This is a genomic window from Helicobacter sp. MIT 05-5293 (assembly GCF_000765665.2).
In the GTDB taxonomy this organism is placed as follows: Bacteria; Campylobacterota; Campylobacteria; order Campylobacterales; family Helicobacteraceae; genus Helicobacter_C.
The window spans coordinates 1-113,347 of record NZ_JROZ02000005.1; the positions used below are offsets into that span (position 1 = coordinate 1).

The 113,347-nt window shown below is 37.8% G+C and carries 104 protein-coding genes and 2 pseudogenes; 38 read left to right on the forward strand and 68 right to left on the reverse strand.

Annotated features, from left to right (window positions below):
- Positions 1-1,933 (forward strand): TonB-dependent receptor (locus LS68_RS08615; RefSeq protein WP_138091418.1); only part of this gene is annotated, 1,933 nt, incomplete at its 5' end.
- Between the two features lie 66 nt (positions 1,934-1,999).
- On the opposite strand, the gene LS68_RS08620 is transcribed toward LS68_RS08615, so the two are convergent.
- The 6 genes from LS68_RS08620 to LS68_RS08645 all read right to left on the reverse strand — a co-directional run bounded on the left by LS68_RS08620 (position 2,000) and on the right by LS68_RS08645 (position 8,735).
- A complete protein-coding gene (locus tag LS68_RS08620; protein ID WP_241993728.1) occupies positions 2,000-3,310 on the reverse strand; it encodes a pitrilysin family protein in 1,311 nt (436 codons plus the stop codon).
- Between the two features lie 23 nt (positions 3,311-3,333).
- Complete coding sequence (locus LS68_RS08625; protein WP_034373501.1) at positions 3,334-4,401, reverse strand: dehypoxanthine futalosine cyclase; 1,068 nt, start codon at positions 4,399-4,401, stop codon at positions 3,334-3,336.
- A 43-nt stretch (positions 4,402-4,444) separates the two neighbouring features.
- The gene (gene bamA / locus LS68_RS08630) at positions 4,445-6,688 is read right to left on the reverse strand and encodes an outer membrane protein assembly factor BamA (RefSeq protein ID WP_034373496.1); all 2,244 of its coding nucleotides are present in this window, start codon (positions 6,686-6,688) and stop codon (positions 4,445-4,447) included.
- Between the two features lie 66 nt (positions 6,689-6,754).
- Entirely contained in the window at positions 6,755-7,588 is an 834-nt protein-coding gene (locus tag LS68_RS08635) for a prephenate dehydrogenase (RefSeq protein WP_034373492.1), read from the reverse strand.
- A 40-nt stretch (positions 7,589-7,628) separates the two neighbouring features.
- Positions 7,629-8,309 carry a 16S rRNA (uracil(1498)-N(3))-methyltransferase gene (locus LS68_RS08640; protein ID WP_034373489.1) on the reverse strand — a complete coding sequence of 227 codons (681 nt, stop codon included), beginning with the start codon at positions 8,307-8,309 and terminating at the stop codon, positions 7,629-7,631.
- Positions 8,310-8,735: a hypothetical protein gene (locus tag LS68_RS08645; protein ID WP_034373485.1), complete on the reverse strand. Its 426-nt coding sequence runs from the start codon at positions 8,733-8,735 to the stop codon at positions 8,310-8,312.
- 144 nt (positions 8,736-8,879) lie between these two features.
- Here LS68_RS08645 and hemH point away from each other — a divergent pair, with 144 nt between their 5' ends.
- From hemH to LS68_RS09955, 5 genes are read left to right on the forward strand one after another with little or no spacing between them, the layout of a single operon-like run.
- Entirely contained in the window at positions 8,880-9,839 is a 960-nt protein-coding gene (gene hemH / locus LS68_RS08650) for a ferrochelatase (RefSeq protein ID WP_277872325.1), read from the forward strand.
- Positions 9,840-10,442 (forward strand): thioredoxin family protein, encoded by a 603-nt coding sequence (locus tag LS68_RS08655; protein ID WP_034373478.1) that lies wholly within the window; start codon positions 9,840-9,842, stop codon positions 10,440-10,442.
- Positions 10,443-10,452: 10 nt separating this feature from the next.
- Positions 10,453-13,266, forward strand: coding sequence for a cytochrome c biogenesis protein CcsA (gene ccsA / locus LS68_RS08660; RefSeq protein WP_034373474.1), 2,814 nt, complete (start codon positions 10,453-10,455; stop codon positions 13,264-13,266).
- A 27-nt stretch (positions 13,267-13,293) separates the two neighbouring features.
- A complete protein-coding gene (locus LS68_RS08665; protein ID WP_034373471.1) occupies positions 13,294-15,339 on the forward strand; it encodes a hypothetical protein in 2,046 nt (681 codons plus the stop codon).
- A complete protein-coding gene (locus LS68_RS09955) occupies positions 15,302-15,433 on the forward strand; it encodes a hypothetical protein (protein WP_277872323.1) in 132 nt (43 codons plus the stop codon). The genes LS68_RS08665 and LS68_RS09955 overlap by 38 nt, the downstream gene beginning before the upstream one ends.
- Here the strand turns inward: LS68_RS09955 and LS68_RS08670 are convergent.
- The 3 genes from LS68_RS08670 to LS68_RS08680 are packed head-to-tail and all read right to left on the reverse strand — an operon-like array spanning position 15,428 to position 17,680.
- On the reverse strand, positions 15,428-15,889 hold the full coding sequence (locus tag LS68_RS08670; protein WP_034373468.1) for a peroxiredoxin: 462 nt from the start codon (positions 15,887-15,889) through the stop codon (positions 15,428-15,430). The genes LS68_RS09955 and LS68_RS08670 overlap by 6 nt on opposite strands.
- Positions 15,890-16,810, reverse strand: coding sequence for a tetraacyldisaccharide 4'-kinase (locus tag LS68_RS08675; protein ID WP_034373465.1), 921 nt, complete (start codon positions 16,808-16,810; stop codon positions 15,890-15,892). It abuts the gene before it with no gap.
- A 15-nt stretch (positions 16,811-16,825) separates the two neighbouring features.
- Positions 16,826-17,680: an NAD+ synthase gene (locus tag LS68_RS08680; protein WP_034373462.1), complete on the reverse strand. Its 855-nt coding sequence runs from the start codon at positions 17,678-17,680 to the stop codon at positions 16,826-16,828.
- Positions 17,681-17,873: 193 nt separating this feature from the next.
- Between LS68_RS08680 and LS68_RS08685 the strand changes: the two genes are divergently transcribed.
- The 9 genes from LS68_RS08685 to LS68_RS08725 all read left to right on the forward strand — a co-directional run bounded on the left by LS68_RS08685 (position 17,874) and on the right by LS68_RS08725 (position 24,947).
- Positions 17,874-18,380: a Rieske 2Fe-2S domain-containing protein gene (locus LS68_RS08685; protein ID WP_034373459.1), complete on the forward strand. Its 507-nt coding sequence runs from the start codon at positions 17,874-17,876 to the stop codon at positions 18,378-18,380.
- A 9-nt stretch (positions 18,381-18,389) separates the two neighbouring features.
- Complete coding sequence (locus tag LS68_RS08690) at positions 18,390-19,616, forward strand: cytochrome bc complex cytochrome b subunit (protein WP_034373456.1); 1,227 nt, start codon at positions 18,390-18,392, stop codon at positions 19,614-19,616.
- 14 nt (positions 19,617-19,630) lie between these two features.
- Entirely contained in the window at positions 19,631-20,737 is a 1,107-nt protein-coding gene (locus tag LS68_RS08695) for a c-type cytochrome (RefSeq protein ID WP_034373453.1), read from the forward strand.
- 92 nt (positions 20,738-20,829) lie between these two features.
- Positions 20,830-21,891: a YedE family putative selenium transporter gene (yedE, locus tag LS68_RS08700; RefSeq protein ID WP_034373451.1), complete on the forward strand. Its 1,062-nt coding sequence runs from the start codon at positions 20,830-20,832 to the stop codon at positions 21,889-21,891.
- 1 nt (position 21,892) lies between these two features.
- Positions 21,893-22,105, forward strand: coding sequence for a sulfurtransferase TusA family protein (locus LS68_RS08705; RefSeq protein ID WP_034373448.1), 213 nt, complete (start codon positions 21,893-21,895; stop codon positions 22,103-22,105).
- 180 nt (positions 22,106-22,285) lie between these two features.
- The gene (locus LS68_RS08710) at positions 22,286-23,455 is read left to right on the forward strand and encodes an aminotransferase class V-fold PLP-dependent enzyme (protein ID WP_034373445.1); all 1,170 of its coding nucleotides are present in this window, start codon (positions 22,286-22,288) and stop codon (positions 23,453-23,455) included.
- Positions 23,448-23,672, forward strand: a complete 225-nt coding sequence (locus tag LS68_RS08715; RefSeq protein WP_034373442.1) for a DUF3343 domain-containing protein — start codon at positions 23,448-23,450, stop codon at positions 23,670-23,672. Before LS68_RS08710 ends, LS68_RS08715 begins: the two co-directional genes overlap by 8 nt.
- A gap of 41 nt (positions 23,673-23,713) precedes the next feature.
- Complete coding sequence (locus tag LS68_RS08720) at positions 23,714-24,223, forward strand: hypothetical protein (RefSeq protein WP_138091420.1); 510 nt, start codon at positions 23,714-23,716, stop codon at positions 24,221-24,223.
- A gap of 157 nt (positions 24,224-24,380) precedes the next feature.
- Positions 24,381-24,947, forward strand: a complete 567-nt coding sequence (locus LS68_RS08725; RefSeq protein WP_138091422.1) for a DUF2972 domain-containing protein — start codon at positions 24,381-24,383, stop codon at positions 24,945-24,947.
- An 82-nt stretch (positions 24,948-25,029) separates the two neighbouring features.
- On the opposite strand, the gene LS68_RS08730 is transcribed toward LS68_RS08725, so the two are convergent.
- On the reverse strand, positions 25,030-25,581 hold the full coding sequence (locus tag LS68_RS08730; RefSeq protein ID WP_034373206.1) for a YceI family protein: 552 nt from the start codon (positions 25,579-25,581) through the stop codon (positions 25,030-25,032).
- Between the two features lie 176 nt (positions 25,582-25,757).
- Here LS68_RS08730 and LS68_RS08735 point away from each other — a divergent pair, with 176 nt between their 5' ends.
- Both LS68_RS08735 and LS68_RS08740 read left to right on the forward strand, forming a co-directional pair.
- On the forward strand, positions 25,758-26,408 hold the full coding sequence (locus tag LS68_RS08735) for an ATP-binding cassette domain-containing protein (protein WP_034373209.1): 651 nt from the start codon (positions 25,758-25,760) through the stop codon (positions 26,406-26,408).
- A 76-nt stretch (positions 26,409-26,484) separates the two neighbouring features.
- Entirely contained in the window at positions 26,485-27,057 is a 573-nt protein-coding gene (locus LS68_RS08740) for a DedA family protein (RefSeq protein ID WP_034373212.1), read from the forward strand.
- A 44-nt stretch (positions 27,058-27,101) separates the two neighbouring features.
- Here LS68_RS08740 and infB read toward each other — a convergent pair whose 3' ends face one another.
- The 7 genes from infB to LS68_RS08775 are packed head-to-tail and all read right to left on the reverse strand — an operon-like array spanning position 27,102 to position 34,308.
- On the reverse strand, positions 27,102-29,723 hold the full coding sequence (gene infB / locus LS68_RS08745; protein WP_034373214.1) for a translation initiation factor IF-2: 2,622 nt from the start codon (positions 29,721-29,723) through the stop codon (positions 27,102-27,104).
- Positions 29,711-29,962: a DUF448 domain-containing protein gene (locus LS68_RS08750; protein WP_081950970.1), complete on the reverse strand. Its 252-nt coding sequence runs from the start codon at positions 29,960-29,962 to the stop codon at positions 29,711-29,713. Before LS68_RS08750 ends, infB begins: the two co-directional genes overlap by 13 nt.
- 19 nt (positions 29,963-29,981) lie before the next feature.
- Positions 29,982-30,866, reverse strand: a complete 885-nt coding sequence (thrB, locus tag LS68_RS08755; protein ID WP_034373217.1) for a homoserine kinase — start codon at positions 30,864-30,866, stop codon at positions 29,982-29,984.
- Positions 30,867-30,907: 41 nt separating this feature from the next.
- The gene (locus LS68_RS08760) at positions 30,908-31,414 is read right to left on the reverse strand and encodes a hypothetical protein (RefSeq protein ID WP_034373221.1); all 507 of its coding nucleotides are present in this window, start codon (positions 31,412-31,414) and stop codon (positions 30,908-30,910) included.
- Between the two features lie 3 nt (positions 31,415-31,417).
- Positions 31,418-32,320, reverse strand: coding sequence for a UDP-3-O-acyl-N-acetylglucosamine deacetylase (gene lpxC, locus LS68_RS08765; protein WP_034373224.1), 903 nt, complete (start codon positions 32,318-32,320; stop codon positions 31,418-31,420).
- Positions 32,317-32,913 (reverse strand): septum site-determining protein MinC, encoded by a 597-nt coding sequence (locus LS68_RS08770; protein WP_034373226.1) that lies wholly within the window; start codon positions 32,911-32,913, stop codon positions 32,317-32,319. Before LS68_RS08770 ends, lpxC begins: the two co-directional genes overlap by 4 nt.
- Positions 32,914-32,934: 21 nt before the next feature.
- The gene (locus LS68_RS08775) at positions 32,935-34,308 is read right to left on the reverse strand and encodes a M23 family metallopeptidase (protein WP_241993729.1); all 1,374 of its coding nucleotides are present in this window, start codon (positions 34,306-34,308) and stop codon (positions 32,935-32,937) included.
- 335 nt (positions 34,309-34,643) lie between these two features.
- Here LS68_RS08775 and LS68_RS08780 point away from each other — a divergent pair, with 335 nt between their 5' ends.
- Positions 34,644-35,366 carry an ankyrin repeat domain-containing protein gene (locus tag LS68_RS08780; protein WP_052100500.1) on the forward strand — a complete coding sequence of 241 codons (723 nt, stop codon included), beginning with the start codon at positions 34,644-34,646 and terminating at the stop codon, positions 35,364-35,366.
- 88 nt (positions 35,367-35,454) lie between these two features.
- Here LS68_RS08780 and LS68_RS08785 read toward each other — a convergent pair whose 3' ends face one another.
- The 7 genes from LS68_RS08785 to glyS form a co-directional block, all read right to left on the reverse strand.
- On the reverse strand, positions 35,455-36,684 hold the full coding sequence (locus tag LS68_RS08785; RefSeq protein ID WP_034373232.1) for a malic enzyme-like NAD(P)-binding protein: 1,230 nt from the start codon (positions 36,682-36,684) through the stop codon (positions 35,455-35,457).
- Positions 36,685-36,745: 61 nt separating this feature from the next.
- Positions 36,746-37,456 (reverse strand): di-trans,poly-cis-decaprenylcistransferase, encoded by a 711-nt coding sequence (locus LS68_RS08790; RefSeq protein WP_034373235.1) that lies wholly within the window; start codon positions 37,454-37,456, stop codon positions 36,746-36,748.
- A complete protein-coding gene (locus tag LS68_RS08795; protein WP_034373237.1) occupies positions 37,456-37,923 on the reverse strand; it encodes an acyltransferase in 468 nt (155 codons plus the stop codon). Before LS68_RS08795 ends, LS68_RS08790 begins: the two co-directional genes overlap by 1 nt.
- A gap of 11 nt (positions 37,924-37,934) precedes the next feature.
- On the reverse strand, positions 37,935-39,626 hold the full coding sequence (locus tag LS68_RS08800) for an N-6 DNA methylase (RefSeq protein WP_034373276.1): 1,692 nt from the start codon (positions 39,624-39,626) through the stop codon (positions 37,935-37,937).
- Positions 39,627-39,745: 119 nt separating this feature from the next.
- Positions 39,746-40,579: a flagellar hook-basal body protein gene (locus LS68_RS08805; RefSeq protein WP_034373240.1), complete on the reverse strand. Its 834-nt coding sequence runs from the start codon at positions 40,577-40,579 to the stop codon at positions 39,746-39,748.
- A gap of 60 nt (positions 40,580-40,639) precedes the next feature.
- Positions 40,640-41,749, reverse strand: coding sequence for an ABC transporter permease (locus LS68_RS08810; protein ID WP_241993730.1), 1,110 nt, complete (start codon positions 41,747-41,749; stop codon positions 40,640-40,642).
- On the reverse strand, positions 41,746-43,809 hold the full coding sequence (gene glyS / locus LS68_RS08815) for a glycine--tRNA ligase subunit beta (protein ID WP_034373243.1): 2,064 nt from the start codon (positions 43,807-43,809) through the stop codon (positions 41,746-41,748). Before glyS ends, LS68_RS08810 begins: the two co-directional genes overlap by 4 nt.
- Before the next feature lie 84 nt (positions 43,810-43,893).
- Here glyS and LS68_RS08820 point away from each other — a divergent pair, with 84 nt between their 5' ends.
- A complete protein-coding gene (locus LS68_RS08820; protein WP_034373247.1) occupies positions 43,894-44,598 on the forward strand; it encodes a hypothetical protein in 705 nt (234 codons plus the stop codon).
- 100 nt (positions 44,599-44,698) lie between these two features.
- Here LS68_RS08820 and tsf read toward each other — a convergent pair whose 3' ends face one another.
- From tsf to LS68_RS08870, 11 genes and pseudogenes are all read right to left on the reverse strand, one after another.
- Positions 44,699-45,766: a translation elongation factor Ts gene (tsf, locus tag LS68_RS08825; RefSeq protein ID WP_034373250.1), complete on the reverse strand. Its 1,068-nt coding sequence runs from the start codon at positions 45,764-45,766 to the stop codon at positions 44,699-44,701.
- Positions 45,767-46,561, reverse strand: a complete 795-nt coding sequence (rpsB, locus tag LS68_RS08830) for a 30S ribosomal protein S2 (protein WP_138091424.1) — start codon at positions 46,559-46,561, stop codon at positions 45,767-45,769.
- Positions 46,562-46,739: 178 nt separating this feature from the next.
- Positions 46,740-47,417 (reverse strand): annotated as a pseudogene (locus LS68_RS08835) (DNA adenine methylase); the annotation flags it as partial.
- A 146-nt stretch (positions 47,418-47,563) separates the two neighbouring features.
- Positions 47,564-47,698: pseudogene (locus LS68_RS09970) on the reverse strand (DNA adenine methylase); the annotation flags it as partial.
- A gap of 1 nt (position 47,699) precedes the next feature.
- Positions 47,700-48,377, reverse strand: a complete 678-nt coding sequence (locus tag LS68_RS08840) for an HNH endonuclease signature motif containing protein (RefSeq protein WP_052100502.1) — start codon at positions 48,375-48,377, stop codon at positions 47,700-47,702.
- Between the two features lie 33 nt (positions 48,378-48,410).
- Positions 48,411-49,016, reverse strand: a complete 606-nt coding sequence (locus LS68_RS08845; protein WP_138091426.1) for a DNA methyltransferase — start codon at positions 49,014-49,016, stop codon at positions 48,411-48,413.
- A gap of 14 nt (positions 49,017-49,030) precedes the next feature.
- Positions 49,031-50,344, reverse strand: a complete 1,314-nt coding sequence (locus LS68_RS08850; protein ID WP_034373256.1) for an RNA polymerase factor sigma-54 — start codon at positions 50,342-50,344, stop codon at positions 49,031-49,033.
- Positions 50,341-51,063 (reverse strand): LPS export ABC transporter ATP-binding protein, encoded by a 723-nt coding sequence (gene lptB, locus LS68_RS08855; RefSeq protein WP_034373259.1) that lies wholly within the window; start codon positions 51,061-51,063, stop codon positions 50,341-50,343. The genes LS68_RS08850 and lptB overlap by 4 nt, the downstream gene beginning before the upstream one ends.
- A gap of 2 nt (positions 51,064-51,065) precedes the next feature.
- The gene (gene tsaE / locus LS68_RS08860) at positions 51,066-51,494 is read right to left on the reverse strand and encodes a tRNA (adenosine(37)-N6)-threonylcarbamoyltransferase complex ATPase subunit type 1 TsaE (RefSeq protein WP_034373262.1); all 429 of its coding nucleotides are present in this window, start codon (positions 51,492-51,494) and stop codon (positions 51,066-51,068) included.
- Positions 51,481-53,220: a DNA polymerase III subunit gamma/tau gene (locus LS68_RS08865; protein ID WP_081950973.1), complete on the reverse strand. Its 1,740-nt coding sequence runs from the start codon at positions 53,218-53,220 to the stop codon at positions 51,481-51,483. Before LS68_RS08865 ends, tsaE begins: the two co-directional genes overlap by 14 nt.
- Positions 53,221-53,321: 101 nt before the next feature.
- Positions 53,322-53,966 carry a trimeric intracellular cation channel family protein gene (locus tag LS68_RS08870; protein ID WP_241993735.1) on the reverse strand — a complete coding sequence of 215 codons (645 nt, stop codon included), beginning with the start codon at positions 53,964-53,966 and terminating at the stop codon, positions 53,322-53,324.
- Positions 53,967-54,109: 143 nt separating this feature from the next.
- On the opposite strand from LS68_RS08870, the gene flgG reads away from it, so the two are divergent.
- A complete protein-coding gene (flgG, locus tag LS68_RS08875) occupies positions 54,110-54,898 on the forward strand; it encodes a flagellar basal-body rod protein FlgG (protein ID WP_034373268.1) in 789 nt (262 codons plus the stop codon).
- 143 nt (positions 54,899-55,041) lie between these two features.
- On the opposite strand, the gene LS68_RS08880 is transcribed toward flgG, so the two are convergent.
- The 8 genes from LS68_RS08880 to LS68_RS08910 are packed head-to-tail and all read right to left on the reverse strand — an operon-like array spanning position 55,042 to position 62,418.
- Positions 55,042-56,007, reverse strand: a complete 966-nt coding sequence (locus LS68_RS08880; RefSeq protein ID WP_347232429.1) for an ATPase, T2SS/T4P/T4SS family — start codon at positions 56,005-56,007, stop codon at positions 55,042-55,044.
- A 30-nt stretch (positions 56,008-56,037) separates the two neighbouring features.
- Entirely contained in the window at positions 56,038-57,531 is a 1,494-nt protein-coding gene (locus LS68_RS08885) for a DNA type IV secretion system protein ComB10 (RefSeq protein WP_138091428.1), read from the reverse strand.
- Positions 57,528-58,574, reverse strand: coding sequence for a TrbG/VirB9 family P-type conjugative transfer protein (locus LS68_RS08890; RefSeq protein WP_034374319.1), 1,047 nt, complete (start codon positions 58,572-58,574; stop codon positions 57,528-57,530). Before LS68_RS08890 ends, LS68_RS08885 begins: the two co-directional genes overlap by 4 nt.
- Positions 58,571-59,269: a VirB8/TrbF family protein gene (locus LS68_RS08895; protein WP_138091430.1), complete on the reverse strand. Its 699-nt coding sequence runs from the start codon at positions 59,267-59,269 to the stop codon at positions 58,571-58,573. Before LS68_RS08895 ends, LS68_RS08890 begins: the two co-directional genes overlap by 4 nt.
- 4 nt (positions 59,270-59,273) lie before the next feature.
- Positions 59,274-59,405 (reverse strand): lipoprotein, encoded by a 132-nt coding sequence (locus tag LS68_RS09610; RefSeq protein ID WP_158621836.1) that lies wholly within the window; start codon positions 59,403-59,405, stop codon positions 59,274-59,276.
- A complete protein-coding gene (locus LS68_RS08900) occupies positions 59,405-61,843 on the reverse strand; it encodes a hypothetical protein (protein ID WP_052100536.1) in 2,439 nt (812 codons plus the stop codon). The genes LS68_RS09610 and LS68_RS08900 overlap by 1 nt, the downstream gene beginning before the upstream one ends.
- A 9-nt stretch (positions 61,844-61,852) precedes the next feature.
- Entirely contained in the window at positions 61,853-62,116 is a 264-nt protein-coding gene (locus tag LS68_RS08905) for a hypothetical protein (protein ID WP_034373938.1), read from the reverse strand.
- Positions 62,113-62,418, reverse strand: coding sequence for a hypothetical protein (locus LS68_RS08910; RefSeq protein ID WP_034373940.1), 306 nt, complete (start codon positions 62,416-62,418; stop codon positions 62,113-62,115). Before LS68_RS08910 ends, LS68_RS08905 begins: the two co-directional genes overlap by 4 nt.
- Positions 62,419-62,826: 408 nt before the next feature.
- Between LS68_RS08910 and LS68_RS08915 the strand changes: the two genes are divergently transcribed.
- The 3 genes from LS68_RS08915 to LS68_RS08925 all read left to right on the forward strand — a co-directional run bounded on the left by LS68_RS08915 (position 62,827) and on the right by LS68_RS08925 (position 65,558).
- Positions 62,827-63,399: a hypothetical protein gene (locus tag LS68_RS08915; protein WP_034373943.1), complete on the forward strand. Its 573-nt coding sequence runs from the start codon at positions 62,827-62,829 to the stop codon at positions 63,397-63,399.
- A 94-nt stretch (positions 63,400-63,493) separates the two neighbouring features.
- Entirely contained in the window at positions 63,494-64,462 is a 969-nt protein-coding gene (locus LS68_RS08920) for a hypothetical protein (protein WP_034373946.1), read from the forward strand.
- A 10-nt stretch (positions 64,463-64,472) separates the two neighbouring features.
- Complete coding sequence (locus LS68_RS08925) at positions 64,473-65,558, forward strand: type IV secretion system protein (protein ID WP_081950987.1); 1,086 nt, start codon at positions 64,473-64,475, stop codon at positions 65,556-65,558.
- A gap of 68 nt (positions 65,559-65,626) precedes the next feature.
- Here the strand turns inward: LS68_RS08925 and LS68_RS08930 are convergent, their stop codons facing one another.
- The 15 genes from LS68_RS08930 to LS68_RS09000 form a co-directional block, all read right to left on the reverse strand.
- Complete coding sequence (locus LS68_RS08930) at positions 65,627-66,433, reverse strand: replication initiation protein (RefSeq protein WP_138091432.1); 807 nt, start codon at positions 66,431-66,433, stop codon at positions 65,627-65,629.
- 10 nt (positions 66,434-66,443) lie between these two features.
- Complete coding sequence (locus tag LS68_RS08935) at positions 66,444-67,667, reverse strand: GDSL-type esterase/lipase family protein (RefSeq protein WP_034373977.1); 1,224 nt, start codon at positions 67,665-67,667, stop codon at positions 66,444-66,446.
- Between the two features lie 3 nt (positions 67,668-67,670).
- On the reverse strand, positions 67,671-69,041 hold the full coding sequence (locus LS68_RS08940; protein ID WP_241993731.1) for a DUF459 domain-containing protein: 1,371 nt from the start codon (positions 69,039-69,041) through the stop codon (positions 67,671-67,673).
- On the reverse strand, positions 69,028-70,440 hold the full coding sequence (locus tag LS68_RS08945; RefSeq protein ID WP_034373983.1) for an MBOAT family O-acyltransferase: 1,413 nt from the start codon (positions 70,438-70,440) through the stop codon (positions 69,028-69,030). The genes LS68_RS08940 and LS68_RS08945 overlap by 14 nt, the downstream gene beginning before the upstream one ends.
- A 326-nt stretch (positions 70,441-70,766) precedes the next feature.
- Positions 70,767-70,970: a hypothetical protein gene (locus tag LS68_RS08950; RefSeq protein WP_034373986.1), complete on the reverse strand. Its 204-nt coding sequence runs from the start codon at positions 70,968-70,970 to the stop codon at positions 70,767-70,769.
- A 188-nt stretch (positions 70,971-71,158) separates the two neighbouring features.
- Complete coding sequence (locus tag LS68_RS08955) at positions 71,159-72,652, reverse strand: pentapeptide repeat-containing protein (protein ID WP_052100525.1); 1,494 nt, start codon at positions 72,650-72,652, stop codon at positions 71,159-71,161.
- Positions 72,633-73,268, reverse strand: a complete 636-nt coding sequence (locus LS68_RS08960; RefSeq protein ID WP_034373824.1) for a hypothetical protein — start codon at positions 73,266-73,268, stop codon at positions 72,633-72,635. The genes LS68_RS08955 and LS68_RS08960 overlap by 20 nt, the downstream gene beginning before the upstream one ends.
- Positions 73,269-73,306: 38 nt before the next feature.
- Positions 73,307-74,686 (reverse strand): biosynthetic peptidoglycan transglycosylase, encoded by a 1,380-nt coding sequence (locus LS68_RS08965; protein WP_241993732.1) that lies wholly within the window; start codon positions 74,684-74,686, stop codon positions 73,307-73,309.
- 128 nt (positions 74,687-74,814) lie between these two features.
- The gene (locus tag LS68_RS08970; protein ID WP_034373821.1) at positions 74,815-75,108 is read right to left on the reverse strand and encodes a hypothetical protein; all 294 of its coding nucleotides are present in this window, start codon (positions 75,106-75,108) and stop codon (positions 74,815-74,817) included.
- A 104-nt stretch (positions 75,109-75,212) separates the two neighbouring features.
- Positions 75,213-76,265: an Eco57I restriction-modification methylase domain-containing protein gene (locus tag LS68_RS08975; protein ID WP_138091434.1), complete on the reverse strand. Its 1,053-nt coding sequence runs from the start codon at positions 76,263-76,265 to the stop codon at positions 75,213-75,215.
- A complete protein-coding gene (locus LS68_RS08980; protein WP_138091436.1) occupies positions 76,211-78,682 on the reverse strand; it encodes a hypothetical protein in 2,472 nt (823 codons plus the stop codon). Before LS68_RS08980 ends, LS68_RS08975 begins: the two co-directional genes overlap by 55 nt.
- Entirely contained in the window at positions 78,679-80,382 is a 1,704-nt protein-coding gene (locus tag LS68_RS08985; RefSeq protein WP_138091438.1) for a TaqI-like C-terminal specificity domain-containing protein, read from the reverse strand. Before LS68_RS08985 ends, LS68_RS08980 begins: the two co-directional genes overlap by 4 nt.
- Positions 80,379-82,535 carry a helicase-related protein gene (locus LS68_RS08990; protein ID WP_081950989.1) on the reverse strand — a complete coding sequence of 719 codons (2,157 nt, stop codon included), beginning with the start codon at positions 82,533-82,535 and terminating at the stop codon, positions 80,379-80,381. Before LS68_RS08990 ends, LS68_RS08985 begins: the two co-directional genes overlap by 4 nt.
- Positions 82,536-82,592: 57 nt before the next feature.
- The gene (locus tag LS68_RS08995; protein ID WP_138091440.1) at positions 82,593-83,573 is read right to left on the reverse strand and encodes a restriction endonuclease PLD domain-containing protein; all 981 of its coding nucleotides are present in this window, start codon (positions 83,571-83,573) and stop codon (positions 82,593-82,595) included.
- A gap of 103 nt (positions 83,574-83,676) precedes the next feature.
- On the reverse strand, positions 83,677-84,639 hold the full coding sequence (locus LS68_RS09000; protein WP_081950992.1) for a hypothetical protein: 963 nt from the start codon (positions 84,637-84,639) through the stop codon (positions 83,677-83,679).
- A 158-nt stretch (positions 84,640-84,797) separates the two neighbouring features.
- Here LS68_RS09000 and lpxD point away from each other — a divergent pair, with 158 nt between their 5' ends.
- From lpxD to LS68_RS09015, 3 genes are all read left to right on the forward strand, one after another.
- A complete protein-coding gene (gene lpxD / locus LS68_RS09005; RefSeq protein ID WP_034374201.1) occupies positions 84,798-85,775 on the forward strand; it encodes a UDP-3-O-(3-hydroxymyristoyl)glucosamine N-acyltransferase in 978 nt (325 codons plus the stop codon).
- 106 nt (positions 85,776-85,881) lie between these two features.
- Positions 85,882-88,212: a dynamin family protein gene (locus LS68_RS09010; protein ID WP_138091444.1), complete on the forward strand. Its 2,331-nt coding sequence runs from the start codon at positions 85,882-85,884 to the stop codon at positions 88,210-88,212.
- Between the two features lie 26 nt (positions 88,213-88,238).
- Complete coding sequence (locus LS68_RS09015) at positions 88,239-90,146, forward strand: dynamin family protein (protein WP_138091446.1); 1,908 nt, start codon at positions 88,239-88,241, stop codon at positions 90,144-90,146.
- Here the strand turns inward: LS68_RS09015 and LS68_RS09020 are convergent.
- Both LS68_RS09020 and dnaA read right to left on the reverse strand, forming a co-directional pair.
- Positions 90,097-91,332 carry an MFS transporter gene (locus LS68_RS09020; RefSeq protein WP_081950977.1) on the reverse strand — a complete coding sequence of 412 codons (1,236 nt, stop codon included), beginning with the start codon at positions 91,330-91,332 and terminating at the stop codon, positions 90,097-90,099. The two genes, LS68_RS09015 and LS68_RS09020, sit on opposite strands and share 50 nt — an antisense overlap.
- Positions 91,333-91,446: 114 nt before the next feature.
- Positions 91,447-92,769 carry a chromosomal replication initiator protein DnaA gene (gene dnaA, locus LS68_RS09025; RefSeq protein WP_138091448.1) on the reverse strand — a complete coding sequence of 441 codons (1,323 nt, stop codon included), beginning with the start codon at positions 92,767-92,769 and terminating at the stop codon, positions 91,447-91,449.
- Between the two features lie 150 nt (positions 92,770-92,919).
- Here dnaA and ruvC point away from each other — a divergent pair, with 150 nt between their 5' ends.
- The 7 genes from ruvC to LS68_RS09060 are packed head-to-tail and all read left to right on the forward strand — an operon-like array spanning position 92,920 to position 100,096.
- On the forward strand, positions 92,920-93,411 hold the full coding sequence (gene ruvC, locus LS68_RS09030; RefSeq protein WP_034373377.1) for a crossover junction endodeoxyribonuclease RuvC: 492 nt from the start codon (positions 92,920-92,922) through the stop codon (positions 93,409-93,411).
- A 16-nt stretch (positions 93,412-93,427) separates the two neighbouring features.
- On the forward strand, positions 93,428-94,726 hold the full coding sequence (locus tag LS68_RS09035) for a hypothetical protein (protein ID WP_034373379.1): 1,299 nt from the start codon (positions 93,428-93,430) through the stop codon (positions 94,724-94,726).
- Complete coding sequence (locus LS68_RS09040) at positions 94,716-95,327, forward strand: hypothetical protein (RefSeq protein WP_034373382.1); 612 nt, start codon at positions 94,716-94,718, stop codon at positions 95,325-95,327. The genes LS68_RS09035 and LS68_RS09040 overlap by 11 nt, the downstream gene beginning before the upstream one ends.
- A complete protein-coding gene (locus tag LS68_RS09045) occupies positions 95,324-95,683 on the forward strand; it encodes a hypothetical protein (protein WP_034373385.1) in 360 nt (119 codons plus the stop codon). The genes LS68_RS09040 and LS68_RS09045 overlap by 4 nt, the downstream gene beginning before the upstream one ends.
- Positions 95,680-97,320 carry a pilus (MSHA type) biogenesis protein MshL gene (gene mshL / locus LS68_RS09050; RefSeq protein ID WP_138091450.1) on the forward strand — a complete coding sequence of 547 codons (1,641 nt, stop codon included), beginning with the start codon at positions 95,680-95,682 and terminating at the stop codon, positions 97,318-97,320. Before LS68_RS09045 ends, mshL begins: the two co-directional genes overlap by 4 nt.
- Positions 97,317-98,861, forward strand: a complete 1,545-nt coding sequence (locus tag LS68_RS09055; RefSeq protein ID WP_034373388.1) for a GspE/PulE family protein — start codon at positions 97,317-97,319, stop codon at positions 98,859-98,861. Before mshL ends, LS68_RS09055 begins: the two co-directional genes overlap by 4 nt.
- On the forward strand, positions 98,858-100,096 hold the full coding sequence (locus tag LS68_RS09060) for a type II secretion system F family protein (RefSeq protein WP_241993733.1): 1,239 nt from the start codon (positions 98,858-98,860) through the stop codon (positions 100,094-100,096). The genes LS68_RS09055 and LS68_RS09060 overlap by 4 nt, the downstream gene beginning before the upstream one ends.
- A 7-nt stretch (positions 100,097-100,103) precedes the next feature.
- On the opposite strand, the gene LS68_RS09065 is transcribed toward LS68_RS09060, so the two are convergent.
- Complete coding sequence (locus tag LS68_RS09065) at positions 100,104-101,195, reverse strand: DUF354 domain-containing protein (RefSeq protein WP_034373394.1); 1,092 nt, start codon at positions 101,193-101,195, stop codon at positions 100,104-100,106.
- Positions 101,196-101,287: 92 nt separating this feature from the next.
- Between LS68_RS09065 and thyX the strand changes: the two genes are divergently transcribed.
- Positions 101,288-101,932 carry an FAD-dependent thymidylate synthase gene (thyX, locus tag LS68_RS09070; protein WP_034373429.1) on the forward strand — a complete coding sequence of 215 codons (645 nt, stop codon included), beginning with the start codon at positions 101,288-101,290 and terminating at the stop codon, positions 101,930-101,932.
- On the opposite strand, the gene LS68_RS09075 is transcribed toward thyX, so the two are convergent.
- Genes LS68_RS09075 through LS68_RS09090 form a run of 4 tightly spaced genes read right to left on the reverse strand, consistent with a single transcriptional unit; the run spans position 101,921 to position 105,192 of the window.
- A complete protein-coding gene (locus LS68_RS09075; protein ID WP_034373397.1) occupies positions 101,921-102,526 on the reverse strand; it encodes an ABC-type transport auxiliary lipoprotein family protein in 606 nt (201 codons plus the stop codon). The genes thyX and LS68_RS09075 overlap by 12 nt on opposite strands.
- Before the next feature lie 21 nt (positions 102,527-102,547).
- Entirely contained in the window at positions 102,548-103,300 is a 753-nt protein-coding gene (locus tag LS68_RS09080) for an MlaD family protein (RefSeq protein ID WP_034373400.1), read from the reverse strand.
- Between the two features lie 9 nt (positions 103,301-103,309).
- Complete coding sequence (locus LS68_RS09085; RefSeq protein ID WP_034373403.1) at positions 103,310-104,086, reverse strand: ATP-binding cassette domain-containing protein; 777 nt, start codon at positions 104,084-104,086, stop codon at positions 103,310-103,312.
- On the reverse strand, positions 104,083-105,192 hold the full coding sequence (locus LS68_RS09090; protein WP_034373406.1) for an ABC transporter permease: 1,110 nt from the start codon (positions 105,190-105,192) through the stop codon (positions 104,083-104,085). Before LS68_RS09090 ends, LS68_RS09085 begins: the two co-directional genes overlap by 4 nt.
- A gap of 275 nt (positions 105,193-105,467) precedes the next feature.
- Between LS68_RS09090 and dnaN the strand changes: the two genes are divergently transcribed.
- Positions 105,468-106,532 carry a DNA polymerase III subunit beta gene (gene dnaN, locus LS68_RS09095; protein ID WP_034373409.1) on the forward strand — a complete coding sequence of 355 codons (1,065 nt, stop codon included), beginning with the start codon at positions 105,468-105,470 and terminating at the stop codon, positions 106,530-106,532.
- Between the two features lie 22 nt (positions 106,533-106,554).
- Positions 106,555-108,873 (forward strand): DNA topoisomerase (ATP-hydrolyzing) subunit B, encoded by a 2,319-nt coding sequence (gyrB, locus tag LS68_RS09100; RefSeq protein WP_138091452.1) that lies wholly within the window; start codon positions 106,555-106,557, stop codon positions 108,871-108,873.
- A gap of 29 nt (positions 108,874-108,902) precedes the next feature.
- On the opposite strand, the gene LS68_RS09105 is transcribed toward gyrB, so the two are convergent.
- On the reverse strand, positions 108,903-109,112 hold the full coding sequence (locus LS68_RS09105) for a hypothetical protein (protein ID WP_034373414.1): 210 nt from the start codon (positions 109,110-109,112) through the stop codon (positions 108,903-108,905).
- Between the two features lie 79 nt (positions 109,113-109,191).
- Between LS68_RS09105 and LS68_RS09110 the strand changes: the two genes are divergently transcribed.
- A complete protein-coding gene (locus LS68_RS09110) occupies positions 109,192-110,166 on the forward strand; it encodes a transaldolase (protein ID WP_034373417.1) in 975 nt (324 codons plus the stop codon).
- A gap of 3 nt (positions 110,167-110,169) precedes the next feature.
- Here the strand turns inward: LS68_RS09110 and LS68_RS09115 are convergent, their stop codons facing one another.
- Positions 110,170-110,904: a protein disulfide-isomerase gene (locus tag LS68_RS09115; RefSeq protein WP_034373420.1), complete on the reverse strand. Its 735-nt coding sequence runs from the start codon at positions 110,902-110,904 to the stop codon at positions 110,170-110,172.
- A 122-nt stretch (positions 110,905-111,026) separates the two neighbouring features.
- Here LS68_RS09115 and folK point away from each other — a divergent pair, with 122 nt between their 5' ends.
- Positions 111,027-111,503, forward strand: a complete 477-nt coding sequence (gene folK, locus LS68_RS09120) for a 2-amino-4-hydroxy-6-hydroxymethyldihydropteridine diphosphokinase (protein WP_034373432.1) — start codon at positions 111,027-111,029, stop codon at positions 111,501-111,503.
- Here folK and LS68_RS09125 read toward each other — a convergent pair.
- A partial coding sequence (locus LS68_RS09125) for a TonB-dependent receptor (RefSeq protein ID WP_138091454.1) occupies positions 111,487-113,347 on the reverse strand: 1,861 nt, incomplete at its 5' end. The two genes, folK and LS68_RS09125, sit on opposite strands and share 17 nt — an antisense overlap.

The following is a 113,347-nucleotide window of genomic DNA, read 5'->3' on the forward strand; positions in this document are numbered from 1 at the left end:
AGAATCCTCCAAAACCGGTGGTAATACGATCTCTATGAGAGGTTTAGGCTCTGCCTATACACTGATACTTATCGATGGCAAGCGGCAAAATGTCGCTCAAGGCTTTGACGCCAATGGTTTTAATGGTGTCCATTCTTCCTTTATGCCACCACCTGAAATGATTGAACGCATCGAAGTGATTCGTGGTCCTGCTTCTGTGATTTATGGCTCTGATGCGATGGGAGGGGTGATTAATATTATCACGAAAAAACACTCTAATAGAACAACTGCAGGTGTGCAACTTGAGACAGACTTATCCCAACACCCCAATACCTTTGGGAATCAATACGGGGCAAATGCTTACCTCACAACACCTTTGATTGAAAATGTGCTATCCCTTAATCTCCGCGGAGGTTATAAATATGGCGATCAAAATGCTTTTTACAAACCCGGCTTTGGTCCCGATAGCCCTACATATTGCAATGCTAAAAGTTGCTCTACCACCAATCCCTATCTTGGCTGGAGTGCCACAGGCTACACAAACTGGAATGCTGGAGGGCGGTTAAACTGGACACTTAACGAACACAATGACTTTTATATCGATACTGAACTCTTTTTCACGCGTCAAGGGACATTAAATACCTCATCTGATGGCTACACCGCTGTGAGAGAATTTTATAAGATTAATAGTGTCCTTAATCACGATGCAAACTATCACTGGGGGAAGCTCAATACCTATGCACAATACACCGAAACAATGATGTTTCCACATTTTGATAGTAGTCGATTGACAAGTGGTTGGGCTGGATTACAGCCGGGGTCATCACGAGGTGATGGTGTAAGATGGGACACTGGGACATACAATCGTGATGCAGTTTTTCAATCCACCTACAATAATGACTTTGACTTTGGCAAAGCGGGAGCATTGATCTTTAATGGTGGGTTGTATTATATGTATGAAAATCTCCAAACCACTTCTTCTAATAAGCATATGAATCAAGTCGCTATCTTTGCCGAGGGGGAATACCTTATCAATCGCTATGTGAGTGCGACACTAGGATTACGATACAATTATTCTGATATTTTTAACGCAATCCCTAATCCGCGATTCTATGTGAATTATAATCCTACCGATTGGCTGACTTTTAAAGCCGGTATAGCTACGGGGGTAAAAGTGCCACAGCTTAGCTATTTGTATGATGGTTACACTGTAAATTCCTCTACTAATGTTTATGTCTATGGAAATAAAGACTTAAAACCCGAGCAAAGCGTGAGCTATGAACTAAGTGCGATTTTAGACACTACACCTGCATTCATTATCCTCACAGGATTCTATACAGATTTTAATAACAAAATCTCAAGCGTAAGTGCACAAAATGATGAGACCGTCAATGGCATACAATGCACAAGTGGGGCAGGGTGCACCTTCTATCGTAATCTCGATAGTGCAATGGTTACAGGAGCAGAGGCGAGCCTCCAAACAAAACCATTCTATGGACTTACCCTTGATGCAAGCTATGGATTCACTTATAGCAAGACTTTAAAGGTATCTAATGCAAACCAACAATACCTAGTCGGCGAACCGGTTAATAATATCCCTAAGCATAAATTCACGATTAAGCCCAGCTACACATATAAGAATTTCAATGCTTACTTGCGCTGGACGGGGAATCTCCAAACGCCTACTTCTGCAGTCGCAGCTAGCTCTTTGGCAACAAGCGCAAGAGGACTAGTCGGGAAATACTATCGAAACTATCAGTTAGTAGATCTTGCTGCGACTTATAAGTTTAATAAAAACTACGCTTTAACTTTTGCAATCAATAATCTCTTTGATGTGAAGTTTTATGATGACTTGATTTCATATAATAGTGGCAGAGGCACAAGCTATATGAATCCCTACCAACGAATCCTCCCTGCTCGAAACTATTGGATTAGCTTTAAGGCGGATTGGTAAAATCTCCAAAGCCTTATGGCTTTTGGAGAACACCCATATTTTCGCATTTTCTCCGTTTTTTAAGATTTATTTTTTCTCATTTGGCCGTGCATCGACTATACTAAAACTCATCTGCAAAATCTCTTGATGCGATGTGATATAGGCATTAAGCGTCTGCAAATCAAGGGCTTTGATTGATTCTAACTCGCGTTTGTTGTAATCCAAAGGCAACCCACGAAAATAATACGAAAACTTCGCCCCTAGTCGTTGAGAAAGTGTCTCCTCACGCAATGGCTCACTGCCGAGCAAAAATGCTTTTGCGCTATCAAGCTCTTCTTGTGTCGCGCCATTTTTGACAAAGTCTGCTACGACTTCTTTAACGACTTTAATCGCTTCATCTTTATTCTCAAGCTGTGTTTGCAAATGTCCGCTTGTGTAATCCACCACACCCCCGACATTTACACGCATAGAAGCTGAATAAGCCAAGCCTTTTTTGACACGCACTTCTTCCATCATTCTTGAGCCAAAGCCAGAAGAGCCTAAAATAAAGCTCATCACCTTTGCGATATAGTTTTGCGACTGATCTGCGACATCAAAAGGTGAGCCAAAATACACAAAAGCTTGTTGTGTCGGTTTTGTAATCGTGATAGAATCCGCCTTATCGTGCGCCTTAAAAGAAAGTCGCGCTTTGGATTCACCCTTTGGCAAATGTGCTAAAGCCTTTTGTATTTGTTGCTTGAAAGCTTCTTCTTGCATATCGCCACCTGCGACAATGATAAGCCGACTAAGCACAAGATTGCGGTTCAAGTAATGCTCCACTTCTTTAAGACTAATCGCATTGATGCTTTCTTTATCACCTATCAATGGCTCTTGTATCGGTGTGTTTTTAAACAGAATCCGATTGAGATTCTCTTGTGCGACACTATCAAAATCATCTTGTTTGCGTGCGATTTTACTTTGTGTGCGGGTTTTGATTTTTTGCAAAGTATGGGGGGTGAGATTAGGATCGCTCAAAAGCTCCTTGAGTGATGCAAAAGCCATATCTTGATATTCGCTCAAGAATGAAAGGTTAAGGCTCAAAGTCTGTAATCCCGCACCTGCAGACAGACCAATCGCTTTAGATTCTAACTTTTGGGCAAATCCAACATTGCCGAGCGTTTTTGTGCCTTCATTAAGCATCTTTGCACTTAAAACGCCTAACCCTCTTTTTTCACCATCAGCCGCCCCGCCGACAAAAACGATTTGCACTTCACCCACAGGCAGAATCTTGCTGTGCTCAAAGATCAAAGGCACATCTACACCATTGATATTCACAGAACTTAACTTTGCTTCTTGTGCATTCATACAGCCTCCTATCCATAATAAACTTATCCCGATGAAAGTTAAAAATCGTTTCATACTAGAATCTCCTTGTTTAAATCTTAGAATCTCTCCAAAATTTCATAAGCGGTATTGCGTTTAGCGGGATATTCTTGCACATCTTTAATCAATTCAATCATTTCTTCTTGATTCATTGAGTTACACACGCCCGCCGATGAGACGACATTTTCTTCCATCATTGTAGAACCCAAATCATTTGCCCCAAAAAGTAAGGCAAGTTGTCCAATATATGAACCTTGCGTAACCCAAGAGCTTTGAATATTTCTAAAATTATCCAAATAAATCCGACTGCACGCTAAAAGCCTCAAATACCGATTCGATGAAGCCTTGTGAATATGGGGCATTTCTTTTTGCAGAGGTGTATTATCCGGCTGAAAACTCCACAAAATAAAAGCACGAAAACCTTGATACTCATCTTGAAGTTGGCGCAAACAATCCCAATGCGCCACAATATCTTCATCATTTTCGACACTGCCAAACATCATTGTTGCGGTGCTTTTCATACCGATTTTATGCGCTTCACGATGCACTTCTAGCCATTCTCGTGTGTCAAGTTTTTTAGGAGCAATCACATCACGCACACGATCACTTAGAATCTCCGCGCCCGCGCCCGGAATAGAAGAAAGACCTGCTTTTTGAAGACGTTTTAAAACTTCAGGGATAGAAATGTGTGATACTTTTGCGATATAATTAACCTCAATCGCTGAAAAACCATGTATAGTGATCATTGGGTATTTTTTTGCGATATGTGAGACAAGCTCTTCATACCATTCGATTTTGAGTTTTGGGTGCACGCCCCCTTGAAAGAGAATCTGCGTCCCACCGATACTCAAAAGCTCTTCGATTTTGGCATCAATTTCATCAAAGCTCAAGATATACACACCATCTTGATCGATTTTGCGCTTAAACGCACAAAATTTACAATCCACCCAGCAGATATTAGTATAATTAATATTTCTATCCACGACAAAAGTCGTAATTTTATCTGCGTGGAGCTTTGCTTTAACTGCATTTGCCATAACGCCTAATTCTCTTAAACTCGCATTTTTCATCAAATCGAGAATCTCATCATTACTCACACGCTTTGCAAGATCAATCTTTGCACTCACTTTTTTACTCCTTAAAATAACAATGTTAAAATCTAGAATCTTCTTAGAATCTCGTCCCCATTGTAAATTCAAATCGTGAAGTCCGATCGTTGGGTTGGGGATTGATAGGTTGAGGGAAAACAAGCACAATAGGACCCATTGGGCTTACCCACTCGATAGCTACACCCCACGAAGAACGCGTAACATCAGTGAGCCTTGCTTCACCAATCATACCATAATCAAAGAAGAAAGCCACGCGCATTTGAGCCTTTTCCAAAAGCCCATAGCTTAACTCAAACGAATGCGTCATCATATAATTCCCCCCGATACGAATCTGCCCGGTTTCATCTCTAGGTGTCAAAGAGCTGACTTGATAACCTCTTACGCTTGAAATCCCCCCCATATAAAACTTACTTGTGATAGGCACATAACCTTCATCGATAATCGCTCCTGCTTGTGCCTTGTAACGCGCAATCAAGTCAATGCTCAAAAGACTTTTAAGATGATAATATAATGCCGCCTTGCCATAGATTTTTGTAAATTTTTCATCGCCACCAAGCCCTGCTTGTTCGATATATGCGGAGACAATCGCGCCATTTTTAGGGAAATAATAGTCATCGGTATTGTCAAAATACAGACTCGGGCTAATGGAGCTTTTCAAAGGTCTGTCAATCGTAAAATACTTTTTGTAAAGGCTTTCAAGACTAGCATTATAATAATCCAAAATACCTGTGGTTGAAAGCGTATAACCTAAAGATGCACGCAAAGTGTTGGTAAGCAATCGTCCGCCTGTGATTGAAAAACCTGTCGTTTGTTCGCGATAATCCCAATTCCAATACAATGAGTGATACCCGCTAAATGACATGCTGTATTTGCTATCAAGCACGCGAGGATTGCTCAATGTGAGATTCACAAGCTGCCTTCGATAACTCCAATCCGCATAGATTTGCGCACTTTGCCCTGTGCCGAAGAGATTCCTTTCTCTGATAGAGGCATTCACCATAAGCTTATCATAGCTCCCATAGCCTAGCCCAACCATAAATTCCCCTGTGCGTGCTTCTTCCACGCTCACAAGCAAATCAAGAGAATCTTCACTCACACGCCTTTCTTCAATCTTGACTTTATCAAAATATCCCAACCGCCTTAGCGCATTTTCAGATTCTGCAAGAGAAGAAAGCTTATAGGTATCACCGGGTGCTAATAGCAACTCACGCCGAATGATTCTATCAGCTGTGCGCGCATTGCCTGATATGAGGACATCATTAATCTTGACTTTTTGTCCTACTTGTATCAGATAAATCACTTTCACGGTAGAATCTTCAGCATTCTTATCAAGATCCGGATTCACACGCACAAAGGCATAACCCAAATCCGCAATCTTTTGTCGGATAATCTCTACATCAGCTCGCACTTCCTCGATATTGAAATAAACTCCCTCTTTGACTTTTAAGGCTTTACGCAACGCCTCTTCTTCAATCACAGGGACATGCAGCACAATTTGTATGCTTGACACTTTATAACGCTCACCCTCTGTAATCTTGTAATACAGATTCGCTGTGTAGTCATTAAGATTCGCATCAAGGAATGCTTGAGAAACACTTGCATCAAGAAAACCTTTGCGCATATAGGCATCTTGAATCCGCATACCATCAAATTCTAACTCTGCTAATTTGAGCTTACCATCATTGCGTCCCCACATCCAGCCCATAAATTGTTTTGCGCGGTTGGCACTAAGCTCTTCTAAATCTTTGACTTTAAGCTTCTCACGCCCATCATATTGGGCTTTTTTAATCACAATGTTTTCACCTTGATTGACATTAAGAGTGATTGCGTAGGCATTATCCCCGACTTCTGCAATATCAGATTCTACCACCGTCCCATAATAACCTTGATATTCTAAAATTGTCTTGATGATAACTTTAGCCCGATCAAGCTTGACTTCATCGTAACTATCGCCCTTTTTAATGCCAATTTGCGAATAAAGCGTTTCTTTTTCTTGCTCACTTCCATAGCCTTTAATTTCAACACTTGCAATCAAAGGCTTTTGCTTGAAATAAAAAACCAAGACACCATCGCTAAAATCAACATAAATATCTTCAAAATATCCTTGCGCATAAAAAGCTCTAACCGCCTTGTCGATTTTTTCAATATCAAATTCATCGCCTACCTTGATACGAGCAATCTCATCGGCTAAAACATTAGAAATAGAGGAGCTGCCTTGATATTTAATGTCGCGGATTTCTTGTGCTTCACCCACACTCCACACTCCAAGTAACAGCAACAATACAAACAAATAGATTTGTTTCATTAAAATTCACCCTCTCAAGAATAAATCGTGATTATATTAGAAATTACTTAATAACCTATCTCATAATTATAAAAATTTTTGCAAAGTATTTGCTTGCGCCATAAATGCCTCTAAACCTTCCCAATCTTCTCCCTCAATAAATTCCTTTGCTTCGGTGAGTTTATCTTGAAAATACGCGATTGAATGGAGCACATTTTCTTTGTTTTGCTTGAAAATGTCTTTCCACATCGCCGGTGAGCTTTTGGAAAGTCGGCTCATTGATCGGAATCCACCTCCTACCAAAGCCAAAATCGTTTGAGGATCTTCTTGCGCAAGCACAGCATTTGCAAGAGCATAGCTGATAATATGTGGCATATGAGAAATAAGGGCAATATGTTTATCGTGCGAAATACTATCCATTTTGACGATCTTCATACCAATAGCGATAAAAAGATCTTTAGCGAGTTCAGCTTGATATGCCCCACTTTGTTCTAAATCTGTCAAAATCACGATACTATCATGATAAAGCGTATCAAACGCTGCCTTAGGTCCAAAAAACTCCGTCCCACACATCGGGTGTGCGCCCACAAACAAAGAGCGCAAAGCAGGGGAGATAGAATGATTGATTTGAGATTTTGTCCCGCCAAGATCAATAATCGTTGTGTTTGGATTCACACATTCTGCGTCAATCTCTGATAGAATCTTGACGATTCCATCAACAGGCACAGCTAAAAAAATCACATCGCATTTGAAAATCTCTTGCAAGCTTACGCATTCATCAACAAGTCCCAAAGAAAGAGCTTGTTGCAAATGAATCGGATTAATATCATAGCCCAAGATTCGCTCAAATCGTTGTGTCTTTTTGAGTGCCAAGCCCATTGAGCCTCCCATCAAGCCCAATCCTACAATTCCCACTTTCATCATACAATCCTTTACTTGATAATTTAAAATTCTTAAAACCTTATGTGTTCCTAAGCCTTGCTAAAGCAGCAATCAATACACTCGCACTTTCGCTGCGTAAGATCAACTGATCATTAGAGGTGATAACTTTTGAGAATCTAGCCCGTTCCTGCGCACTAAATCCTCCTTCTGCACCAATCATCACACGCAAATATGGCAAAGTCGTAAAATCTACTTCCTTAATGTCATTTCCTCCAAAATCAAAAGCATAAAAATCCTGATAAATCTCGCAAACTTGCGCAAAATCTTTCAGCATTTCTATCTTCATCAAATGGCTTCGTCCGCATTGTTGGCAAGAATTAATCAGAATCTTGTGCATACGCTCCAAAGAAAGCTTAAATTGACGCTGGGAATAATCAGCATAGAAAAAACTGATTTGGGACACACCCAACTCATTGAGCATAGGGAGTGTTTTTTCAATCACTTTTGGCTCAATAATTGCCCACAATAAATGCACACCACCCTTGTAAGTCGGCGATTCTCTTTGTCCTTGTTTAAGCAAAATCGCTTTTTTGGGCTGAATCTCTGCAATACAATAAGTATAAAGATTCTCATCTCTCAAATGTCGCAAAGCAAGATTTTCACCTTGTTTTGCTCGTCTGACTTTGATAAGATAAGAAAAGGCTTCTCCATCAAGCGTGATTGATTCTTCGCCTGCACAAGAGTGATACAAAAACTGCATTTACACAATCGCAAAAAGCAAGATAAAAAAGAATAAATCAATGCTGTATAATATCCGACAGAATCTCACATATCCGAGCATCGCCTCTCTGTTCGTGCGTCTAGCGACTTTGAGAATCTTGAAGCGAAATATCTCTCCGATAAACACAAACACACAAAAAGTCATCATTGCAATAACGCTAAGCTTTAAACCAATATTACCAAAAATCCAGATATTAATGCCACTTAAAATACTTACAGACAACAAAAAGAAAATGATGGGTGTAACAAACCACATCTTTTTCACCATTCCCGCAAGATTCTCTGCGGACAAAAATACAATCAAAAGATTAGCCACAAAAGGCAAAGCAAAAAAAGCAGTAAAAATTTTGTGATAAGAAAGCAAACTGATGTAAGTATCTTGTAAAACAAGGGTTTCAAATTCCATATATACTCCTAATTGAATGAAAATTTAACTATGATTATTTAATATAAAGCAATCCTTAATCTTGATTAACTTTAGTAGTTTATTATCACTAAAAATTTTAAACTCTGCTATTAAAAAGGATTCTCTATCAAATCACAGGCTGTTATTTTACTCAATATGGGAGGTCCGGGGAGTATTTTCGAAATCGAATCTTTCCTCAAAAGGATATTTAATGACCCTTTAATCTTAAATATCAAGAGTGAGTTTGGACGCAAAATGCTTGCAAATTTCATCACTCATCAACGACTAGATGAAGTGAAAAAAAATTACCAACTCATCGGAGGCAAATCACCTATTATTGAACACACGCTCAAAATCACCCAACGCCTTAATGAAATTGATTCTGAACGCTTTTATACTTATGCGATGCGCTACACTGCACCCTTTGCCTATGATGTTTTAGATGACATCAAAAAACAAGGTTTTGAATCTGTGATTCTTTTTAGTATGTATCCGCAATTTTGCCACAGCACGATTTATTCTTCAATCGTTGATGCAAAAAATGCACTAAAGTCGCTTGATTTTCACCCACAGCTTCGTATTGTCAGTGATTACGCTACTCACCCTGCATACATTCAATGTGCGGTGCAAAAAATCAAAGAATCTTTAGGCAACGACAACCCTCAAGATTTCTCACTTCTTCTCTCCGCGCACAGCCTCCCTTTGTCGCGTATCAAACAAGGTGATCCTTATCAAAACGAATGCGAAGCAAACCTCAAAGCAATCCAAGAATCTCTCGAACAAGAAAATATCCATTTTAAAAAGATTCTCCTTGCCTATCAATCCAAAGTCGGTATGATGAAATGGCTAGGACCAAGCACACAAGAAACCTTAAACAAATACAAAAAACACAAATTGATTCTGTATCCACTTTCTTTCACGGTGGATAATTCAGAGACAATTTATGAGCTTTGTATCCAATATGCTAATTTAGCGCGTGAGCTTGGTGTCCCTGAATATCGTGTGTGCAAATGTTTTAATGATGATGAAATGTTTATCCAAGCAATTTTGCGCATCATTAGCGAACATATACAAGATTCTCATTCCCACAAAAGCGAGGTTTAAATGAAAAAAAAAATATTTTCTAGCGTATTGTTTGTAAGTTTGCTACTTTGTATCAATGGTTGTGATAATGAAGAAGTAAAAGTCTCAAGCGGCACAAACCTCACACAGGAGCATATTCAACAAGCCGAGAATCTCGACAAAAAAAGCTATCAAGGCTTAGAAGATGTCTTTTTGGATACTAAGACCATTACAGCCAATGATCGCATTCCTTTGCTGATTTTTGGCAAAAATAACTGCACTTATTGTGAAAAACTAAAAACCGACATCAAAGAAGATTCTCAACTTAAGAATCTTTTGCAACAATATTTTGCACCTTATTATATCAATGTCAGTTACAGCAAAATACACCACTTAGAATTTGACAAGCCTTCTTCCCTTTCTACATCTGATTTAATGGACACTTATGTTACCTCTCCTTTGCGTCCTACGCCCACATTGGTTTTCTTAAACGACAAAGGAACAACCACTTATGAACTACCCGGATATTTGCCACCCAAAGAAATGCGCAAAGTTTTAGAATATATGCGAGAGAGACAATGGCAAAATAAATCAAATGCGACAATTGCTTCAGAAATCGATACATTGCTTCGTTCATCACATTAAGGAGTGCCAAATGGTAAGGGTTTTGCAAACTTTATTTTGTTCGATGAAAGTCGTAATTGTCTTGATTGCAATCTATGCTATTGCTTGTGCAATTGCGACCTTTATCGAGAATGACTATGGCACAATTGCAGCAAGAGCATGGGTGTATGGGGCATTTTGGTTTGAATTGCTTCACCTTTGGCTTTTGCTTTCTTTGATAGGCTGTTTTCTCACCTCTAAGGCATGGCAGCGCAAAAAATATGCCTCACTTTTGCTCCATGCGTCATTTATCGTGATTATCATTGGTGCAGGGATCACACGACACTATGGTTTTGAGGGAAAAATGAGTTTGCGTGAGGGTGAGCAATCTCACTTTATCACAAGTCTTGATCAATATATTTTTATCCAAGCCCTTGATTCTAGCAAACAAATCCAAGATGTTAAAATTCTCACGCAAATCAATGACAAATTTAATCGTCATCTTGATGAAAAAATCCTCTTTTTTGACAAGCCTTTGATTCTCAAAACCGGCGAAGTAAGCTTTGATTCTCAACAAATGGCTTACAAACTGCAAGCTTCTATTGATTTTATGGGACAAAAAGAAGATTTTGAACTGATCGGGGGCGATAACGAAACCCCAACTAAAGAAAGCGTGCGAAAAATCATCATTGGTGATTATATGTTTTTTATTGCGTGGGGTGCGGATAAAATCATCTTGCCTTTTGAAATCAAACTTCAAGATTTTCAGCTTGAACGTTATGCAGGTTCGCATTCGCCCTCTTCTTACGCTTCACTTGTTGAAGTGATTGACCCACCAAAAGAAACCTTTTCGTTTCTTATTTTTATGAATAATGTCCTAGATTATGGTGGTTATCGATTCTTCCAATCCTCCTATCACCCTGACGAGCAAGGCAGCATACTTTCAGTCAATAGAGACCCGGGGAAAATACCTACTTATATCGGCTATACGATGCTGATATTAGGTGTATTATGGCTTTTATTTGACAAAAACGGACGCTTTATGACATTAGGCAGATTCGTAAAAAATCAATCTTTTCTTTGCCTTGCTTTTGTATCTCTCCTTTCTTTCAATACACCTTATCTCCACGCTCAAAATACGCAAGAGCTGTCTCAAGACAACACGGCTGAAACACAGAATCTCCTCTCCAATCCGCCCTTAAAAGATATTCCTGACTTGATCACTTCACTCAAAAATACAAAAGAAGTCGCTAAAGAGTTTGATCAGATTCTCGTGCAAGACTTTGGCGGTCGTATCAAGCCCATGCACACATTAACAAATGAATTTATCCACAAAATCACTAAAAAGAATACATTTAAAGGGTTTAATCCGACACAAACATTCTTAGGTATGATTTTTTATCCTCAAGAATGGCAACAAATCCAGATGATTGCGACACAAACGCCACGACTTCGAGAGATTCTCGGTGTTGATCCTGACCAAAAATACATCGCATATATTGATGTCTTTACCAAAGACGGACAATACATTCTTAAAAACTATGTCGAAGAAGCCAATCTAATGAATCCTTCCCATCGCGGTGTGTTTGAGAAAGACCTTTTAAATGTCGATGAAAGAATTAATTATGCCTTTTTGATTTACACGGGGCAGGTATTAAGAATCTTTCCTGACAACACGACAAACAATAATCAATGGCTTTATCCGCTTGAAGCAATCAGTAGCGCAATCGCACAAAAAGACCTCCAAAAAGGTAAAACTTTAGTCAATATCTACAAACAATTTGAGCAAGGCTTTGATGAGGGCATTGAAAACAATCAGTGGCAAGATGCAATCAATGCAATCAAAGCGATTCGGCATTATCAAAGGAGCAATGACTCGTCATTATCCATTTCTCAAGCAAAGGTGGATTCTGAAATTTTCCTCAATCGATACAACCCTTTTCATCAGCTCATTTATCCATATTTGCTTTTAAGCATTATTTTGTTCATTATCGTGATTGAAGGCATTTTGCGTAATAAGCCTATGAGACCTCTTATATTACGCACTTTTTATGGAATGCTCTGCGCACTTTTTATCTTGCACACAATCGCTTTAATCGTGCGTTGGTATATCAGCGGACATGCCCCTTGGAGTAATGCTTATGAATCTATGCTTTACATCGCATGGGCGGCAATTCTCTCGGGTGTCGTTTTCTTTAGAAAATCCTCTCTTGCGCTTTGTGCATCAAGCTTTTTAGCAGGCATCACGCTTTTTGTCGCACATCTAGGTTTTATGGACCCACAAATTGGGAATCTTGTCCCTGTGCTCAAATCTTATTGGCTCAATATTCATGTATCTGTCATCACTGCAAGTTATGGATTCTTAGGACTTTGCTTCATCTTGGGCATCATCACACTTTTATTGTTTGTCTTACGCAGCCCTAAAAGAGCGCATATTGATGATTCTATCCTTTCGCTCACTGCGATTAACGAGATGAGTATGATCCTTGGACTATTCTTACTCACTGTGGGTAATTTCCTTGGTGGTATCTGGGCTAATGAATCGTGGGGACGATACTGGGGCTGGGATTCAAAGGAGACTTGGGCGTTGATTTCCATAGGTGTTTATGCTATAATCCTGCATTTACGCTTTATTATTGCGCATGCAATGCCTTTTGTTTTTTCAGTCGCGTCAGTGATAGGATTCTTTTCGGTTTTAATGACTTATTTTGGGGTAAATTTCTATCTTTCGGGAATGCACAGCTACGCTGCAGGAGATCCTGTGCCTGTGCCAACCTTTTTGTATGTGATGGTTGCTGGAATTATCCTTTTAATCATTTTAGCGACCAAAAAACATCATTTAGAAATGCCCACATTAAAACCATAAGCAAAATTCAAAGTAAAAAGGACATAAATGAAAAAAATTCTTTTGGGACTATTAGGCATTATTGTTGCTTTATTCTTGCTCGTATTTATCGTGCTTTTTACCGCACCCGGCAATGCTATTATCAAGCCTATCATACAATCACAAATCGATAAATACGCTCCTATCAAGCTTGATTTAGAAACTTTTGCCTTGAGAATCTCAAGTATCAATGTGCTTATTCAGCATGATGATAAAATTGATATTTCGCTTACGGGGGACTTTTCACTCTTTTCTCAAACATTAGACCTCAATCTCAAAGTCGATGCCAAAGACATTTCAGTATTAGGAGAGCTTGCCGGCACAGATTTACAAGGCTCATTTTTAATCAACACCACCGCCAAAGGCACACTTGAGCGCATTGAAATCAATACAACGAGTGATATTGCAAAATCTTTCACAGATATTAGAATCTTATTGCAAAATTATACTCCTGTCTCCATACTTGCAAGCATCAAAGATCTGCAAATCAAAGAAATCCTCGCAATGATTGGACAAAAACCTTATGCCGGAGGATCTTTGAATCTTGATGCAGACATTACCGGCGATGAAGAAATGAATTTTAATGGCAACGCGCTTTTAAACATCACTCAAGGTTTGGTTGATAGTGTCCTTATCCAAAAAGATTTTGAGATTGAAGTGCCTAAGACAACCTTTGTCATTACGCTTAATGCTCTCTTTGATGCCGATATACTTAATCATAATTTCAATTTTAATTCTAACATTGGCAATATCCTATCAAGCGGGAAAACTTCCATCAAAGAATTACTCACACAAAGTGATTATGACATCAGATTGAGCGACTTATCAGCTTTCACGCCTCTTGCTGGAATGCCCATACAAGGGAACTTTAACACAAAAGGCACGATAGAAGGAGGTATGGAAGAATTGTTTATCAAGGGTAGCTCTGATATTGCCGCATCAAACACGACCTACAATGTGCAACTCAAAGACCTATCACCCTATCAAATCAACGCTAAAGTGAATAGTCTCCGCTTAGATACGCTTATGTGGATGATTTATATGCCTCGATACGCTACGATGTATCTCAATCTTGATTCTGTATTGTCAGATTTTGATAAGGGCATCTCTACAACCTCTACACTTGCCCTTAGAGGGACGACAAGCAATACTATCATCAAAAAAGAAATGGACCTTGATATGCCAAGCACAAATTTCACGCTTAACTCTGATGTCAAGCTTACGCAGGGTGTAGGCAAAGCAAACTCAACACTTAAATCAGATATAGCTAATGTCGTGCTTAAAGAGACACAAATCAATCTTAATGATTTTGTCATTCAAGCCCCTTATGAGGCAGTCATTCCTGATCTTAGAAAACTCAAATTCGTTACAGGCGCGGAACTTGCTGGAGAATTTAAAGCACAAGGTAAAGCAAAGATAGCTGATACTATTTATGCAGATTTCAACACCACATCATTAGGTGGAAGCGTTGATGCAGTCTTAGACAATAATCAATTCAGCGCAAAGCTCGCAGATATTAATACACTTAAGCTCTTTAGTATTGCCCAAATGAAGCCTGTATTTAGCTCAAGCATTAATGGCGATTTGGACTATAACTTACTCTCCGAAAAAGGCACACTCAAAGCACGAATCAGTAATGGCAAATTGATGCAAAGTGATCTTACCGATACAGTCGCAAAATATCTTAAATTTGACATCACAAAAGAAATCTATGACGATGCAGGACTAAATGCCCTCATAGATCAAAAGCGCATTACGACAGATATTGGCTTAAAAAGCAATAATACATCGATTTCTGCGCAAGGTGCAAGTTTGGATTTAGACAAAGATACCCTTAATGCAGATATTAAATTTCAAATCAAAGACAAATATGTCTATCTCAAAGCGACTAATAAAATCTCACAACCCTCAATCAAGCTTGATGCGAGTGATTTGATCAAAGATCAAGCAACCAAAGCAGTTACTAAAGAAGTCGATAAAGCTTTAGATAAATATCTCAAAAATGATGATGCCAAAGATGCGGCAAAAAATCTCATTCAGAATCTTTTCAAATAAGATTCTGAAAACGCAATCTCCTTATCGCATTTTTATTTGTCATAAGATTCACAATGCGCGACCTCAACAAGCACAGAATCCACAGATTCTATAAAGATTCAAAAACTTTCTGTGCATTGCCCTTAGCACGCACATTATAAAAACTCTGCGAAATACTCCCATCACGCTCAATCACGAAAGCCGAGCGGATAATGCCCTGCACTTCTTTACCATACATCATTTTTTTGCCATATGCTCCGTATCGGGTTGCGACACTTTTATCAGGATCGCTAAGAAGCAATATTTTGAGTGATTTTTTAGCAATAAAATTGCGATGAGATTGAGGGGTATCTGGGCTAATACCTACGATAATGGTATCTTTTGCAGCAAAAGATTCTACTAACGCACTAAACTCTTCTGCTTGTGTCGTGCAACCGGGCGTATTGTCTTTAGGATAAAAATACACGACCACGCGTTTAGTAAGCAAATCTTTTAAAGCGATTTCAATCTCATCAGCATTTTTTAATCTAAAATCAGGTGCTTTATCGCCTTTTTGTAATTTTATTTGCATTTATTGCTCCTTTGTCAAATTATAAGATTCTATATACTGCGTGATTGTATCCAAAATATCAGAATGAATATTGAGTTTTAACCTCATCACACTCAAACAAAACCCCTTCTCAAGCAGTTTTACTTCGTCTTTTGATGTTACAAGCAAACTTGTAGCGTTAAACTCTCGCATTTTAGATTCTAAAAACGCACTCTCAAAAGTTGAATGATCATTCAAAGTTACCTTGCCCACAACTCCTTTGGGCAAAAATGCGTCAAGGCGTGAGGGATTGGCGATTGCCGTCAGTAAAAGCATTCGTGAAGTAGGAGATTCTATCTTGACTTCTCGCACATAATCTTTCCCCTCTTGCACCAAAATATCCGCATTCTTATAAAAAAGCGGTAATTCACGATAAATCCCGCTAGGCAGACAAAAAGGAAAATAAGGCTGAAGCAAAGGTCGGAGTATGATGTTGAGTTTTTTAAAAGCAAACCGAAATCCATCATCTAAAAAGATAATCTTCGCTCCCATACTTTTCGCCTCTTTGATTGCTTGGATTCTGTCTTTGCATACAATTACGCTCGCATTTTTTAATTCCTTAGCAATCAAATAAGGCTCATCACCGGCTTGATCTTGGCTTACCTTTATTTCTCCCCATTGACTGACAACGACAAGCCCTTTTGAGCGGCGTTTATAGCCGCGTGATACCACAGCGACTTTGTCATATTGCCTTGCTACTTCAATAATAAAAGGTGTTTTGCCGCTGCCACCCGCGACAAGATTACCCACGCTGATAATAGGCATTTCAAAATCATAAAATCGCCCTACTTTAAGCCTTACCAACGATCCAATCGCATAAAGCAAAGATATGGGCAATAAAAGAAAACTAAGAATCTTTTGAAAAAATGTCGGTTGATAAAAATACGCATCAATCCATCGCATCAACGCTCCTTAAAATTACTCGGTGAGATTTGTCTTGATAAAAGTTTGAGGTTGAAACACTAAAGGCATTGAGCGTTTAAAGGCATTAGCCTTTACGCGTTTAGTAATGGATTCTACCATTGTTTGGTCAAAGCCCAAATGCACCAATTGACTATTAAGCAATGTGATGTCTGAATGTTCTCCTAGATTCTCTATTGCTTGCAAAAGAGGGTCGATTTCATGATAAGTGTAACCCAAATCGCTTTCATCACTTTGATTCTCAAATAAATCCGCACTAGGTTTTTTATCGATAATATGTTGAGGGATATGCAAGATTCTTGCGATTTCATAAATTTGTGTTTTATAAAAACCTCCGATAGGATTGATCGCACATGCTAAGTCTCCAAATATCGTGCCATAGCCTAACAATAACTCACTTTTGTTGCTTGTGCCTAATACAAGAGCACGAGAAGCATAAGCAAAATCATAGAGCAAAGTCATACGCATTCGCGCACAAAAATTCCCCACGCGTAGTTTACGCTGCTTATCATTTTGATTTGTCTGGGTAGATTCTATAGATTCTGTAACATTTATAGAATCTATATGCGCCTCAAAATCTTGTTGAAAAGGAGCTAAAGGAATAATATGAGAATCTAATTTTAAAATATCTGCAAGTTTTATCGCATCATCAAGATGATGTTTTTGTGAATTTTTAGAGGGCATCAAAAGCGCACTTACCGATGAATACCCTAACGCCTTGCTTGCCAAATAAGCAACCACAGCGGAATCAATACCTCCACTTAATCCCAAAACCACTCTGTCAAAGCCACGTGAGCGCACTTGAGATTCGATAAATGCCACGCAATGATGCACAAAATCACTAAGATTCATTACTAATCCTCATTTGAACAAAAGATTTTCAACAACCACAAGATTAATTAAAACTTCCAAATATAATGCTGCGATTATAACACACTGAAAAAATACACAAAAACTTTAACAAAAAATAAACAATATTTAAGCCCTTTTTTTATAGCATAATGAGTTTATTAGGGATTTACCAAAACCAAAGAAAGGAGAAAAGATGCAAGAAATCAAAAGACGAGATTTTCTAGGAATGGCTCTTGGTGGCGTTGCTGCAGTGGGTGCTGTCGCATCACTTTATGCAATGAAACGCTCTTGGGATCCATTGCCTAGCGTTGTATCTGCAGGTTTTTCAACCGTGGATCTAAGTGCTTTGCAAGAAGGTGTTTTGCAAACCGTTGAATGGAGGGGTAAGCCTGTCTATATCCTCAAAAAATCCGCAGGTTCGCAAAAAGTAGAAGGACGGGATTTTGAAGTAGGGGGTGCTATTTACACCGTAGGGATTCAAATCTGCACCCATTTAGGCTGTATTCCTAGCTTTAATCAAGCCGCTCAAGAGTTTGCTTGTGCTTGCCATGGAGGAAGATTCAATGCTTCTGGTGTCAATGAACCCGGCACACCTCCCCCACGTCCTATGGATATTCCACCTTTTAGAATCGATGGGACAAAAATGGTGCTCGGTGAAGAGGGTCAAGAATATAAAGCTTTGCTTGAAGCAAAAGCGTAAGGAGGAAATATGGAAGTAAAAAAAGCTCAAGGCTTGGGAGATTGGCTCGATCAAAGACTTGCTATTAAAAAATTATTACAAGTCATGATGACAAAATATTGGATTCCCAAGAATATCAACTTTTTGTGGGCAATGGGTGTCGTCTTATTGACTTTATTCTCATTGCTTGTGGTTTCTGGATTTTTTCTTTTGATGTATTATAAGCCTGATGTGAATCTTGCTTTTGATAGCGTCAATCATACGATTATGAGCGAAGTCGCCTTTGGGTGGCTGTGGAGACATATCCACGCTGTGGCTGCAAGTATGATATTCTTAATCATTTATATCCATATGTTTGTAGCGATTTATTATGGTTCGTTCAAAAGAGGTCGAGAAGTCGTATGGATTGGCGGAATGCTCATTTTCGTGCTTTTTTCAGCTGAAGCATTCAGTGGCTATATGCTCCCTTGGGGACAAATGAGCTATTGGGCAGCAGCAGTAATTACAAATCTTTTCGGTGGCATTCCTTTTATCGGTCCTGATGTGGTTGAATGGGTGCGAGGTAACTTTGTGGTTGCAGATTCTACACTTACACGATTCTTTATGCTCCATGTGTGCCTATTACCTATCGTTATTATGGGTGTGATTGGACTACACTTCTACACATTGAGAATGCCTCATGTTAATAATGAAGATGGTGAAGAAATTGATTATGCTGCTGAAGCAAAAAAATACGAAGAAGGTAAGAAAAAAGAATCTAAAGTCATTCCTTTCTGGCCTGTATTCCTCTCTAAAGACATCTTTGTTGTGTGCTTGTTTATGATAGGATTCTTCTACTTAGTATGTTTCCATTTTGATTTTGCAATGGATCCCATTAACTTTGATCCTGCTAATAATATGAAAACACCAGCTCACATTTATCCTGAATGGTATTTCTTGTGGAGTTATGAAGTATTACGAGGCTTCTTCTTTAGTGCTGATCTTGGATTGGTAGCATTTGGTATTGCACAAGTTGCGTTCCTTTTCCTTCCATGGCTTGACAGAAGCTCTAAAATTGCTCCTGCGCATAAACGATCCGGCTATTTTATATGGTATTGTCTCTTAATTGTGGATATGATCGTGCTTACAATCTTTGGCAAACTTCCTCCAGAAGGGGCAAATAACTTTATTGGTTTTGTTGCTTCTATTGGATTCTTGCTCCTTGTGTTTGTAGTGTTACCTGTTGTAACTATGATCGAACAAAAAAAGAATAAATAAGAAGGAGCACTAAAATGAAAGAAATAAAAATTTTAGCCATTTTGGTTGTCGTTGTAGGTGTTTTATATTGGGGTGTTGAACCATTAGCGCATTCTATTTTTCACCCTCAAGTCGCTAAACCAGACTTTGAATTCCATGATTTGCAAGATATTGATTTATCTAAAGGCGATGCCCAAAAAGGCAAAGAGCTAATCGAAATGTCATGCACAGCCTGCCATAGTCTTAAAGCTGCAGGCATTGAAGGTGGAGATTCTGTAATCTTTATGCGTGATAACAAAGATGCAACGCTTTTTACTCCTGATTTATCTGTCGCAGGCGCAATTTATGATGAAAAATTCCTTGCAAATTTGATTCTTGATCCTGTCAATGCGCTCAAACTCTCACACAAATTCCCTGATGGTGATTTTCCTATGACACCATTCTATGGTATGGGTGGAGACATCAATGAAGAAGTTGCTGATATGGTAGCTTATCTTAAATCTATAGGCTCTAAAGCATTAAAACAACAAGTTTTAGAATCTAGCGAATTTATCAGCAAAAAAGAAGCTCTTGAGAAAACAACTCTTTCAGAAGCACAAAAACAAAAAGAACTTGCTCAAATTGAGGAAGATATGACTAATAAGGTCATTTTCCTTAATGCCTGCTCTCGATGCCATAGTATGAAATACGATAAAGTCTCTTCTCAATCTGCACCTGATCATATTGCCGTTTATCTTGGTTCAGCAGCTCCTGACCTTTCGACAATGATTCGCAGTAAAGGTGAGCATTATTTAGAATACTTCATTAATGATCCTCAAAAAGTTTCTTACAAAGATATAAAAGATGCGATCATTAAAAAAGAAGGTTCTCTTCCTGCTAACACAGCAAAAAGTCCATGGCAAGATGACCAAGATTACAGCAATCTTGCTAAGGAATTAGGTGTTTTACCCGTAGGGCTTTCTATGCCTCGAGTAGGACTTACTCAAGAATCTCAAGAAAAAGTTGTTGCTTATATTGAATCAATCGGTGATTCTAAAAAAGCAGAGCGTGAAAAATTGGGTGTGTATTTAATGATCTTCTTTGCTGTAATGAGTGTGCTTGCTTATCTATGGAAACGTCGCATTTGGAGCGAAGTGCATTAATTCCTAAACTCTCCATTCTCGCCTCTTAGGCGAGAATCTCTAAAATCCTAGGACTAAGGCTTAGTCATTACAATTTCTACAAAGGATTTTCAATGAAAATCGCTATTTTACCCATTCTAGCAGGAGCTATTTTTGGTGTCATTGCTCCTGTTCTTGTTTATTTTGGTAATCCCGGCAATATGGGAGTATGTGCGGCGTGCTTCACACGCGACATTGCAGGCGCGCTCAATCTTCATCAAGCAGGGATTGTGCAATACATTCGTCCTGAAATTATTGGATTAATCATCGGTGCATTAGTTGCATCATTGCTTTTTAGAGAATTTCGCCCACGCGCAGGAAGTGCGCCGATTGTGCGCTTTTGGCTTGGTGTGTTTGCGATGATTGGTGCATTAGTATTTTTAGGCTGCCCTTGGAGAATGTGGCTAAGACTAAGTGCTGGGGATTGGACTGCAATTGCAGGGGTTTTTGGGCTAGTCTTTGGAATCCTTATTGGTATATTCTTCCTTAAGCGCGGATTCTCACTCGGACGCAACCGCCCTGCAAGTAAGATTATAGGGCTTGTCTTCCCACTCTTTGCATTAGGATTGCTCGGGCTTCTCTTTTGGGGGCTTACAGGAGAGGAAACGCCGATTAAATTCTCTGAAAAAGGACCCGGCTCCATGCACGCTCCGCTCATTATTTCACTTGTCGCAGGGCTATTTTTGGGGATTATCTTTCAAAAAAGCCGATTTTGTATGATTGCCGCCGTGCGTGATACAATCCTTATGCGCGATACGCACATTTTACAAGGCGTGGTTGCATTAGTCGTTGTTGCATTCATCACCAATCTTGCATTAGGATTCTTTCATCCGGGATTTGAGAATCAACCTATTGCGCACAACGACACACTTTGGAATTTCTTAGGTATGGCTTTAGCTGGAATCGCATTTACTTTGGCAGGGGGTTGTCCGGGAAGACAGATTATCCTTAGCGGCGAAGGAGATGGCGATGCAGCGGTGTTTGTGCTTGGGCTTCTTGTGGGTGCAGCATTTGCGCATAATTTTTCCCTTGCTAGCTCACCAGCAGGGATTGGAGCAAACGCACCTATGGCAGTCATCATAGGCTTTATTTTCTGCTTACTTGTGGCAATTTTTGCAAGAGAAAAAAGGAGTTGAAATGGTAGAACTTGATGTGCGAGGGCTTAGTTGCCCTGAACCCGTGCTAAATCTCAAACCTTTGCTAGATAAAGGAGAGAGTGAAATTAGAGTGCTTTGCAGTTGTGGTGCGAGTAGCGATAATATCGTGCGCCTTGCTACAAATAGTGGATACACTATCACAAGTGAAGCACAAAATGGCGAGGATTTAGAATTTATCTTGAAAAAATCCTAAATGAGAATCTCGCGGTAGTTTTTCTACCGCGTTATTGCTAGATTCTTTTGTTTGGATTGCTTAGACAATAAACCCAAGCTATTATAACTTACTGCTTTGGATTGTTGAGAATCTCCCACTTAAGTTTCCATTATGAGAATCTTTAGAATATAATTTCAAACATAACAAAAGAAATTCAAAATGCAGAAAACATACATTTACCTAGACAATGCTGCGACCACTTTTCCCAAAGCTCCGGGCGTCAAAGAAGCCGTTATTGAGTTTTTGGAAAATATCGGTGCGAGTGCGGGACGAAGCGGACATTCTCTCTCCATAGAATCTGGCAGAATCCTTTATCAAACGCGGAGACTTTTGGCTGATTTGGTCGGCTTGAGAGATTGTAAGCGCGTCCTTTTTACACTCAATGCTACAATGGCAATCAATACGCTTTTGCAAGGATTCCTCAAAGAAAATGATATTGTCGTGGTTACCCAAATGGAACACAATGCAATTAAACGCCCGCTTAATGCGCTAAAAAACCGCCTTAAGTTAGAAGTGCGGGAGATTCCGTGTAACTCCACACACACGCTTGATTTGAAAAAAGCAAAAGCAATGCTTAAAGGCGCAAAACTCCTAGCATGTGCGCATATTAATAATGTCAGCGGTGCAATGATTCCGCTAGAGGATTTGAGCGCACTTGCCAAAGCTCACAATGTCGCTTTCTTGCTTGATGGAGCACAGAGTGTCGGCTGTGTAGAGATGAATGATGTGATGCAACAAGTAGATTTTCTAGCCCTTAGTGCGCACAAAGGCTTACTCTCACCTATGGGAGTAGGCGCACTTGTCATAGCGGATTCTTTTGATACAGAATGTATTTCTCCGCTTATTTTCGGAGGCACAGGAAGCCTAAGTGAAACGGAGATTCAGCCGAGCTTCCTACCCGATAGGTTTGAGAGTGGCACGCCCAATATGCACGGAATCACAGGGCTAAAAGCGGGGTTAGAGTGGATTAAAGCAAAAGGTGTCGCTAAGATTCACCAACACGAATTGCTTTTGAGAGAACAACTCATCAGCGGACTTAGCAGAATCCCAAAACTTAAGATTTACCAAACACAAGGGCGAAGTGGCGGGACATTATCAGTAGATTTACCCCATTACACACTCTCACGCATAGGCGAGATTCTAGATAGAGAGTTTGGTATCTGCGTGCGTGTGGGGCTGCATTGCTCTCCTTCTAGTCATAAAAGTTTGGGGAGTTTTGAGCGTGGAGGGACGATTCGCCTAAGTCCGGGAGCTTTTAACACAAACACAGAGATAGAATCTGTGATTACAGCATTCCAAGAAATCGCAAAAAGAGATTCTAATGATTAAGGGCTATATTCTTGTATTTACGACTTCTAGCGCATTTGAAAGTGAGGAGATTCTAAAAAATCTTAGAATCTTTGTCAAGCTCGTCCCTACTCCACGCGAATTTTCAAGTGATTGCGGGATTGCTGTGTATTTTGAAGCAGAAAATGAAGCAAATTTTGATAAGATTCTCTGTGCGCTTGAGGGGCAGGGAATCCAATATGAGATGAAAAGAATCTAAGCCTCTAAGCCCACTCACACAATTAACCCTAAAGGACACAAATGGCATCAAAAACCTTAACTTTGCTCAAATCAAAAGGCATCTTGGCTTGTTTGAAATACAGACTTGCAAAATCATCATTAGGAAATCTCGCCTTTTCTTTTGCCTTTTGGCGCAAGATTCCAATCCCTCAAGACTTCCGCTTTCTCTTTTTGACCACCCACAGAGCGGGGCACAATGCTATGATAAGATTCTTAAAAAAATCCAATATTTCCTTTAATGTGCATTTTTTGGAAAATGGTGCAAAAAGATATACAAATGAACTCCGATTACTATCCTCCTATCCGACCTATCCGATTTGCATGCTAAGTGAATGGAATTTCGAGGGCTACGAAAAATACACTTCACTTCTCCAACCCGCCAAAATACCTGCGCTTATCCTCGTCCGAGACCCTATCTCAATATGCAAATCTATGGTGAATTTCGTCCATCATCGAACAGATGGCTATCAAGTAATGGGGGGGGGGGCAGAAAACGCTTTATGCCGCATTAAGATACTTCATCTCTTTTGATTTACCTTCTCAACAATACAATTATTCCCCCAAACCCTGCTTAAATTATCTAAAATTTATTGCCTCCAATAGAAAAAAGGACAAAATACACTCTGTCTTTTGTCTCAATGAGATTATTGCCTCTTTCCCTAATTGCACACAAAAATATTTTGTCGATATGGGTGAAATCTCTGCAAGTCGTGCCTTTGAGACAATGAAAGACTTAAGCGATAAGCTTGGATTTGAACCACCCAAAGAAGAGGAAAGAGAAGATTACGCACAAAGAGAATACGGAGATGTTTATTTTCTCTTGCCTTTATTTCTGAATCTTGACTGCGGGGGCGATATTATCACGCTTGTGATAGATAAATACAATCATAGTCAAAAACACACAGATATGACTGAAAATCTCGTGCCTTCTTCTTATCAAAACAATGTGGATTTGGAAAAATTAAGAGTTTATATCAAAAATCAAGACCTTGATAAACTCTCTGCAAATCTCTCATTTGTGCAATCTGAAGTCAAGGAAACTTTGGATACGATTCTTGATATTGTCGCCACAAGACGCGCAAATAATCTTAGTGAAAAAGATGTGTTAGAATATTTCAAGCTCAATCCACAAGTCGCAAGAGATTTTAAAGCAATCTTTGATCAAGAGTATCAAATCCTAAAGCGAGAAAGACCCGAATTGATAGAATCTTGGAAATATTATCAAGAGTTTGAGAGATTATGTGGGGAGTTGTAAAAACAATACGCATTACAAAAAGTCTGATTCTAAAAAGCTTCACGCAAATGAAATCTTTTTAGAATCCTTGTAAGCGCAAGCCTTATGCTTCGCTTGCCTCAATTTCGATTTTTATATCGACATTATCACTTATCATCATATCACCTGTATCTGCACCGATACCAAAATCTTTGCGATTAAGCTTGCCCTCTAAAGTCAAAGCAATGATATTTTTACCTGTTTTAGGGTGTTTGACAGGACCATTAAGCTCAACATTAAAATCTACTCGCTTAGTAACTCCGCGCATTGTAACATCTGCTTGAAGTTTTTTACCGCTATGTTTGACAAGTTTCAAAGTCGCTTTGGGGAATTTTTTAGAATCAAAAAAATCTGGTGCGATAAGATGCTTATCACGCGCGTTAGAATTAGTATTGATTGAAGTGATTTCGACTTCGCCCTCTAGTGCGTTGATCTTTTTGCCTTCTACATCAACTTTTCCGCTAAATTTATCAAAACTTCCTTTTACATTGCTCACTGACATATGCTTCACACCAAAACCGACAGAAGAATGGCTTGCATCGACTTTGTAATCTTGAGCCATTAAAGGCATTCCACAAATTGCACCAAAAAATGCGAGTGTGATTAGTTTTTTCATCATCTTCCTTCATCTTGAATTTTAGCCCTGACACAAAGCTAATGGATTAGATTCTATAACGCTAACTTTAATCAAAAGAAAATATCCCCTCAACCAAGCAAAGCCCAAAAGGCTTGTGTAGCCTTAAATCAATATTTTACGCTATAATGTGGCAAAGTCTTTCAATAAGGATATTTATGGAAACGCTATTACAAGCAACCGAGCTATCGCATCAGTTTGAAAACCTCCTTTATACTGATTTGAATCTTAGTGTTAAGGCAGGAGAGAGCATTGCGATTTTAGGGGTAAGTGGTAGCGGTAAATCCACCATACTTAATAATCTCTCGACACTTCTTCCACCCAAAAAGGGCATCGTTTCGCTATTAGATATTGAAAATATTTATCAACTCCCTGCAAAAGACCTGCTATTGCTACGCCGTTTGCATATAGGGATTGTTTTTCAAGCCCATTATTTATTTCGCGGTTTCAGCGGTATTGAGAATCTGCAAGTCGCGTCTATTCTCTCCAAACAGCCCATTGATACAGATATTTTAGAATCTTTTGGTATTAAAGATGTCGTGCATCAAAATATCGGTGAGCTTAGTGGAGGGCAGCAACAAAGGCTTTCAATCGCGCGTGTTTTAACCAAAAAACCTAAGATTATTTTTGCCGATGAACCCACAGGGAATCTTGACAAACAAACTGCACTCAAGGTAATGGAAGTGATGTTTTCATATATCAAGGCACAAAATGGTGCTTTGATTCTCGCTACACACGACCAAGATATTGCTCTTTTGTGTGATCGCATTTATCATCTTTATGATAAATCTTTACATGCTGTCAAATAAAGTTTTTAATATTTATTATCATTATGCTAGAATGCACCCTTTATTATTTTAATTTTTTAGATTCTAAAGGAACACAATGGAAGCTACAATTAGCTCATTAGAAAAATGGGGATATATCTTACTCTTCTTTTATTCATTAGGAGGCGGCTATGTAGGCTTAATCACCGCAGCCATAATGAGCACATTAGACAAAATGGATCTTTATATCGTTATTGTTGTTTCGGGTGTAGGCAATTTTGTAGGAAGCACGATGCTTGCCTTTCTCGCTCGATACCAAAAAAAGGAAATTACTTCTTTTTTGAGCAAACATAAACGCAAACTCGCATTAGCTCAAATTTGGACAAGAAAATACGGATCATGGCTGATTATTTTTTGTAAATACCTTTATGGTATCAAAACGATTGTGCCTTTGAGCATAGGAATGATGAATTTTAATTTAAAGAAATTTTCGTTCGTCAATGCTATTGCCTGTGTGATTTGGGCGATTGTCGTAGGGCTTTTAGGATATTATGCAAGCGGTATGGTGGTAAAGATTCTCGAAAGTGTTGATGCGCATTCATACCTTATCCCTCTTGTTTTTTTGGCACTAGGCATAGGATTTTATCTGCTTCTTAAGAGAATCTCTCAAAAAGCACGCAAAACATTATAAAATTTTAAAGTCATTAACCTCTATCATTTTATGCGATAGAGGGATTACAATGTCTTTGTTTTTGTAATTTCCTTGTAGGTTTCAAAAACATCACCTACTTTTACATCATTATAATTTTCAAGCATAATACCACATTCATAACCCTTAGAAACCTCTTTTGCATCATCTTTAAAACGTTTAAGTGAAGCAATAAGACCATTATGAATCACCACACCATCACGGATTAATCGCACCTTAATACCGCGTTGGATACTGCCATCAACGACCATACAACCAGCGACAGTGCCTACTTTAGGGATATTAAATGTCTCTCTTACTTCGGCTTGTCCTGTGTTTTCTTCTTCAAAAATAGGCGACATCAAGCCTCCAAGCAACGATTTAATATCATCAATCAGAGTGTAGATAATAGAATAAGTCTTGATTTGCACGCACAGCTCTTTAGCCTTAGCTTTCACACTACCGGTAGGACGAACATTAAAACCTAAAATAAGGCTATTTGCACTTGTCGCGCACAAGGCAATATCACTTTCGCTAATGCCTCCTACGCCTGATGCAATGACATTGATTCGCACCTCATCATTGTTGAGTTTCTCCAAACTCGCCTTGATAGCCTCAAGACTGCCTTGTGTATCGGCTTTCACAATCAAAGGAAGTGTTTTAAGTTGCCCTTTTGCAACCATCTCTCCCAATTCATCAAAAGTAACCTTAGTAGATTTACTAAGTTCTTTTTGTCGCAAATACAAAGCGCGTTTTTGTGCATATTCTCGTGCTATGGCATCATTTTCAACACTTTGCAACACCGCACCTGCACTAGGCACTTCAGAAAGTCCTGTAACGACTGCTACGCCCGAAGGAAGAAGTTTATCAATCATTCTTCCTCTATCATCAAGCAATGCCCTTACTCTCCCAAAGGCGGTATCAGCCACAACGGAATCACCCACCTTTAACATACCATTTTGCATAATAATCGTTGCCACAGGTCCTCGTCCCTTTTCAAGACTTGCCTCCAAAACAATTGCTTTGGCACGACATTGATTATTGGCTTTAAGCTCAAGCACTTCGGCTTGTATCAAAATCGTCTCTAGTAATGTTTCTACACCCTCACCGGTTTTAGCCGAAATAGGAATAAACTCATACTCTCCACCCCATTCATTAGGTGTGAATCCAAGCTCCGCACATTCTGCTTTCAATTTATCAGGGTTGGCATTTTCTTTATCCATTTTATTCATAGCGATAATAATTTGAACATCAGCAGCCTTAGCGTGGTTAAGTGCTTCGATTGTTTGCTGCTTGACACCATCATCAGCAGCTATAACAATAATCGCAATATCTGTAACTTGCGCTCCACGACTTCGCATTTGTGTAAATGCTTCATGCCCGGGTGTGTCAATAAAACTGATCATTTTGCCATTCTTCTCTACCATATACGCGCCAATATGTTGCGTGATACCTCCAGCTTCACCGCTTGCGATACGAGATTGACGAATAAAATCAAGCAAAGAAGTTTTCCCATGATCAACATGTCCCATAATTGTTACTACAGGAGGACGCTCTGCCAAAGGCGCATCGGAAGAAACTTCAGATTCAATAAGGACACTCTCTTGAGTATTATGAATCGATATTTCAAGCTCAAACTCATCTGCGAGAATCTCAATCGCATCACGATCTAAGAAATCGTTTTTAGTCGCCATCACCCCTAAGTTAAAAAGCACTTTAATCACATCTTTAAGCTCAATTTTCACCGCTTCTGCAAATTCATAGACACGAATCTCTTCAGGGATAGCAATAGGACCTCTTGTTTTGTCAAGATTCTTTGAAACTTTAGCAGTCTTTTTTCTTTTTCCGCCTCTTCGTATGCTGCCCTCATTCATCCAAGGATTTTTTCTGTGAATATGCACACGCTCGGTAATGGTTTGTCGGATTTGATTCTCTTCTTCCTCATCTCGCACTTCTTGCTCATTGAGGTCAAAAAGCACGATTTCATCTTGTTCTTCATCATAATCCGAATGGAATGAAATATCACGATTATCTAAGATATTCATCTTTTGATCCGTATGCTTTTGGATCGTCTTAGGTTTTGACTTTTCTTTTTTGTTCTTTTTGCTCTCTTCTTGAGCTGTATTTGCAAGCAATTCTTTATAACTAGGAGCATTCTTTTTATGCTCATCTTTTTTAGCACTTTCAGCTGGAGTTTGTGCTTGTGCTACATTACTTGTATTATTTTTGCGAACAATACGAAGACCTGCTTTTGGCTTTGTCTCCAATACAGGTGCAGGAGCAGCTTGAGAGGGAGATTCTTCAGGAGATTCTACTTTTACTACCTCTTCGGGTTGTTCTATAGATGCCAAATCAGTAGATTCTGTCTGTTTGCTTTTAGTTTTGGTAGTCTTTCTAGTTGTAGTTTTGGCTACTTCTTTTGTGCTACTCTTGCTTTCAGCTGAAGTTTTGGTTTTGGTGCTTTTTGTTTTTTTAGAAGTCTCTTTGGTTTCGTTCGCACGAGGATTCACACCACTCATAAGAAATTCAAATAATGCAGCTGCATCTTCTTGGCTAACAGAACTTGAAGGGGTTTTCACGCTTAAGCCCATTTCAAGTGCTTTTTCATAAACCAATTTAGCATTTTTAGCCGTTTCTGTAGCTATCTCGGATAGTCTCACTTTTCCCATAGATTATATATCTCCTTTAGAATCACCGCATGATTTTCGCTGGCTTTGAGTTTGTTGATTTTGATAATAACAGAAAGTGTCTTAGAATGATGGATACATTCTTCACACACATAAAAGCTTCTACCTTTCCCGCTAAAACTGCATAGGGAATCATTCTTACATTGTAGCCGAAGTAGCTCCTTTTGTTTGAATCTTTTGCGACATTTGATACACATTCGTATTTGTTTGCTTTGCTTCATATCATTATACCAAAGATTTTCACGATTCTATGAGAGTTGCACCGAGATTATCAAAAGCTAATTCAAAGATTCTGAATTTAGGAAATTTTTTTTCTAGTTTTTCTTTAAGCAAAACACTATCTTCTTGATAACAAATATTTAAAAATGATGAACCACTCCCAGAAAGTGTGCTCATCAATGCTCCGCACTCAAGGGCAGTTTTTTGCACCTTAAAAAGGACAGGGAAATTTTTCATTCGCACATCTTGGTGAAATCTGTCCTTGCTTGCCAATCTTAAAAGCTCCCAATTCCCACTCATAAATGCTGAAGTCAGCACACAAGCATGAGAGAGGTTAAATACAGCGTCTTTGGCAGTATATTTTTTAGGCAAAGTGCGCCGAGAGAATCTCGTAGACATTGTTGTATAAGGCACAACAACAACGGCTTTAATCTCCGAAGGAATAGGTTTTTGTAGGCTCACAACCTCTTGAGATTCTAACATTGCAACATTAAATCCGCCAAAAAGTGCAGGTGTGATATTATCTGGGTGGTTTTCATATTTAAGAGCAAGATTCAGAATCTCATGCTTATCAATAGGCTTTTGCATTATATGATACGCGCTAAAAATCGCCCCGATAATCACAGCCGAACTTGAACCAAGCCCGCGAGAAATAGGAATCTGATTGTGAAACAAAAACTTAAAAGGACGCGCTTCGTATTGATTTTGCTCCAAGATTTCATTAAAAATTTTGACAAATACATTATCTACAAGCAGTTTGGGGCGATTTTCACCCTCACCCACAATATGAATGCTCATCAGCTTTGAGGGTGTGATATGAAAAGTATTTTTAAGATCAAGTGCCAAACCTAAGGTATCAAAACCCGGTCCAAGATTAGCACTTGTGGCAGGAACAGAAACAATCACGATTTACTCCAAACACGAATTTTATAGAAAAGTTATTATACCTAAATGGGAGGTAAAATATAAAGAGGTTGTGTCAGTTGTGTAAAATCTTTAGGGTTAAATGTTTGAGGCAAATGAAATGCTGTTTGAAGTGCTTCTGATGGGACAGAATCCACACTAACAAGTGAAATATTATCATGGGATTGTGTAAAGTATTGATTCCCAAAAGCTTTTAAATAAGGATAAGTAGTAAAATAAAAACTTGAAGTCGCATAAAGCTCAATGTCATAAAGTATTTTTAGAGTGTGCAAAAAAATGTGCGTGAGCTTAAGTGAAGTAAAGCTCCCGGGTCCATTAGCGTAAAAAATACGTCTAAGTTTCAAATGCTGATATTGACAATCTTGATGCTCTCCGGGCAAAATCCGCTCAAAAATAGTTGGCAGGGCTTGGAGGGTTTTTTCCGCGGAAGTTATCGTATCAAAAAGATTCAAATCCCCATTTTTGGATTGATACAACCCACACAATACGGGCGTCCCTATGCTGATTAAAATAATATCTAAATCTTGCATCAATCAGGATTGAATCTCATTTGCATAGGCAAAGTCTGATACAGATTCTTCTTCTTGATCAATAAGATTGACAATTTCATAAGACTTCTCATCGCTCAAAAGCTGTTTGGTAAGTAAATGATTAAGCTTATGGCTTCCTGCAAATGAAACATAAGTGCCAAGTAAAGGCATATTTAACACTGCCATATCGCCAATAGCATCAAGAATTTTGTGGCGGACGAATTCTTCTTTGTAACGCAAACCTTCTTTATTGAGAATACGGCTTTCATCAAGCACAATACAATTACTCATATCTCCGCCCTTTGCCAATCCTTTAGAGCGCAAATAATTTACTTCGTGCAAGAATCCAAAAGTTCTTGCACGCGCAATTTCTTCCTTATAAGCTTTGGTGCTAAAAACAAATTTGTATTGTTGTTGGCGGATAGCAGGGTGCGTAAAATCAATACTAAAATCAAAAATTGTTTGATCACTCGGTTCAACACGCACAAATTTTTCTCCGTCTTTGATTTCAATAGGTTTTTTGATAGCAATAACTTTTTTAGGCGCATTTTGAGAAACAATACCTGCTTCCTCTAAAAGCATACAATACCCAATAGCACTTCCGTCCATAATCGGCACTTCTTCGTTATTGAGTGAGATTCTGATATTATCGATACCATAAGCATGTATCGCTGAAAGCAAATGCTCAACGGTAGAAACTTTCGCTTCGCCTTTTCCTAATACCGTTGCCATTGTCGTATCAATTACATTTTCCATTTTAAGCTCAATGCTCACGCCCAAATCAGAACGAAAAAAAACAATCCCGCTATCAACTGCTAATGGTTCAAGCACCATTTTGACAGGCACACCCTTATGAAGACCAATGCCTACAAGCTCAACTTTATTCTTAATAGTTTTTTGTTTCATTTTAAGTCCTTTATAATGACATCATCGTCTATTTTGCGAATTATTTTTAATTGTGCATTGCTTTGGTTAATTGTTTGTAAAAATGATTCACCAATCAACACACCTTGAAACAAAATCGCGGGTGCAAAAATCTTATGACACAAAAGATATTCCCCTTCACATTCAACATTCCCATAACACTCATCTAAAAGTATGAGATTGCCTTTACTAAAGATTCTTGCGCCATTATTAACTTTTGTATCAATAATAATATCACCATTATGGATAATCTCTTCCCCACTACGAATAATTTTTTCAATAAATAAAGTCTTAGATACGGCAGAAAGAGAAGATTTATCATCCGATGGGTCTGTTTTTAAAGTCGTTGTAGACTTTGGTGTGCGAGATTCTGGGAGTGCTTCACCCACATACATAAAGGGTAGATTTAAAGATTGCAAAAATGATTCTAATTTTGTGCTAATCTCTCCTTTAAAAGCAAGCGTATGATATTTAAGAAGAGGAAAATTTTTGCTGATAAAATCAATATAAGTTTGCTCATCTTCGCCTGCTTCAAACTCAAAAAATTTGATCGTCTTTTGCCGTGTTTTAAGCATTATAAACCCCTACAAGATCGTTTAAGGTTGAGAGGCATAATATTGTTGTGTTTTGGTCAGCACATCAAGAATATTGTGTTTGATCCATTGAGAATCAAGCCATTCTGCAAGGAGAACAAAATGCCCTTGAATCAAGATTCCAAAATGTAAATGATCGCCAAATGCCCAACCCGTCGTTCCTGTTTTACCAATCTCATCGCCAACGCGAATCTCATCGCCAACCTCAATATTGCTTTCAGACATATGCGAATAGATAGATGAGACACCCAAGCCGTGATAGATTAATGCCGTATTACCATAAAGTCCCAAATGACTATTCAAAAGCACAATGCCACGATTACTTGCGATAATGGGTGCATTTTTGACACTTGCGACATCAATACCTAAATGAACAGCTTCACTCACTTTAGCCCCATCTAAAAAGTAAGTGCGGTAATCCCCAAAACTGCCTACAAGCTTTGAACCCTTCAAAGGGACAAAAGCGTGAAAATCCTCATCGATAAAGCTTTTATCTGATTTTAAATCGCTACAAGCGCGTAAGATTCTGTTTTCATCTTCTTGGCGAATCGTTTCATTAAAAAAGACGAAACGTTCAATATCATCATCAAATGTTCTGGCATGTTTTTTATCAATTTGTTCAATTAGCTCATTAAGCTTACCATTGAGAAAACTCTCTTGAAGACGAATGTTAGAGCGATAATAGGTAACATTCATATTGCGTGCTAAAGGCACATCTTGTGTCCGAGTATTGCCTGCTTGATCAACGGCTGTAATTTGAGCATTAAAAAATTTGTTCTTTAAGGGCCAAGCAACAATGCTCACATAAATATCATCTCCAAGATATTTAAACATTTTAAATTGATCTACGCCATTACTGATAAACACATCTTTAAGCGCAATATCTTTTATTTGGAACGCCACCATTGCACTTCCTCCGCGCGTGATTCTGTAAGAATGTGCGATGGGTATGATATGTGGTGGCTGGGTATCGACTATGAGATTAAGCTTGATTTTAGCAGTATTACCGCTGAAAAAATGTGCGTTACTCCAATCTGTAACTTCAATATAATATTGGATTTCTGTGCCATTTTTAAGTGTTGTAGAAGTTTTAGGAAGCTTGATTTTAATACTCTTAGGTTTATTTAAAACCACTTCTTTTTCATCAGTCAATACCTCCCCGTTAAACATCATACGCACCCGATAATCGCGTATCCCGCTTTCATCTTTAAAGGTGATTTCCAAATCATCTTGAAAATTCCAATGTGTGGGAAGCGTCTCATTGGTAAGTTCTATTTCAGGTTCTTTTGTTTCAAAAATAATTGAGCTAAAAGTAATAAGTCCTATAAGGACAAGTATCACAACACCTATAATGACAAGAACCAGCCGTTTATTCATTATTCGCTCCTTTTTTATTCAAATTTTTACACATTTTCAATGTTTCAACATAGATTAAATATTCTTAAATACTCTTTTGACAATAAAAATACTTTTTTCAACATTACTTTAACCAAAGATGATACTTTATATTCACTTAACTTTCAAGACTCTTTGCCTACAAATGTCAATATTAAAGCCATTTTTCTTGCATAAAAAATAAAAATCGCCCTTAAAAAGATACTTTTGTTAAAAATTATCAACAAAAAATCCCCAAATCAGAATCAAATCCTATCCTGCCGCATCAAAAAAATGATAGAATAAATACAATATCTTTAAAAATACGGACATATATAATGGGTATATCAGAAAATATCAAAAATTTGAGCTACAAGGAAAGAAGGGAGCTCAATCAATATCTGAACAATCTTATTCGCCACAATAAACTTACAGAGATTAAATATTTTCTCAAAGATTATCCTGTAGAAAAGGCTTTTTATGAGGCTCTTATCACCAATGCAGATGGAAAACAAATATCTTTGTTTAATCCTGTTACTATATTAGTTATGGCTGCACAAATCGCAAAAAGGACAAAAAATCTAACAATGTTGGATTATTTTTTTGAATATGGATTAAAGGCAGATTACACGAACGATTCTGGAATGAATGTCTTGACAGATTATATTGATAGTGGTGGCGAGAATGAAGAAATCATTAAGCTTTTTATCCAAAAAGGAGCAAAATTTGACACCTACGACAAAAGTGGTTGGACAATGCTACATTTTTGGGCTAAAAAACAAGCTGTCAGAAAGCTGGAGATTGCCATTAAATTTGGCGCAGATATAAATATCAGAACAAAAGAAAATAACCAAACACCTCTCATCTTTGCAGCCAGTTCGGATTATCGCCCTGTAGGAACAGCTACAGAAATGCTTATCAAACTTGGAGCAGATGTCAATCTAAGCGCAACAGAAGATGGTAAAGCCTATACAGCCCTTGATAAAGCTTACGGACACAAAAACAAAACACTTTTAAAAGAAGCCGGGGCAAAAACCTACGCAGAAACTCAAAAATCTTAAAAACGATAAAAATAAAAACATCTCTACAACAAAAGAATCTCTACAAGGCGCAGATTTAAAGATTCTTTGCTGTCAATTTTATAATATTTTAGATTCTAGCCACACCGCTTTTTACTGCTGCATCAGCGACTGCTTGTGATACAACTGCATCAAGTCTTTCATCAAAAGCAGAAGGCAGAATATAATCTTTACCAAAGCTCATTTTTTGTTTGAGTAATGCCTCAAGCTTGCTAGTAATAGGCTCTCTAGCAAGTTTAGCAATAGCATGTGCTGCGGCAAATTTCATTTCTTCATTAATCTTACTTGCCCTTACCTTAAGCGCACCCTTAAAAATATAAGGGAAACCTAGCACATTATTAATTTGATTAGGAAAATCACTTCGACCTGTAGCAATAATCGCATCAGGACGAGCCTTTTTGACAATATCAGGCATAATTTCTGGTGTAGGATTGCTCAAGGCAAAAATCAAAGGATCACTATTCATACCCATAATGTCTTCTGGTGTGAGCAAATTGCCTTTTGAAAGCCCCAATATGACATCAGCACCTTTTAGCGCATCTTTATAGGTAGGATAATGTCCCTCACAAATAAATTCTTTTTTGAGCGCATTTAAATCTTTTCTATCAGCAGTAATTGCCCCCTTAGAATCAAACATTACCACCTTTCTGACACCCAAAGCCTTATACATCTTCGCACAAGCGACTGCCGCTGCACCTGCACCAAATACGACAACCTTTACATCACTAACTTTTTTATTAACCAAATACAAAGCATTGATAATAGCAGCTGTGGAAATAATCGCTGTGCCGTGTTGGTCATCGTGCATTACAGGAATATCTAACTCTTCAATCAATCTTCTTTCTATTTCAAAACATTCAGGGGATTTAATATCCTCCAAATTGATACCGCCAAATGTTGGTGAAATGGCTTTGACAATCTGCACAAATTTATCGACATCTTTTTCATTAATCTCAATATCAAAAGCATCTACATCTGCAAAAGTTTTAAACAATATTGCTTTCCCCTCCATAACAGGTTTGCTTGCCATTGCCCCAATATCTCCAAGCCCCAACACAGCTGTCCCATTACTAATCACAGCGACAAGATTACTTTTTGAAGTATAATCATACGCACTCAATGGGTGAGCCTCAATCTCCTTACAAGGCACAGCCACACCCGGAGTATATGCCAAACCAAGATCTTTAATCGAACGCAAACGTTTGCGAGGGAAAACAGCTACTTTACCACCGGCATGATAAGGCAATGCCTTAGGGTAAAGTTTTTTGAGAGTGTCTAATTCTGGTGTTTCTGAATCCATTGCTTTGCCTTTGTAGGTAGATTAAAAAAGAAATTTATAGCACTTTTTTACTTGTTAAACTTTAAACGCCGCCAAATTTTCTTTGTCTTGATAAAAAATCTTGTAACATCTCATCAATTTCTTGAATTGTAAAATCAGGCCACAATGTAGAGGTAAAAAATAATTCCGCATAACTTGCCTGCCATAGCATAAAATTTGAAATGCGTTTTTCTCCGCCTGTGCGAATAAGCATATCCACATCAGGGATTGAATGGGTGTCAAGATGACTTTCAATCATTTTTTTCATCTCTTGTGGAGAATAAGTTTTTAATGATGATAATGCAGAATCTGGCATAGCATTTAGGATTCTCAAAAATGTCCTTGATAGTTCATCTTGAGAGCCATAATTAAGCGCGAGAATCTGCGTGAGTGCAGAATGATTTTGCGTGAGTTGTTCTAACTGCAAAATCGCATCTTGGAGATCTTTATCAAATGCACCCAAATCCCCAATAGCACGAAAACGAATATTGTTTTCAAGGTAGATTCTTTTTTCACTTTGTAAATACTTTTTCAAAAGTTTCATTAAAAAATCAACTTCCATTTGAGAACGTTTCCAATTTTCTGTAGAAAAAGCATAAAGAGTTAAATACGGAATCTTTTGCTTAAGACACCATTCTGTTATACCACGCACAACTTTTGCACCTTCTTTATGCCCCTCTGTGCGATTCTGATTGCGTATTTTCGCCCACCGCCCATTGCCGTCCATAATGATTGCAATATGTTGAGGATACACTACAAGCTACTTTGAATGAGAGGTCGCAATAATTTTGCAGGATTACCCGCATAGAATCCGCTTTGTGTGATCGAATGACACACTACCGCTCCTGCGCCAATCACGACATCATCACAAATACTCACAGGTAAAATAGTCGCATTAGAACCGATGCTCACGCGATTCCCAATAGAAGTTGGCTTCCAAGAATCCGAATGTGCTGCAGGTTTGCCATCAGAAAATGTATCATTAATAAACATCACCCCATGTCCGATAAAACAATTTTCTCCAATACTTACAAGTGAGCAAATAAAACTATGTGATTGTATGCGGGTGTGCGCACCGATACACACATCGCGTTGTATTTCACAAAAAGGTCCTACAAAGACATTATCGCCCAATGTGCAACCATATAAATTACTTGGCATTACTACACTGACATTTTTACCACATTGCACATCAATAATTTGAGATTCAATCACCTTCATAAATGACGCCTTTATGGGACTTTTGCCGAAGATTCTAAACGCAACTTTTGCAATTTCGCCTCAATATTTTTAAGCTCATTGGCATATTGCTGAATCTGTTCAAAAGTTTGTTGAGCGTTTTGCTCAAAATGATTAGGAACAAGTAGCTGCTCCAAATCAAGCGGGTTAATACTATTGAGATTCAGTTCATAAATTTGAGAAAGAGCTTTTTGCCCTCTTTGCGAAAATAAATAGCAATAGATTCCCAATGCCACAGATGGGTTTGGAGCACGCAAAATGACGATACCAGCATTAGCAATCACTTTGTATTTTTGAATGCTTGGTGCGAGGATAGTAAATTTCGGTGTTGTGCCACGAATTGATAATGCAATATCATAGGGCTTAAGCGTGTATTTCTGAATCTTACTCGCCTCGCCTTTAAATCGCTTAGTAGAAAATTCTTCAGAAAATCCATAATCCGCAAAATCCGCAATACCCAAATCAAAATAAGTAATCTTTGTATCTTTTGCACTTCCATAAACGCGCTGCCCACGAAAAATCGTAACACCCAAATCTCGCAACGAAGTAGAATCTTCTATTTGGGGGCAAGGCTCTTGGACATAACGTTGCACACGCAAATCATGAATATCAATCTGATCAAGAGGCGTGAGGCTAGAATAAGGTGTGATGCGTTTATGATGAAAAATATCAAACAATGAGCTAAGATTAATCAAGCGATTATATTTTCCGTCTTTTTGGTAAAAGTGCGGGGAATTAGCATTGATATGCAAAATAGCTTGATTATTAGGTGAAAGAACAATAATAGAGAAATCATAATTTTGATGCGGAAAAATATTTTTAGGCAGTTCAATAATGCACTCAATCAAACCCTCTTCATAAAGTCGCTCCCTCAACTTTACTTCTAAAGAAGATTTTTGCAAGGTTTGATTGCGCAAAATAAAAACCCCCCTGTGCTTTAGATGCGAGAGAGAATGAATCAAAAAAAGCAGCTCTGGATAGGTTTTAATCAATGCCTCATAAGTGGCAAATCGCTCATCTTCTTTGAGATATTGTGTCCCTATATAACTATCAAGTGGCGGATTACAGATGATTTTGTCAAATTTTTTATCCTTAAAATGGGCATTTTTGAGAATATTGCTCACGACTAGATTCTCTGATGAAACGGATAGAATCTTACAAATCAATTCAGCAATACGCGAAAGACGATCTTCCAACTCCTCACCATAAAGGCTTAAAGATTGCGCATGAGAAGTAATCGTAATAAACAAACTTCCCATTCCGTAGCAAGGATTATAAACCGTTTCATTATCTTGAATATCAAGTAATCCCACGAGAAGCTCATTGATCTCCAAAGGTGTGGAATACGAGAAAAGTTTGTGAGTAGTCTTTTTTTGCGTGATAATATGCAAAAATTCCTCACAAGTCTGATTAGAAGTATCAACACTATAGATAGCTTTAAGAATCTTCAAAAGATTGCAATGCGGATTCAAAGGTGTATAAAGCCTCTCTCCTAATGTCATCTTACACATATCAGTAAATTCTTCATAGATAGGCTTGCGCTTACTACCTTTAGCAATAAGCGTTTCAATGAGTGTCTGCGAATGCCGCTTAAGACAAATGATCTCTAGTGTAATTGCGATAGAATCAAGCATATCCATTTGATAATGCTTAATATAATCAAAACAATTAAGTAATTCTTTCATTGAATCTTGCTGCATACTTCTCTCAATCTTGGGTAGTTTTAAGATAAAGTATTATAGCACAATAAACATTTTCTAAGAAAACGAACCTGCCCTCACAAACTTTCACTAAAGTAATACTTTTAAGCACGCACAGCAAGTTTTGTGATAGCTTCTGTGTTAAGGTCGTCCATATGACTTTTCATCACTTTAGAATACATATCCACTAAACGATTAGTCTCAATCAAAGAAGTCATTTCAAGCACTGCATTCACATTGCTTTTTTCCAAAAAGCCTTGAGCAATCACACCACTATTTTGTATCACATCACGTTCATTGATTCTCTCTTGAGGGTATTGATAAAGATTCTTGCCGACTTTTTTCAAATAACGTGGATTCTCAAAGCCCACTACAGCCAATCCACCAATATTGATTTGTTCGGCAATCGCATCGGCATTCGTATTGCGCAAATAAAGATTCCCATTCGCATCGCCTTCAAGGTGCATACCATGGGGGACTTGTATGCCATCACCAGAATCTACACCATCACGACTAAGCACCAAATGCCCTTCTTTACTGACTAAATATCCTTCCGCATTAATGCTAAAGCTACCATCACGAGTGTATCGAATCCCATCAGGCGTTTGAATCGCAAAAAAGGCATTTTCACTCTGTAAAGCAAAATCTAACGGATTATCGGTTTGCATCATACTTCCCGTGCTTCTGTCTGTATATTCTTCGCTGATGATAGGCACACGATTCATCGTTCGATTAAGAAATTTAGCAGCTTTTTTGGTATGATCTTCAATCGGAAGCTGTTCTTTGTGCGTCTCAAACAATCTCAAAAAATCCCCAATCACGACATCATCACGTTTGAATCCATTTGTATTGAGATTTGCAAGATTGTTTGAAATAAGATCCAAACGACTAAATTGCGTAACCATACCGCCTGTGGTGTTGTAATATCCACTCTGCATTTGTGTCCTTTTGCTTTGTCAATTATTAAGAAACGACAAAGCAAAATACATTCCCAAAGCTCACCAACGATTTGTTTTTTTATAAATCATTACCACACTGATAAAAATATAAAACACACCCAAAAATAATAGACTTAAAAAATATTCCCGCACATCACCAAAACTTGCACCCATTTGATTGAGACGCAAAAGCCCATTGATGCCACTATAAGCAGGTAAAAAGGTAATAATGTCATTGATCCAAGTCGCAATCTGTTCTTTAGGCCACATAAAACCAAGTAAAAAGACAATAGGCATTGAAGCAAGCATTACGATTTGTGTCGATAATGCTCTCTTAGGAAGCAATGTCCCAAAGCATACACCAAAAGCAGAAGTTGCAAAAATAAAAGCTATACTAAAAAGCCAAAAGTCCATAATATGCGCATTGACATGCACACCATAAAATTCATAGGCAAATCCAAAATAAAATGCAAACAACACAACATAAATGCAAAAGAAAATAAAAATCTTTGAAAGCACTAGTAATAAAGGGTTTGCTGTCGCATAATAATTGCGCACACCTTGAGAAAATTGCTGATTCTGTGTCCCGCCGATAATGCCCGCTCCTGCGACAAGCGTTTGATGTAAAATAAAAATAAGTATGGGAGCAAGAGTATAATTTATATAGCCCATTGAAGGATTAAACAAAGGTATCAATTCAGGCTCAAGGAGGCTGTATTCGTGAGTTTGTAGTGCGAAATTGATTTGTGCGTTAAATTCTGCAATCACATCTGACATTGCATTAGCAATCGCTCCATAAATTAGCAAATACGATGCGTTTGCCATAATAGGCACGACTGGAGGTATTCGCTGATAGAGATGTTTTTCAAAATCTTGAGGGACAATCACAATCCCATAAGCACGATGAGATTCTATAAATTGTTGCGCCTCATTGGGATTATCAAGGACGCTAACGACCTCCAAATAAGGCGAGGACTTAATAAGAAAAATAAAATCGCGTGAGGATTGCGTATTGTCATTATCCAAAATAACGATTTTTTGTGTAGCCACAGTGTCGTTATAATAAGGCGTAGGATACAAAAATAAATAAAACAAAGAACCGCCAAAAATAATCAACATCGCAGATACTGAAGTAAAAATACCTTTAAGCTCTGAAATAAAAATGCTCAAAGCGTAATCTCTTTAATATCGCCAATCTTCAAAAATTCATCATAAATATGACAAATCAATATTTGACGATTAGTTTTGATTGCTGGATTAGGATCATTGACTAATACATTGTCAAAAAATAGCGTGAGTTCATCTTTGAGTGCAAATAAAGCAGCGATTTGCTCACTGATATGTGCAAAATGTTGATTGTGAATCTTTATGAATGCCTCATAAAGATTTTTTTCTTCAGGGAGCTTAAAAAGTGCAGGATTAAGAGAGACTTTCTCATCACTCATATCCTTAAGAATATTGGCTACGCGTTTAAAAAGCGTAATCAATGCCTGCTTATCACTTTTTTCAAAAAAATCACTCAATGCTTGGACATTCTCAATGATGCGATTAATATCGCGTTGCTTCACACCACCTACACGCGCATTAAACACACAGCGTAAAAGTGAGGGATTGACTTTGAGAATCCCCTCCAAACGTTCTAAAAAGAAATTTTCGATACGCTCCAAATCACTTGCTTGATAATGTCCTGCAGCATAAAGACGCGGAATATCTTCACTCAAATTAAACGCGAAGCCTTGATTCTGAATGATTTTAATCACGCCATTTGCAGCTCTTCGCAATGCAAAAGGATCTTTTGAGCCATTAGGAATCTCATTAATACTAAAAAGTGCAAAAATATGATCAAGCTTAATACTAAGAGCAACCAACGCACTAAAAGGATTACTTGGCAAACTAGAATGCTCTCCTGTCGGAAGATATTGCTCTTTGATTGCAAGACAAACAAGCGGGTGCATTTGGAAACTCTTTGCATAGTGAAAGCCCATAATACCTTGCAATTCGGGGAATTCATACACCATTTCGCTGACCAAATCCGCACGCGCATATTCAATTGCTGTCTTCAAAAGATCACTCGTTTCTTGCATATTATCAAAAAATGCGGCATAAGATTGAAGCAATGTTAGCGCAATCGAGCTTTCGCGTTTTGCCTTGTCCTGTAGATTCCCTAATCCTTCTACAAACACAATATCTGCCAATTTCTGTGGTTTAAATCCATTTTTGAGATCATTTTCATAAAAAAATACAGCATCAGAAAGCCTTGCTTTGAGCACTTTTTGATTCCCCAAAATAATCGGATTAAGATCGTTTGCGGTAGAATTTGATACAAGCACAAAGCCATTGTGAATCTGCCCTTGTTGATAAGTCGCAAAATATCTTTGATTTTCTTTCATTGAAGTGATAATGACTTCACTAGGGAGCTTAAGAAATTCAGCATCAAATGCCCCATAAGCTGCGCGCGGATACTCTGTAATAGCCACGACTTCTTGAAGCAAATCTTGGTCGATTTCCACTTGAATCTGATGTGCAGATTCTATGGCTTTAATCTGCTCAAGAATCAACGCTTTTCTCTCATCTTGATGAAGAATCACCTTGCCCTTTTTTAAAACTTCGCAATAATGCTCAAGATTCTTAATCAGCTGAAAATCCACACTCACATCACGATGCACATAAGTTTGCGCTTTGGACTGGAGACCAAAAGCATTCATTGCGATACTTTCTTCACCTAAAAGAATCATAATATTGCGTATAGGACGAATGAATCCTACTTGCAAATCCCCCCAACGCATTGTTTTGCCAAATTGCAAAGAATCAAGGAATAATTCTAGAATCTGCGGGAGAAGTGTTTTGGTAGGAATACCCTCTTGCGTTTGGACATAATACAGCACATCTTTGCCATTTTTTTGAGCAATCTGATAGGGTGTATCTGTGGGGAGATTGAGCTTTTTAAAAAAACTCTCTCCGGCTTTACTCAAACCTTTTGAAGGTTCTCCATCAACAAAAGCAATAGATACAGGAGGACCAAAAGATTCTGTTTTGTATGCTTGTGTCTGCACCGGAAACTGCTCTTCTTGCAAAACAATGCGGCGAGGAGTAAAATAAATGCGCGGATTAGAGTGAATATGATGCCTTTGCGTGATACCTTGCCATTTGCCAAGAATATGCGGCAATTCTTTTAATAAAGGTAATGCTGGCAATTCTTGAGTCAAAATTTCAATCAATAAGGGTTTCATCTTGCAGAAAATCCTTTAAATTTTAGATATGATTTCATAATTTTAACCAAATTTTGTTAAAAACTGATTGCAAGGGAGTATTCTTTGAAAAAGTTGATTATTTTGATGTGCTTAGGTGCAATATTGCAAATCAATGCTTTGCCTTTGCATAAAGTCGAGGGCAAATGTGTAGAGCCTAAAAACTTTAACAAAAACCAAAAACAAGTCATCTTAAAAGCCTTTAGATACGGCGCAAAAAGTGGCTTTGGCTACACAATGGCAGCTATTGCTTGGAAAGAATCTTGCGCTGGAGAATATCGTGTGAATTTTGCTGACCCTTCCGCAGGAATCTACCATGCGCATATTCCGGGTATCATCAAAAAGCACAAACAAAAAGACACAAATTTTATGCGTAATATGGTGGGGGAACTTTTAATGCGTGATGATGAATTTGCCTCGCAAAGTGCGCTTGAGGAATTGACCTACTGGCATAAGGTGCGTAAAGGAAATTGGTATGAAGTCATCAAATCTTACAACAAAGGATTCAGTTGGGAAAAAGATCGCGAACGCGATAAAATGGCTCAAGAATATTTTGAAGATATAGCAAAACGCGTTAAAGCACTGCAAACTTATATCCCCTCTATATCGCCCAGTGTCGCAAAAAGCCTCAAGAAAGATTATGCTGTAGATTTTTTGTCTAAATCTTTACAAGAAAACAACAAAAAATCTTCCACAAAACTACCAAATCTCCCCAAAACAAGCAATACTGCAAATACTAAAAATAAAAATTTTGTGATTTTAGAAGAATAGTTTTGATTAATGGCATATAGATTTTTCGTAAAAATTTCATATTCATTCACAGAATTAAGATTCTATGAATGAGATAATAAGTTAAAATGTTTTCAATAGCCTATTGCATTTGAGCGGCAACTTCTGCGGCAAAGTCTTCGACTTTTTTCTCTATACCCTCTCCAAGCTCAAAGCGAATATAATCCACGATCTCAATATTATCATCAAGCTCTTTAGACTTTGCTTGCAACACTTGAGCAATCGTTTTTTTATCGTCCATTACATAAAATTGTCCCAGCAAAGTCATTCTTTGATCAAGCACTGTGCTGTCTGCGACAAAACGTTCCATTTGACCGGGGATAATCTTATCCCAAATCGCTTCAGGTTTGCCTTGTGCCTTGAGATTCTCTCGCAATTGCTGCTCTTTTTCTTTCAAGATAGAATCTGTAAGCTCATTACGACTGACATATTCAGGGATATGATGCAAAGGCTTACCTAGTCGTTTCAATTCTTCATTTTCTTTTTGTAATTCCGCAATAATTGCAATCTTTTCTTTTTGGATAAAAGTATCATCAAGCTCTGTATAACTAAGCACTTGGGGCTTCATCGCTGCAGCGTGCATACAAATATTTTTAGCAAGCTCAACACAAGCATTTTTCGAGCTGTCTTTTTCATACTTCATCGCAATGAGCACTCCTACACGCCCATTAGAATGCACATAGCCATTAATAATACCTGTGCCTTGTGTTTGTATCGTTACAATTCGCCTTACAACGATATTTTCACCGATTTTAGCAATCTTTTGTTGCAAATATTCCTCAAATTTTACGCCATCAATACTCATAGCATTCAAACTTTCTGTGCTAGAAATAGCGTGATCATGCACGATTTTGGAAGTTTGCGCAACCAAATCTCTAAAAGTATCATTTTTAGCTACAAAATCTGTTTCAGAATTGATTTCAATAATACTTGCTTTGTCAAAATTACTTGATACTTCGACATTCACAATGCCTTCAGCAGCGATTCTATCGGCCTTTTTAGCAGCCTTGCTTAAGCCTTTTTCACGCAAATACTCAACTGCCTTGTCAATATCACCTTGTGTTTCTACCAATGCTTTTTTGCAGTCCATCATTCCTGCATCTGTCATTTCTCGGAGTTTTTTTACAAGCTGTGCTGGAATATCTGCCATTTATTCCTCCTCATTTGTCATATCTTTGGCAACTTCTGCAGTTACTTCATCAAGCAATTCTTGCTTTTCAGATTCTGTAGCAGGAGCAGCTTGTTCGGCTTCTAGCTGCGCGTCTTTGTTTTCAGCGCGTCCTTCCAAAATCGCCTCACTGATTTCTTTACAGAAAAGCTGAATAGAGCGAATCGCATCGTCATTGCCCGGTATCGGATAATCCACCATATCAGGATCACAATTTGTATCCAAAGGTGCAACTACAGGAATACCTAATCTTCTTGCTTCTGCCACAGCAATTTTTTCTTTTGCAGCATCAATGACAAAAATCATATCCGGTGCTTTTTTCATATGGCGCACACCGCCTAAATATTTGTCAAGCTTTTCTTTTTTGCGCATAAGCATAAGTTTCTCTTTTTTGGTCAAAAGATCAATTTGCCCGCTTTCTTCCATTTCTTCGATAATTTCAAGTTTGCGGATAGATTTTTTGATAGTGCTAAAATTTGTGAGCATACCGCCAAGCCATCGATAATTGACATAAGGGGCTTGCACAGAATCTGCAAATTGTTTCAGCGTCTCACTTGCTTGCTTTTTTGTGCCAACAAACATAATCACTTTGCCTTCGCTTGCAGCTTCTTTAACGATATTATAAGTATAGCGGAAGTATCGTAAGGTCTTTTGTAAGTCGATAATGTGAATGTTTTTTCTCGCGCCAAAGATGAACTTTTTCATCTTAGGATTCCAACGGCGTGTCTGATGTCCAAAATGCACACCGCACTCAAGCAGGTCTTTCATTGTTACCATAGTGTCTCCTCATTTTTGGTTTGTCCTCCATACCCTTTAGTGAAGCGATTTGCTTACACAACCAGAAAGGAATAGGTATGTGTGAATTTCGCTGTGAGATATTAGGCTACTTAGATTCTAGAATCTCACAAAACAAAGGGCATATTCTAGCTTTATTTTTCTAAAAATTCGCTGATACTCATTTCTTTTGCAAAATATGCAAATACTCTAGTGTAGAATCTTGCTTTTGGATTCTCTTAGAATCCGCTTTAAAGCGTTGATGTTTTTGTGTAACAAAAGAATATTTGCCATATTTTTTAAAAATTTCTGCGATTTGCTCTAAACTCAACAATCCCTCATCATTGTAGCTTAAGAAAATCCATTCAAAATTTGCATTTTTGATTAAGGTTTCTAGTTCATTTGCGACTTTGGCTTTTTTGCACCAATTAGATTTTTCATATTCTCTTAAGCCCGTTTTACCTTTTGGGATAAAATCATCATAAAGCGCAATAGTGTTTAAAAGATGATAATTTGCTCCATATTCACGCGCATTATAAGGAGGGTCAAGGTAGAGAATATCGCCTTTGATTCCGTGAATAAGCGTATTAGAATCCTCGTTAAAGACTTGGTGAGAATGCGCATTGCATTCAAAAATTGCAGGAGTTAGTGCAAGGGGTTTTTGTGCAGATTTCTTAAGATGTTTAAGAAATGCCCCATAAACAGAAGCGGTATTCGCGACTTTATCAGCAGATTCTAAAAGTGAGGCAATGAGATGAAAATAGGCTTGTGATGAGATTTTTTCTTCTTTGTGCCATTGCTTTATTTTTAGGCGAATCGCATCAATTTTTGCGCCATTATAATCGCTAAAATATTGTCTTTTGTGAGAATCGCACACGCTAGATTCTGTCTTTTTGGAATCCAAAAACCGCTCTTGCCCCATACAATAATGCTGATAAATTTTTCCCTCTATGGGTGTGTTAATGTGTCGCTTTGAAGTTCGTTAAATAAAGATTCTATACCCTTGATTTCTGTGTGGTTGGCGATATAGTTTTGGTTTAGCACGAAACTATAATATTCTTTATCATTAGCAATAATTTGTCTTGTTTTGGTCTTAAAAAGTTTCCCTACTGCACTACTTCCTGCAAATATATCACAAAATTTATTTTCGTGCAAAAATATACTGATAGTGATATTTTAAAAAAGATTCTCTCCCCTCTACTGGCAGGTTTTGAATTATTTGTCTATCTGCAATATTGATTGAAGTAAGGTAATCTCTTGTATATTTATCCATTTGTTTGGAAAATAATATTTCTTTATCTTTTGTAAAAGTAATCAATCCTACACTTTTATCAAAAAGTTTATCAAATAAAGGCGAGAATAAAAAACCATTATAAACATCTAATCTTTCACTATTATTACAAAATACCCAAGGTTTAATATGCGAAGCTATAAGTAATTTTTTATCCTTTATATGTGTAATGGGACACTCTTTGAGAGTATCAATTAATTTATTTCTAAAATTCTGCTGACCAACGCGCACATTTTGTATAGTTTGCTTTTGTGTAAGTTGAATGCTTGTATTTGTTTGTCCTAGAATAATCTGCTTATCATCATTATCCTCCATATATCGCATAGAATCTTTTAAAGCATAAACACCATAAGCAATTCTCATAATTTTTGGATTTCTCTGGCAACGCTCCTGTATTGTATTGTTTGGTGTTTTACCAAATATTTTACTTTTATCTTTATAATCCCAAATATGTTCATAGAGAAACTGAAGTGATGCTATTCCATTATTATCACGCATTATTCTTTCTATTGCTTCATCATAAGTCAAAATTCACTCCTTAATCCAAGCCTACCATATCCATCACATAGAATCACTTTGTTTATATACATCACCAATTACAACGGCAAAATAGCGTCCAACATCTAGGAATTTTATCACATTTTGAGTGCTTCTTACAAAGGCTTGAACAAAATGTGTGAGATTATCCAAATGGCTTAAATCATTTGGATTTTCGCTAAAGTGGACAATATCCATATAAGGAGGGTGTAAAATCACAAACTGCACACTTTTGTCATTTAATGATTCTAGTGCCTCTTGCATAAAGCAATCCACGCTAAGAGAATCTGTATTATCGCAGAATCCAAAATAATATGTGCTAGGGCATTCCCCCTCCATTTGTGCTTTGACATATTCTAAAATTTTAGAATTTATATCCATACCAATGCACTTACGCCCTAAGTTTTGAGCTTCATACAGACTTGTGCCGCTTCCCAAAAACGCATCAAGCACGATTTTGCCCCTTTTGGTATAGCGCGTAAATAATTCACGCGGAATCTGCGGGATAAAATTTCCGTGATAGATATTTTGATGTTTGCCACTCTTGTCCCTCTGTGGGATTATCCACAGGCTATCTACATTGATATTAGCGTTTTTCCAATCTTTTAAATCAATCTCATTCCACCGCATTTTGATGCTTTGTCTCACACGCTCATATCATAAAGTCTTTTGCGTTCGCTTGAGCTAGCAATATTAAGCTGTTGTCGGTATTTTGTGATTGTGCGGCGCACCATTTTGAGGTCAAACTTTTCCTCCACACTTTTAAGAATCTTCAAATCACTCAAAGGCTTTTTACGATCCTCATTTTTGACAAGATTCAAAATAAAATCTTTAATCGAAGCGTTAGAGGTATCACCATCAATGGCAGCAGTAAAGAAACTCTTAATAGGAAAAATACCTCTATCACATTCAAGGTATTTATTAGCAATCGCTCGTGAAATCGTGCTTGGCGCATATCCCAAATCTTGAGCAATGTCCTTGAGTTTCATTGGGCGAATCTCCCCACCCATAAAAAAATCATATTGATTTTCCCTTAATGCAATGGCGATTTTCAGAATCGTTGCCTTTCGCATATCAAGCGCATCAACGAGATCTTTTGCTTCTTTAAGCTTGTTTTTCAAAAAATCCGCACTTTCCTTGTGAGAATGAGCATTTCTAATATTTTCCTCAATGACAATTTTGGGATAATACGCATCATTGATTGACACTTCTAGCTCATAGGCGGTATTTTTTAGGCTATCAGTTTTAATACGCTCGAAAATAAAAATATCAGGTATCACTTCTGCTTCTCTCGCACCAAACTCAATCGCTGGAGGATTCTTAAAACTCTTAATGACTTTCATCACGACATTATACGATGCGTGATTCTTATATCTGTTGTGATTGTGCAAATCCTTGATAATTTGTGAGGCAAGCTCATAATCCTCCCCGTCCAAATCGCATTGTTGGAGCTGAAAAAGAAATGATTCAATCACATCTTTTGCACCAATACCATAAGGCTCTAAATATGCAAAACGCGTGCGCACTCGCTCTACTTCAGATTCACTGATGCCCAACTCATCAGCAATTTCACTCACGGGCGTATCCAAATACCCCTCTTCATTAAGATTCTCAATAATCTTTAATGCGATATTTTGCGAAATTGCCGTGGGGAATAGCTTTGAATCAATCTGCTCTTCAAGCACTTCATAAAGGCTTTGCTCTTTAATACTCACAGAATCCATACGATCTGTTTGGGTGTTGCGTGAAGAAGATTGAGATTTTTGATAGTTTTTAGATTGGAGGCTTTGAGTGATTTGGCTTTGGACATGTGCATAAGGATTCTCTTCGGCAATACTTGAGAGCGTCTCTTCAAGCTCTGTCATTCCGCTTTGTAAAATAGGCAACCAGCTTTTTAAAGTTGTCGAGAGACGCGCTTTGACATTTAGATTCTGACGTAACTTACCGCCCACACTCATGCTTTAAAATGTTCTCCTAAATAGTATTTTCGCACCAATTCATTTTGATAAATTTCTTCGGCATTACCACTTGCAAGCAATGCACCACTTTTAATCACATACGCTCGTGTGCAGACGGATAATGTCTCACGCACATTATGATCTGTGATAAGAACCCCAATATCAAGACTCGTAAGCTTTAAAATGATATTTTGTATATCATTTACTGCGCGTGGATCAACCCCTGCAAAAGGTTCATCAAGCAAAACAAACTTCGGATCTTTAATCAAAGCACGAGCAATCTCCACTCTTCTACGCTCACCTCCGCTTAACGATACACCTTTTCGCGCACGAATAGGTTCGATGTTAAATTCTTCAAGCATTTTTTCAATTTTAATCTTCTGATCTTTAGTATTTTTGATGCTGACTTCTGCGGCAAGCATAAGATTCTCTTCTACGCTTAGATCTTTGAAAATACTTGATTCTTGAGGCAAATACCCGATGCCAAGATTCGAACGCATATGCAAGGGGAATTTCGTAATTTCAGTATGATTGAGCATCACTTTGCCACTGCTTGGGTGCAAAAGCCCACAAATCATATAAAAAGTCGTTGTCTTGCCCGCTCCATTAGGTCCTAAAAGCCCTACAACTTCACCGCTATTCACTTCTAGGGAGACATCTTGCACGATTTTGGTTTTTTTAATATGCTTGCTAAGACTGATTGCTGAAAGTTTATTCATTATCAAAACACCTTGTAGATTCTCTGTTGATGCGATGGAGCAAGGGCAATAGAGATTCTCATCACCTCATAACCACTTCGCCGAAGCAATGCCTCTAAACGCTCATCTCCCCATTCTACAAGGTGGATTCCCTCTCTTTCAAGCATATCCAACAATCCCCATTCTAAAAGCTCCTCCAAAGACTTGCGATACAAATCATAATGATAGATTCTCTTGCTTTCTTGTCCGTATTCATGGACAAGATTAAAGGTAGGAGAAGTTACCTCATCATCTTGCTGCATATATCGGACAAATGCACGCACAAAAGTCGTTTTTCCACTTCCTAAATCCCCCTGCAAAAGCACAACTCCATTACAAAATGTTATTTTATCAAATAATGCACACGCATCGCTTAAATCATTCACACCCAAAACAAATTCATTGCAAATCATCAGATTTACTCACACTATCGTTTGGGATTGTTTCAGGACGCGGGGCGATCACGCTTTTTATCCCTATGCTTTCATTAATCGCATTAATCAATTCGCGATGTTCTTGCAAAAAAGCATCTTGTGCATCAAGAGCTACTGCTGGCTTCTGTGGCGCATTTAGCATCTCTTGCGTTATAGCAGCTTTGACAGATTCAACAGATTCGGAGGTATTTTCAGACTTTTGAGAATCTACCAAATCCGTAGGTTGCGTGATATTGTGTGTCATCGGGGTTTGTGTCGGATTCACATTTTGGGTATTTATTTCAGAATCTTGACTTTTTGTGCTTTCTGAAGGCATGGGGACTTGTCGAATCGTTGTGTTTGCTCCAAAAATCTCATTCACAAAAGTCTTAATTAGCGTATAATGTTCCTTTAACAATGCCTTATCTTCACCTTGTGCGCGACTATGCCAACTCAAAATCTGATCTTCAAACGCAACAAATACGATATTTTGAGCGAAACTCTCCCCCAACTGCATATTACGATCCTTTAGCTTTGCAATCAGATTCTCAAACTGCATTTGAGGCGAAAGCTGCGACAAAGGAGCAGGCGCATTTTGCGCATCTTGAGATGAAATTGATTTTATTTGGACTGCAGAATCTTTGTCAATCTTAGGGGCTTGGAAAATTTCAGATTCTAATTCTTCAATCATTGCTTCTATATCTTTGACTTTCATCGCTTCTTGCATTTTCATCGCGCAAAGTAAAAGCACAAATGCCCCATCTGTGTTGAGATTCAGTAATATTTTTGATTCGCTAAGAATCCGCGAGAAACGGTCGACAAATAATGCTTGAAACTCTACATCTCTCGCTAAAAGCCGCTCTTTCAAAAAAAGCATCATTTCATCAAGTATCATTTCGCATTCATATTCTTGTAAAATCTCAAGTGCAGCAAAGATCTTAGCTGTATCGCGTTGCAAAACCGCATCAAAATAATCCCGCAATACTTTAGGATCAACCACACCCAACATATCCGTTACGCTTGCGACTTCAATATGATTCTTACAAAAAATAATCGCCTGATCAAGGAGCGTCAAAGTATCACGCAAACTCCCTGAACCACTCCTTGCGATCATCTCAAGTGCTTGAGGCTCAAAGCTTACACCCTCTTTGTGGAGAATATTTGTAATATGCTCGACAATCAAACGATGAGGGATTTGCTTGAATCGAAAATGTTGCGTGCGACTTAAAATAGTCGCGGGAAGTTTTAGAGGGTCAGTAGTCGCAAGGATAAATTTCACAAACTCTGGGGGTTCTTCAAGGGTTTTCAGCAAAGCATTGAAAGCTTCTTTGCTTAGCATATGCACCTCATCAACGATAAAAATTTTATAACGTCCATAGCTAGGGCGATATTTGGTTTGCTCAATCACGCGCTTAATATCATCAATCCCCCTAGAGCTTGCTGCGTCCATTTCAATAATATCAATATGCTTATTTTGAAGTGCCGAAATGCAACTCGCACAAGTGCCACAAGGTGTGCTTGTAGGTCCACTCTCACATTGCAAAGCACGGGCAAAAATACGCGCTGAACTCGTCTTTCCGCTCCCTCGTAATCCGCTAAAAAGATACGCATGGGAGATATGTTGAGAATCTAGTGCAAGAGAAAGGGTTTGAGAGACAGCATTTTGCCCAACCAAATCACTAAAAATAGTCGGACGATACTTTAAAGCCAATGCAATTGAGGACATAACCTTTCCTTAAAAATAATTAAAAATCTTACAAATAAAAGATGCCATTGTATAAAAAGATTCCAAAAACTAAGATTATTTGACATTCTCAAATCCCCAAATCATTTTTCAGTCTTTGAATCTTCATCATACGCAAATACGGGCAATCCAAGCTTATAAAAAATCGCTAAAAGGCGAGCAATCACACCCACAATAAGCGTAATAAGCGTAGCAATGAGAATATCTATTTGCAAATAAATCAACAGCACATAATAAAGCGCACCCGCAATTAGCGCAATCCCAGCATAAATCTCCTTTTGAAACACTAAGGGTATCCGCATACATAAAATATCACGCAAGATTCCCCCAAAAACCCCTGTGATCACTGCCGCACTCACAGCAATGATAAACCCATAATCCTTATCAATTCCTACTTGTGCGCCCAAAATACTAAAAACAACTAACCCAATCGCATCAAGAATCAAAAACACTTTTTCCGAACGCACAACCACACGCGGAATCTTTGTTGTTAATATCGCCGCAACACAAATCAGCACCACATATTCAGGGTGAGCCACCCAAGTAAGCGGGTAATGATTAAGTAAAATATCCCGAATCGACCCTCCGCCAATCGCCGTAACAAGAGCGATAAAAATCACACCAAACAAATCCATTTTATGTTTCCCTGCGGCTAAAGCACCCGTCATACCTTCGGCTGTGATGGCAATAATATAAAGCGTGGTTAGAAGCATACTCTCACTTTTTATTAAATTTTCACCATAACTATAAATGATTTTAGCTATAAAAAGGATAAATTAAAGGTAAATTTTGGAATCCCTTTTGCTTAGAATCCAACCAATCACTGCCTTAGTTTAAGTGAAATTTACTTCTTATATTAAAGGATCGCATTATGATGAGATCACTCTATACCGCTACCACAGGTATGCTTGGACAACAACTCCAAATCGACAACACATCAAACAACATTGCCAATGTCAATACCACCGGCTATAAAAAGCAGAGAGCAGAATTTGCAGATTTATTTTACCAAACACTCCAATACGCAGGAACAAGCACAAGTGAAACGACTATTTCACCCACAGGCATTGAAGTAGGGCTAGGTGTGCGACCCATTGCGATTCAAAAGATGTTTTCACAAGGACACCCCAAAGAGACAGAAAATAACCTTGACATTGCAATCACCGGGAATGGATTCTTCCAAATCGAACTTCCCGATGGCAATATCGCCTACACACGCGCAGGAAGCTTCAAGCTTGATGATAATGGTAATGTCGTCAATGCAGAGGGCTATCGCTTGATTCCAGAGCTTACTATTCCAGAGGGTGCGACTCAAATCAATATCGGGACTGATGGCACGGTGAGTGTGATTGAAGGTAATCAAACAGAAGTAAATATCTTAGGGCAAATCGAAATTGTGAATTTTATCAATCCCGCAGGGTTGCATTCTTTGGGCGATAATCTTTTTATCAACACCAACGCTTCGGGTGATCCTGTAGCGGGTGTGCCGGGGCTTGACGGATTCGGACAGCTAAGACAAGGATTCTTAGAGCTTAGTAATGTCAAATTGGTCGAAGAAATGACAGATCTTATCACCGGGCAAAGAGCCTATGAGGCGAACTCAAAGAGTATCCAAACTGCAGATTCTATGCTTCAAACCGTCAATGGCTTGAAACGATAAGATTTTACCTTACATCTCCCATAGCCCCTAAACTCATCTTATTTGAGATCAAAAGAGCATAGGCTATGGGTGGGCTTTTAGAATACAAAGCCCAAATATGTATTCCCCAAAATAAATATTTGGACATTGAAACTATAATTTTCCTAGATTTCTTTTGGTATATGCCGCTTCACATCGAGAATCTCGCTGACAATGCGTTCATTCTTAATCCGCTTAATTTGAATAATATAATCAATAGCTGTGCGAATATAAGCTTTAAGAGCTACTCTATCTTGCATTCCGCCAAACATCGCATTTGTGATAATCGCATTGATAGCATCTTCACTATTATTAGCGTGAAGAGTAGAGAGGTTACCTTCGTGTCCTGTATTATTAATGCGCAAAAAAGCTAGAGTGTTGCGTATGTCAATTTCCCCAAGCAGTAATCTATCGGGGCGTAAGCGCATAGCATTATTGATAGCCTGTGTATAGCCATAAATCTCGCTCTCTTCCTTTGGCACAGCAAGTTGGGTTTTATTATGATTTTCAATGAAAATTTCTTGCGAATCTTCGATACTTACAATGCGTTCATTTTGTGGTATTTTACTCATTAGAGCATTGAGAAAGCTCGTTTTTCCTGTGCCTGTTCCGCCACTGATAAGCACATTTTTTCTCTGCGGTATGAGGGCTTTAATTTTCTCATAATCCCACGATTCTTTGACCTTATCACTAAGAGTGAAATGTTCTAATGCAAAATATTTGCTGCTTGGGATTCTGATACAAACGCACACATCGGAGTGAAATAAAATGCTTCTGTGTTGCGCCTGAAGTCTATATCGCGCATAAGGTGGAGGCAACTCACAAGAAAGGCTAGGATATTTTTCATTAAATCTCTGCCCTCTCCTTGTAGCAAGTTGTGTCAAAAACGAATCTATGAAGTTATAGGTAAGCATAGAATCTTCTATCGTTTCCCATTTTTGTCCATAATCGACACATATCTCTCCTATATGATTAATGATAATCTCATTGGCTTCAAGCCTTAAATATTTATCAAGCACTTGCAGTTTTTGTGCAAGAATAGGCGTGATATGGTCAGCTTCCACGAACAGAATCCAAATTTTGGTTTGCAAAGCTTTCACATTCTGTCATAATGATCTCCTTTACTGATATTCATCATTGAAGTATTGCGCCATAACTTCACCATTTTTAGGTATTGGAAACCACATATGCGTTGTGGGCGTGATGTAGATTCTACTCCCTGCTCTTATTTCAATCGTGGGTTTAATCTTCGCTTGCTCTTGTATGAGCTGTTTAAAGATGTTATTTATATCCCCTTGTGCATTTGAAAAAAGCTGCGCGGTATAGGGACTTGTGCTTGTGCCACTTTTTTGTGTGAGATTAGAGACACTTATCATAAGCCCATTGCTTAGGGTATTTAAAAACAGACCAAGCCCATATCTCTCACCAAATTTATTATCTAAATATCCCTCTACACCATTAATTCCCCTAGAATCTGCACTCATAGCATTTGTGAGTAAGATATTTACACCTTGAGGAGTAATCATCTCACGCCATATAATACTTAGGCGAGATTGTCCTATTTTATTATCATTTTTATAAAATCCCATTACCTTTGTGCCACGCGGGATTAACACAACACGCCCTTGTGCAGCATAAATATCTTGTTCCACTTGTGCGGTGATAATACCCTCAATGTTGCTTACAATAGGCGTCATTAACACAGCTGGTATAAGTCTTCCTGCTCGTATCATTCGATACAATCTATGTTCATTTGTGGCTACATCTATGTTTTGTTGATTTGAAAATCCACTATCCCCATAAAGTGAGCTTTGCTGGGCAAATATACGAGAATCTCCCCCTGCCCTCTCTCCCAATACAGCATTTTTATAAAGCTGCATTTCCTTTTGCTCTGCGAGTTTTCTTTGTCGTTGCATTTCTTGCTCTTGAAGCATTGCTTGATAAGCTGGATCGGTTATCCTTGCCTCTTCTTTTCTTGTGCGTGCTTCAATTTCCGCCATTCTTTGAGCTTCAAGCTCCCTATTGAGCCTTTCTCTCTCTTTCCTAAGCTGTTCTTCAAAAGAATTTTGTGTGCTTTGGTTGAGAAATTCCAAAAGTTGCTTTTTGTCATTGATATTAATTGGATTACCATAAGAATCTACAATGACATTACCGCTTTTATCTTTGAGATTGCCATTTTTATCGACAAAGATAGGATTACCATTCTTATCAAGCACAGGATTTCCAAATTCATCGAGCAAAAGCGAATCCGTGCTGCCTTGTATTTTTCCATTCTTATCATAAATGATAGGCTTACCATTAGTCCCATAAATTGGATTCCCATTCTCATCTAAAAGCACTTTTCCCAAAAGCTTTCCGTCTTTAGAGTAAAGATTACCTTCAGAATCGACATAGATGGGATTCCCAAATTCATCAAGAATAGGATTGCCACTTTTGTCCAAAAGAATCTTTCGCCCTTTATTTTGGCTTTGTATCGAACTAATCGATTTATTTTGGTGATTCCACACATAATCACTGATAGGAAATTTACTTTCAAAAAGATAGTCGAGATTCTCTTTAACACTGCCATAGACAAAAGACAATCCTATCAGTGCAAGTCCTATCTCAATTCTCATTGCTTACCTTTTTGCACCTTTTCGCGCTCTACGCACACATAGGCTTCTCCGATTCTGATTGTAAATCTATCAGCCACGGTTTCAGCAATGACAAAATCGCCTATCACACGCGTTTCAATCGGAGAATCTTGCTTGTCAATCACGGTATAAATACTTGGAATCTGTGGATAGCGATTTTTGTCATACTTGAAAAAAGTGTAATTATTGTCGCTAAAGATTTCCTCTGGCACAAGCCAAGTATTTTCTTTCTTGACTTTCACTTTGTAACGCTTATAAACTTCTTTCTTTTTGACACGCAATTTATTAATACCCTCTTCCACATAAAAATATTCATCAAAAAACGGATCTTTACTTTTTTCAACAATGCTTCGCTTATCTTTGACAAACACGACAAGATGCGGATTTTTCCATGATTTAAAATCTGTGGAAAAAATATAAAACGAATAGAGTTTTCCATCATCAGTAAAAACCGCAAGACTCGTGTCTACACCGATAAGTTTAGGGCGTATAGCTAATGTATTCTGCGAATTTGGCACTTCCAACACCTCAAAGCCTACATTATCTCCTAAAATAAAGTTTTTAATCTTTTGTGGAAATATCATTGTGCTAGTCATCGCTATGCGTGTGCGGATTTTATAGGTATTATTATCCTCATAATCTATCGTGATTGTATTTTCTGTGCCCTTGTAGTTTTTAGCAAAAAATTGCCCCTGTATAGCGTTAAGATTCTGACTTCTTACGGCTTGTTTTTTGAGTAAAATTTCTTGTTCGGTAGGCGGTTCTTGCGACTTTTGTCCTTGTGTGATAGGCATAGAGCTTGAGCTAAAGTCATGACTTGTAGAATCTAGCACAGGTTGATTTTTTCTTTGCTCTCTTTCAATCTCTCTTTGCTCTTGAATATCTTGGATTCTATTAATCGTTTCTATCATTTGCTCTTGCCCTTGCTGAATCCTCCTAGCAGCTTCATCTTGCATATCAATCGCGGATTCTCCATTGAGCATCAAAGCCAAAAGCGGAAAGCCAAAGAGTAGTTTTCTTGTCATTTTGATTTCTCCTGTTTGTGTGAGTTGTCATTGATAAAAATTTCTGTGAGAGCATAGTCTTCGACAATAAACCCTGTGGGGTTTCGTGGCACAGATTCAAAACTAATGCTCTGGGCCTTGAAGTCGTATTTAAGCGTGGCACGATAACGTTTTAGTTCTTTTTCTTTAGCGTTTTGAGTAATAGAGATAAAATCCACATTCGCTACGCTTTTAGACAAAACACTTAAGTTGATAATGTGGATTTCTCGATATACATCTTTATTTTGATAAATAGAGTTTTCTTGTATAACGATTCTTCTAAAAGTATCCCAAACTTTATTTGAGCTTTGATCTCTGACATCTTCATATCTTGCCTCATCATCAATACGATTAATACTCTCTCTTTTCTGCACATAACTTGCAAGGATTGACTTAAGTAATGCCTCCTCGCTCCTTATGTTAAGATTGCCTTGCTCTACACGCACAAAGTTACTTTCGGCATTAGAGAAAAACACAAGATAAGGCACATTTTGTTTCAGTGGAAGCATCACCATTATGGCGATAATCAAAAGAGCAATAATGGCAGATTCTAAGATGATCCAAAAAAACATATACTGCTTGATATGTCGCTCTAATTTGAAAAGAAAATTAGCGTCCTTTTTGCATTCATTATCATTATTAGCGTCCTTTTTGCATTCATTATCATTAAATGCCATTGTATTAACTATCCTTTTGCATATCTATCACGATGTCATAGCACGCACAAGGGCTTTTACTTGGAATCTTTGCATTTTTATTGCTGCAAGCAGATAATGCAAAGGCTATGCAAAGTGCAAATAAAATATTTTTCATCAATTCTCCTTTTGTATGAAATGTGTGGATTGTTGCTTATCAAGATACACAGATCTCCATTCTTGCGGATAGAGTTTTTTACTCTCAATAAGCGCATTCACATCTTCAACCTCTGAACTAAAGATTCGGAGATATTCTCCTATGCGTGATAGATTCACATCTAAGATGGCGGATTCTTCTTTGCGTTTTAAAAGCACCCGCCTTGAAGCTTTTGTCGTATTTTGAAGAAAATTAATTTCACTATTTGTCAAAGATAACTGATCTTGTAGTCTTTCAAGTGTCCTTATGTCGCTTGTAGGGAAAATAATAATATTTGCCATATTCTCAATAAAGGCTTCAGCATTAGAGACATTTTTAAAGAAGTCTAGATTCTGCACACCCATTGTGATCACGCCATTAATTTTTCTAATCTCCATAATCGCCTCAATAATGGCATTACACATATTCTCATCATTGAGATAATCACGCAATTCATCAATCCATATAAAAAAGCCTTTATGAGAATTTTTGGAGATATTTTTGATTTTATGAAAAAGATAAAGCGCACAAAGTGCCGATCTTTTCTTGTCCTTGAGGATAGAATCCATATTCAATACCGAGAGTTGCTTCTCAAAGTTTAACGCATCTTGTGTGTTATCAAACAATCCACCGAGATAATCCTTAAAGCGTATCTTTAAATCATCTTGTGAATTAGGAAACTGCAAGCTATCGTAAAAATCTTTCAGCGTAAAAATATGATTAAAATCGGCTCGTTGCGTTTCTCGTATCTGCCTAATCGTTTCTCCAACAATATGGCGCAATTCATGCTCTCCTTTACCAATTTCACCCATTTCACAAAGCCAAGTTTTTAAGAAATTATTATTTTCATCAGTATCCGCAAGAGAAAAGGGATTGAGTTTAAATCCATCAAGCTCCAAATCATGATATTCCGCTCCCATATAATTTGTAAAATTGTGCATACCGCGCAGTTTGTCCATAGCAAAAATATTAATGTCGTATTTAAAAAGATTCATCATAAAAAATTGCATCAGTGTCGTTTTGCCATAACCTGTGCCACCGACTACAAGCGTATGTCCTACCGCATTTTTATTTGGACTATCATGAAAGTTAAAGAAATAAGGACTTCCGCTTAAGTGTCTAAGGATTGTAACGGGTCGATTACCCCAACGATTGCTTTTAAAACCCAAAATATCATTTTCAAAAGTGCAAAGTGTGCTGATGACAGAGCTTGTCTGTGTGCGGATTCTCGCATTGAGATTACCACGAGAGGGAAAAAAGCTAAAAAATAAAGCCTTGAGGTTAAAACTTTCTCTTGCCACACTAAGGTTTTGTGCTTTCAAAATAGCCAAGATGGAATTTGTCTTTGTGTTTAAATCTTCTAAACCAGATTCTGACAACACAAGCACACTTAAAGAAAATCGCAATAGTTTTTCCCTATCGGATTTGATTTCTTGACTTAGCATCTCAAGAGCATTTTGTATAATATCCACCGCATAAAGTTTGGCATTTTTCACTTTTTCTATGGAAGTATTTTTATCAAGAGCCTCCATATGAAAGATCAAAAAATAATCACTATTTTCACGCAAAATGGTTGTAGGCAAAATGCTTGAGAGATTTTCAGTTTCATAAGCTTTGACACTTAAAAACCTCCCGAAAATCTCCTTGCCATCATTACGCGTGAAAACAATAAAATCCTTTTTAAATGCCACATCTGAAGTGATATAAGAATCTGTGATGTTTTCATACCCATAGCGTAAATTTGTCGTTTGCATATTAGAATATGTCGCATAAAAGTTGATAATAGAATCCGCATCAAGCTGTATAGGCTTAAAATTTTCTAATCCACTTTTAATATCCTCGCACACCTCATCAAGCTTTTTTGCCTTAAATTCAAATCGTGTTGTATTATTTTCAGAATCAATATTATTGGCAATCTGCTCTGTTGTCATTTTCTCTCTCTTAGCCTCAAAATAACCAGTGATTTTCTTAGATTTTGTCGAGACGATAAGATAATAATTGATTTGATAGGTTACAATACCGCTTTCCCATTGCTGTATAATCTCTTGCGCATAAAGATTCTGCGAAGTTGAATCAAGCTCAAAGTGTATCTTCTCTTTCCTGCAAAAGATATTGATTTCGACATTCGAATCAAGCTTGCTCCAAAAGCGATTGCGTGTATTCACAAGCTCTATTTCTCCCTCAAGAGTGATAGCTGAATAACTTATCCCCTCGATTTTAAAGGCAGCACATAGATTCCCATCTTGCGTAGCGATGTATTTATCACTATATTTTGAGGCGAGATTAGATTCTTCATTCATCGCATACACTTTTGGCTCTCGCAATGTGAGAATCCCCTCTGATTTTTCTATCGCGGCATTAATAGCCTCGTTAAACAAATCCAATTTATCGTGATTGAAAATTTTTTGAAACAATCTCATAGCGACTTCTTAAGCGTAAAAAATAGAATTTGTGTTGCTTTTTAGCCTAATGATAAAAATATCATAAATATCTTCATCAAAAAACTCAAAGACAGAAAGCGCAATCAAAATGATAAAAAATAGAGGAATAGCCCACCAAACAAAAACAAGCCATAAGATTCCCCCAACCAAAAGCGCGATAAGCAAAGAACTTCTACTTAAGCCTATGTTTGTTTTGGGGAGATAAACTTTGTCTTTTTTGGTGATTTCTCTAAAGTTTTCAATCTCTATCATTGAAACACACTCACACCATTATTGGTTACACCCCACAACACACCGGTAATGATTGCTGTCCAAATGATCATCTTCATATTGTCTTTGATCATTTCAGGTTTGAGCTTTGCAGCAATAGCAAGAAAGCAGATCATCAATCCACCTATCACACCGACAATCAGATGAATCACCGCCATTACGACATCTCCTGTCGAATTGATTTCTGATTGAATAGCATTTTTGAGATTCTCTCCAAATGCACCATAAAGATAGGCTTGAGCCATTATGAGTAAGAGGGTGATTTTTGCAAACATTTTCTTCATCGCTTGTATCCTTTATGTGAATTTAGTGTTTAATTTTTATAAAAAATTCACAAAACATTAAAGGGATAAATTGCGAAAAATCCTTATCCCTCTAGGGCTTGTTTTATCCACATATTGAAAGAATAGAGATGCAAATCGACACACATTATTCTAGGTAAGCAAAGTTTATTACATTTACTTTTGTATCAATACACTTCCTTGCTTAGCGTGAATAGGGGATCATTTTGTCGTAAAATATTGCGCAATTTATCCACTTAATCAAAAACTTGACAAAATTCAATTTTGGAGAAATTTTTACTTGTTTTGAGTGATTTTGTATTGTTTAGATTTTAAAATTTAATATTTTTTGTTGTTATCAATGCGCAAAGTCGATACAAGGCTTAAAAACCAATCCACAAAGGGGTAAAAATGAAAAAAATCATAGCTATTAGTGCTATAGCGGGAATTTGTGCCATAGGGGCAAACGCTCTTGATCTTAATAGTATCACAAAAGGCTTACAAAAAGGTGTAGAGGCTGGAGAAAAAGCAGGTGTAGTAAAAACACCGGAAGGAATCTATAAGGCTAATACAACCAATAAAGACAATATCGAGGCATGTATACAATATTACCATAAAGCCAAAATTAGCTATTCGGGGCGGAGCGATTTATTTTTTCCCGATGATGGAACTCATAAGGGAAATGATATATATACTGCTTTAGTTACTGATAGCTATGATAAAGATGAGGCAGCAGCCGTAACGAATGCTCACAAGAAAGCTAAAGAGATCCTCCAAAAAGAGGGGCTCAATATTAAGAAATACTCAAACCTCAATAAAGACCTCGTTTCTAATGCTTTATGCCAACAAGTTTTGGTAAATGGACTTGATGCTGGTAGCAAAAAACGCTTTGCCAAAGATACAGAAAAGTATGATTGGGACTCTTTCAATCTAATGGCAAATGGGGGAGATCCACTTAGAAAGCATAACGAAAGAGGTAAATAATTTTCTTATCCTCTTATCTCTTAAAATTATGCTATAATCTTTCAGAGATCAAAAGAAACAAACTCATCTTGACTTCTACTTTCAAGGAGAAAAGATGAAAACGACACTGAAGACAAACTTTCTTGCTTTAGCCTTATGCCTAAGCTTAGGATTTAATGAGGCTAGGGCAAATATGCCTGTGATTGACATTAGCTCAATCGCACAATCAATCCTAAGCTACACGCAACAGATTCAAGAATTTGTCAAATACGAAGCAGAGCTACGTGCTATGGGTATCGATACCGGCAGGGTAGGAAGTATCCTGCAAAAGATTGATAATATCGGCAACAATATCATCAATGGCATCAACAATACTGATTTTGACAACCCCTACGCTCTACTATTTGAGAAAATCAATGAGCATTGTGAGTTTTTAAAAAAACACGATCTATTCAAACAAGAAAGTGATCTTGCAGAAAAAGCTTATGAAGACAAAGAATATAATGAGCAGTTTGCACAATCATTTGCCTGCACAGATACACTTAATAAGCCTATCACCATGATTGGGCTTAAAGATGAACTCAAAAAACAAGCAAACGAATTCCTTAAAAATAAGGACTATGCTGCCTATAAAGAAGTCTTGGATAATTTAAAACGCGTCAAAATGGCGCAAGAATTCGTTAAAGAACAAGTAACAGATAAGAAACTGCAAACATGGGGGAACTTTTATAAAAAATTTTTAAAAAATAAACCCAACATCAAAGAAAATGTTAAGACCCTCATAGAAAGTGCGACAAAAAGCCAAAATCCCACCGAAGTGGCTAACACAGCAAATGCGATTCTAGCGCAAATGCTAGAACTTGCAATGATTCAATATGAGATGAGCACACAATCAAATGATATTCTCATCGGATACCTTAGCCAAGAGCAAGACCGAGGTAGAGAGCAAATTTCACAAGCCGATGAAACCTTTGTGGATAAGGCAAATGAAGCAGTCTCTAAACTCATCAAAGAAGAGGCATTTGCAAACTATCAAGAAGAGGTGAAATACAACGAGGCAGGTCTGCCTATTATGTTTGAATAGGAGAAATCCTATGGCAGAAAAAAGCGTCAGTGTCTTTACGACCGTCGTCAATATCGTTAAGGAGACAGGAAATGCTGTCGTAGCCAATGTGTATGGGGCGATTGGTGATTTGTATTCAAACAACATCGCCTATACATTTTTAGGCTTAAGCGTGGTGATATGGGTATTTATGAAGCTTAAAGGCGATGGATTCAGCCGTGATGATTTGTTTAAAGCGATGATTTGGGTGGTGATTTTTATCGTGATAAAGGCTTCCTTAAGTAGCTATCAAAATTACAGAGATTTTATCAGCATTTTTCAATTACCCTATAAATGGGCAAGTGCGGGAGTAAGCGCATATGGAAATGCGGGAAATGTAAGTGCCAATATTGATTACTTTTGGGGAGTAGTCAATGACACTTCAAACGCATATATGGAAGCGATCAAGCAAGAAGAGGGAAAATTTGGTTTTCATTTGGGAGATAGACTCATTGTCGTAGCTTTTTTAATCGTCAGCCTTGTGCTGATGATTGCTGTGATTATTATGACGATACTTTCTCAATTTATGGCGACAATCATTTTAAGCTTTTGTGCTTTAGTTTTACCTTGTTTGTGTTTTAGTCAGACAAAAGGTGTGTTTTTTGGTTGGCTCAAACTCTATATCGGTATGAGTTTATGGGCACCGCTTAGCATTGTTGTAATGGGTATCCCACAATCAGCAATCACGCGAGTAGAATTGATCAAAACAGAAAATACAAGTGATATTTATGTTTTATTAATCCCTATTGTGATGTCTATCTTTGCGGTATTTTTGCTCACCAAAATCCCAGCGTGGATTAGTGCGATCATCGGCAGTGCAGATTCTAGCGGTGCAGGAAGTGGGCTTGCGGGACTTGCAAGTGCAGGGGGGTTTGCCGCAAACAAAATAATAGCAGGAGTAAAAGGCTCTACCAAAGCAGATAAAAAAGGTGAGAGTGGAGGCAATACTCTAGGAGCTAATGTCAGTGGAGGTAAAACAGATGCAAAATCAAGAAGCAATCTCGGAGAAAATACAGGCAAAGGGGGTGAGCAGCTTGTCAAAGACGGATTTAAAGCATCAGCAACACCGCTAAAATAAAGAAAAATACACTTTTCTTATTAAGTTTTGGCGTGTTTGAAACATCATAACACAAAAGATTTGCCATTTTAAAAGCTCACTACGATTTTTTCCTGTGTGAATCCGACACAGCCCTCAAGGGGGGGGGGGGGGGATTTATCTAACCACTGCACTTTATGGACAGCACGAGGCACGAAAGAAAATGCGATTGCGTCTATACTCCCACCTTGCCCTTTTGACTTGCTTTTGATTTTCGTATAAGTCAGATTCTCAAAATAAGGCTTATGCGTGTAAGGGCTCACTTGTGTGAGTTTTAAAATAGCAGGTTTTAACACTTGTCTATCAATATCCCTCGCTTGATATGATTTGGGGATACTCATCATTTCTTTAAAACAAGCGTATTTGATGATGTATATCCCTATGGCTTGATAGGGCTTTAAGAGACGATAAAGATTCTTTGCATACTTATTGTTTAAGAAGCAAAATTCCCTCACTTCAAAACTCGTAAAACACGAAGTAATGTCATTAATCAGCTTAAGGGAGCTTTCTGTAATCTTTATAATTAGCATACAAGCTTTTTCGTCCGCGCTAATCTTTTCAAAAAAAGCATAAGCGGAAAATATCTCATATCCCTCTTTATCTATTTGGGATTTTTGGGCTTTTAGGGAGTTTAGTTTTTTAGTAAAATTGACAATATTTTTATAGAATCGTTTTTTATTTTTGTCATTGACCACAAAATAACGCATTTGTTCAAAATGAATACGAATTGTCCTTGAGCGTTGATACTTGACTACTTCGCAAAGGATAAAGAAGATATTCAAATCAACTTCTGTAAAATCTTGAAAAATAATGTAGCTAGGCTGATTGGGGTATTTAATCTCTGATTCTTCATACATTTTTTAAAACTCATTTGAGCCTTTCAAGCTCATAAAAAATCTTATCTGCCATAAGCCGATACCCTAAGGGCAACAAATGCACATCAAGCTTAGCAAGTGAAAGCTCTTCCCATTTTTTCTTCCCTCCGCTTTCATTCATAAAATCGTCCATATCAAAAAGGAGCGTGTGCTTTTGCTCGGCAAGCTCGTGAATGCTTTTTTTCACGGGTTGGAAATTTTTTGTGATTTTGTAGGTTGCTTTGGATTTTTTTGTTTTTTTGGCAGGTGTGATTTTACTCACCACCGTAGGCGGAGCGATGAGCAGGATACTCGCATCGGGATTGGTGATTTTAATCTTATCAATCAAATCCCCATAGTCTTTCAAAAACACTTGTGGATTGAAATTATCATAAAGCGCGTCATTTGACCCATAGCACAAGATCACTAAATCCGCAGGTAATAATCGCATCGTCTGCATAAACACGCGCTCCTCCCATTTGCGCCAAATATCGGATTTTGCGCCATTAATGCCGATATTTTCAACAAAACGATTTTCTTTGGGTTGATAGATAAAAAATCCCCCCAATTCGACTTTTTCATCAAGAAACTGCACTTCAAAAGGATACTGCAAATTAAGCTCAATTGTCTGCCACACATCGGCGCGTTTGGCATTAATCTTATAACGCTTATCGTGCGCATCTTGAATAAGAATCGCCTCTTTTTTATGCGGTGATTTGAAGATGATTTTTGTCAAAGTCGCCATAGGAAGCTGTATCTTAGGTGTAAGCTTGATTCTCGCGGGGAGCTTTGAGGGCTGCGCGACAATGCCCCCCATAGGATAATCAGCGTATTCATCTTTACGGACATTGATTAATGTGATATTTTCACTCTCATAAGCAAGGGTAATATTTTGATGATAGGCAGGATAAAGAGGATAGACGAATCCAAAGGCATTACTTTCAAATAATAACCCTCGCAATTGATGAGAGAGAAAATCCCCCGCAATATGAGAATCTCCAAAAATGCGGATTTTCAAATCTTTCTTATCGTGAATCTTTTGAGCAAGCAACGCACTTAACTCACCTTGATAATCAAACCAAGCGTGTGTCTGCTCTAAGAATTTCTTTGTTTTGGGCATAATGATTGGTTTAGAAGTAGGCGTATTAAGCTCTTTGACAATGTCTTTAAGCGCCATGTTTTCAAGTGAAAAAAGCGGCACTAAAAAGCATATCAATAAAGCAAAAATCCTACTCATTTTCTAATCCTTGTCTTCTTGAGATTCTGTGTGAAATGCTTGATTTGGCACGATAATCAATTGATTAAGTAAAATGTCCGCCATAATCTTATAGCCTCGTGAGGTGAAATGCACACCATCATCGATACGCACCTGCACGCTTTTGCCTTTGGCATTTTTAATAAACGCCGAATAATGTGCGCCTTGCGTGATAATGCCATTAGTCTGCAAGAAAAATTCTCCTGATTCTCGCACACTTCGCTCATACAAATCATTTAAATACGCTATTTTTGCGTTGAGCTTTTCTTCCCTTACCGCAGGCACTTCATACCACACGACACGCGCACCATAGTCTTGAGCCACATCAATAATCTCTTGAATGCGTGAAAGGTAGATTTCTTCCCATGGTGGTGTTTTAAAAGCAATGCTTTTTTTCATCGTCCAAGGGTCGTTCGCACCTAAAATCACCACGACAAGCTCAATGTGAGGATTTTTACTCAAAGCCTCTCTTGTCGCACTTTCCCAATCAAAATAATGCTTGTAAGTAAGTCCGGTGCTGTGTTTGCTAAGGTTAATCCCGTGAATATGATGTTTTTTGAGTGATTTGACAATATAAGGCGCGACACCTTGCATCATAGAATCTCCAATCAATAGCACATTAGCACCCTCATTGACTTCGATATAAGGATTTGCGATGACGCGTTGAGGGATAGGGCTAGAAGATTCTAAAAGATCACGAGGAGTTTCTTGCTCTTGCACGCGAGGCAGAGAATCTTGCAAAGATGCGGGGTTCTCTGAAGTTTTAGACAAATCATCAGATAAGGATTGCGTATCGTGATGAGTAGGCGCGGGAAAAAGCTCTTCAAGGTTTGAAGTAGAGTCTTTTGCCAAATCATTATTCACAGAATCTTCACTTGCTTTTAAAGAAGGTTGCGTTGGAATGTCGCTAGATTGTCGCATATCATTTGCATCAAAAGTAGTATCTAAGCTTGATTCTAGACTTTCAGAATCAAGCTTAGAGTGTTTGGATTCTTGAGATTCTGTGGGGGGCGATACTCTATGAACCTCGCTCATCGCGTGATTTTGGCTAGATTCTGTATCTTCACCCTCTAAAGACATATCAAACGAATCTCCGAATCTAAAGATGTCTTTGCGCACTTGCTCAAGTGTATCACTCATTAAATCCATTGCGACAAAAAGCGCGTTATCATCAAGCATCACTTGAGCGTAAATCGTGCCGAAAAACTTTCCGACCACACTTTTACTTTCACTAAAATTATGATAAGTTTGCTCGACATAAGTCAAAATGCTTTGATGAAGCAAGACAACCAACAACACCAACGATACCCATGAGATAAAAATAAATCGAAGCTGTGCCATGTCAGAAGCTCGCATAAATAAAATTAGGTATGCCTTGAGGCATCATACCCACAAGTAGCGTAAAAATCGCAGCCAAGACAAAAGGTTTGAGCGTCCAATGGACAAAGCTTGAAATCTTTACACACAAATCCATAAAACCGCGCATAAAGGGATAAACCATAAAAACGACTAAAAAACACGCCAAAATAAGCCAATCTTGATAAGCAAAATCCGCATTAAAGCCATTCGCACACGCAGAGAAAAATTCCAACGCCTCATCAAAGCTCGGATAATAAAAGAAAATCCAGCAAAAGGTTACAAATATAAAAGTAATCAAAGATCCCAAAAATGGCACGCCCTCGAGGTTAAAGTCGATTTGTCGCAGACAATTTAGCACCACCAAACCTAGCCCATGCAAAAGCCCCCAAAGCATAAAGTTTAGGGTATTGCCATGCCAAAGTCCGGAGAGTGTAAAAGCGATAAGCACAAAGATTTGCGCATTTAAGAATCCTTTGCGATTGCCGCCTAAAGGGATATAAATAAAATCCCTAATAAAGGTTGAGAGGCTAATATGCCAACGACTCCAAAAGTCTTTGAGATTTTTCGCCATATAGGGCATATTAAAATTTGGCGGCAGCGAGAATCCAAGCATCAGCGCAAACGCACACACGAGATTCACATACCCGCTAAAATCACAATAAAGCTGCACGCTATACGCGCAAATCCCAGTGATAAGCTCTAAAATATGATGTTCGGAGGGATTTTGCAGAATCGGCGAAGAATAAATCTCAAGGTAATTTGCAATCAATGCCTTTTTCACCACACCAAAGAGGATAAGCACGATGATTTCATCGATATGTCCAAAAGTGCGGATTCTGTGGTATTGCTCAAAGAAAAAATGACTGCGCATAATCGGACCTGCAAGCAATGTCGGGAAAAATGACAAATAAGTCGCAAGAGCGAAAAAGCCTTCAAAAGCGGGATTACCCTCTTGATAATGCGTGTCATCGACTTCGGATTGCGCACCCTCATACACCGCCCGAAGATAAGTGATAGAAGCAAAAGTGTAAAAACTAAGCCCCAGAGGAAACACAATATCCACAGACAAACTAAGCCCGATAAAGGCTAAAAGCGCGTCAAATTCGTCTTTAATCAATGCGTAGTATTTGAAAAAGCATAAATACAACACGACAACAAGCACACAACAAATAAAAATAAAGCGCACCCGCGCCGTGTCAATCACCAAAGCCAAAAAATAAACCAAGCAAGTAAAGACAAAAAGCACTATCGCAAAATAAGGGCTGAAAAGACAAATGATAAGATAATTAAAGGCAAGAAGCAAAAGATTCTGAATCTGATAAGCCTTGCTCCAAGCCCAATAAAGCATAAAAAACGCCAAAAGCAATAAGGCAAATTCAATCGAAAAATAACTCATATTTTTATAATCCTAGTTTTATTAAATCAGTTTGTAATAATAATTCCGCGCGATTATAACACAAAATCCTTGAGTGTGTGAATCTGTGGTTTTAAAGAATTTATGGTTTAAATATAAAATTATTGAGGGGTTGCAAATAGAATGAATTAAAATCAAAATATTGACTAAATATATTTTGATCATTTCTTGTATTTTTACTTGATTTTATAATTTTTTCTAAATCCGAAATATATAAAAATTTGTTAATACAGGATTTAGGCTACCTTATATCTACTCATTCTTTATACGATTGTTTTTCAAATTTTCTAGAAATTTCTAGCTCATATTTAGGCATTCATAGCCTTTTGAAATTCTGCGATATTTTTATATCGTTTTGTTTTACCCTCTTTGCGTTCCTTTTCAAACGCTTTAATCGCTTGAGTAATCTCTTCATTCTCTTCTTCTATGCTGATTTTTGCCTTACTAAGCCTTGCTACTTCTTGAAAAAGTGGCAAAAATTTTTCACTCGCATTTTCAATGATTAAAGTCATATTTGCTCCTTAGCTTGAATCTTGACATTATATATCAATGAAGTTTTAGATTCTATAATTTTAATCTCTTCTTCGCTTAAATCTATAGAGTTTATACACCAAAGAATCAATGCGAGATTGCCAAGATCAACAATCCATTTACTAATACCCAAAATAAGCAAAATTAGATCAATGATAAATCTTTAGTTCTAATGCGGCACGATGGAGTTTTTGCGTGCGGTTTTTTGCAAGGAGAAAATCAGTAAAAACATTAGGATTGCATAAATTACGATAAGTAAATTTTCTGCTGCGGATTGATTGGCGTTTGAATGAGTAAGATTTCCAAAGATTAAAAATATATTTTTATATTGAATGGCACACATATAAATTGTTACACACAAATAAAAAATAAAACGAATTTCTTTTATGAATAAAGCACAAGTAGCGCATATATACAATAATCCAATCATATTGCTTTCAACGATAAAGCTAGAATCAAGCAACTTAGCGCAAAAGTTATTTGAATGATTAGCAACAAAACTTTTTAAATCTAATCCATAGCGAATGCCAAAAAGCAAGATTCCAAATAGCCCAATGCTTATAACCACGCAAGAAATAATTTTAACCAAATCCGTGTGGTGGTCGGAGGTATGGCGGTAGAATTTAAGCACACAACTATCTATTAATTCCTTAACTGATGCTTGGGCATTAGAAATTTTAGAATCTAATTCTATTTCTTTGCAATAAAGCTCTATTCTGTGATGATTGGAAGCATCTAAAAGGTTATTATCTTTAATCAACGCATTTTTAAAGAGCCGAAATGAATCACGAAAATCATTGGCACATTCTGCTAAAGATTTTGTATCTGCGGTTGTTTCGCATTCCTTTTGTATCGTTTCTCCTAATCCCTTAAAGTCAAAATCAAGCTTTGCATTGACAAGATTCACATTTCCCTCAAAAATCGCTTGAGAGAAATTCGGCGTTTTTTCAAACTTCACACCATAAAATACAGCGGTTTTTTCAAATTCACATTCGTGAAAATCTGCAAATTCTTTAAAAGTCGCGTTATTAAAATAAGCATCTGTATAAAACTTTGATTTTTTGAAATCTATTCGATTGTGAAAGATGGAGTTCATAAAAGCTGCATTGTTTTTAAAAATACAAGAAAGAAACAAAATCTTTCCATAAAAGTTAAACTTATGAAATTCTGCAAAGTAGTAGCAGAAGTTTTCGTATTCGCATTCATTAAAGGTAAGATTCCCATAAATATGATGAGCAGACAAAACAAATGAAACAATACGATAATTCATTATGATAAATTCTTCACATTTAAAATCTTTATATATCCATAAATTATTTATACTCCCTTTTGTCTCTTCTTCATAAATGCTTTTTATGAGAAAATTCTTAAAAACCACATTATTATCGATATGCAAAATCAAATCATCGACTTTATCAATGCTTACATCTTGCATAAAGTGCATATCTTTAAATACCAACTCTTTACAAAGCAAATCCTCACTTTGCCTATCGTTTCTTATAAATTCCATTTTTACATTGACAATCAAAGTATTGTTTTGACAAACAACGCGCTTGTCGTTATTAAAGCTTAAATGAGTAAGGAATTCCCAAAGAAGATGAAGATTCTCCTCTGAACAAGTCTTAGCATAAGCATTAAATTCTTTAAGAGTGATAGGTTTCATTTTCTATACATTTTGCCTTAGCATTTTGTTCCCGTAAATCTTGTAAAAAACACTCCACGCTTACAAGCTCATTATTAACATAGACACTTGGCATAGGCATTATGATATTATGCCCGATTTTTTGAAAAATACAAATCCCCTCTTTTCTTATTTTATCTTGCATATTTTCTGGAATATTTGGAACAGAATCATTTGAAATGTTAATAGTAGTCAATAGCCTATCAGTCCAACCATTAGATTCTATTATTTCCAATATCTTATTGCGCTTAAAAAGTTCATCATCGTGAGATTCATCAACATACAATAAATATGCTTCACTTAAAGCAAAATATACAAAGAGGCGATACTTACTTCTTGTAGATATGCTATTTTCTGGAATATGTAAATGATGAATCTTGTAGTTTCTCCAATATAAATCATATTTATCTTTTTCATATTGTCTTGAGAGAAGATCGTTAATATTTGCTCCACTTTTAATATCTTGCATTATTTTTTTGAGGTTATCTCGTATTGTTTTATTGCTTGGATATTTAAATTCTTTAGCACAATGAATTTTTCTTGGTTTGCAGGAGATTTGATATAATTGATTTTCTTGCTTTAAATATTTGGATTTCATTGTTCACCTTTGTTTATACAGACTTAAATTCTGTAACCTTACCCATTATCAGTTGTAAAATTTAAAATATCTTCATACCTTTTGCATAATTTTTCTAAAATATTTTCATTCTTAAATTCCACTTTAATTTTTCCTGCTTGAAAGACTTCAGTGTAAATTGTAATTATTTCTTTAATATCATTTTTGTTTAAAATCTTTTCATTTTCTAACCGCACAATAATGTCAATTATTTTGGGTAACATTGTGCCACTTGTAACAGAAACGCGTTCAATAAGAAAAAACGATTGGGCTATTGAAAGGTCTTTAACATATTTTTTATAAAAATGTTTCATTGCTTGCATTATTCCAAATACTTGCCTATCAAAACGCACAGCATTTAGGTAAATCTCAAGTTGTTCTTCTTTGCTTAAGATATTATTTAGCCAAAAACGACTTAAACAAATTTCAGCTAATTTTCTCCGCCATATTCGTTTATCTATATTTTCAATAAATAAAGTCCTAAAAAGCTGTTGAGTGATAGTAGAGCCACCAGAAAATGGTATTGTTTGAATACAAGGCATTATTCTTTGGATAAAAGGTATTTTTCTCCCGCGAGACAATAAAGCTCTACCTGTTGCTTTCCAATCTACACCCTTATGTTGATAAAAATTTCTATCTTCAATGGCAACCAATATTTTTTTAAGATTATTTAAGTTAATTTTCTGTCTTTCACATTCGTCAACTGACAATTTAGCTCTATATAAAATGTGTTCAAAATTATCTACAAACCTTACACCAAGTATTGAAAAAAATATCCTAAAAATGACCAAAAACATTCTTTCATTGTTATCTAAAATACAACAAATATAAACCAAGTATAGTATGATAAATATTATAAAATCAAATAGGACAATATTTGTTAGATCGCATTCTAAAAAATTGCCTATAATAAATAATGCTACAAAACATAAAGCGAGAATCATAAAATACAAATAATGAACTTTGAGTTTGATACTAAAAGGCATATTAGCACCTTCAAGCATACCCTTTTTGAATAAAAATTCTTGAGTTCCATAGTCTATGCCAAGCATTCTCCTTAAAACAATAATTTTTCGTTTTGCAAAAACGATAGATTTTTGCCTCTCTGCAAAATTTATTGTCATAAAAATAAAAAATAATATTACTAAAATAGCAATACCAATCCATATATACTTTGGATTTTCTGTTATTCCACTAAATACTTTTTCTATTTGTTTATTTGCACCCGATAGAAGAGAAATAATAATTGTCCCAAACGCAAGAATATACTTTGTAAGATTATCAAAAATCCTTTCTTCGCTCTCAACTACTTTGCAACAAAACTTATATTCTTCCAAAGCGATATCTCTATTTTTCTTTTCGTCAAAATGATAGGTTGGAAAATATTGTTGCCAGCTCACTATTTATCCTCTATGATTTTTATTTCTTCATCAGTGAGATTATATAACATATGCACTAAATTATCAATTTAAACCTAAACTGCTTATATTTTGGCTGCAGAATCTGTAAACAGACTCCGCAAAATATACTATTTAGAGGACAAGGATTCTATATAATCAATCCCCATTTTTGTAATTGTAATCTTTGGCAAAGTATAAGTTGTTGTATCGTGATTAAGAAAATCTACTCCTGTGGTGATTCCGCTAATATATCGATTATCTTGCAATATTTTGAGATTCTCTATATATTCACGACTTTGTTGATCTTTAGCTTGAAATACGCCTAGATGTCCTTCACCAATCTTGAGAATATGTTTGCCGCCTTCTGATCTATTATAAATATCCTGCAAGATTTTAACTTGCTCATCAGTTAAATTAAACATTTTTTCTCCTTAATAATTAAAATGTTTTAATTAGAATCTTGAAAGATTCGCCATAATTGAAACCATATAAAATTGCATTTATTACCTCATCTCGCACCTCCTTATTAGGTATCAGTTCTAAATTTAACTTGAAAATTGATAATAAAATCCCTTTCCTCCTCACTTAACCCATATAAAGGACAAAGGATAGAATCTATCTCATCGATAATAGGCTTTGATTTGCGTATGATATAGGTTTTCACACCATTCCGATACTCTGCATTTGCTTCTAAATCTCCCTCGTATCTCTCCCCCAAATCGCGCAAACTCTCAATAATAGTATTACCAAAATACGGGATAGGAAAGGATTCAAACTCATAAATATAGCTATGCCTCCCCTCTGAATACAAATTTCTATACCACCAAAAAAGTGTGCTAGACATTATCGCTACAAGCACTTGAGATTCTGTTGCAAAAAATGATTTTTGCGTGGTAGAGCTTGTAGTTGAATAGCTTGTGTATAAATCATAGTATCGCCCACCTGTGCTTCTATAATACACTTTTTCCTCACCTTGCATCAGCTCCTTAAATGTGCATTTATGAGTATAGAGTTTATGCAAAATGTCTTTTTCTGTCTTTAAGCCAATTTTTGCAAACGCCCCCTCTTTAACAAAATCTAGGCTATTTATAAAGCAAAGATTATCAATGATACTTTGAATAGGCGTGTTTTTATCTCTTAAATTTACTTGTGTAGTAAGTAAATTTTTGCAGGGGCTGAAAGTCTTTGTAAAAGTTATGATAGATACCCTTTGGTCGGCATTGAGGAAGATTCTAGCGGGAGAATTGCCATAGCTACTTACTTTTATCTGCTCACATTGACTTAAAAGCAATTTATGCAAGTTAGCATTCGATTTAGAGCTTGTAATACTAATAGGCGTGATAAAGCTTAAAACTCCTAATCCTAAGAGATTATAACCCAACTCTACAAAGAATTTATAGCTATCGAGTGCGCCGCTAATGGTGTATTTATAAATACCCTTGTATATTTGTTTCTTATCGCCCATATCTGCTCCATACGGCGGATTGCCCAGCACGATGTCCCAGCCTTGCGAAGATTCATCATTTAATGCCCCCCCCCCCCAGCAGCGTTTTTCGCCGCTTTGACGCCAAACATCCACTCACTATCGAAAAACTCCGCGACAGAATGCGGGTCGAAAGGATTCCACGAAAGCAAAGGATTGCTTGAAAAATCCCCTTTAGAAGTGTGCCACACACTTTGCATTTTTTTAGCGATTTCATCTCTTAGCTTGAGATAGGCAGATTCTAGCTCTTGCTTATTTTGAGCGTCAAAGGTGCGCTCCCGCAGGGCTTTAAGACGAGCCATATCCTCTGCATAGCCTATATAGCCTAGCCCCTCTTGCTTAGGCAGCGGAATAAGACTATTCGCACTGATAAACTTAAACTCCAAGTTTGGCAAAGGCTGTATGTCATCATTAGGCGCATCGCAAATGAGTGAGAGGAAGCAGCGCAAACGCGCTATTTCAGTCGCCATGGGTTGGATATCGACACCGAAGATGTTGTTTTGTAAGATATTAAGCTTTCTTTCATAAAGCGAGGGCATTGGCGTTGTATTCGAGCGATAAATTGCAGATTCTGCACTCTCGGCTCGGTCATTTAGGCTTACTAAACTCCCTTCGCCTCGAGTTTGAAAACTACAATTTCTCATCTCGACTACTTCCGCCTGTGAATCTTTCCCTTTGCCTTGATTTTCATCTTGTTTCAAAAACAGATTCTTATAATGTGGAGAGAAATCTTTTTTGAGCACAAAATCTGCAGAATGGGATTCTAAGCTTCCAAGATTTTTCAAGTGTGGGTCAGTTGCCAACGCAACGGACGCGGTGGGGCTTTGAGAATCGTGCAAGTTGGATTGGCATTCTAAGGTTGTAGATGAATTTTTGGGGGTTGTGCTTTGGTCAAGTGGAGAGTCTTTACTTTGCAAAACTGCTTGAGAATCTAAGCTTCCAAGATTTGCGGTGGGGCTTTGAGGGTTTTTAGAAAATTTTGGGGGTGAGGCTAGGCTGTGCGCCTGCGAACCCTCAAAATTTTCTAAATCGCTTGAATGCTCACCCAAAGCTGAAGTTTCACCAAGTGCGGTTTGTATTTCGAGCAATTCGCTAAGCATTCCCAGCGGAAACGCCCCGCTCCCGCACGCCGGATCAAGGATCTTTAGAGAATCTAGCACCGATAAAATCTCGCGCGATTCACAAGGCGAAATCTCTGAAGCGTCCTTGTCAAATGTCAGCTTTTCAAGTGCAGATTCTGCAATATTCGTGCGGTTTTTGAGACTTTCACAAAGTGAAGACGCACACATATAAGAGACTATCTCTCGCGGCGTATAGTAGCTCCCTGTGGCTTTGCGCAAGTCTTTGTCATCTTTAAGATTATCAGTAAAAAGCACCGATAAAAGATTCTCAAACACCATTCCCAAAAGCTCGGGGTCAAGCCCGACTTCTTGGCTTAAAGGCGTGGATTCACTCAAAGTAAAATGATAGCCCCTAAAAGTCTCAAAAAGCTTTTCAAAGCAAGGATTAGGGATTTGCAAGGTGTTGATATAGCTTTGTGGGCTTTTAGGGTTATAGTAGTCGCTTTTATGCGGGGCAAAAAGTCCGCCATTAAGATAAGGGATAGAATCTAAAAGCTTAGTGATAGATTCTGGCAAGAAACCATAATCCCTTTTATCCGCGTGGGTGTTAAGCGTGCCAAAAAAGAGCGGTTCGCACACTTCGTGATAGTAGTTTTCACTTAAAGTGCTATCCCAAAGTTTGGAGCTAATCAAGCCCTTTTTCTCCAAAAATTGGCAAAAAAGTAGCCGTGAGATAAGCCTTAGGACAAACTCACGCTTAAGCTTGATAAACTCCTTATCTTGCGCATTTTGCATCTCTTGAGGCAAGATGATACAATCGCAAAAATCCAAAAACCGCTCCCTAATCTCTTTAAAGAATTTATCATTGAGCGTCTCAATGCTTAAGGCTTCAAGCAGGCTTTGATAGAATCTATCAAGGGGGAGGTCTTGGGTGTAGAGGTTTGTCAGTGCGTGGAGATTCTGAATATGCGCGGGGTGCGGCGTATGCAATGAAATGTCTTTAATCAGTGTGATTTTCTCTACCACATCGACTTTTTGCTTTGTTTGCTGGGATAGTCGGCGCGTGGCAAAGGCGATAGAGAGAGTGTCTGCACTTAGGAAAAAGAGAATGTTATAGCTTGATATTACCCTATTGATAGCCTTTGTGGCGGATACGAGGTCGGCTTTGTGATGGCTTGAAGTGGGGATTAGGCTAAAGGCTAGGTTTGTGTGTCCGCTTTGGGCTTCTTGGAGGTGAGATTCTGAATCTGTGGTCGTAAAGTAGATGATTGCCTTTTCAAAGCTAAATGCGCTTAGTGCGGGATTAGTGTTAAGAGGTAAAAGCGCGTGTGTCCCTCCTTGTCTAAGATTTGCAAAGCCAAAAAGTTCGCTCAAGAAGTCTTTGAAGTGATGGCGGAGGTTGTCATCAGTCGCTAAAATGCTTAAGTAGGATTGGATAGATTCTTTTGTCATCGCACACCTCCTGTGCTTTTGTGAGTTTTATTTGCGTTTTCGATAATGGCGATTTCTTCTTGAGTCAAGTCATAGAGGGCATAGACTAGAGAGTCAATGCGAGATTGCAAGCTCTCAATATCTCGCCCGCTTCGTGGTGCGGAAAATCGGATTAAAGGAGGCAGTAGTGCCTCCACCGATTTGGAGCTAGAAGCGGAAATAGCGAGGCTCTCCCCTTGATTGCCAAAAAGAAAAAGCGGCGGCTTTATTCTTTTTGGGGCTAAGGGGAGCGGGGAGGGGATAAACCCTTTTTCTTTTTGCGATAAAGAAAAAGAATCTTTGTTTTTAGAATCTTGGGATTGTGTATTTGTGAGATTCTTCGGTATAAAGCCCTTGTGATGACAAGAATTGAGAGCTAAAATCTCATCGACTAAAGCGATAAAAGGCTCTTGATCTTTAGGAGCTATAGGCTTGATAGGGATTTCACTAAGCGGGGTCTGATAGAGTTCTAAATTTTCTCCTTTTCTCTTGCCTTTATGATAAAGCCAAAAGTAATAAAGCTTAGAATTAAGCAAAGCAAGGATATATTTTAGGCTAAATTCTGAATCTACTGAAGTGATAAAATACACATCAGCACTTGCATACCAAGAGACTTCATTGTAGCCAAAGGTATTGGTTTTACTTCGTTGGGGCGCAACGATTTTGGCGGTCTCGAAAATCTCTTGTTTTCGAGACCGCCACAGCGACCACCACAGCCTACTACCTTTATGCACTTCTCTGCGTTCCTCTAAGTTAGCTTTGAAGTTTGATAAATGCTCTAAAATATGCGGGATAGAATCTTGGCTTTCTTTACCCGTGAGATAAAGGAAATATTGACTGGATTTGAGTTTGGTTGTATATTTTTGTATATCAGAGTTTTTAAAACAAGGCTTAAGATAGGCTTTCTCTAAATTTTTTGCCCTAGCTTCTGCTTCACTCACAACATAAATACCATTGCCCTTTTTCAAACCTATATCTTGCCAATGGTAAGTCTCTAGATGCTTTTGCGTTACTTTATCTGCCCCGCTTACAATGCCTTGATTAATCGCGCAAATTTCGCCAAGTGCTTTAGAATCTGTCTTAAGTTTGATAAAAACAGATTCCATAATATCATTTTTGGGGCTTAAGCGCATATAGGATTCTTCACTTTCATATAAACTATCGCTTTTAAAGTGTGCGATAAGGTTTAAATCTTTCAAAGTGTCTTTGAGATTTTTTACAAGATTTGAGGCTTTAAAATGATATATTTGGGCTTCTTCTTGAGGGGCTTTACTAAGAATGCTTATGGCATTATGCTGCCCTGTCGCACTCTTGAAGACTTTATGCTCATTAAAATTAATAAAAGTTTTGATATTGGCATTTTGTTTTAGCTCTTCTCTTAATTTTCTACCACCTTGTGCTGTGGGGAAATAATTTGTAGTGATAAAGCTTAGGATTCCATTTGTTTTAAGCAAATCATAAAAACACCGATGAAAAAAGAAATAAAAATAATCCATTTTGCCTTGATAGCATTCTCTTAGCTCACTATTTTTGACCTTTTGGAATATCTCTCTATTGCCTTTTTCGCCTATGAAAGGGGGATTACCTAGCACGATGTCCCAGCCCTCTTCATTATGGCTAAAGTCAGATTCTAACGCTTCTTGCGCAGTTGTATTGAAAGATGTAGTCGATAGCTCATTCATCGCACACCTCCTGCGCTTTGTCCGCCTAAAGCGCGTAGAGATTCAAAATCGGGATTGAGCAAAAGCCACGCGATAAGCTTAAAGTGGCGATCTTTTATCTCAAAAAGCCCTCCATCGCTTTTTTTGGCTTGAGCGAGACTTTGCTCGTGGGTTTGGATTTGGCTATTAAGCTGCTGGGTGAGTCGCTCAAATATGTCTTTGAAAATGGAGAGGTTTTTAAAATCATTTGTCAAATCCTCTAAAGGCGCAAAGAGGCTTGCTTCTTTGCTCTCTATGTCTTTTAAATGGCTTAGGGCGCGTAAAGTAGCCGCTCCCTTATCACTCGCACGCGATTTTAGCTTGCGTGTGCTTAAGTCAAAGAGTGTGCAATAGTAGGCTTTAGAATCTATCTCTTGCACAAAAGCTAAAAGATGATTTTGATGATTTTGCGGTAAATGCGGGGCAATGGAGAAAATGCCATCAGGCAAGGAGCTTAAAGGAGCATCAAAAGAATGCGACAGCTCCCCTAGCACAGATTCAAGGGTGATAAATTGAAGAAGCTTGTTTTCTTCTTCAATACATATACTCTCACTCTCAAGGCTTTTATAGGCAGCTTTGCGCTTTTTCTCAAAGGCTTTACGCTCTTTTTCTAGCTTTATGCTGTGAGGGTCGTTAATCGCAGTCGCACTTTGAGCGGCTAGGATTTTGAATTTGAGCTTAGATTCAAGCTGGATATAAGAATCTAACTCAACATTGGGGAAAAAATGCGTGATGTGATTGATAGCGTGAAGTGAGCCGATACGCCATATCCGCCCTATGCGCTGAATGCTACGCACAGGATTAAAGGCAATGTCCCAATTGAGCAGATTCTTACAATCCTGCAAGTTCGCGCCCTCGCTTAGACAATCACTCGCTATTAAAATGTGAATTTGCTGCTCGTGGGGTTTTAGCTCGTATTTGAGTGAGCGCGGGGAGAATCTATTTTTACACGAGATAAACTCTTGAGGCTTTGTGTTTCCACTGATAGATTCTATAATATAGTGTGGATAATCCCTCCTAAGCGCATCTTTAATCGCTTCTGTGGTAGGGATAGATTCAGAAAAGATAAGAAGCTTTTGAGATGCAATATCAGGGATAGCATCAATGATTTCTCTAAGCTTTTGGTATTTTTCACAAGTTTGGAAGTCTCTTTGTGGCGCGTAGCTTTCAAGCTTTGCAGCAATGCGCTCTAAAAGCTCTAAATCGCGCCGTATGACTTCTGCAAACTCCGCGCTTAAGCTGCCTAAAAAGCCCTTTTCTTTGATAGAAGCCAAACGCGTGGGGAAAGGCACATCAGGCTCTTCTAAGTCATCTTGAGGCTTAGAATCTGCTTCAAAATCAATATGATTAAGATAGCTACGATGATAGGTAATGATTTTTTCAATTGTAGGCTTAAAAGCATCAAGTGAACTCTCTAGGGATTTGAGTAGCGACATACAGATAAAACCGCGTGGGGTGGTGTATTCGCCAAGATTCTCTAATTGTTTATCAGAAAGTTGCGCTCTAATGTCATCAGGCAGAAATTTATAAGGGTCATAGATACTAAAAGAAATGACTTGCGATTGCTCTGTATTCTCGCTTAAGCCAAGCAGTTGGCTAAGCCTTTCAAAGCTAAAATCAATGCTAGGCGGGATAGATGAGAGCGCATAAGACTTAATATCTTGCTCTGGCATATCCTTGTTTAATGCCTTAAGATAGCCTTTTATCTGCTCACTGGAGCGAGAGAAAATCAAATGTGTAAGCTTGAAGTAGTCATCTTCAAGCTCTAAATCCTCCTCTGAATCGAGAGATTCAAGGGCTTTTTGTGCGCTCTGGCAAATGTCTTGAGGGGCAAGTGTGGTATGGGTGATATTATCAGAGATAATATCAGATTTGAGGCGGAGTTGATTAGCTAAATCAAGGAAGCTGTTGTTAATCGGGGTCGCTGAAAGGAGTAAAATCTTTGCGTTTGCATTGAGATTGCTTTTAAGTTTTTGGTAGCCATTTTGTTTAAGATTTTTTGTGCGGGGTTCGCCGTTGCGGAGGTTATGCGACTCATCAATGACAATGAGATGGGCGCCTTTAAGGCGGATTCTTTGAATGTCAGAGGGACTTTGTGCCTCATAATAGCTAAGAATCTGCACTCTTTGCGCCATTCCAACGACAAAATTAGAGTGCGGTGTGTGGGCGTTAGGCTCAAAATAACTCGCCCATTATGCGCAGAGATTTTTAGGAGCGATGATAGTAATACCATCATAAATACTCGCTACACCTAGCGCAGTGAGGGTTTTTCCCGCGCCCACAGAATCTGCCAAAAGCGCGATACCATAGCGTTTAAGGCGACTTATAAGCTCCCGTGCCGCTAAAGCTTGAAAATCATAAAGCCCAAAGGCTTCCACTGCTGTTTGCAAGGCTTGAGATTCTGTGCGTGTGGGGGATTCTTGCTTAGGGAGGGTGGATAGAATCTTGCTAAAAATATCTTTAGGAGAGTGATAAAAAAAGCTCGTATGAAGCATATCAAGCACTTCTTGCTTACAAGATGTGCTTTGGTCGCGGATTGATTCAAAATAATTAAGAGCTTCTTGCGTATCCCTTTTGCTATCACAAAGGAGATTGAGCTCTTTATTGCTTTTATCACCATAAATCCCTAAACCACTTGCAGTAAAATTTGAACTCCCGATAATTGCACTTTGTTGATAAGGGCTTTGCACAATGTAAAGCTTGGAATGCAGCAGGACATTATTTGCCCTAAGATTTAGAATCTCGACATTGGCATTTGCGATAAAATGATGAGCAATCCTCGCATCGGTGATACATTGGAGCTGATAGTCAAAATCTTTGACAGACATATCAAAGGGGTCATTATGCAAATCAAAGCTAAGAGTCGGCGTGTGATTTTCACTCGGCTCTAACCTGCCGATGATAAGACAAAATGAGCGCAAAAGATGTGCATATCGGCTAAACTCCACGAATGCTTTTGCATTGAAAAAGCCACTGATGATAGAGAGTGAAACTTGAGGATTAGAATCTGCAAAGTTTTTATCTTTGAGAGAATCTGCATGGTGGCTCTGCGCGCTATAAGCCTCTATCAGAGAAATAAGGCGTGTAAAAAGAGTGTTGGGATTTTGGTTAGTGATGAGGTTTGAAGAAAGGTTAGGATTGCTGCTTAGGTAAAGCCCCCCCCCCCCGCTCAAATGTCGTATTTGCGGTGTTTTGATACATTTATCTGCTCCTTGGTTTTAGAAATAAATTATATAAGGTTATTGATAAATTACTTCTTTTTTTGAATCAAGATTCTTAAAATTTTCTTAGAATCTTATTTTTAAACATCTTCACAAAGCCAAAAGCCCACACTAGCGCGTAGCGAAAGCCGACTTTGAAATGAAACCATTTGTTGAGATTGATTTCATTCGTGAATGTCAAATGCTCTTTGGGAGAAGCAAACTCAAAATCCACGACATTAGATTCAAAATTAAATGTATGCACACCTGTGCCATCAAAGCCAAAGTTACGCGTGTAGGAATATAAGCTCGGCCAAACGCACACTTTATCTTGACGATACAAAACATGGGAGAGATGCAAATCCCACAAATTCCCCACCGTGTAGCCGTTAATAGAAGAATTGCGAATAGCAATCAAATGAAACCACGAAAGAATCGTGCCGATAATCCAATGTTTCGGACTACGGACAAACCACGAAATATCCGCGTGAATCCAATCAATCTGCTCCCAGCGATCTTTCCACATTCCCCAGCCCCAGCTATGAAACGCATAAGAAAAAAGCACATCGTGGGGGTATGTGCGGAGTGTCTTACTTTTGGTATTAGCGATTTGATGCGTAAAAGCAGTAACTGCCATCACGCGCTGATTGTCTTGATAAAAGTTAAGCGCGTCATTCATATAGGAAAGGAAATAAGGGTGTGTTTGTATGTCATCTTCAAGCCCGATAAAACGATCGTATTGCTTAAAAATCAGCTCCCCATAGCTCAAAATCGAGCCTAAAATACCTAGATTCTGTTCTGCTTTGACAATATGCAAGGATTTAAACCCCTCTCCACTAAGAGAATCTAAATAATCCCGCACTTCTTGCACGCCTTTTGCGGCTTGCTCGTTTTTGGGTGCATCGGCAAAGATATAGACATCTGTCTTATCCGCTAAAACATTTTGTGCAAGGCATTGGATAGTTTTTTTGATTTTATCCACGCGATTATACGCGATAACGCAAACAGGGGCATAAGAGTGATGTTTAATGTCTTCCAAAATTCTGACCTTTCTTAATTGTTAGGGTTTATTGCAGTTAAAGAGAGGGATTATACTACAATTTGCCTAAAGTTATTGTGGGTTTATTGCCTGTAAATGTGTTATGATTCTAAGAATCTATTTGGACAAAAGATTTTCACACATTATAAGGAGTTTTTATGCTACTCTCTCAAGCCATCAAACAAACTTTTGAGGGGTATATGACGCTCGATTCAGAGATTAAAAAAGACTTTGAACTTTGCGGTATTGCTCCGCTTGAAAGTGCTAATGAAACACAGATTAGCTACATTGACCAAGACAAATACAGCCATAAGCTTGCGGATTCTCGTGCTGGAGCAGTGCTTTTGCGCAAAGAATTGCTTGATTGTGTGCCTCCTCATATCCAACCGCTTGTCGTTGATAATCCTCATCTTGCTTTTGCACTACTTTCGCATTTGTTTGCGCGGAAAGGCTTTAGTGCGTGTGAGAATCCAAGCATTGATCCTCTCGCAAATATTGCTCCAAATGTCCATTTGGGTAAAAATGTCCGCATCGGTGCGCGGACGATTCTTATGCCGGGTGTGGTCATCGGGGATAATGTAGAAATCGGCGAACATTGCAAGATTTATCCTAATGTCGTTATTTATCGTGATACTATCATCGGAAATCGTGTCAATATCCACGCAGGGTGTGTAATCGGCTGTGATGGCTTTGGCTACGCGCACACCAATGACGGCAGACATATCAAAATTGAACACAATGGCATCGTGGTGATTGAAGATGATGTCGAACTCGGCGCAAACAATACGATTGATCGGGCTGTTTTTGGGCAAACATTGATAAAAAAAGGTGTAAAAATCGATAATCTCGTGCAAATTGGGCATAACTGCGTGGTTGGCGAACACAGCATTTTGGTATCACAAGTCGGATTGGCAGGCTCTACCACTACCGGACGCAATGTCGTTATGGGTGGACAAGCCGGCACGGGTGGGCATATCCACATTGGAGATTTTGTGCAAGTAGCAGGCAGAGGTGCAGTCGGTAAGAATCTACCCCCACACACCAAATGGGGCGGACACCCGCTTATGGAGCTTGATGAATGGATGAAATTTTTTGTCTCTTTACGGCGAATGGTGAAAAAACAGAATCCAAAATAATTTTAATTTTATTTTACTTTTTATTTTTTGATGCGATAATGACATTTTACAAAAATGCGTTTCTGTTATTGCGAGATTCTAAAATCTATAAAATAAGGGCATCATAATGACACTTTCACAAGCCTTTTTTCATACTATTTACGCTCTTGCTACACCTGATATTAAGCCATTAGAGCGCATCAATATCCCGCCAGAGATAATTGCTTCTCCTCAATCTCTTGCGATTTTATTATCGCTTAATAATGACAATTTCGCGCTATACTCGCAAACACCGAGTTTTCTTCAAATCTTTTCTCATCTTAAAGATTCTAATCCCAAAATCCCACTTGAACTCACTCTCCAAACAATACAAACACTCCAATATCAGCTTTTAGAATCTCTTCAAGAGCAACACATACATTTTGAAGAACTCCTGCCTCATTTTGTGCAGCTTAACCTTGCAACAATTCTTAGCAATGATGAGATTCAAAACCTTGCGAGCTTGAGCCAACGCGCCGCGCCTACACATACAGAATCTGATAGCAATAATGCACAGATTCAACAAATGTCCCTAAAGACTTTAAACCAAAATTTTCACACCCTATCCCTTGCGCTCACGCATCTTTTGCCACAAAGTTTGCAAGATAAATTAGAATCTATCACTAACGACTTGCAACATCAAAAATTTTCTATCGGCATTACCGGAGTGCTTAGCGCAGGGAAAAGCACCTTTTTAAACGCGCTTTTGGGTGAGGAGATTCTTGGAAGCTCAAGTGTGCCAGAGACGGCTAACCTTACGATTTTACGCTTTGGTGAAACGATGCACGCACGCGTGCATTTTTGGAAAGAAGAACAATGGAGCGAACTTCATCATTTGAGCCAACACGATACAAATATCAAAGCATTTCTTGAAGAGAGTGAAAATATTTTTGGCACATCGCTCAAAGAATACATCACAAAAGAGGGGACTACACGCGATATACAGGCATCAGAACTCGCCACTTACACCTCTGCCAATCACCCGAGCAAATTCTGCAATCTGATTCAAGAAGTCGAGCTTTTTACGCCGCTAAAATTCCTTCAAAATGGCGTTGAGATTGTCGATACACCCGGTTTAGATGACCCTATCACCAAACGAGAAGAAATCACGCGAGACTATATCCAAAAATGCGACTTGCTCATACATATTATGAATGCGAGCTGTGCTGCAACACAGATTGATATTGATTTTATTTTAGAATCTCTCTTGGAGCAAAATATTTCACGATTGCTCGTGGTGCTTACACGCATTGATTTGCTCACCCCCAAAGAGCTTCAAGCATCGCTTGATTACACCAAACAAAGCCTTATCACGCAACTCAAAAAAGCACATTATAAAGGCGATATACAAGCGGTGATAGAGAGAATCGACTTTATCCCACTCGCAGGATACACTGCTCTGCTTTATCGCACCAACCGAGAGCAAGAGGCAGCTCAAAGCGGGATTTCACTCCAACAAAGCGGGATTCTCGCTATTGAAAACTATCTTGATAAAATGCTTTTGGGTGAAGACAGCCTAAAACACAAAGACATTTTGTATCTCGCCTACAAGGCAATGGAAAAACTTACTCAAGAAGCCCTTGATTTATTGACATTAAAATCCAAACTCCTTAATACAGACAAGGCGGAGCTAGAAAATTTTATTGCGCAAGTGAGTGCGCAAAATGAAGAGCTTTCTCACTCACTTTTAAATCTCAAAAATCACTTTGAATCCCAGCTTGATGAGCTTAAAGCCTTTCTCGTATCCTTAGAACATTTTATCGACAACACCTTAGAGAGTGCAAAAAACCAACTTAAAGATACATTTTTCGGTGATATTGCCTATGCCTACGCGCAAGGACAAAAACCTTCTTTAGAATCTTTATCGCCGATGATAGAAGTCGGCATCAAGGATTGCTTTGCCAATGTGGGACGCGAATACAAATACAAACTAGGCAAAAAAATCGCCCAACTCACACAAATAGGAGAACAAAGCATACAAGAAACACAGGCTTTAGCAAAATTGCAACCCCCTCACATTCATTTCCAACTCACAAAAGAACAGCTCACACAAAGCACACACACGCTTTTACAAGCCTTACCCTCACTCATACAATCGCATTCTAAATCTAATCAAAATGCACTTAGCATCAAGCTTGACGCGCTATTTGGGGAAGCATTTGCGCATTTTGGGAATCGCTGTCGGGAAAAAAGTATTGAGATTAAAGAGGCATTTTTGACATATTTTGATAGTATTGCACTTGTGCATCAATCCCACATACAATCACAAATCGACCACAAACAAGCCATACTTGATGATGCGCTTAAACAAAAAGATTGCAGTGATGTTGAGAATCTAAAAAACACACTTTTGAGCCAACAAACGCAATTAGAAAATATCCATACGCAGATTCTATCGCATTTGCAATCTCTTACATAATTTTATCTTTGGACAAAGGAAATATAATGTATCAAGATAATAATTTACTTGAATGCTTTATTCAAGAATGCCTCACTATTAAAGATCAAAAACTTTTCAGTGATAATCCTCTATACGCGCTGATTGCAAAGGCGCGTTACGCACTTGCACAAAGTTTAGGCGAGGAAAATGACACTCTTGAGAAACTTTCTCAAAGCATCAACGAACCGATGAAAATTGCTATTATCGGACAATTTAGTAGCGGGAAAAGCACCTTTTTAAACGCGCTTTTGGGTGAGGAAATCTTGCCTAGCGGTATTACACCCGTTACGGCAAAAGTATGCCAAATCAGCTATGGTGAGGAAAAAGCTCTTGAGATTCACTACAAAAATGGGCGAAGTATTTTTAAGCACATTAGCTTTCTCAATGAAGTGAGCGATCTTGAAAATGCCAAAATCTCACACTATCAGCTCTTTCTCCCACTTGAATTGCTTAAAACGATTAGTTTTTTAGACACGCCCGGATTCAATTCTCAAAATCAAAGCGACACCGATACCACAAATGCTGTGCTTGAAGAAGTCGATGGGATAATATGGCTGACACTGATTGACAATGTCGGCAAAAACAGCGAAAAAATGATTTTGCAAGAGCATATCAAACGTTACGCGAGCAAAAGCCTGTGCGTGCTTAACCAAAAAGACCGCCTCAAACACCAAAGTGAAATTGACACGAGTTTGGATTATGCTAAAAAAGCATTTGCGGGACTTTTTGAAGATGTGATTGCTATTTCTGCCAAAAACGCACTCAAGGCAAAACAAGCAGAATCTCCGCTTTCTCAAACTCTCCAAGAAGATTCTAATATCCAAGCAGTGATAGATTTTCTCCATACGCATATTTATCCCTTAGCACAAGAAGCGAAAACTTACAGAATCTGCACACAACTAAGATTTTTGCTCCTTTCACACGCTCGCAAGATTCAACGCTCTTATTTTTCGTTGAAAAATCTTTGTGCGATTTTGCGTGCGCATAATGATGAGATTTACCATTTAGGGGAACAAAGTGTGTTTTTTCAACACTTCCCCACGCTCTTTACGACTTTAGAATCTCATCTTGATTCACTGACCCAGCATATCTATAATGCGCTTGAGAGACGCGAAGAAACTTTTGAACGAGAAGATAAAAAATTTGGAATCAAAAGCAAAAATACTTACACCAAAGCTGTTACTTTCCTCCCTAAGGACCGCGTGATTAGTGAGCTTAACAATACAGATTCACCTTTATACAAGGAATTTATCAAGCTAGGCTTTGAAATCACGCAAACGGGTGAGGAATTTGAAGACTTTATACATTCACAAACTTCTCAACTACAAAATAAACTCACACTTTGGCTACAAGACTATCATCGTATTGATACACCTAATGCACCGCTTCTCCAAAGCTTGATTCAAGATGATTTGAATCCTGCGCGTCTTGTCCAAATGGGCTTTTTATCGCAGATTCTTAATGATTATGAAGCACTCAATGCGCGTCATTGTGCAAAACTTGATGCTCAACTTGCACTTTTGCGCAACCTCATCACGCTTCAATACACGAATGCAACGACCATTTGCGCCCTTCAGATTCACACTGATATTCAAGAAGCTTTAAACAAACACCGCAAAAGCCCTGACACGCTCCCTCTCTTTAACCCGACACTTGAAAATATTCGCGATGGATTGAATCTAGGCTTTCATTTTTCTTTCTTGCAAGAGAGACTATCTTTGACTTCGCCCCTACACAAGAAATCATTATGGGAATTTTCGCAAGAAATGAAAACACTATGTGAAGAAAAATGCCAAATGATTAATCAATGGAGAGATTCCAAAAGACACAAATGCCGCATTCTCAATGATTGTGCAAAAGAAATTAAGATGTTTTGGAAGGATTCTTCAAAAACAAAAAAATCAGCGCACTGACAAAGACAATCACGGCATTCACACCAAACATCATTTCCATTCCTCCAAATCTCACAAGCGGTTGTGTGAGCAATGGAGAGCAAAACTGCCCCATAAAAAGACTTGCCGATAAGAATCCTAACGCTCTCGCTCGTTCGTATTCCTTAGCAACACTCAAAAGCCATGAGGTATTATTCACCATAATGATGCCATTTCCTAGCCCCACTAAAGCCAACGAAAAAAGCACAACCTCATAAGTATGAAACACGCTAATAAGCATAAACCCTGTGCCGATAAGCATCAATGACATAAAATATAATTTAAAAACGCTAAATCGCTGACGCAAACGCGGATAAAATAAAGAAATGATTGCTGTGCAAATCGAATTCACTGCCAAACTCACGCCGACAAGATCGCCGCTTTTGCCAAGATACTGCGTGATAAAATGAGGAATCTGGGTAGGAGTAACATAAAACATACTCATTGCGTAAAAACAAAAAGCATAAATAGGCACAAAAGACCAAAAATGAAATTTTTGCTCTGTGGCATTTGTCGCAGAATGCTCGGATTGAGATTCAGTATGAATTTGTGTATTATCCCTTGGCGGCTCAAAAAGCATCAAATACGCAATAAGCAAAATAGGTAATCCTGACAAATATACTAAAAAGGGGTATCGCCAATCAATATCACTCAAGAATCCGCCCAACATTAAAAAGATTGACCCGCCTCCTGCCATAAAAAAGCCCTGCAAACCTAATGCCTTTTCGCGTTTCGCACCTTGATAATAATCCCCTATCAACGCGCTAATCCCTGTCATCACAAAAGCCGTAGCGATACCAAAAATCGCACGCGAGATAAGAATCCAATAAATATTCCCTTCCAATAAGAATCCACTCGCACCGGCGATACTCCACAACAAAATAGCAGGATAAATGAACTTCAAACGCCCGTATCGCTCCAATAAGAATCCACTGATAGGAGCAAAAAAGCATACAAATAAAGCTGGGAGCGTAAGCACAAATTTTGAAAGCATATCAATATGAGGCACAGCATCAAAATGTTTCTCAAGAAGCGGAAGAGAAGCAGCGATAATTGTGCCGCCAAGCACCGTCATTGAGGCAGCTGAAAAAAGTGCAAACTGCACCCATTTAGAATCGGCGAGATTCTGACGCTGCTGGGGAGTCATTGCGGAAATATTTCTAGGCATTACAACCTCCAAAATTTATAAAACTTACAATATGAATAGGCTTTGAGAATCGTTAAGTTGGTTAAAGATTGTAATACTTTTTTTTAAACATAAAAAAGCATCTTGGGGGGAAATTTAACTTGATTGTTCGATTTTGCTTTTAATATTCTCTACGATAGATTTTGTCGTGAGATTCTCATTCATCTCTGTTTCAATTGCTTTCATCGCCTTGCTGATTGCGCTGTGATCTTTCATACCGAGATTCTTAGCAAGTATGGGTGTTGAATTAAGCGTCAAAGAACGCGCGAGATAAATCACAATGCGTCTAGCAAACACGATATTCCTACTGCGCTCTTTGGAAACAATCTCACTAGGTTTGATATTGAGCTCTTTGCTCACCGTTTTGATGATATTCTCTAAAGTAATCCCTTCAAGATTTTCAGTCTGATAATTCCGCAATACATTTTTAGCGATTTTAATCAAACTGCCCTCTGGAGAAAGGCTTGATTGGACATTAATTGTAGCGAGAATCCCCTCAAGCTGACGGACATTGTTATGAATATTTGAGGCAATATAGCTGATTGTCTCGGCATCAAGACTGATATGATTGATTGCGCATTTGGATTTGATGATAGAAATCTTTGTCTCAAGCTCTGGACTCGTGATTTCTGCCATATTACCCCACTCAAAACGCGAACGCAAACGATCTTCTAACCCTTTAATCTCTTTAGGCGGCTTATCACTAGTAATCACAATTTGCTTTTTGCAATTGTATAATTCATTAAAAGTATGGAGCATTTCCTCCTGCACACCCTCTTTACCACCAAAAAATTGCACATCATCAATCAAGAGATAATCACACTTGCGGTATTTATCTCGAAAACTATCCATTGTGCCGCGTTTAAGCTTCGTCAAAAAATCATTCAAAAAATTTTCAGAAGTCGTATAAAGGACATTTTTATTACAATCTTTTGCATAATTTCCTATCGCATTGATAAGATGCGTTTTGCCCACGCCTGATTGCCCATAAAAAAGCACCGGATTATAGGCAGTCGCTTGTTCTTTTACAATCATTTTTGCAACGGTATAGGCATGCTCATTACTCTTACCCACAATAAAATTTTCAAATGTATAAAAGGGATTAAGCGAAAAAGAATTACTTGAAGCGATGAGTATATTTTTATTGTTTTTTAAACTTTTCACATTTTCTTTTTTTTCTTTCACTTTGATGTGAATAATTGGCTTTACTCCATTAGGATTTGCCTCTTTAAACAAATCCGCAATTATTTCTAAATAGTTACTTTTTATCCAATCTGCCACAAAAATATTTGGCACATAAAATACCTCTATATCTGATCTAGAGGCATCTTCATCATATTCCATTAATGAAATATAAGAATCATACTCGGATTGATTAAGCTTAGTTTTAAGTTTATTTAATATATCATCTATCAGCAATTTTGTTCCTCATTTTATGGGATAGAATCTACAATTCACAATGTGAAAAAAATGTGAAAACATAAATATTTTTTTAACTCATTGATTTATGGACACGGAATAATGCAAAAGCAAAATCATAATACAAAAATATTTAATTTGGATTAAATTTTGAACATTTTAGGCATTGACCCCGGAAGTAGAAATTGTGGCTATGCAGTATTGCATTGTGGATCAAATGGGCTTAATCTGCTTGAAGCAGGGATTATTAAAATCAAAGAGCGTATTTTGCAAGATCAGATTCTTGAATTTGTGGAGGGTATTGATTTGGTGCTAAAAAGTTTTACCATTGATGAGGTGGCGATTGAGGATATATTTTTTGCCTACAATCCCAAAACCGTTATCAAACTTGCCCAATTTCGTGGGGCATTAAGCCTCAAGATTCTTCAAGAATTAGGAAACTTCAGCGAATACACACCTTTACAAGTCAAAAAAGCCCTCACCGGCAATGGAAAAGCAGACAAACAGCAAGTCGCTTTTATGGTCAAGCGGATTCTAGGTATCAAAGGCGACATCAAGCCTCTTGACATCACGGACGCCATTGCGATTGCTATCACCCATTCCCAACGCATTGGGCTTAAATCCCCAAAAAACCCTCTCTAAGCAAAAGCAGATTCTGATGAGTAAAGACATTTCTTACTTTGACACCTCATCGCAAAAACTATGGAAAAGCGATTTATCTTGTATCACGCTTCATCAAACACCCAAAAAAGCTGACATCACCACACTAGAGGCAAAAAACTTCATATACGATCAATACGAAATCGACAAAAATGACATTGACAACGCAGACGCTGCCGCCACATCATTAATCTTTGCCAAAGCACACCAAAAAGGTCTATTTACCTCCGAAAAACTCTCTTCTTACAAAAACTATACTTTGCATTTCACACCTAAAGAACATCTCTACGATGATTCGCAATATATGTGTGAGGTCTTGTTTTTTGACACATCATTATGCAAAACATCTTCTCATATTATCACTTGTGATCTTTTTTTGCCTCTTGCGTGTTTTTGGACTAATCCATCACTTCAAGCAATGCTTGTATGGATAGAGGGATTTTTATGCTATTTCCAATCCCAGCAGCTTTTAGAAGTTTTTCCTTTGACTTCCTATGAAGAGTGTATGGCAAAATGTGCCTATATCCAAGATGCCTACCAACAAAACACGCAATCAATGTGTATTTATTACTTGCAATATCCCTCATTTTTATCAGAATCTCACACTCAATCTGACAAAGATGATTATCTCCAATGGGTGTATTTAGGGGAATTTTGCAGACAAACGCATTTAGATTCTGCGCAGCTTAAGGCTTATCTTGCATTTCACTATTACCACATTTATACGCAAGGGCATCATTTGCCTAATTTTGCCCCAAACAAAAACAGATTCAAAAAACCTCTTGCAATCGCAAGCATTTGCGCAGGGATTCTTATCATATTTTTATTGCCATTATTTTTGACGATTCAGTGTCATATTTTAGAATCCCGCATCGCGCATCTCAATGCCCAAAGTCAAGAGTTGTTTCAAACTGATGAGAATCTCTCTTCTTATGCACAAAGCGCGCAAGAGTTGGCTTATTATCAACAACAAAATGCCTCCCTTATCTCACAAATCAAGAATCTGCACCATTGGCAACAAACCTATCACCAACGCCTTTTATTATTTCAAGAGGTCTTAAAAGATATTGACAATACACATCTTACTTTGCAAAAAGTTGCCCTTTTTGGCACACCCGAAACAATACTCATTGCCCTTGATGTAAGCTCTACTTCCCAGATTCACATCTCTCATCTCCTTGCACATCTCAATACACCCACCCAAAGTGCTTTGATGTATCCTCCAAAAGACTTGCAAGATTCGGAGCAAGATAATCTTGTCCATTCACAAATTTTGGTGATTCATAATGTCATTTAAATCAATCTTTCTTCCACCTTTACATACTATTCAGATATTTTTAAACAATAAAACTCCTCGAGAAAAAATACTTCTTGCTACTGCGAGTGCATTGTGCATACTTTTTGTTATGATTGATTTTGTGTATCTGCCACTTGTAGAAAAATACACTGCACTTTCATCGCTTTATCAACATACTTTTGTAGAATTTACACAATCCCAAGATTCTATCAATCACAGCAAACAACGCTCCAAAGACAAAATCATCAAACTTGAAACAAATCTTGAGAAAGAGCGACATCTCTACACGCAACTTCTCAATGAGATTCACACTTTACAAGGTGAATCTCAAGATAATTACGCATTAATGAAAAATATTATCAAGTTTGTTGAAACACAGCCACTCACGCTTTCTTCAATCAAACCTCATCACGCCACTCAATCATTACAAATCAAAGGCGCAGGAGGATTTTCAGATATTATTTCCTTGCTTACATTTATAGAATCTGATCCTTATTTGAGCATTGATTACTTAGCATTCGCACACACACCTAATCAGATTGATTTTGAACTTTTGCTTCTGAATGAACACCTTGAGCTGCCCCAAAAGTATAAACAATGAAATACATTTGTATCTTTATACGATTAATTATACTTGCTTCACTGCCCTTATGGGTTTTAGCTCAAGAGTCAAATACCTTAGAGCTTTTTCAAGCACTCCAATCCTTTTCTAAAGAATCTAGCCTGCTTATTTTAAATGAGCTTGAAAATCCCTTTGCCCCTATTGCTTCCACGCAAGAATCTGAACCTTTACGCTTGTATGCCATCATCAATAAAAAAGCCCTTATCAACGACCAATGGTATATGCTTAATGACACGATAAGAGGCTATAAAATCACCGCGATTTATCCTCAATTTATCCAACTTCAAAAAGCCCAAAACACGCTGGATCTTTTTATCAATGAGAAACTCCCATGAGAAAAATATTCTTTTTTATGGGTATATTAGCACTATACGCTTACGCACAAAATATTCAGATTCACTCTAATAATGCCACACCTTTAAGCAAAATCATTGAAGAAATCGCCTCACAATCCAATGTAAGCGTATTTTATTTGCAAGAAAATGTCAAAGAAATGCTTGATTCGAAAAAAACCTCGATTCACATTACAGACAAGTCTCTCCAAAGCACATTAAAGAATCTCTTGACAGATAATGACTTTTATTACACATTACACAAAGACACGCTTAAAATCGGATTCTTATTGACTAAAACTTTTGAGATTCACTACATTGCCACCACACGCGTAGGATCAAGCAACACAGATATTGTTTTTTCACAAGACAATCAAGTCCAATCTTTATATAATAACGGGCAATTTAACGCCATTTCGGATTTTGAAATCCCCTCCCAAACGCATAAAATGGCGATGAACAAGGCGACTTCTAATAACCCTAGCATCGGTAAAAGTGGGACAAAAATTTATTCGATTGATGAAATTGATTTTTGGGGAGATTTGCAAAATGAAATTGCAAATATCGCCTATCGACCGGGTGATTTGTATCAGCCTGATTTTACTTCTGAATTTAAAAATGACAATAAAAAAGACCGCCATATCGTGATTAACAAAGCGGCGGGATTGCTCACTATCACCGGCACACGCACACAAATCGATAGGGTGCAAAAATACATTCACAACCTTAACGAAAGGATTCAAAAACAAGTATTAATTGATGTGCATATCTTCAATGTGCAACACACAGATAATCAAACCTATGGCGTGGATTGGAATGAGTTTTTCAAACTCGGCAATCTCTCAATCCTCTCGCCCAACAATAATATCGGTCAAGGTGCAAGTTATGCAAGTATGGGGACAAACGGCACAAATTATGAAATCAATATTTTTTCTCAAGGTGCAAGCATTAATCGAATCGTAGAATTTTTGCAAACTTATGGAAAAGTGCAATCCATTTCTAATCCTAAAGTCCTTACGCTCAACAATCAGCCCGCCATTATCAGCGTGGGCAGTGTGCTGCGTTATGCGCAAAATACGACTTATCAAACAACCACTCAAGGCACTTCTGTGCAAAATAATTCTCAAGCTTTCCCTTCAGTATTTGCGGGAATCTTGCTCGATGTTACACCAAGCATCAAAGGTGATAAAATCATTCTCAAAATCAACCCTTCTATCACAAAAGCAAAAGATATTTCCGTAGAGAATCAAAGCACTGCCCTTAATGCACCGCCTAATCTCTCCACAAAACAACTTTCTTCACTCGTCCAAGTCCAAGACGGACAAAAAATCATTTTGGGAGGGTTGATTGATAAAACGCAAGGGCAAACTATACGCAAAATCCCATTGCTTGGTGATATTCCTTTGATTAAATATCTTTTCCGCTATAAAAAAGACATTAAAGAAACGCAAGAAATGATTATCGTGATTTCTCCTCATATTATTCATCTTGACGCAAAGCAAGATTCTAAAGACTTGCAACGCATTCAAGAGATAGAAGACTTTAGCCAATCACATCAAACCACCCCGACATCTAAAACAGAATCCACACTATCAAATCCACCTCCCACAGAGCAACCAAAAGGCAAGGAAAAGCAATGACAGAGATGCCCTTTGTGAATCTTAGCGAGCAGATTCTTAGTCTTGAATGCAAAAACGCACTTGCGTATAAATTTATCCATAAAATGGGTTGCTTAATTTTTGCAATCCACCCTCAAGAACAAAAACTTCATATTGCACTCATTGATGAATCATGCGCTTTGGGGATTATCAAATCACATATTCGATCGCTTTTCCCTGATTTTCATATGTGCTTTTTCCTCGCTAAAGAAGAAGATTTTAGACTTTTGAGTGAGCAGATTCACACGCACGAGAGATTTTGTTCGCTTGTTGATGCTCTCAAAGCTGAACATCGCCGCCCAAATGCTTTAAAAAATGATGACAAAAACGATATGAGTGTGGCAAAACTTTTGGATTTTATTTTAGAAATATGTATCCAAGAAAGGGCGAGCGATATTCACTTTGAAAGCTCCGCTGATGGAGCAAAAGTGCGTATTCGTGTCGATGGGCTAATGAAAGAGCGTTTTTGTCTTGAAAATGATATTTTTAAAAGTCTAAGCTCACGATTAAAGCTTGAATGCGCTTTGGATATTAATCAAAATCGTAAAAGTCAAGACGGACGCTTCACGCGCGTATTGATACAAAAAGAATTTGATTTTCGTCTCTCAAGTATGCCCGCTTTTGGTGGCGAATCACTCGTTATCAGAATCCTCGACAAAAATGCACAACGATTAGAATTAGATTCTCTAGGTTTTGATACCATTAGCCTCAAACGCATTAAAGAATCTATTGCGCTTCCTTATGGCATTATCTTTTTGACAGGTCCCACAGGTAGCGGGAAAAGCACCACTCTTTATGCGATGCTAGAATCTATTAAATCACCGAGCAAAAAAATCATCACACTTGAAGATCCTATTGAATATCAAATAGATCTTGTTACACAAGTGCTTGTCAATGAAAAATACGATTTTGGATTCAATCAAGCTTTACGCGCTTTGCTTCGGCAAGATCCCGATGTGATTATGATCGGTGAAATACGCGATGAAGACACTCTGCAAACAGCGATAAAAGCTTCGCTCACCGGGCATTTGGTGCTTGCTACTTTGCATGCTAATGATTCTCTAGGTGCGATTGATCGTTTGCTTGAAATGGGCGCACAAGATTATCTTCTTGCTTCTACACTCAATGCTATCATTTCTCAACGACTTGCGCGTGCGTTATGTCCGCATTGTAAGATGCCCATTTCGCCTCAAGAAGTTTTTGAGAATCTTTACCAATCTGGTAAAAAAGACGAACTTAAAGCATTAGAAAGATTCAAAAATGGGATATTTTTTGCGCCTAAAGGTTGCGTGCATTGTGATATGCAAGGTTATAACGGACGATTATTGATCGCTGAATGCTTGAGTAATTCTCCTGATCTTAAAACTTATATCAAAGATGTCTCTCAACGCGAATCTTTGCAGCATTTGTTGCTCAATCCCACACAAGAAGGAGGCTTTATCAGTATGTTTCAAAACGCTTTTCAACATCTTGCCCAAGGCGAAACGAGTCTTGAAGAAATCTATCGGGTGTGCAAAGTATGAACAAATTACCGCGTAAATATTTGATTAAAGGCATTAAAGACAATCAAAATGTGCAGATTACACTTATAGCGACTTCCACAGAAAATGCTAAAGACCAAAGTTTGCAAAAATATGATATTTATCCTTTAGAAATCAAGCCTCTCACAGGGTTTGAATTCTTACATTTGCAATTTCTCAAGCTTGACCAAAAGATCACCAAACAAGATCTTAGCACTTTATTTTTGCAAATATCCATTATGCTTTCGGCATCTTTGCCTATTTTAGAAGTCATTGAGGTGTGCGCAAAAAATACCAAAAAAGCCTCTCTCAAACGCATTCTGCTTGAAATAGCCTATCGTCTGAATCTCGGACAAAAGCTTTCTTTAGCATTTAAAGAACATCGTGATGTTTTTGGCGATATGGCATGGAGTATGATTGCATTAGGAGAAAAAAGCGGAGAGTTGAGCGAGATTTTTAATATGCTTAGCACACATCTTGCACGAGAACACAAAAACAAAAGTCGCGTTAAAAGGGCTTTATTTTATCCTTTTCTTGTGCTAATAAGTGTCATTGCTGCATTTTTGGGGATTATTATGTTTGTGTTGCCTGAATTTTTGATTATGTTTGAAGAGTTTAGTGCAAGTTTGCCTATATATACGAAGATTCTCATTAATACAGAATCTTTCTTCCGACATTTTGGTTTGGTGTTTGTAGGATTGCTTATTTTAGTGGGATTCTTACTTTATCGGTATTATCAATCCTCACTCTCTTTCAAAACAAAACTGCATCGCCTCTCCCTATCTTTGCCTATTGTCGGAGAAATGATTAAGCTGCATTATTTCTATCAATACACTTTTACGCTTTCTTTGCAACTCAAATCCTCAACGCCGCTTGACTATGCCTTAAGCCTTACAAATGAGTGTATTCACAATCTCTATCTGAAAAATTCATTCAAGCAAGTTTTAGAATCTATCAAAAATGGTAAAAGCTTTTCGCTTGCGATTACAGAAAAAGATTTGCTTGATGAGATTTCACTCGCGCTTATCGCTACGGGTGAGCGAAGTGGCAAACTATCAGAAATGTTAGAAGTATGTGCGCAAAGATTCCAAGAAAATGCTCAAGAGAAAACAGATTTTCTTATCTCTCTTATCGAGCCTATTTTAAGCCTTGTTATGGGAATCTTGTTGTTATTTTTGGCATTAGGCGTATTCGTGCCAATGTGGGACATTAGCTCACACGCCATAGGAGGAATGTAGCAAAATCCTAGCTCATAAGAGGCATAATGTCTTGGATAATTGCTTCAAACCCGGCAGTTTTAGGCTCAAAGAGTCTCTTTTGTAGAATCTTTGGCGCATTTTGTCGCAGAATCTCCCGTGCAGATTCTAAAACCTCCTTAGCATTTTTGCAATGTTTCATTAAGCCATTATCAAGCAAATACCGATCGTGAAAAAGAAAAAGCGAACGCGTAGAAATTACAGGGATTCCTAAATAACACGCTTCAAGATTCATTGTCCCACCGCCGCCGATAAGTAAATCAATATGAGGATAAAAAACTTTAGGCTCTAGCTTTTCTTCCCAAATCACGACATTTTGTAATGATGAAAATGACTTTATCAGATAATCGCTCTCATAACGAGGCATAATTATAATATTTGCATTCAGATTCTGTGCAAGTAGAATAATACTTTGTTCGATAATCGGTAATTTTTCCTTGACATAATGTGCTTTGTATTCTTCCTCACGCACTAAAATTATAGGCAATCTCTCATCAAGCCCGAGCTTAGCGCAAAATGCCTTTTTTGAATCGGGCGTAGATTCTGGTATATCCTTGAGCCAAAGTGCCACATCAATGAAATCATAAGCTTTGACATTACAAGAATCTAATCCTAAACTTGTATAACAAATCTCCGGCACGACAAAAGGACGAAAAACAAGTGTAGAGAGAGGCAAAGTCAATCGTGAAAGAATAGTAATAGAATCTAATGAAAAATGATCATTTGCCACCGGTGTGTCTGCAAAATTCACCACAGGGATTCCTAGTCCAAATGCGGTTTGCACACCCTCAACGCTTGCACCTGTGATAAACAAACGCGGCATTTGCTTAAGATCATTAAAAAGCTCCAAAAATGCCCTTTGTCGATCTAATCTTGCTTGAAATTTACCCTCTTTACTCGCTCCACCATAGCCACCCACACAATGTGATTGTATGCCAAAAAGCTCTAAAAGTCTCGCACATTCATCATAACCTTGACTTTTACGAGTAGTAACAAGAATCTCATCAACCGTCTTTAATAAAGGCAACATCTGCCGAAAAAATAAAACATATTTAGGATCAATAATATCAAGCCAAATCATCACTAATCTCTCTTAAATTTAAAGTAAAATAAGCTAATATTCCGACATTTTACCGCATATTTTTATTTTATTAAAGGATCAATGTGAAACAGATTCAAATCACACTTTTACATTTTACACCTATTCATATTTGTAGTAACGCTATCCGCACTTGTTGGCAAAGCTTTGCAAAAGGCGATAATGGAGGAGAAAAAGATAAAGAACTTATTGATCGTGTGGGCAATAAATACAAACACGCAAGCACTTTAGAACATTTATATTATAATTTTTATATCAAAGGCATTTCAAGGGCATGTCTTCAAGAGCTTGCGCGTCATCGTCTTACAAGTTTGAGTGTCAAATCCTCGCGTTATACACTCAAAGAGCTTAGAAATGTGCCAAGCTTTTTGCCTGTCAATGAAGAGAATCTCGCTCGTGCAGAGGCATTTGTCGTTTTCACAAATAATGAAAAAGTCAATATCGCCTCACTGAAAGCCTTAGAAAATTTGCGTGAAATACTGCATGAAGGTATCAGCAACGATTTAGCTAAATTCGCCATGCCTGAATCCTATCGCACCGAACTTAGTTGGAGTATCAACGCACGCAGTTTGCAAAACTTCCTTTCTTTGCGCACATCAAAAAGCGCACTATGGGAAATACAAGATTTAGCAAAGGCTATTTTTGAGGCATTGCCTGATGATCATCGCTTTATTTTTGAAGACTGCATACAAAATCATTCGCATAATTTAGCGGATTGATTTGATCATCAGATTCACAGCTTCATCACTTAAATCTCGAAAATCTAAAGCAAAAAAATCGCCGTCAAATTGAATAGGCTTTTGCACGATAATCGTATCATTTTTAGACAGAGAATAATTATAGGCATTTTGGATTTCATAAAATAAGCCCACTTGCGCAAAATAACCTTCTGTTTTTTTGATAATTGCAAAAGAAGTCAATGTGATTTTAAGAATCTTATCGAGTTTTTGCGTGCCAAAAGGTTGTAATGATGCCTCATAGCATTGATTTTTTAAAGCATAGAGAATCTTTGTTTTAAACATCTCTTTAGGTGTGCTTACCCATTTTTTATTTTCTAAAGATTCTATCTTTAAGGTTTCATTATTAATCACAATCACATCTGTGCTATTAAATACAGAAGCAACATTGACATCAAGCACTCCTATTTTTTTTGATGTTTTTTGGTTTTGACATTTTTTAGTATTTTTTGATGTTTCATAATCTTGTATATCAAAATAGCTGATTGAGGGAATCTCACTAGCAATCTTGACATTCACACACCCTGTCCAGCTTATACCCGCGATAATCATAACCGCAAAAAAGATTTTTTTCATTCTTGTTATCCTTAAGTTTTGCTATTTTTTCGGAGCTTTTCCAAAAATACTATCGTAGGGATTCTTATCAACCTTTTCAATCAACGCTGAAGCTTGGGTGAAAAATTGACTCATATCTTGCAAACTCCCTTGAAATTGCAAAAGTGTAGGTGTGAGAATCTCACGCATATTGTATTCACCTCTTTGCATATTTTTATCCATTTGCAAGGTGATAGATTGGAGATTCTGCACACTTTCCCGTAAATCTTTGACAATCAAAGAAATCTCATAGAGATTCTGCTCGTTTAAAATGGCATTAGCATTTTTAAGAAGCGATGCCGCATCATCACTTAATTCTGTAGCTTTACTCATAATTTTCTCTATACTGCCTTTATCAAGCTCCAAAATCTTCTTTCCGTCAATTTCTTCTAAAGGCTCACCATCACCCTGAATCAATGCAAGGTAATTCGCTCCTGCAAGACCTTGTGAGCTTATAATGACTTTAGCATTTTTTCTGATTTCAAGTTGAGAATCAATGAGCATTTGGATTTGAATCGTGCCTTCTTTGAGACTTGCAAAATCAACTGAAATCACGCGTCCTACACTGATACCTTTGTATTTTATAGGTGTATTTGTCCCTATACCTCCCACCTCATCTTGGCTATAAGTATAATAATGCTGAAAACGATGAGAATCAAGCTCAAAACGATTAAGCCACATAATAAAGGCTATCATTAATATAAGTATAATAAAAAAAATTGCGCCAATCCAAACATATCGGACATTACGTTCCATAGAATCTCCTTAATTTTTATGATTGAAATCTTGCCAAAATCTTTCTCCACGCTTACCTGAAAAGATCGTAGCCTCATTAACACCTTCTTGTTTTTGATGATAAAGCTCTGCTAAGGTCCCCTCAAAAAGAATATGTTGATCCTGAAGTAAAATAAAACGATCGACAATGTCTTTAATAGAATCCAAATCATGCGTTACCATAATAATCGTGATTTCTAAAACTTCTTTCAGCTTTTTAATCAATGTATCAAATCGCTCCGCACTTTGTAAATCAAGCCCGCTTGTGGGTTCATCTAAAAACAAAATATCCGGGCTTAATGCTAAAGCTCGCGCTAATGAAACGCGTTTTTTCATTCCACCAGAAAGCTCATAAGGGTATTTATAAGCAACTTCTGAAGATAATCCTACTAAATCCAACCACATTCGCGAGATTCTATCAATCGTATTTTGGTCATAATCACTTTTTTGTGTGAGCAAAAATCCTACATTGTCTAATACATTCATCGAAGAAAATAACGCTCCAAATTGAAAACACACGCCACAACGATCAAGAATCTTATCCCGCTTATGCTCGCCTAATGCCCAAATATCTTGTCCGAAAAAATTAATCACACCTGATTTTGGTTTTTGTAAAAAAAGCATATTCTTAAGCAATGTGCTTTTACCGCTTCCACTTCCACCGAGAATCCCAAATATTTCACCTTTTTTCACATCAAAGCTAATACCCTTGTGAATAATCACATCACCATAAGCCGTGAAAAGGTCGCGCACTTGGACAATACTCATACATCAAGCCTTGTAGTAATAATTGAAAAAATCGCATTAATCAAAATCACCCAAAAAATCGCATTAACGACACTCATAGTCGTAGCAATCCCTACAGATTCTGTATCACCTTTGACATAAAGCCCTCGAAAGCAACCCACCAAAGCAATCGCTGCCCCGAAAAAAGGAGCTTTTACTACACCTACCCAAAAATTATTAATACCTACATATTCATAAAATCGCTCTAAATATTGCACGAAGTTAATACCTGTCTGCATTTTCACAGCCAACATTGCAGCAAACAAACTCACCGCATCAGCTAAAAAAACTAAAAGTGGCATAGCAATCACCAAAGCCAACACACGCGGTAAAACCAAATAATCAAAAACACTAAGATTCATTGTTTTGAGCGCATCAGTTTCTTCAGTAAGATTCATCACACCAAGTTGAGCTGAAAAAGCTGAAGAGCTGCGCCCTGCAATCACAATCGCAAGGATAAAAGGTCCCATTTCTCGCAACGAAAGCTTTGCGACAATCTCCACACTCATAATCGGCACACCCATTCTCTCAAGCTGTAAAACACCTTGTAAAGCAATAGCATAACTCACAATAAAAGCTGTCAATAATGCCACGGGCAAAGCCTTAAAACCTGCTTGATTCATATGATAGAGAATCGAGCTTACTTTAATATATTTAGGGTGCAAAAGAGAACGAAAAAAATACGATAAACACATACCACAAAAATAAAGAAAATTCAAAAAACTTTGAAAAAAATCACTCAAATAACGCCCGAAAAGTAAAAAAACTGAAGATAAAGAAAAAAGAGAAAAACGCGAAGGTAAAACAGGAGTTTCTAAAGATAAAGACATCTCAAGTGTCGCAAAAATCTCATCTATTTCAGTATTTGTATGAATAAGCTCATACTGCTTACCTTGTAGCAATTCTTTCAAAAACGCACAAAAAACAAAATCAACCTTACGAATTTCAGCAAAATCAACACGAACACGAGAAGCCGATAATATAGCATTTTGAAGAGATAAACGCTCATTTTTAGGCAAAGAAAAATCACATTGTTTCAGAAGCTTTACTTCTAAAATATCATCAGAAAATCTTGTCTCAAAACACATCATAAATCCTGCATCTATCCTTCAATTAAATTTAAATCATTATATTAACACATTCAAACACTTCCAAACAAAACATTCTACCCTAATACATTCAATAGAATAATTACCAAAATATAAGGAAACTTAGATATAATGACAGGGAAAAAGTGTGAAAAACGCCTCAAACTTATTCACACATTATAACAAAGCCCTGAGTAGATATAGTAGCAGTTTTCACATTTTCACAATGCCTACTATATTTTACTAAAATAATAATATTAACTAAAGGACTTCCAATGAAAATTTCACTCCCTAAAAGCTCATTTGAAACAATTCTCAATGATTGCCAAAATTTCCTTGAAAAACGAGACCGATCACAAATCACTGCACATATTTATTTCAAAACACAAGAAGATCAATTACAAATCAAAGCTACCGATTACGAAATATGGCTTGAATCTACGATTCCTGTTAAGTGTGAAACTCAAGGTAGTGGGACAGTCAATGGAAGACAAATTCTTGACATTATCAAAAGACTAAAAGATGCAGAAATAACTTTAGAAACTGACCAAGATACAATCCATATCCGACAAGGTAGAGCAAAATTTAAACTTCCTATGTTTAATGCTGACGAATTCCCTAAATTTCCAGAATACGATTCTCATGCTCAAATCAACATTCAATCTGATAAATTTCTTCACTCTATTCGTAAAATAAACCCAGCCGTAGATACTAATAACCCAAAATATGAGCTTAATGGTTCATTACTAGACATCAAAGAATATAGTTTTAATTTTGTCGCCACAGACACAAGAAGACTAGCTCTCATTGAATACAAAAGTCAATCAGTTGATACACTTTCTCTAATCATTCCTAAAAAAGCAATTAATGAGATTCAAAAACTCTTTATCGAAGAGCTCCAAATTTTCCACAATCAAACTCATCTGATTCTTAAAAACAATCGCTACACTTTTTATACTAAACTCATCAGTGGTAAATATCCTGATTATGAAAAAATCATTCCTAAAGAATTCAAACACAAAATCCAACTGCCCAAAGATCAATTTGTCGATGCCTTAAAACTTGTTAATTCACTAGCAAATAACATTAAAATTACTATTTCTTCTAATGAGATACTTTTTGAGACATTAAGCGAGGATAATGCTGAAGCTTCAACACAAATTGAGATTCAAACACCTATTACTGAATCTTTTGCCTTAGGACTCAATTCAAAATATATCCTTGATTTCCTCTCACAAATTGATTCAAGTGAATTCACACTTTGCATCAATGAATCAAATACACCTTTTGTCGTTAATAATGATAATTTTTCAACCGTTATTATGCCTGTGATTCTGTAATTCTAAAGTGAGCAATAAAATTATGGAAAAAAAAGAATATCAAGCAAGTAATATCAAAGTCTTAAAAGGTTTAGAAGCCGTCAGAAAGCGTCCCGGAATGTATATTGGTGATACCAATGTCGGGGGCTTACATCATATGATCTATGAAGTCGTAGATAATTCTATTGATGAAGCAATGGCAGGACATTGTGATTGTATTCGTGTTACACTCACAGAAGAAGGAAGCGCGATTATCGAGGACAACGGACGCGGAATCCCTGTAGATATTCACCCTACAGAGAATCTCCCTGCTGCTACACTTGTGCTTACGACACTTCACGCTGGGGGAAAATTCGACCAAGATACTTATAAAGTCTCTGGTGGTTTGCACGGAGTGGGTGTGAGCGTTGTCAATGCACTTTCAAAACGTCTGATTATGACAATCAAAAAAAATGGCAATATTTATCGTCAAGAATTTGCGCAAGGGATTCCTCAAAGTGATTTAGAGATTATCGGGAAAACGCAAGAAAATGGAACAACAATAGAATTTTTTCCCGATGGTGATGTTATGGAAGTCTTAGAATTTGATGCACAGATTCTCACAAGACGTTTTAAAGAAATGGCATATCTTAATCGCAATATCACTTTGCATTTCAAAGACGAACGCACACAATTAGAAGAGCATTATCATTTTGACGGCGGTTTAAATCAATTTGTCCAAGATATTAATCATAAAACTTTTATTTCATCAATTATCAGTTTTGATTCAAATGAACAAGAAAGCGAAATCGAGGTCGCTTTAGCTTATAATGAAAGCTATGATGAAAAAGTTTTGAGTTTTGTCAATAATATCCGCACGCCTGATGGTGGGACGCACGAGGCAGGATTTAGAGCAGGACTTAGTCGTGCGATTATGAATTATATTGAGGCAAATGCTTCAGCGCGTGAGAAAGATTCTAAAGTTACAGGTGATGATGTGCGTGAAGGACTGATTGCAATCATTTCTGTAAAAATTGTCGATCCTCAATTTGAGGGGCAGACTAAAGGTAAATTAGGAAGCTCTTTTGTTAAGCCAATCGTGCAAAAACTCACCTATGATAAACTTTGTAAATTTTTTGAAGAAAACCCTAATGAAGCTAAAGCTATTATGCAAAAAGCTATTATGGCAGCGCGTGGTAGAGAAGCAGCGAAAAAAGCACGTGATCTCACACGCAAAAAAGAAAATTTTTCTGTGGGGACATTACCGGGCAAACTCGCAGATTGTCAAAGTAAAGACCCAGAAAGATCCGAAATCTATCTCGTAGAGGGTGATAGTGCGGGAGGTAGTGCGAAACAAGGAAGAGATCGTGCTTTTCAAGCAATTTTACCTTTGCGTGGGAAGATTCTTAATGTTGAAAAATCGCGTCTTGATAAGATTCTCAAAAGTGATGAAATCAAAAATATGATCACAGCTTTTGGTTGTGGAATCGGCGATGAATTTAATATTGAAAAGCTTCGTTACCACAAAATCATCATTATGACTGATGCCGATGTTGATGGGAGTCATATTCAAACACTTCTTATGACATTTTTTTATCGCTACTTAAAGCCTCTTGTCGCAAATGGGCATATTTATATTGCGCAGCCTCCACTTTATCGTTATGAAAAAGGTAAAAAAGAGATTTATCTTAAGAATGAGCGAGCATTGAGCGAATTTTTGATTGAAAATGGCATTGAAAATTTCAGTTTTGAAGGCATTGGGAATCAAGAGCTTTTGGAGATTCTAAAATTTATCTCGCATTATCGTTCTATACTCAAAGAGCTTGAAAAACGTTATTCAATGATTGAAGTTGTGCGCTATTTAGTTGAAAATGAAGAACTTGATGCGTTGGATTTGGAGAATCTCTGTGTAAAAATAGAATCTTTTCTTTCCACACAAGAATGTAATATTTTGAATAAAAATATCACGCAGGAGCGTTTGACACTTTATATCCAAACCAAAATGGGCTTAGTTGAGCTAAATATTGATGATTCACTTTTTGTCGATAATTTCTTCCAAGAAGCGCGTTTTATCTATCAAAAGATTAAAGATCGTGAATTAAGCTTCCTCAATGATGAAGATATTTTTGTTTTCTTAGAAAAGATTGAGGAAAGTGCGAAAAAAGGTGCGAAGATTCAACGTTATAAAGGTCTGGGTGAAATGAATCCTGATCAATTATGGGAGACGACAATGACACCGGCAAATCGCACACTTTTGCGTGTGAGAATTGATGATGATGAAAACACTGATCAGATTTTCACACTTTTTATGGGTGATGAAGTCGAGCCGCGAAGACTTTATATTCAAGAACACGCTAAAGATGTCAAGCATCTTGATGTGTAAAAGTGATTTTTACACGAATTTTATAAATTTTAAGAATCTTGAGAATCTTTTTCTTCTATCGCCCAGCCTTTAGGGGTTGGAGAGATTTTATATTGTTCTCCTGAAACAAGATCAATCACATAGCAAGGTGAGCTTTCTAATTGCGCTCTCTCCACGGGAATCACTTTTAAGCGATCGCGCACTTCTTGCATATCTTCGCACATTGCGCTAAATCCGCACATCATTAATTTATACCGCATAAATCTCCTTTTCATAGATTCTATTTGTCTGCTATAATATGGCTTATTTACTATTTTTGAGCTTAAAAAAGGAGCAAGAATGTCTCAACAATCACATAATTTCAGCCTATGGTGTGATTTTATACAAAAAGAGTTTTTGGAAAATGAATTTAAATCTTTGCTAGATTCTCAAATCATTAAGGGAGCGACAAGTAATCCTAGCATTTTTGCTCAAGCACTCAAAACTCCCATTTATCAGCAGCAGATTCAATCTCTCAAAGGACAAAAAGCAAAAGAGATTTATGAGCATCTCGCACTTTGTGATATTAAACGCGCAGCAGAGATTCTTTTGCCTTTATGGGAAAGGAATCCCGATAATGGCTATATTAGCATTGAAATTGATCCTTTTTTATGTGATGATGCAGATAAAAGTATTGATGAGGGGATAAGACTTTATCAAAGTATTCAAAAGCCTAATGTGATGATAAAAGTCCCCGCGACAAAGGCAGGTTATGAGGTGATGAACGCACTTTATGCAAAAGGGATTAATGTCAATGCGACTTTGATTTTCACACTTGAACAAACGCAAAAATGTTTAGAAGCATTCCTTAGCGCATCAAAAAACCATTCACAGCCTCGCGCAGTCATCAGTGTATTTGTTTCGCGATTTGATCGTGCAGTAGATTCACTTTTATATGCAAAAGCTCCGCATCTAGGTAGCAAACTTGGTATTATCAATGCAATGGAATGCTATGATGCAATCGAGTATCAAGGAGATTTGACAATCCGCACACTTTTTGCTTCGACAGGGGTAAAAGGTGGTGATTTAAAGCCTAGTTATTATATTGATGCGCTTAAATTCCCTCATAGTGTCAATACCGCACCTCTTGATGCGATTGCTGCATATCAAAGTGAAGAAGCACTTAAAGCTCCTCTTGATAAAAAAGCGCAAGAGGATTTTTTCACCGAGATAGAATCTTTTGGGATTAATCGAGATTCTATCGCTTCTACACTTTTAGAAGAAGGATTGAGTGCGTTTAAGCAAAGCTTTGAAGAGCTTTTAAAGACTTTTTAAAAGCTATTTCGTGCTTTCATGGATAAAAGGCACACTTTGAATCCCCGCTTCTACAACCTTTTGATTGATATTCATAATCTCTTTGACATCAATGCCTAAATAACTGCTAGGGATTTTGTAAGAGGGATTATAGACTTCTTTGAGTAAAGCGATTTTCTCTTTATTATCTTTAGAATCAAGTAATCGATCTTTAATCATACTTGACTTCATCGGTGAATCTTTCCCCACAAAGCCTACAAGTAACATATACACATCAGAATCTTTTAGCCTCTCTTGAATATTTGCAAGTTCTTTTTGGCAGCTAGGGCAATTTGGGTCGGAAACAATATAAGTAATCTTTTTAGTATTTTTATTATTTGAAGTTAAAATAATATAATCATCTTTAGATAATTTTTTAAAGAATGTATCAAGTTTCGCACTATCTGGTTTTTGCGCACTTTGGGATTGTTTGATCGCATTAGCGATGATGCCTTTATCATTTTCATTATCGGAGAAGAAGACATTAGAAACACCCATGATCACTTTGCCGTCTTTACTTGCAAACAGCGGCACTTGCATTTCACCCGCTTGGATCATCACAAGTTTGACATCAGGCGTGCTTTGAAGATTCTGAATTTTGAGAATCTTCACATCTTGCTTGGTATTTTTCTTGATGATTTCTTGCAAAGTCTGTTCAAAACTCGCTGCAAAAGTCAATGAAGCAAGAGCGAAGAGAAGAAAAAAGCCACTTTTTTTCATTTTTGATCCTTTTAGTTTGATACTTATTGCGAGTAAGATTCTATAATGTTTTAGATAATCTAAAACCACACCCACGCAAAAAACGCAAAAGGTCATCAATGTCTGTTTCTTCTGATACCAATATGCCTAAGATTCTGTGCTCTTCACATTTTCCTTTTTCTGTGCGTGAAAGTGTGCGTTTTATTCATCGTATTACTTTGGGGCTTGGGTCAAATCAAGGGCAAAGTATGAAAATCTTAGAATCTGTCTTTAGGCATATTAGCAAACATTCACAGATGCAGATTCTCTGGAGTTCTCCAATATGGCGCAATCCCCCATTTGGCTACACACAACAAAATGATTTTTATAATGCCGTGCTTATCATTGCGACAAGTTTGAGTGTGCGTGAAGTGTATGCTCTTATCTTTTATATCGAGCGGCGATTTGGGCGCGGACGCAAGAGGGCTTTTAAAAATGCTCCGCGCACATTGGATATTGATCTGATTTTTTATGATGAGGTGCGCATCAATGGAGGGGATTTGATAATCCCTCATCGATGTTATGCGCAAAGGGCTTCGGTGATGCTACCTCTAAGCTTTTGTCCTAGAAATTTGCACTAAAGCTAATCCAATAGTTTCTGCTTGGTAAGATTCTTTGATAGCGGTTTTGTGCGGAATTTCCACTAATGGCATAATCCATAAAATACACATCAAAGAGATTATTCACCGCAAAGGTGAGCATATAAGTTTTGTTAAACTTATAAGTTGCGGCAATATCTACTAATTGATAGTCTTTGTAGTATGGTCCTACAGCTTCACGCACATTGGTTCTTGCATTTCCTGCGATTGTTGGTGTTTTAAATTTCCCACTCCAGCGGATATAAGCATTGAAGTTTTTATAAGTATAGCTTGGCTTAAGAGTAAAAATATGCTTAGGGATAGAGTTGATAGGCTCACCTTTTGAAGAACCACTGCTAAGATTCTTTGTATAGGTGAATCCATAGCTTGCATCAAGCGCAAATCCATAGAAGGGCTTGACTTTTAGGCTTGCCTCTGCACCGGTTACAAGGCTTTTATCGATATTACGATAGGTGGCACACTTCCCTTGACACTCCCCATACCAAGGTATTGACATTCCACTCTCACTACTTAGAGTCTCGATTTGGTTATTAAAATCGGTGTAATAGCCTGTCAAGATAAACATCGCAGGTTCTGTATCTACGATCGCAGACAGTTCATAATTCCAGCTTTGCTCGGGTTTAAGGTCTGGATTCCCAATGGTAGTTGTTGCATTACCATTTTTATCTTTTGATTCCCAAGTTTCTTCAGATGATTGTAAAAGTGTGGGGATTAGCATACCACTAGCCACCCCTGCCTTGAAAGTCAGCCAATCGGTAGGATTATAATTCACATAGAATCGCGGATTAGGAACGGTTACAAAGCGATCACTATAAGTGTAACGCAAACCTAGTGTCGCACTCACATAGCGATTGATAAGGTATTCCCCCTCGGCAAAGATAGCAGCTTGATTTTGATTTAAAACTCTGTGTTTATTAGAAAAAGTCCCTGCTAATTGTTCATAGAGATAATACAACCCGCCATTAAAGATAAGGCTTCCCGCTCCGCCAAAGTCAAAGTCGTTATTATAGACGGATTGTAGTGCGGCAATTTGATTCGTCCTTTTGCTACTCCAGTCGATATAATCTCCCTTTGTTCCACCAGTATGGATACCACTACTCACTCCATAGTCTCTGTGTGGAGCAATGATATTATAGGTGTATTGTGCGTAAGAAGAGAGTTTCCCCCAGCTGTAATTCCCATCGTGATTTAAGACATTATTGACTTTATACATTTCTTGCACACTTGTGATTGCACTTTGTGAGGTGCTCAAAGAGCCAAATGTCCCGTTATACACTTCAGAATCTAAATAAATATAATCACTCTTCGTGGGTGTGTAGTTGAGCCGAAATCCTGCATTCCAATTTTGCGAACCAGTGCTAGAGTGCGCGGCATAGGGATTGCCATTACTTGGACCAGTAGGATTTAAAAACGCGTTGGGTTCGTTATAGCGGTAAGAACCGCGGAGATTAAGTGAAAGCTTGTCTTTGATAAGTGGTGTATTCACATACGCGTTTGCGCCGTAGTTATTGCCCCATTCATTGTGTGGCTCAAAAAGTTGCGTATTGAGCTGCACACCCGCGCTTACTTTGCTAAAGTGTTTTTTCGTGATAATATTAATCACCCCTCCCATCGCATCAGAGCCATAAATGATAGAGGCAGGACCACGAATGACTTCGATGCGTTCAATCATTTCAGGTGGTGGCATAAAGGAAGTGGCATTCCCCAAACCATTTTGTATGAATCCTCCCGAGCTATTTTGTCTTTTACCATCAATAAGGATTAGCGTATAAGATGAGCCAAGCCCACGCATCGAAATGGTGTTTTGTCCGGTTTTGTCTTGCTCG

Excerpts from the sequence above, each read along its gene's own strand:
- LS68_RS08705 (WP_034373448.1), top strand. The coding sequence starts at position 21,893 with ATGGTAGAACTTGATGTGCGAGGGCTTAGTTGCCCTGAACCCGTGCTA.
- LS68_RS09055 (WP_034373388.1), top strand. The coding sequence starts at position 97,317 with ATGACAGAGATGCCCTTTGTGAATCTTAGCGAGCAGATTCTTAGTCTT.
- LS68_RS09060 (WP_241993733.1), top strand. The coding sequence starts at position 98,858 with ATGAACAAATTACCGCGTAAATATTTGATTAAAGGCATTAAAGACAAT.
- LS68_RS08735 (WP_034373209.1), top strand. The coding sequence starts at position 25,758 with ATGGAAACGCTATTACAAGCAACCGAGCTATCGCATCAGTTTGAAAAC.
- LS68_RS09015 (WP_138091446.1), top strand. The coding sequence starts at position 88,239 with ATGTATCAAGATAATAATTTACTTGAATGCTTTATTCAAGAATGCCTC.
- LS68_RS08865 (WP_081950973.1), bottom strand. The coding sequence starts at position 53,220 with ATGTCCTCAATTGCATTGGCTTTAAAGTATCGTCCGACTATTTTTAGT.
- LS68_RS09010 (WP_138091444.1), top strand. The coding sequence starts at position 85,882 with ATGACACTTTCACAAGCCTTTTTTCATACTATTTACGCTCTTGCTACA.
- LS68_RS08930 (WP_138091432.1), bottom strand. The coding sequence starts at position 66,433 with ATGTATGAAGAATCAGAGATTAAATACCCCAATCAGCCTAGCTACATT.
- ccsA (WP_034373474.1), top strand. The coding sequence starts at position 10,453 with ATGGTAAGGGTTTTGCAAACTTTATTTTGTTCGATGAAAGTCGTAATT.
- LS68_RS08645 (WP_034373485.1), bottom strand. The coding sequence starts at position 8,735 with ATGGAATTTGAAACCCTTGTTTTACAAGATACTTACATCAGTTTGCTT.
- LS68_RS08685 (WP_034373459.1), top strand. The coding sequence starts at position 17,874 with ATGCAAGAAATCAAAAGACGAGATTTTCTAGGAATGGCTCTTGGTGGC.
- LS68_RS08730 (WP_034373206.1), bottom strand. The coding sequence starts at position 25,581 with ATGAAAAAACTAATCACACTCGCATTTTTTGGTGCAATTTGTGGAATG.
- LS68_RS08910 (WP_034373940.1), bottom strand. The coding sequence starts at position 62,418 with ATGAAGAAAATGTTTGCAAAAATCACCCTCTTACTCATAATGGCTCAA.
- LS68_RS09110 (WP_034373417.1), top strand. The coding sequence starts at position 109,192 with ATGTCTCAACAATCACATAATTTCAGCCTATGGTGTGATTTTATACAA.
- flgG (WP_034373268.1), top strand. The coding sequence starts at position 54,110 with ATGATGAGATCACTCTATACCGCTACCACAGGTATGCTTGGACAACAA.
- yedE (WP_034373451.1), top strand. The coding sequence starts at position 20,830 with ATGAAAATCGCTATTTTACCCATTCTAGCAGGAGCTATTTTTGGTGTC.
- LS68_RS08935 (WP_034373977.1), bottom strand. The coding sequence starts at position 67,667 with ATGAGTAGGATTTTTGCTTTATTGATATGCTTTTTAGTGCCGCTTTTT.
- LS68_RS08925 (WP_081950987.1), top strand. The coding sequence starts at position 64,473 with ATGGCAGAAAAAAGCGTCAGTGTCTTTACGACCGTCGTCAATATCGTT.
- LS68_RS09090 (WP_034373406.1), bottom strand. The coding sequence starts at position 105,192 with ATGTGTTTTGAGACAAGATTTTCTGATGATATTTTAGAAGTAAAGCTT.
- LS68_RS08940 (WP_241993731.1), bottom strand. The coding sequence starts at position 69,041 with ATGCGAGCTTCTGACATGGCACAGCTTCGATTTATTTTTATCTCATGG.
- tsaE (WP_034373262.1), bottom strand. The coding sequence starts at position 51,494 with ATGATTTGCAATGAATTTGTTTTGGGTGTGAATGATTTAAGCGATGCG.
- LS68_RS08795 (WP_034373237.1), bottom strand. The coding sequence starts at position 37,923 with ATGAAGGTGATTGAATCTCAAATTATTGATGTGCAATGTGGTAAAAAT.
- infB (WP_034373214.1), bottom strand. The coding sequence starts at position 29,723 with ATGGGAAAAGTGAGACTATCCGAGATAGCTACAGAAACGGCTAAAAAT.
- LS68_RS08845 (WP_138091426.1), bottom strand. The coding sequence starts at position 49,016 with ATGCGGTGGAATGAGATTGATTTAAAAGATTGGAAAAACGCTAATATC.
- LS68_RS08985 (WP_138091438.1), bottom strand. The coding sequence starts at position 80,382 with ATGAATGAGCTATCGACTACATCTTTCAATACAACTGCGCAAGAAGCG.
- LS68_RS08750 (WP_081950970.1), bottom strand. The coding sequence starts at position 29,962 with ATGAAGCAAAGCAAACAAATACGAATGTGTATCAAATGTCGCAAAAGA.
- LS68_RS08710 (WP_034373445.1), top strand. The coding sequence starts at position 22,286 with ATGCAGAAAACATACATTTACCTAGACAATGCTGCGACCACTTTTCCC.
- LS68_RS08990 (WP_081950989.1), bottom strand. The coding sequence starts at position 82,535 with ATGGCGCAAAGAGTGCAGATTCTTAGCTATTATGAGGCACAAAGTCCC.
- folK (WP_034373432.1), top strand. The coding sequence starts at position 111,027 with ATGCCTAAGATTCTGTGCTCTTCACATTTTCCTTTTTCTGTGCGTGAA.
- LS68_RS08715 (WP_034373442.1), top strand. The coding sequence starts at position 23,448 with ATGATTAAGGGCTATATTCTTGTATTTACGACTTCTAGCGCATTTGAA.
- LS68_RS09020 (WP_081950977.1), bottom strand. The coding sequence starts at position 91,332 with ATGCCTAGAAATATTTCCGCAATGACTCCCCAGCAGCGTCAGAATCTC.
- LS68_RS09955 (WP_277872323.1), top strand. The coding sequence starts at position 15,302 with ATGCGGCAAAAAATCTCATTCAGAATCTTTTCAAATAAGATTCTGAAA.
- LS68_RS08740 (WP_034373212.1), top strand. The coding sequence starts at position 26,485 with ATGGAAGCTACAATTAGCTCATTAGAAAAATGGGGATATATCTTACTC.
- LS68_RS08955 (WP_052100525.1), bottom strand. The coding sequence starts at position 72,652 with ATGAAACCTATCACTCTTAAAGAATTTAATGCTTATGCTAAGACTTGT.
- LS68_RS09610 (WP_158621836.1), bottom strand. The coding sequence starts at position 59,405 with ATGAAAAATATTTTATTTGCACTTTGCATAGCCTTTGCATTATCTGCT.
- LS68_RS08675 (WP_034373465.1), bottom strand. The coding sequence starts at position 16,810 with ATGCGATGGATTGATGCGTATTTTTATCAACCGACATTTTTTCAAAAG.
- LS68_RS08905 (WP_034373938.1), bottom strand. The coding sequence starts at position 62,116 with ATGATAGAGATTGAAAACTTTAGAGAAATCACCAAAAAAGACAAAGTT.
- LS68_RS08670 (WP_034373468.1), bottom strand. The coding sequence starts at position 15,889 with ATGCAAATAAAATTACAAAAAGGCGATAAAGCACCTGATTTTAGATTA.
- LS68_RS08695 (WP_034373453.1), top strand. The coding sequence starts at position 19,631 with ATGAAAGAAATAAAAATTTTAGCCATTTTGGTTGTCGTTGTAGGTGTT.
- LS68_RS08850 (WP_034373256.1), bottom strand. The coding sequence starts at position 50,344 with ATGAGTGTGGGCGGTAAGTTACGTCAGAATCTAAATGTCAAAGCGCGT.
- tsf (WP_034373250.1), bottom strand. The coding sequence starts at position 45,766 with ATGGCAGATATTCCAGCACAGCTTGTAAAAAAACTCCGAGAAATGACA.
- LS68_RS08785 (WP_034373232.1), bottom strand. The coding sequence starts at position 36,684 with ATGGATTCAGAAACACCAGAATTAGACACTCTCAAAAAACTTTACCCT.
- LS68_RS08665 (WP_034373471.1), top strand. The coding sequence starts at position 13,294 with ATGAAAAAAATTCTTTTGGGACTATTAGGCATTATTGTTGCTTTATTC.
- rpsB (WP_138091424.1), bottom strand. The coding sequence starts at position 46,561 with ATGGTAACAATGAAAGACCTGCTTGAGTGCGGTGTGCATTTTGGACAT.
- LS68_RS09105 (WP_034373414.1), bottom strand. The coding sequence starts at position 109,112 with ATGCGGTATAAATTAATGATGTGCGGATTTAGCGCAATGTGCGAAGAT.
- LS68_RS09065 (WP_034373394.1), bottom strand. The coding sequence starts at position 101,195 with ATGATTTGGCTTGATATTATTGATCCTAAATATGTTTTATTTTTTCGG.
- LS68_RS08690 (WP_034373456.1), top strand. The coding sequence starts at position 18,390 with ATGGAAGTAAAAAAAGCTCAAGGCTTGGGAGATTGGCTCGATCAAAGA.
- LS68_RS09075 (WP_034373397.1), bottom strand. The coding sequence starts at position 102,526 with ATGAAAAAAATCTTTTTTGCGGTTATGATTATCGCGGGTATAAGCTGG.
- lpxD (WP_034374201.1), top strand. The coding sequence starts at position 84,798 with ATGCTACTCTCTCAAGCCATCAAACAAACTTTTGAGGGGTATATGACG.
- lpxC (WP_034373224.1), bottom strand. The coding sequence starts at position 32,320 with ATGAAACAAAAAACTATTAAGAATAAAGTTGAGCTTGTAGGCATTGGT.
- LS68_RS08640 (WP_034373489.1), bottom strand. The coding sequence starts at position 8,309 with ATGCAGTTTTTGTATCACTCTTGTGCAGGCGAAGAATCAATCACGCTT.
- LS68_RS08885 (WP_138091428.1), bottom strand. The coding sequence starts at position 57,531 with ATGAGAATTGAGATAGGACTTGCACTGATAGGATTGTCTTTTGTCTAT.
- LS68_RS08960 (WP_034373824.1), bottom strand. The coding sequence starts at position 73,268 with ATGAAATCCAAATATTTAAAGCAAGAAAATCAATTATATCAAATCTCC.
- LS68_RS09115 (WP_034373420.1), bottom strand. The coding sequence starts at position 110,904 with ATGAAAAAAAGTGGCTTTTTTCTTCTCTTCGCTCTTGCTTCATTGACT.
- gyrB (WP_138091452.1), top strand. The coding sequence starts at position 106,555 with ATGGAAAAAAAAGAATATCAAGCAAGTAATATCAAAGTCTTAAAAGGT.
- glyS (WP_034373243.1), bottom strand. The coding sequence starts at position 43,809 with ATGAAACCCTTATTGATTGAAATTTTGACTCAAGAATTGCCAGCATTA.
- LS68_RS08950 (WP_034373986.1), bottom strand. The coding sequence starts at position 70,970 with ATGACTTTAATCATTGAAAATGCGAGTGAAAAATTTTTGCCACTTTTT.
- bamA (WP_034373496.1), bottom strand. The coding sequence starts at position 6,688 with ATGAAACAAATCTATTTGTTTGTATTGTTGCTGTTACTTGGAGTGTGG.
- LS68_RS08620 (WP_241993728.1), bottom strand. The coding sequence starts at position 3,310 with ATGAAACGATTTTTAACTTTCATCGGGATAAGTTTATTATGGATAGGA.
- LS68_RS08890 (WP_034374319.1), bottom strand. The coding sequence starts at position 58,574 with ATGACAAGAAAACTACTCTTTGGCTTTCCGCTTTTGGCTTTGATGCTC.
- LS68_RS09080 (WP_034373400.1), bottom strand. The coding sequence starts at position 103,300 with ATGGAACGTAATGTCCGATATGTTTGGATTGGCGCAATTTTTTTTATT.
- LS68_RS08680 (WP_034373462.1), bottom strand. The coding sequence starts at position 17,680 with ATGAATCTTAGTGATTTTGTGCATCATTGCGTGGCATTTATCGAATCT.
- LS68_RS09085 (WP_034373403.1), bottom strand. The coding sequence starts at position 104,086 with ATGAGTATTGTCCAAGTGCGCGACCTTTTCACGGCTTATGGTGATGTG.
- dnaN (WP_034373409.1), top strand. The coding sequence starts at position 105,468 with ATGAAAATTTCACTCCCTAAAAGCTCATTTGAAACAATTCTCAATGAT.
- LS68_RS08900 (WP_052100536.1), bottom strand. The coding sequence starts at position 61,843 with ATGAGATTGTTTCAAAAAATTTTCAATCACGATAAATTGGATTTGTTT.
- LS68_RS08800 (WP_034373276.1), bottom strand. The coding sequence starts at position 39,626 with ATGAAAGAATTACTTAATTGTTTTGATTATATTAAGCATTATCAAATG.
- LS68_RS08970 (WP_034373821.1), bottom strand. The coding sequence starts at position 75,108 with ATGTTTAATTTAACTGATGAGCAAGTTAAAATCTTGCAGGATATTTAT.
- LS68_RS08770 (WP_034373226.1), bottom strand. The coding sequence starts at position 32,913 with ATGCTTAAAACACGGCAAAAGACGATCAAATTTTTTGAGTTTGAAGCA.
- LS68_RS08775 (WP_241993729.1), bottom strand. The coding sequence starts at position 34,308 with ATGAATAAACGGCTGGTTCTTGTCATTATAGGTGTTGTGATACTTGTC.
- LS68_RS08760 (WP_034373221.1), bottom strand. The coding sequence starts at position 31,414 with ATGCAAGATTTAGATATTATTTTAATCAGCATAGGGACGCCCGTATTG.
- LS68_RS08945 (WP_034373983.1), bottom strand. The coding sequence starts at position 70,440 with ATGAGTTATTTTTCGATTGAATTTGCCTTATTGCTTTTGGCGTTTTTT.
- LS68_RS09040 (WP_034373382.1), top strand. The coding sequence starts at position 94,716 with ATGTCATTTAAATCAATCTTTCTTCCACCTTTACATACTATTCAGATA.
- LS68_RS08980 (WP_138091436.1), bottom strand. The coding sequence starts at position 78,682 with ATGACAAAAGAATCTATCCAATCCTACTTAAGCATTTTAGCGACTGAT.
- LS68_RS08920 (WP_034373946.1), top strand. The coding sequence starts at position 63,494 with ATGAAAACGACACTGAAGACAAACTTTCTTGCTTTAGCCTTATGCCTA.
- LS68_RS08655 (WP_034373478.1), top strand. The coding sequence starts at position 9,840 with ATGAAAAAAAAAATATTTTCTAGCGTATTGTTTGTAAGTTTGCTACTT.
- mshL (WP_138091450.1), top strand. The coding sequence starts at position 95,680 with ATGAGAAAAATATTCTTTTTTATGGGTATATTAGCACTATACGCTTAC.
- LS68_RS09035 (WP_034373379.1), top strand. The coding sequence starts at position 93,428 with ATGAGTAAAGACATTTCTTACTTTGACACCTCATCGCAAAAACTATGG.
- LS68_RS08780 (WP_052100500.1), top strand. The coding sequence starts at position 34,644 with ATGGGTATATCAGAAAATATCAAAAATTTGAGCTACAAGGAAAGAAGG.
- LS68_RS08635 (WP_034373492.1), bottom strand. The coding sequence starts at position 7,588 with ATGAAAGTGGGAATTGTAGGATTGGGCTTGATGGGAGGCTCAATGGGC.
- LS68_RS08915 (WP_034373943.1), top strand. The coding sequence starts at position 62,827 with ATGAAAAAAATCATAGCTATTAGTGCTATAGCGGGAATTTGTGCCATA.
- LS68_RS09045 (WP_034373385.1), top strand. The coding sequence starts at position 95,324 with ATGAAATACATTTGTATCTTTATACGATTAATTATACTTGCTTCACTG.
- LS68_RS08895 (WP_138091430.1), bottom strand. The coding sequence starts at position 59,269 with ATGGCATTTAATGATAATGAATGCAAAAAGGACGCTAATAATGATAAT.
- LS68_RS08720 (WP_138091420.1), top strand. The coding sequence starts at position 23,714 with ATGGCATCAAAAACCTTAACTTTGCTCAAATCAAAAGGCATCTTGGCT.
- lptB (WP_034373259.1), bottom strand. The coding sequence starts at position 51,063 with ATGAATAAACTTTCAGCAATCAGTCTTAGCAAGCATATTAAAAAAACC.
- LS68_RS08725 (WP_138091422.1), top strand. The coding sequence starts at position 24,381 with ATGGGTGAAATCTCTGCAAGTCGTGCCTTTGAGACAATGAAAGACTTA.
- LS68_RS08805 (WP_034373240.1), bottom strand. The coding sequence starts at position 40,579 with ATGCAGAGTGGATATTACAACACCACAGGCGGTATGGTTACGCAATTT.